The sequence below is a fragment of the Pelosinus sp. IPA-1 genome (assembly GCF_030269905.1).
GTDB lineage: Bacteria > Bacillota > Negativicutes > DSM-13327 > DSM-13327 > Pelosinus.
In genome coordinates this window covers 1-115,343 of sequence record NZ_BSVC01000003.1, presented here as the reverse complement: position 1 = coordinate 115,343, position 115,343 = coordinate 1, and the positions used below count along the sequence as shown (strand labels likewise).

The window sequence follows — 115,343 nt, the reverse complement described above, 5'->3', positions numbered from 1 at the left end:
GATAGCAAAGGGACAGATTTTAAGAGTTTACTAAGGACACTGGTAAAACTTAAATCTGAACTATCAGAAGAAAAATAACCGGCTATGATGTAGGAGACGCCAAATATGACCAATGAATTGCCTACATCAAACATCCCAAAGTATTTAATCCCCTCTTGTCCCCAAATAGCCTCTACAATCGGGTATGCAAATAATCCAATATTAAATGAAGGAACTAGCATCGAAAGCATTCCCCGAGTGGCTCTATCTTCATTTTTAAATACAACTACGCCCACTAAAGCCATAAACACACCATATACAATACCAATTATAGTTATCAATATAAGAGAAAAATCAATGGTAATTGTATTAAAAGTATTAATAATCAAAGCAGGGAGAGTGATATTGAATATTAATCGGGATAGGCTTTCACCATCCTGTTCTTTGATTAAATTTATTTTTCTCAACAGATATCCTAATATGATAATTACCATTGATAATAAAAACTGATCATTCCCATTGTTCATGTATACTCTCCCTATATCTGTTCTAATTCATCTACATCAATTGCATTATAAGTGCCGTATTCTTCTATATTACTCTTATATCCATCAATTACAACATTAATTGCTCCAGTATTTGGGTTAAATATAAGTCCATGTACGGGAATATCTTTAGGAATCAGAGGATTACACCGAATTTTGTACACAACACTTTTAACATTGTCGATGGGATTGTGGAATTGATCTAACCATAATTCTAGTTCCGACTCTACCATGCGAATCGCGTCTAGAGAAATACCTCGTGAAAGCATCTTTTCGATTAATTCTCTTGATGTGGAATGAGCAATACCACAATCCATATGACCGATTATCATGATTTCCTTAACCCCTAGTTCGAAAATGGATACTACAAGGCTGCGGATGGTAGACGCAAACGGTCCTGTAATCGAATTACCAGCATTTTTTATTACCTTTACCTCACCACGCTTTATTCCCATAGCTGGCTCAAGAAATTCAACTAACCTTGTGTCCATACAAGTAAATATAGCTAAGTGCCGATTCGGAAATTTGCTAACTGAATGGTTGTTTTCATGAATTTTTTGTATCGATTTAGAGTTCATAAATTCACTGTTTGCCCTTAATACTTGTGCCAAAGTACTCATTTTCCCACACTCCCTAATGCTACTTATATTTGACAAACCAACTACGCCCTTTAAATTACTTTTGGTGAAAAGAGCCGTAAAATCGTTCTTTTCACCAAAAGTGGTACTATATTCTTATAACAATTTTCAATATGAGAAAATAGCCATTATAAAAGCACACTACATATCATTGCGCCCGCAAAAGCAACGACAGAAGCAATCGTTGTAGAAAGTGTCCATGTTTTGAAGGTATCCTGTACCGACATGCCAAAATATTCTTTAACTATCCAGAATCCTGAGTCATTTACGTGTGATAATCCAACTCCGCCCGCCCCAATGGCTACACATAAAAGTGATGGATTAAGGTTTGGGAAACTAGGTATAATTGGAAGAATGATACCAGCAGCGGTAACCATGGCAACAGTAGTGGAACCTACCGCAAATCTCATTATAAGAGCAATAATCCATGCTAAGAGTATCGGATTCATATGAAGGTTTGTAAGAACTCCACCTAATGCTTTGCCTATTCCGCTGTCCTGCAGTACCTGATTAAATGCTCCGCCTGCACCGATAACGAGCAGTATGCCTGCTACTGGCCCGAAACAGCCATCAGTTATTTTTAATATATCTTCTTTCATCAAACCTCTTGTAAAGCCGAGGGTAAAATAGGAATAGACTACTGAAATCAAAAGTGCTGTGATTGGATTTCCTAAAAATGATATAAGCGGTAAAAACGCCGCATCTTTCGGTAATAATAATTCAGCAATCGTTTTTATTACCATAATTATCATTGGTAAAAGTATTGTAAAAAGTGTCGTTGTAAATCCCGGCAGCTTTTCATCCGGTATCAGTTCGCTTTTAAAAAGCTGTTCCGATGGATTCGCCTTAACATACTTCGATACTATGCTACCAAAAATTGGTCCAGCGATAATCGCCGCAGGTAATCCAATAAGCAAAGAGTAGATAATAGTTGTTCCAACATCTGCTTTAAGCGTGCCAACAATTGCTAAGGCAGCTGGATGTGGAGGTACTAAGCCATGTACTACTATCAATCCAGCAACAACGGGAATTCCGATTTTTATTAGTGACATCTTAGTTTGAATGGCAATACTAAACATAACTGGGATTAATAAAACAAAACCGACCTGAAAGAATACAGGAATACCACAAATAAAGGCTACAAACATCATGGCCCAATGAGCGTTTCTTTCACCAAACGCTTTAATTAACGTTTTTGCCAAACGTTGCGCCCCACCTGAAACCTCAAGCATCCTTCCAAGAATTGTTCCAAGTCCAAGAACAGTTGCAAGAAATCCTAACGTACTTCCCATACCTGCTTGAAAGGATCCTGCAATTTTCTCAAGAGGCATACCTGATAAAATACCAAGCGTGAGACCAGAAATAGTTAATGCAACAAATGCGCTCAACTTTACTCTCATAATAAGAAATACAATTAAAGCGATTGCAACAAGGAGACACATCACTAAATACGTTACATCACTCATGATTAAACCCTCCAACTATATTTTAAAAAATTATTTACATAACTCATCAGCTTAAGAGTTTTATAAACCGTTCAACTGTTGCGCTCATAGTATGACGTGCATCCATTAGCAATGTTTCAAAACGTAATCCCTTTTCGGTATTCTTAGCTAAAAACTCTCTTGCTGCCATTACTGCCCCTGTTGAAATTTCTGTATTCACATTTATTTTAGCCACACCTAATGATACTGCCTTTTTAATGTAGTCATCAGGTATACCAGAACAGCCGTGTAAAACAATGGGGACTGTAGTGGCCTGCGCAATTTCATCAAGCCTTGTAAAATCTAATGTTGGTGTCCCTTTATAAATACCATGGGCATTGCCTACAGCCACTGCCAATGCATCAATTCCCGTGCAATTTACATATTGAGCGGCATCTCGTACCCTGGTATATCCTTTTTCTAAATCCAGTCCTTCCTCGCAGGTACCATCTTCATTATTCATATAACCCAGTTCGCCCTCTACACTTACGCCCACTGCATGGGCATACTCTACAATATATTTTGTCTTTTGAATATTCTCAGAAAGGGGCAAAGCTGAACCATCATACATTACTGAAGTAAAGCCAGCCCGAATAGCGCGAGCAATTGATTTTAGTTCTTTCGCATGATCAAGGTGCAGAGCTACTTGAATATCAAGGGGAGTGCAAATTTCTTTAACAATTGAAGCAATCGTTTCCACTGGCGCATGAGTAAAATAGCCTTCCCCGAAGGAAAGAATTACAGGTGATTTTAGGCGGTTGGCTGCCTCAACTACTGCCAGAATCGTCTCCAAATTATATATATTAAACGCACCAACCGCCTTCTTTTCCTGCTTAGCCGCGTTCAGCAAAGTACTTAATGTTGTCAGCATAGTTGTTACTCCTTACATTTGTTATTTGCTGCCAAGCATCTCAACAACTTCTTTTAAAGTAGTTTTTGTACCGACATTTCCTGGGAAAATAATGTAGGGAAGTCCAGGAAATTTGCTTTCGCTGCCAGTAAGCCATACAGGTACACCTGGTTTAACTTGCCCAGCAACAGTTGCTTTTTTCACAGCCAAACCTTTGGTTCCTACGTCACTTGATGTAATACCGCCTTTCGCAATGAGAAAGCTTGGCTTAGTTTGAATACGCTCTACTATGCTTGTTACAGAATCCGATATTTTTACAGCAACTTTGAGTTCTTCTTCCTTATTATCGGCCCCAAGCTCAAAACGTTTACGCCCAGTGTAAACGGCTACTGTTTCTCCGTTTTGGATGTGTCCTTCAGCTGTTTTTACAATACGGCTGATTTCCGCTTCTAATACTGCGGTCGGTTCTAACACCAAGAGATGATTAAATTCGATAAAATTCACAAAATCTAATGTTTTTAGTTCTTCAAACTGTTCTGTTGTCTTTTTAACATGTGAGCCGATAATTACGAGGCCGCCTGCAGTGCTGCCCTCGGCAACCAAATCCTTTTTAAGAAGAAGCGGTTTATCGCTTACCCCGCCAATTACTTTAGTAAACGCAGCCGCTGTGCGGAACATGAAGTTTTTCCCTGCAGCCATCGCTTTAATAAGAGCAATCGAGAATACTTTTACATCTACATAGTCAACAGCGTTGACAACTACTTTACCGAAATCAGAAGCTTTTTCTAATTGGGCAGCAATTCCATCAATATCAAAGCTTCTAATACTTTCTAAAGAAATATAGGTAACATCTTTCGCTTTATAAACGCCCTTGTTTTTTTCTTCGATATAATCCCCCAGATTGGAACTAGCATAACCAAAGGTTTTATCTTTGGCAAACTCGGTTTGTCCCGCTGGAGTCAAATAGTCGCCTTCCTGTACATAATGCACATTTCCGATCGTAAAGCGTCCGCCTTCTTTAAAAATAGGCATAAGCACTTCACCATCAATTCTTGTAGTACCGTCTTTTTCAAGGGTGTCTTTAAGCACTTTAGTTTCAAGGGGATAATGGCCACGGAGTGTAGAATCGCCTCTGCTAATAATCATGAATCCTTTGCCAACTTTTTTAGATACTTCTAATATGTTGGTTGCCATTTCCTGATGTGCCTTGGCTGTCTCTTCTTCAGTAAAGCTCCGGGAGTTAGTTAAAATAAAAAATATCGAATTTTCTTCTTTGAAACCGGCCTCAATGTTTTCCTTTGACCAGTCAGTATATACTGACACACCATGAACAGTTTGAATTCCTGTCGGATCATCATCAAGAACAATAATTTTCTTGCCAAAATTTTGTAAAGCTTTAGCTATTTCCCCATTAACCTTAGCTTCATCAACATCTGGAATTGTAGCAAAGATTTCATTTTTTAATACTTTTTCCATTCCGCACACTCCTATTACCTATTAAATAGCTTGGAATAGATGGGCTGCCACCTATTCCGACTTAATTAACTTTTAACCGAAATTAGCTGCCTTTTTTTACTTCAACACCTGCTAATTTTTCATAAAATTGAACAATTCCGCCATGGTCATCCATAATGTGACCGTCAGCTTTTAAGCTGTGCATGATTTGTTTTAATTGGCTAGTAAGAATTAATGGAACATCAAGGCTTTGAGCCGTATCCATAACATTTGTTATATCTTTTAAGTTAATGGCAAGGGTTCCACCTGGTTTAAAGTTCCGATTGTACATCATAGGAGCTTTTGCATCAAGAACAACGCTGCCTGCAAGACCACCGCGGATTGCTTGGTAAACTTTTTCTGGATCGGCACCAGCTTTTTGAGCTAGCACAAGCGCTTCAGACACGGCAGCAATATTTAAGTTAACAATAATTTGGTTTGCCAATTTTGCTACAGAACCGCTGCCGTTAGGACCTATAACAGTAATTGATTTACCCATTGCCAAGAAAACATCTTTAATTTTTTCAACAACAGCTTCATCACCGCCAATCATATATGCGAGTGTTGCATTGATTGCACCAGGTTCCCCACCGCTTACCGGTGAATCAAGGAATGGGCAATCATATTTTGCTGCAACTTCAGCAAATTTCTGAGAATCTACAGGAGATACCGAACTCATATCAACAATAACTGTTCCAGGTTTTGCGCCAGCTAAGATACCATCTTCCCCTTCTAAAAGCGACTTTACGATTGCTGCATTTGGTACGATTGTAATAACAACATCACTACCAGTTGCCAGTTCTTTAGGAGAAGTAGCTGCTTTCGCTCCAGCTTCTACTAATGCTTCAACTGCTTTTGGATTAACATCATAAACAGTAGTATCAATACCAGCTTTTAATAAGTTTAATACCATCGGTTTCCCCATAATACCTAATCCAATAAAACCAACTTTTGCCATCATAATTTTCCCCCTTATTTTATTAAAAACATACAAAAGGCTCCAAATCAGCTTATTTCATCTACTTTCATTTCTTTATGTAGACTACTCTGCGCACTAGCGTCTTTATATGCTTCAATCCCTCGTAATTGTTACATGCCTATGCCCATTTATAGTGCAATCCTCAATAGCCATACGCAACACGCTTCATGTAGCACGTAGCATACTGCGTGTAGTGCACTACTATAAATATAACGCAAACGAACACTTATTGAATAATGTCCTATTTGCGCCCTTCTTTTATTTCAATCAAAGTTAATGGTGCTAAGCAATTCTTCCGTATTCTGCATATGTTGCTGAAATGAAGCAAATGCCCCATGTTCATCGCCTCTTTTAATACATTCAAACAACTCTTGATGCTCATTAACCGCATCACCCATTCTAAAATCCTTTTGCAGAGATTTGAATATTACGCGCTCAATACGTGATCTTAATGTTTGAATTGTAGTAACAAAATACTCATTATTTGTATAATTAATAATGCCAAAATGAAAATCTACATCAGCTCGCATAAATTCAAAGGCTTTTTCTTTTCTATTCTTTACATCTTTCTCCATGTTCAAGTATTCCTCAAGGTTAGAAAGCAATTCCTGCGCATCTTCTTTATGGATGTTCCTGGCCAAATACATGGCACTGTATCCCTCAATAGCAATTCTTACTTGAAGTATCTTCTTTAGTTCTTCAAAAGACATGGGTTTTATCATAACGCCTCTGCTAGGATATATCTCTAATAGGTTCTCCTGTTTCAGCTGCAAAATAGCTTCCCTGACAGGCGTTCTAGAGATATTAAGGTTAGTAGCAAAAAATTGCTCTGAGTATATCTCTCCACTAACTAATTCACCATTCATAATTGCCTTTTTTAAATAGTCATAAACTTGATCTTTTAATGATATTCTCTGTAAAATATAAAACACCACCATATCTGTATACTTTGCTATTGTAAAATTCAACATTCTCTACAATTTTCTGAAAACTATCTCTTGTACGTAGCATACTGCATACATGGAAACTTGTCAATTATCTTTTTTAAAATTAAACACCCCCTTGTTAGACTTTTACTAAAAGGTCCAAAAGGGGGCTTAGTAGATTTTAATTGTTGTATAATTTTTCCGCAACTCTATTGGATCGGTATATTGCCCTGCGGCAATTGTGATTTATCTGCTTTTAGTAAGATAACGGTAAGAACACCGTGATCAAATTTGGCGCTAATTTTATCATCTTGAATATTATCTATATAAAAATTCCGTTGGAAATGACCAAATCGTCTCTCCCGGCGAACATATTTTTTTTCATTTGTTACTTCTTGTGTCTCATTTCTTTTGGCGCTAATTGTTAAATAATGATTTTCATAACGCAGACTAATATCCTCTTTATTTATGCCAGGTAGATCCGCTTCTATTACATATTCATTGTCAGTCTCCTTCAAATCGACTCGAAAAGAACTGGGGAAGTTATCAACATGATCAAAGAGTGCTTCAAAATCATCTCCCAAAAAATTACGTGCAAATTTACTCAATGCATTTCTTTGATGTCCATGGTTTTGCTTATAAGGTGTTAAGTCAAACATACTTATTCTCTTCTCTCCTTTCTTTCTGCTTGCATCATTTTTTAGTATACTTACTCTTCCTTTTTTTATTCAAGATGGCTCTATACCTGAATCAGATTTTAACTGTTATTCGCTCAATGAATAACACATTTTCAGTCTCAACTTTGAAACTACTAATTTATTAAGTCTTGAATCTTTACACAAAGTATTGAACAATCGTCCAATTTAGGTTTTTCTTGAATTTGCTCTTTCAAGAAGTCGATACTCATTTCGAAGTCGTGAACTTGATCTGGCATATTACCTTTAATCAAATCTATCAGCCCATCTGTAGCAAAATAAAAAGCATCACCAGGCTGTATTGGCATTTTTACAATATTCAAATCCGCCACGTCAAACAATCCAATAAGCCCCCCAGGCATTGTGACTAAACCGTTAAATTGCTGCGTAGAAGCTAAAAAGTGGTTAATCCCACCTGTAACCAACGTTACTGTCTTTGCATAGAAGTCAAACTCAAACATAATCAGAGCAACAAATGTTTCATCCGAGAGATATTCTACAAATTTAGCATTAACGTTCTGCATTAACTCCAAAGTGAGTTTCTTACCAAGGGCCTCATCTAGAGTAAACCGAACCGCTGCGGAGTTGAGTGCCGTAGCTATACCATGACCAGAAATATCTGAGACATATCCCCGTAATATACCATCGGAATGAAAGAGGTAATTATAAAAATCACCACTTACTTCTCGCAAGGGCGCATAAGCTGTACGAACAATAAATAATTCATTGTTCGCATCCCCCGGCAGAAGGGCTTTTTGTAATTTACCTGCAAGTTGAACATCCTTGCGAATTTTTCGTTCCAACTGTCGTTCCTCTGTAATATTACGGTCAACTCCCTGAATGCCGTAAATCTCTCCATCCGCGTTGTATATTACACTACAGGTTGACTCAGCCCATACCACCGTGCCATCTTTACATCGTAATTCTAATTCTAAACGTCGACTTTCTATCTTCTGACCAGATTCTATCATATCATGTAGACATTGAAGATCTCGCATGGCTATAGCAGCTGAGGAAGGCGTTAACCATTGCTCAGTGGTTAACTCGAGAGCCTCTTCCACGGTATATCCCCTGAGCCGTTGAACTGAAGGACTTATATACGTAAGCCTTCCCGATAAATCCATTGTCCAAATTACGTCAGTAACATTTTCAGCCAACAACCGATATCGTTTTTCACTCTGACGAATCATTACCTCAATCTGTTTGCGTTCTTGTAGCTCACAATTTAACGCAGCAACCAACTTGTTCAATTGCCTAACCATATGGTTAAAAGCATGCCCCATCCTACCAACTTCATCCCTAGATGTTATCTCGACATGCTGCGTCAAGTCCCCTATAGCTACTAGCCCCGCACTCCTTGCAATTTTTCTAATTGGCGTAACAATACCTTTAGCCATAAATACTGCAAGAAAAATAACCAATATAATGGCTACTAAAACTACACCTGTCACGGTACAAATTAACTTATTTCTGGCCGCTAGAGAATCTGCAACCTTCTGACCAGCGAAGATTGCACCTATAGGCTTTTCATCTATACCGATTAACGGCATATAGGCAGTAACGTACTTTTCTCCTACAATTTCTGCTTGACCAATATATTTGCCCCCTTGCCTCAATACCCTTTGATCAATTATTTCATCCAGTGTAGTACCTGCTATACGCTGGCCATCTTTAATAATCGTCGTTGATAAGCGAACATTCCCTAAAAAAATAGTTGCGTCTGTATTAAACATCATCTTAACCTGATCAACTGCCTTATTATTCTCCAGATTATGTCCCGCTGATATGACTCCAACTATTTCACCTTGCTTATTTTTCACAGGAATGCCTATCATGATAGCAAATTTCATTTCACTATTTGACTCTATCCCTGTAACTTCTTCTCCTAAAAGCGCCCTCCGGATATTTGACTGATTTGTCAAATCATCACCGTTATTAGCAGGAGCATGTGTCCGAGCAATGACGATTCCCTTGCCATCTGTTACCGTAGCAAAATCCAGTTTAGCCTTCTTCACTGCCGGCTGAAGAAGGCCTAGAATTTGCACCGTATCCTTCGACTCAATGGCACTAACCAATGTCGGATTAACTGCCAACATAGAGCCATGATCCAGAGCATCCTGTTTAACCATTTCAATAATACTAGCAAGGCCTTCTAGCCCTTGCAACGCTCGATCCTCATTCATCTTTTGCATTATATCCGAAAATAGATATAAAGTCGGCCCCATAGTGGCACCGACAATAAAAAAAATGACTAAAATATAATATAATATCAGTCTATTTGCTAAGTTCAAAGAACTCCTACGCTTAAACCATTTAATCCACTTATTCACTAAAAGTTGCACCTCGTCATATATCTCTTTGCTGTAGAAAATTGAAATCTTAAAATTCGATCTATTAATTAGCATAAAATTCGACAACCATCGACTTTTCCCTTTAAGGTATAAATGAAAAAAGCGTACCAAGTTTCTCATTTAAAACTTGGTACGCTTTTCGCATTCACAGAAGAGCCCTTTCCCCTAGCCAAATAGTAATAAAACTCCACCAAAGATCGGTATAGACACCATAGAAACCTTTAGAATAGAAGGCTTTAGGCGTTTAGTGAATTTTGCCCCAACGTAGGCCCCAATCATCAGCCCTATCGTTACCTTGAGAAGCAATGATACGTCCAAATAACCAGCTGTCAAATAACCTAAACCGCCTAATAAAGCAATCGGTATAATGATTAGCATGGTTGTACCCGCGGACTGATGGATCGACATATTAAAGAATACTAATAAACCGATTTGAATAAATGGAGTGGCACCAATTCCAAAGGTTCCTGATAAAATTCCAGTAAAAATTCCCAAGCCACAGGCAGTTACCCAGAACTTCCATCTGACTAGGGCAGATTTACTTTCAATTCGTGAGAAAATCTCCTTAGAAGCAAAAAAGATTTTAAGCCAAAGTAAAATAGCTGATAAAAATAACATGCAAGCTGTCAACCATTTGAGATCTTTAGCAGGCAGGCCAGATGCAATTTGCGATCCAATAAAAGCACCTATCGCCCCAAAAACACCAACAGCTATTCCATTTTTCATCTCCACATTGCCTTCGCGAAAATGACTGTATGCGCCAGACAGAGTGGTAAATATCATCGCGCTAAGCGATGTTCCCAAGGCAGTGTGTATTGGAATACCAAATACTACGGTTAAAACCGCAATAACAACACCCGCTCCCCCAGCACCAACAAAACCAAGTAGCAATCCTAAAAAAAACATTACAAGAGCAATCAGCATGATTCTACTTCCCTTCTTCATGACCAACAGAGTGAAACCCCAACAACAATATTATATAATGTTGAGTCCGCTTTGCAATGTTTTTCGGCACGGTTCCATTGAGTTATCTTTCATATGATTTCGGAAAGGCTAGTAGTCTTTACACTCTGCATCTGTCTCTATCAACTTAAATGTCTCTACTATATTATATATACGCTTTCCCTGCTCTACATTGCTCGATATTAAACAAAAATTATCTATTTTGAAACAGGAAAGCTGCCCCATATCAAACTCTCCTCTCTCTTGATCCAATAAGAAGTCCTTGTCGATAAAGTCAACATCACGGGCTAAGGTAATATGTGGATGATAATCACGACTCTCAGCTGGAAACCCTAACTCTTGCATACTTCCTACAATACTGGTTTGGAGCTGTAGTAGCGCTGCCACCTTTCCCTTTACTCCTACCCACACTATACGTACTGGATTCTTATGTCCAAAAGAACCTAGGTGTGTATTGAATGATAGCTTAAAGGGAAAATTCAATTTACTTACTGTCTGTAACGAACGTATAATGTCTTCGACTTTGCGTTCTGACGTTTCCCCGAGGAACTGTAATGTAAGATGTAAGTTATCTTTAGATGGAAAGCGCCCTCTTCGCACTTTTTTCCTTAGTAGATTTTGTAGAGAATGAAGTTCAGCAATAATATTTTCTGGGAGCTCTATTCCTATGAACAATCTCATTTTTAAAACCTCCAGGTCTTTTTGGTAACTTCACATTGCTATATATTGCCCTCTTTTTTATCCAATGACTCGCCAGTGATTCTAGGATTTTTTTATTCTATTCTCCCAATAACCACCATAATACCCTCTTCCCTTGTCCGTGTTCCATATAATAGGAAACTCCTGCTAAATTCTACGAGTTTTAGCAGGAGTTCGGTCGTTATTGTAAATGATGCGGCGCACTAACTATCCTTTATCTTACCTTTTTAAAGTCGATATAACCCCGTTCTACATCAACGCGAATTAGTTGTACGCGAAGCCTAAGACCGACATCCTCTCCCTCAAAGTTACCTTCTAATCGCCCTTCAATGGGTGGGTGCAGCAGACGAACCCAAGTCCCCTTATCAGCTGCTCCTGTGATAATCGCATCAAAGGTTTCTCCAATTCTCGATTCAAGAAGAATGGCAGCGGCGGATTTTTCGACCTGCCGTTCCACTTTCTGCGCTGCATTCTCAGCTTCCGAGCAGTGCTTTGCTAGCGTTACAAGTTCCTCATTTTCATAAGGAATAGGACTTCCTGATATTGCTGCTTTCAATAATCGCTGGGTGATTAAATCTGGATAGCGACGGTTCGGCGCCGTGGAATGAGCATAATCTTTGACTGCGAGACCAAAATGCCCGATAGAATCTTCGCCTGGAAGCTCTACAACATATTCACCAGGTCCTAGTAACTTGATAATACTAAGAGAGAGATCGGGAAAATGAAGCGGATCGGTGGCTTTTGCTAAGACCAGGAATTGATCTAATGCTTTTGAATCGGGATCCTTGGGCAGTATAAAGTTTAACTCCCCAGCAATTTCAACAATCCGCTCCCAGCGTTTGGGCTTGCGAACAACACGTCGTATTGACGGAAATTTTTTATCTGTGAGGTAACGCGCAGTTACGCTGTTTGCCGCAATCATGAAATCCTCAATTATATCTTTGGCACTGTTCCGTTTTTCAACTTCTAAGTCTTTGATCTTATCTTCGTGGAAAACAGGGCGAGCTTTTATCGTTTCAAAATCAAGCGCTCCGTGCATATGTCTGAGGGTTTTTAATTTCTTTGCCACTTGATTCTGCAGTAAAATGTTCTCAGCAAGGCCATTGACTGCACCAATTGCCTCAGGCATAGGCCCACTACCCTCGAGCCAAGCCGCAACACTATTATATGCAAGCTTTGCATGATTACGGACTATGGCTTTATAAATTTGCGAACTTTGCATCGTTCCATCCTCGGCAATGATTATCTCAACCACGAGAGCAAAGCGATCTTCTTCATAATTAAGCGAGGTAATATCTGTCGAGATTTTCTCAGGTAACATGGGGAATATCTGCGCAGCGGTATAGACCGAAGTGGCATTATGCTTTGCATGATCATCAATTGCCGAGGACTTCTTGACGAAGGCATCAACATCGGCAATCGCAATATAAATCTTTGCAGCTCCCTCTGACATCTCTATCGCAGTGGTAAGTTGATCTAAATCGTTTGAATCATCATTATCAATGGAACACCACAAAAAATTCCTAAGATCTTGTGTCGACTCTTCAAAGTTAGAAATATTACTATCCATTCCGTTAAGCTGATCAATTGCCTGAACAGAAAAATCCGGAAGGAGCCCCCGGTCTATCATAGCCTGTCGTGCAATTTGCTGCAGCCTAGAACGGTCTTGTACTTCTTTTGTATTACTCATATTTACACCCTCCTCTAACAAATCAGAAATTATCGTATGTAGTCCTTTTATGCTACCTTATTTTTAATAGCTGTAGTTCGCCATTCCAGATGTCGCCCTTCAAATATAATAATATTTATAAATGTACGATTATATGTATGAAATTCGCCAAATTTCTAGGGAACCCTCTATAATTCACAAGCGTAGAAATAGACATCAAGCTGCGATAACTTCTAAAGAAGCTTAAATAAATTAATTTAGAGTGCTATTCACTGTAAGGAATTGCATATCTATCTAGTATATAAATTCCCCATGAAGCCTCTTGATTTATTCATCTTTATAATCGCATAAAAGATATTGCATGGCATTATTTTATGACCAGCATGATAAAAAGGCAAATTCATTTGGGAATGTATATTCTAAATTGCAACTTAGCTTTTACAATGAAAAGTTAAGGAGAGGGGCGAGCAATGAGTAGCTTTGATTTTGACGAATTGATAAAAAAGGATCGGGAGGCAAAGAAACATCAACAGTTTAGTGGTTTGCTTCTTGATTATCTGGACGTCGTTAAGGAAAATCCCAAGGTGTCTATTTTAGCACATCAGCGAATGTATGAGCTATTGGTTGCGAATGGTGTGAAAACAATCAAAACTGAAGAGTTCCCTCGGCTAAAACGAATTTACGGTAATGATGTATTGAAGCGCTATACATATTTTGAAAACGATTTTTATGGTATCGACAAAACAATTATGAAAATTATGCGTTATTTCCATTCTGCAGGCATGAAGGGGGAAGAATCTCGCCAAGTGCTTTATTTTGTTGGACCCGTTGGGGCAGGTAAATCTTCTATCTTGGAAGCATTAAAGCGGGCTTTAGAAATGAGTCCTCCCATATATGTTATTCAAGATTGCCCAATGCGGGAAGAGCCATTACATTTAATTCCTAAGCATCTCAGACCTAAATTTGAGCAATTATTAGGGGTAAAAATTGAGGGTGATCTTTGTCCCATTTGCCGCTATCGCTTAAAAAATGAATATCATGGTGAGTTTGAACGCTTCCCCATAACAACGTCTGAATTTTCCACTCGAGCCCGTAAAGGAATTGGCATGGTGCCACCAGTTGACCCGAATAACCAAGATACATCGGTACTCATTGGGTCTGTTGATATTTCTAAAATGGATCTTTATGCGGAAGATGATCCTAGGGTATTGTCGCTAAACGGGGCGTTTAATGTAGGCAATCGAGGTTTGGTTGAATTTATTGAGGTTTTTAAAAATGATGTTGAGTATTTGCATAACATGATAACTGCTACACAAGAAAAGTCGATAACATCTCCTGGCAAAGGATCAATGATTTATTTTGATGGCATTATTTTAGCCCACTCGAATGAAGCGGAATGGAATAAATTTAAATCAGATCATACAAATGAAGCTATTTTAGATCGAATTGTTAAAATTGAGGTTCCTTATTGTTTAGAATTGGATGAAGAGGTAAAGATTTACCAAAAGATTTTAAAAAATAGTAATTTTGATGCTCATATTGCCCCACATACCATTGAAATGGCGTCCATGTTTGCAATATTAACTCGGTTAACACCATCAACTAAGGCTGATCCATTGACAAAGTTGAAAATATATAACGGCGAGGAAATCGTCGAAAACGGCTCCACTAAAAAGTTAGATATTTTCGAGTTGCGGGATGAAGCCAACCGAGAGGGTATGACTGGTATTTCTACTCGTTTTATTATGAAAGCGATCGATGTGGCGTTATCTGAATCAGAGAATAATTGTATCAACCCAATCAGTATTCTAGATAATCTAATTAAAGCCGTTAAGGAAATGGTCATTGCAGAGGATGATAAAAAACGGTATTTAGGCTTTTTGCAAGATACAATTAAAAAGGAATATCACAAAATCCTCGAAAAAGAAATCACACGTGCTTTTATACACGGGTATCGCGAACAGGCTGAAAGCTTGTTTAATAATTATTTAGATCATGCTGAAGCGTTTGCTAACTCAACTAAGATCAAAGATAAAAATACTGGAGAAGAGTTAGAACCTGACATCAAGTTCCTTCAGTCCATAGAGGAACAGATTGGTGTTTTCAATGCATCCGCACGTGGTTTTCGCCAGGATGTTACTGCTTATATGTTCTCGTTATTACGTAATGGAGGCACAATTGATTACCAAAGCTATGAACCATTAAAAGAAGCAATCGAGAAGAAATTAACGGCTGCAGTCAAAGAATTATCCCGTATTATCACCAAGGCCAGGGTGCGGGATGGTGAACAAGATTCTAAATATAATGTCATGGAAGAAGAAATGAAATGTAACGGTTATTGTGATCATTGCTGTAATGTCATCTTAAAATATGCGGCCAATAATCTCTGGAAGGACTAAGGGCTTTCGTGCTAGGGAGGTAGTAGATTGTGGCTATTTTTAAAGATAGGGATATGAGTCAGTCCGACCGTTCAGCGTGGGACCGGAAACGCCACCGGCAATTGGTGGAAGAGAGTATAAAAAAGAATTTGGGCGATATTATCGCCGAGGAAAGTATTATTGGGCAAAGTAAGGATAAAAAAATTAAAATCCCCATTAAGGGTATTAAAGAATATCAATTTATTTACGGGAAAAATACTGGCGGTACCGGTACAGGGACTGGCGGGGAACAAAAAGGTCAGGTGCTCGGTAAAGCCAACGGGCAGCAAGAAGCAGGACTGGGGCAACCAGGCAATGACCCTGGTGAGGATGTCTATGAGACGGAAGTTACAATCGAAGAACTTACAAATTATCTTTTCGAAGACTTACAGTTACCAGATATAGAGCGAAAAAAGTTCGCCCTGATCGAATCAGAATACAAGTTTAAGCGCTCAGGATTTCAACGCAAGGGCATCTCGCCACGCTTAAATAAAAAAAGATCAACCATCCAAAAAATTAAACGAACACAAATGACCAAACGAGACCCCGAGGACAGCGAGGCAGAGCCTATACCTGATCGCATACCTTTTCATGAGGATGACCTGCGATATAGCCGGATTAAAGAAGACGTTCGTAAACATTCGAATGCTATCATCATTTGTATTATGGACACATCAGGATCGATGGATCAAACTAAAAAGTATCTAGCCCGTAGCTTTTATTTTCTACTGTACCAGTTTGTTCGCTGGAAGTATGAACATGTTGAGGTTGCCTTTATAGCCCATACGACAGAAGCCCACGAAGTGAATGAAGATGACTTCTTCCACCGTGGCGAGACAGGCGGAACGTATATTAGCAGTGGATATACCAAAGCTCTAGAAATTATTGAACAACGATACAATCCAAGCATTTGGAACATTTATGCATTTCATTGCTCCGATGGTGATAACTGGAGTGAAGATAATAGTAAAGCTGTTGATTTGGTAAGGCAGCTATGTAATATCAGCAATCTATTTGGGTATTGCGAAATTAATACCAATAAGATGTATGCCAGCTCTATAAGCAAAGAATATGAGAAGCACCTCAGTCTAGATAATTTCGTTATAGTAACTATGAATAGTAAGGCAGACATTTGGCCAGCATTTAGGAAAATTCTAGATAAGGAATCTACTCCCGGAGGGAATAGCTGATGTCAGACTATAGCATAAACAAATTAGAAGATTGGAATGAAAAAATTGAGAAGTTGGTTATAGCTGCAGGACTCGACTGTTATGAGCAACACTTTGAAATTTGCAGTTATGAAGATATGCTGTGCTATGAGGCATATTTAGGTATCCCCTCCCATTATCCACACTGGAGCTTTGGTAAAGCCTACGATAGACAAAAAAGTCTTTATCAATATAACGTTGTTGGCTTACCTTACGAATTAGTGATTAATTCCGATCCTTGTATTGCCTATCTTATGAAAGATAACACATTGCTGACTCAAATTTTAACAATGGCCCATGTATACGGACATAATGATTTTTTTAAGAATAACCGTTTATTCAAGCGTGATACACGAGCTAATATAGAAGTTGATATGTTTAAAACCCATGCCAATCGCATACGAGAATACATACAAGACCCAAGTATTGGACCAGACAAGGTAGAACGAATTTTGAATGCTGCCCACGGACTTAAATTTCAAGTGAGCCGCAATGGGGAAGGAAAACAACCTGATAAAGTACAACGTAACTTAGAGGCAAATCAACCTATACCAGAAAGGCTGCAAGATGACTTATTAGCTTTTCTAGCCGAGAGGGGAAATTTGACTGAATGGGAACGTGATTTGATTAATATCGTTCGAAGAGAATCCATTTATTTTATTCCTCAAATAGAAACAAAAATTATGAATGAAGGATGGGCCAGCTATTGGCATTATCAGTTGATGAATCAGCTGGGCTTACCTCAGGGTCTCCACTTGGAATTCTTGAAACTTCATAATTTGGTAATCTGCCCTCACCAAGGTAGGATTAATCCCTATTTTGTAGGATTTAAAATCTTTGAATACTTGGATAAACAACCCGGCGGGCGGAAAAAAATTATGGACATACGGTCTGAGGATCGTGATCAGTCTTTTATACGCCGGCATTTGAACCAACAATTGTGTGAAGAGCTGCAATTATTCTCCTATGGTATTCAAGATGGCAATATTGTCGTTACAGAAGTATCTAATGAAGATGGTTGGAGAGCTGTGCGAGATAATCTGGCTAATTCTGTTGGTTTAGGTAGTATACCAGTAATACAGCCCTTATCAGTAGAAAATGGTACCTTAATTTTGGAGCATATCTACGATAATCGGGAATTAGAGTTAAAACACGCACAAGAAACTATCAAATATGTTGTTGATCTTTGGGGAGGAAAAGTAGATTTACGAACAAAGATAGATAATGATACTAGAATTATCAGTTGTAGTGAAGCTAAAATAGTGACTGTACATAGCTAAGCGTTTAGGTTAAGGAAAACGCTACGCGTCCTTTTAAAAGATAGACGTTTTGAAACACAAAGACACAAAGCCGCTTACGCGGACACGGAGAACACAGAGGGGTAGAATAAAAATGTCTCTGTGTTCTTTGTGCATCTTTGCGTTCTCTGTGTCTAACGTACTCTTTTGTGTGCTGCACCGCAGCATTGCGTCTTTGTGGTTCAATGGTTTTACCCCAAAAAACTTATACTTTCTGATTCCGCAAAAAAGGACTGTATGACAAATCAATGTCATACAGTCCTTTTTTGTACTTTTCCCCTATATTGATCTTATTTTTTTGTTATAACCTCATTGCAGCTTCAGCTGCTAAGGGAGATCGTTCACATTCTTCTGGTAACATCGTTACTTGAAAACATAATTTTGATCCCATCATTTTTTCACTAGCATAGCTTAAACCATTGGATTGGCTATCCAGTAAAGGATTATCAATTTGCGCTGGATCTCCAAGTAAAATTATTTTAGTACCGAGACCAGGACGAGTGAGTACGGCCTTGGATTGGCGGGGAGTGGCATTTTGCATCTCATCGAAGATGACCCAATATTTTTGTAGTGACCGACCTCGTTGATATGCTAATGCTTCTGTTTGAATGATACGTTTCTCAAAGAGCATGTTAACCGTATCTTCCGTTTGCAGCACGTCTCTATCTTCCATAGAAGAACTTCCTGACATTAATGTAAATAGATTATCTTTAATCGCTCGCATGTAGGGTTCGATTTTTTCAGCCTCTGTTCCAGGAAGGAAGCCTATTCCCTCGTCTAGCATTGAATTTGGACGACAGATAAGAATATGCTGATATTGTTTGGGGCGGCATTCCATATAGTTGTAAAGTCCTACTGCTAAGGAATAAAAAGTCTTAGCAGTTCCTGAAATTCCTTTTAGAATAACTAGAGGTGCTTCATCGGCACTCATCATGAGGCATTCTTGCATGAAAATTTGACCCACATTTTTAGGAACCACTCCAAATGGATTACGATTTTGATATTGTAAGTGAATTACTTTTTTGCCGTCAAATCTACCTAGCGCGGTATGGCGGTCATTATCTGTTGACTTTATTAGCAGAAATTGATTGGTAATAAAAGTGGCAGGAATTAATATACCTGCCTGATTATCGAAAATATATAGTTTATCAGGATCTATCCACCGATTATCATCTTCATGAAAAGCATTGATTACGTCACTAGAGGTATAAACAATTATACGACCAGTGTATTGCTCCTCAATGCTTGAAACTTTATCATTACGAAAATCCTCAGCCTGAATTTTCAGGATGGATGACTTGACACGCATATTGGTATCGCGGCTCACCAAAACAGCCTGCTGGCCGCTCTCGACCAGTCCCTTACAAACTTGTAGAATACGATTGTCGGCTTTATCCTTTTCCCAATAAATAGGCATATTCGTAGCTGTATGATTGGACTCTAGAATAAGAGTTCCACCATTATCATTTAAAGGTACTCCTTCTAACAGATTACCTTGGGTACGCATATTATCAATAATGCGGCTAACGTGGCGACTGTTAGCACCTCGTTCTGTTGATTCTCGCTTAAATCGATCTAATTCTTCAATAACAACTTCGGGAATTACCACTGTATGTTCATTAAAAGCATATAGAGCATTCGGTGAGTGCAGCAAAACATTAGTGTCTATGACATAATATTTTTTCAACAGAATCCCTCCCCTTTATTGAGCACATCTTCTCCTTCCAGTATAGGTTGTCCGAGGGACTGCTGCGTTAGGAATTCATTAAATTTATATTAATATTTAGTTTGTAGTTATATGACATACAAGGCATTTAAGCGATCTACGCAATTGATAAAACAAGCCATTTAGGAATAAGCGGTAAATTCCCTTTTTCCTTTAGTCACCAAAAGAAATTCCCAGAGATCGTCCAGTTGTAATCAGATCATGCGTAGTTGGAACTAAGTATGGAGTTCCAACTACATCAATTAAATTGACTGAGACAATTTCGTTATTTTGTAATGCCACCATTGTCTTGAATTTTTTATTAATGATTGCATTTACCGCAGCCTCACCGTATCGGGTAGCCAATACCCTATCATACGCAGTCGGACTACCACCACGTTGAAGATGGCCTAATACTGTAGATCTACATTCCACCGGCAGTAAATTTTCTAACTCGTGAGCAATTTTATCACTTATCCCACCTAATCGTATTGTTTCAGGGCAATTATTTACTATCCTAGCTACGGATAAATCGCCATTAATAGGTTTAGCTCCTTCGGCCACTACAATAATGCTGAACAAAGTTCCTTTCTGCTGTCGTAACTTAATTTTCTCTATAATCGAATCCCACTTAAAAGGAATCTCAGGAATTATAATGCAATCCGCTCCACCAGCTATACCACTATGAAGAGCAATCCACCCAGCATAGCGTCCCATTACTTCCAGGATCATTACCCTATGATGGGATTCAGCAGTTGTATGCAATCGATCTAACGCTTCTGTCGCGATGCTAACGGCTGTATCGAAGCCGAAGGTTCTCTCTGTTTTAGGTAAGTCATTATCAATTGACTTTGGAACACCAACTACGGGAAATCCTAATTCTGCAATTTTACTTGCAATCTTAAGTGTCCCATCACCACCAATTACAATTAAGGCTTCTATATCTCGTTGTTTAAGATTAAATAGAACTTGCCGTGACATATCCTTGTAAACAAGTTCGCCTTGATCGATACACTGATATTTAAAAGGATTATCTCTATTTGTAGTCCCTAATATTGTTCCTCCACGAGGTAATATACCAGAAACGCTTTCAGGACCAAGCACAGATAAGTCATCCTCAACTAAACCCTTAAACCCATTTTTCACCCCATAGACCTCTATCCCATTTGAATGTGCAGTCTTATAAACTGCCCTTATTACTGCATTTAATCCGGGGCAATCCCCACCACCAGTTAATACTGCAATTGTCTTCAAATTTAAAAACTCCTTTCATTATCGCTAACTGCTATTTCTTCTGGAAATTAGTTGCCATCTTTAAGCGAAACTTACTTTTATACATCTACATTTCCCATATAATACAAGAACTCCTGCCAAATTAAAACAAAATTTGGCAGGAGTTCTTGTATCATAAATGATACGAACCTGAGTATCATCTCTAACAGTATAATTGAAGTGACAGAAGGAACTAGCTGAAGTTATTATAAGGCTTGTGAATTGGCTAAAATGTTTAAGACTTCATTTATATCAGGCAACTGCTCCAGAGGATAAACCTTCACCCATGTGACTTTACCCTTTTCATCAATGAGAACATTGGCACGTTGAGAATATCCATCTATATCAAGAAAAAGACCATAATCTTGGGCGACCTTTCCGTGTGGCCAGAAGTCCGCAGGGAGGCTGACATTCCTAATATTAAGCTCATTTGCCCAAGCTTTTTTACACGGCGAGGAGTCAACACTAAACCCTAGGGGAATGGTGTTGGCCTCTTTGAATTTTTCAAAATTAGCTTCCAGTGCCTTCATTTGTTTAGTACAAACGGGTGTCCAAGCAAGGGGATGCCAAGAGAGTAGCACCTTTTTTCCTCTGTAGTCTGATAGGCATATGTCCTTTTCATTATTATCTTTTACAACAAAGTCTGGTGCCAAATCCCCTACTGCAATAAGTTTCATGCCGAATCTCCTTTTTTTTAGTTTACCAATATTATTTCCAAAAGTAACTATTTTATTAGAGATCAGCAAGAAACCTTATCCCAAGCAACCCCCTGTCTACTTTCATTAAAATAATTTCACAGCCTGAAGCCTTATTTTAAAAAAATCCTTTAAGCTGCCTTCGCCGTTAAAAGATGATAGGATTTCTAAGTACCATCTGTTGACGGCAAATCTATTTTACATCCAAATAAAAAACTGGCTAGGCTACTTAACAAGATTAACCGTAGAAATGAATACTCCTGTCGCGATAGCAGTTACTATAACCCCGCTAATGTTTGCTCCGAGTGCTAGTGGAAGAATCATGGCTGCCGGATTGGCCTCTTTGGCGGCATACTGGGCTAATTTCGCCGTCGAAGGCACGCAGGAGACACCCGCAATACCAATCACTGGATTGTAATTTTTACTAAACCAATATACCAACCAACCACCGATTAAACCACCAATGCCAGAGAGTAACAATGCAAGGCAGCCAAGAAGTACAAGAATTCCCACTTCTGGATTCATAATGGTTTTTGCATCACAAAGAATCCCGAGCAATAAACCTAAAAAAAGTGTAGAACCATAGAGAATTGTACTATCAAGCAATTGTTGAAATGCTTCGATTTCAGCCTCTCTGATAGCAACTCCAAGGAAGAAACACATGATAAGCGGAGCGGCTACTGGCAGCAAGAGGCATAATACAAAACACATTATGACGGTAAACATAAATCTTTGCTTTTGGGGAATATCTACATGTTTGACTTGAACCGCTAAACCACGGTATTTTTCCGGTACTAAGAGCTTAATCAGATAGGGATATCCAGCATAGGTTAGACTTAGATACAAATAGGCTATAATTGAAATAGGAACAAATAATTTTGGTGCTAACATGAGTGACGTGAATAGCACCATTGGACCGTCTGCACCGCCAATGATGCCAACTGCCGCCGCGTCTCCGATAGGCAAACCTAGCTTATATCCGATAACAAGGGTAGCAAAGGAACCGAACTCTGCAAATATGGCAACCGTAATGCTAGCCCAAGGCCGTCCCAAAACAAAACCAATATCACTCATCGCACCAATTCCAAAAAAGACGAGACAGGCGATGAGTCCATTACTAAAGGTAAGATTATAAATCGGCTGAAGAAAATTTACCTGCATAATATTTACGAGCGCTGCAGGATCTGATACCAAAGGATCAAGAAAGATATTTCCAATACCGCCGCCTTGCATAAATAAGACCCCTGAATTTATAGAAATCATGCCGATCCCCATGGGGACCATGATCAGCGGTTCGAGGGTGCGCTTAAAACCAAGATAAGCAAGAACGAAACCAAAGGCTATTAAAAAAATTCTAGCCAGTATGATTCCAGTGTCCTGAACAAAAAACGAGAAAATGCCGGGAAATAGATTGTGTAATACCTCAACCATGCCATTTCATCTCCTATTTTTACTACTGTAAACTTATTTGCCAGTTTCTTGAAGCCTATTTAGAAATTTATTGACCAACAAAATGATTCCAACTGTAAAAAGTGCGATAATTGCTGTTAGACCATAGGAAAAGAAAAAGTAAGTATAAATATCCATCTGCAATTCCTCCTTTCTAACGCAGTTTCTCTGTTTAAACATACCTTCCCTCTTGAATCCTAACGCAAATATATCATGTAAATATAAATGTTACAGATAACAATGGATACCAGCATTAATGGAAAAGCAACTTTAAAGTAGTATCCAAAACTTATGGGTCTTCCATGGGCGGCGGCGATGCTTGCAACAACAACATTAGCCGAAGCCCCAATAATAGTACCATTACCACCAAGACAAGCTCCCAACGATAAAGTCCACCACATAGAAGTAACATCAACATTGCCAATTTGCGCAACCGCTTTTATCAAAGGTATCATCGTTGCCACAAAGGGAATATTATCAATAAAAGCGGAGGCAATGGCCGATAACCACAAAATCAAAAAATTCATTGCCACCATATCACCGCCGGTTAAACTTAACCCCCACTCGGCAACTAACTTGATAATTCCCGTGATATCCAAACTTCCGACAAGAATGAACAGACCAATAAAGAAGAATATAGTCGACCATTCCACTTCGCGGCAGACTTCTTCCGGCTCCATACCACTAACAAGGAGCAGTATAGCGGCTCCAGCCATCGCTATCGTAGCGGATTCAAAGCCCAGAGAGCCGTGAGCGACAAACCCAATCATTGTCAACATTAAAACAAACAATGATTTACGCAATAACGCCGGGTTTGATAAAAATTCATATTCGTTCAATGTCATTACCGACGCCTGTTTTTCAGGGGAAACAACTAAGTCCTTCCTGTAAATCAAATATAATAGCCAGCATGTAACTATGCTACTAATCATTACTGGCAAGGTCAGGTTTAACGCAAAATCATTAAAGGTTAATCCTGTCGCCCCACCAATCATAATGTTAGGAGGATCGCCAATTAACGTAGCCGTTCCCCCTAGATTGGAAGCAAGGATTTCGGCAATTAAGAAGGGAATAGGGTTGATTTCAAGAATAGCGGCAATGGGAAAAGTAATGCTCGTCAAAAGTAGTACTGTAGTCACATTATCAAGAAAAGCCGAAGCGATAGCGGTGAATGCGAAAAATACAATCATAATTTGTGCTGGTTGGCCATCTACAGCTTTTGCCGATTTAACAGCTAAAAACTGAAAAATACCAGTTTGTCGCGTAATCGCCACAATAATCATCATCGCAATGAGCAGACCTAAGGTATTGAAGTCGATAGCTTTAACTGCTTCCTCTTGAGATACTACCTTTAACAAAATGATCCCCACCGCTCCTAAAAGCGCAATCTTTGTCCTATGTATTTTTTCGGAAATGATAATCCCATATACACACAAAAACACGGACAAGGCAAGATATGCATTTGTAGATAACATTCTTTTTCCTCTCCGATCTATAGAAATAAACAATTTTCACTTTGGAAAGACCGGCCGTTTACAGCCGGCCTTTATTCTTCACTATTTACCGGGAAAGAATGGCCAAACCATTGGAATGATAATAATTGATACAATAAAACAGACAAATACTAAACCAGTCCCAGCCTTCACGTAGTCCATAAACTTATATTGACCAGGGCCGAGTACTAGCGTATTCGGCGGCGTTCCAACCGGTGTGGCAAAGGCACAGGAAGCAGCAATGGCGATCGCCATTAGTACGGCTTGGGGACTAGCGCCAATTCCTTTGGCGATGGAAATGCCGATGGGCGCCAATAGCGCTGTGCAGGCAGTATTAGACATAAACTGAGTCAGACCGCCGGAAAGTATAAATAGAATGGCAGTGACAAACATAGGGCTAGGCTGATCACCTAATACACTAATAACTACATCAGCAATTAATTTACCAGCGCCGCTCTTTTCCATAGCAGTCGCGATAGGCATCATTCCAGCAAATAGAAAGATAGTAACCCAGTCAATACCGGAATAGGCTTCCTTTTCTGTCAGGCACTTGGCAAGCACGCAGATGATCGCACCAATCACTGCCGCGATCTCTAGGGGGAATTGCTTAAGATCAAGAGCCATAACGATAACAACGCCAACCAAAGTAATGGCAGTAATCCATTGCTTTTTAGAGTCGTGGGAAGTAGCTGTTGCTTCTTGTTTTGCTTCTTCGTCAATCTCAATTTTGGTGGATAACTGAACCTTTGGTAACAGGTGTTTACCAATAAACATCATATATAAGATACCTACTACAGTCAGAGGAATACCAATCCAGGCAAACTCAAAAAAACCAAAGGGCTCGTAGCCAGCTGCTTTCAATGCGCCAGCAGCAATAATATTAGGCGGAGTACCGACAAGGGTGATCATGCCGCCTAAACCAGCCCCGAAAGCAAGGGGCATCATCTGGCGAGAAGCAGGTATCTTTGCCACGACACAAATACCGAGAATAACCGGCATTAGAGCGGCAGTCGTGCCCGTATTAGAGGACACCGATGAAATTGCAGCCGCAATAAACATCGTCCCAAACATTAGTCCATTTTCACTAGTACCTACTTTTCTAACGACATATTCCCCCATCTTCTGAGCCAACCCAGTATGGAACATGGAAGCGCCAATAACAAACATACCAGCAAACAAAACTACGGTAGAGTTGGATAAACCGGAAAATACCATATTCATGGGAATAACGCCCAGTACTCCCAAGGCGATAGCTCCGCCCATGGCTGCAACAGCTAGCGGTATGACTTCTGTCACAAAAAACAGTGAGACAACTGCTAGAACCAATAGGGTTATAATTGCAGGTGACATTTTCTTTCCTCCTCTCCATTTTTTTAAAGCATCGAGAAATGAACCCTGATATAATTAAACATAAGAATTTGTCTTTATCCCCCCTTATTTCCTATGCTGACTTTTATGTCCGAAAAATAATTCCGTAGCCAGCTAGGCCAATAATACTATACATAAGTATCGTAATAATTAGCCCTTGCCAAGTACAGGGATAACCGAAATAGCAACTTTCCCCCAGCATTCCTCGCCGGTTAAAAAAGCTTGTCTGCTGGCGTTGCTTAAACCATTTACCTTTGTTTTGACTACCGATTAGCAATGCTGTCACATAAATAATGGCTATACCCAGGGAAAAGGCAACGATTACTTTGATTGTAAAAATTCCTTCTATATCTTGTATCATAATCACCCCTTTACTGCACCAGAACTTCTTTTGGTATAACATGCGCCAATTCTATTGCAGGATAAGCTTCATCAATATAACTTATGGGAGTAATGGGTAAGATATTCTAACTATTCTTTACCAGCATAGATTGAATTCCAAAAAATCATCACTATCGCCCCATCGTGTATTATATTAAATATGTCTTATCGCGTTTTACTGAAGATGTTTTGTGAGCAACTCAAAAGGCTCAACTTGCATTTAATAAGTTGAGCCTTCCTTCTATAAATAAATAGCAGGTTACATCCTATCTTGGTTGTAGCCTGCTATTTTTTAACATCTTTTATTTTGCGGTTTAACCCAATACGGTACTAGCGACATTATCTGCGTATGGGTGATAAAGGCTAAGGTAATCACGTGTAAATGTACAATTATAACAGTTATACCCGGCCTCTGTCTTGTTCCAATAATTACGTACCCTGACGCAGCGTAATGATTATCGCTGCGTTAGTCTGCTGTATTCAGCTTTACAATGGAATCCAACAACTTATCCGTCATATTGCTGATATTCCCTAATGCGTTAAAAATCTTCAAGACAGATTGATTACCAGACTTAGCATTCTCCGTTACCTCAAGAAAAATGCTCTGATTACTATTAAGCTCGTTAGACACAGCATCTAAAGAAGGGGCAATCTGCGCTACTACTTCCTGAATTTCAGTGATAACTTTACGGATTGTCTCCGTTGAATTTTGGCTTTCAGCGGCTAATTTACCTACCTCTCTAGCAACAACTGCGAACCCGCGCCCAACTTCCCCCACCCTTGCAGCCTCTATCGTCGCATTTAATGCTAACAGATTGGTTTGCGAGGAGATGTGTTTTATAGAGTCAACGATATTACCGACATTCTGAGTTGATTTCTCCAGTTGCATAGAAAGATCTTGGACACTTTTTATTTTGCCAACCCCTTGAGCCATCTGGTTGCTTAGGGTGGTGAATGCTTGGATTTCATCTTTGATGGTTTTTGCCATTGTATCTGTTATTGAGGTGATCTCTTGGATTTGCGAAGCTAGCTTGTTAGAGTTATCAGATACGTTCGATGCTAATTGACGCTGGTTAAGCAAAGTTAGTGATCTCATCAATTCACAAGCAGAACTTACATTGGTGACTCGCTTACAAGCTATAACCCTTGCTCCAGGACGAATATGCTGTTTATATTGAGTCATCAATACCCCCTTTGAGCCAACAATCGCGTCAACACCAACAATGAGCTCTGCCTTTTCTAGCTCACTTACCATCTCTTCAGAGGTTATTTCATCATAGGCGATGATCTCAAATACAATGTGATCAATGGTCATATCTAGACAATATTGTATTAGTGTCTTTGCGTAGCTCATACTATTATTAAATATAGTAACTCGTTGGCCTTTAGGCAACTTAGCCAAATCAATGAAAAATCGATTTTCAGGGACCATCTGGATTCCAACTATCTTTCCCTGAGGAACAAATTTAGCTACCTCATCCTTTCTCGAAGAGATGCAGACGAACAGGTCAGCTTGTTGATGATCCGGCAAGCCACTTAGGGTATATGCTTTGCCTTCTATCGATGGTCCTAATACAGTTTGCACTGCAGTTAGGATTTCTTGTGCGACTAATTGATCACCTGCAGTAGTAATAACTTTAGTACTCATTCAGTTTCCCCCTATAACGTCTACTAATATGATTATTAAAATGAATTTTTTTTACATCAGGATAATTTTACTAATTATATCATGAAAATGCTGCATCAATAACATAAAACGACAATATAGCCTTATTTCCTAGCCTATTAGTCCTGCCACTACTCTCGATCGTCGACTCTGAAGCTACCATAGATTTGGCCCGTACTCGGTAAAAAGAGACAACCATCGCCCCGCGGCACCTATCATCAGCTCTTCAAAGAATTAAGAAAACTCTTATCAGAATCTACAAAATCTGACAAGAGTTTTCTTAATTCTTCGCCGTTATAAATGATACGGATCTGCGTATCATTTATAACAGCGAAATTTATAATATGATTATGATCCAAGGAACTGCCACCTGACTCACAGTAGGTTTGGAGTTTTCACACATTCTGCCGTTCCCCTGCATTTCTATTTCATAGTAAACTTATCCAATTCATGAAGGAATTACAGCTATAACATAATCCACGTTAATTGCCACATCTCTTGTGAGAGCAGCAATAGTAAGAGGGAACCCAGGTGGTAATATTGCTGCAACAACATCCACAACCAAAAATTCCTCTACTTCTGTAAAGCCTACAGATGACGTATCATCTGAGTTACTATTACTACTATTACTACTATCACTGCTACTATTACTATAACGATGATAGTCTCTCTCTATGTTTCCAGTTAAAACCAATGGTATGCCACCGCCGACATTGACTAGAATAGTCGAGAGTCCAGCACAACCTTTAGTTATCATGTACTTCACTCCTTTTTATTTTTCTACAGGTAAACTACTATATACTATTCGTCCTTTACGGTTAATGTGATGTGTAACAAGGTTTTTTAATGGGAATTTTATGGGGTTGATGTATTAAATAGAAGCGCTACATAGATTGATACAGCAGTTGTTATTCTAATATTTTTTGTTGGGTATTATTTCTCAAAATTCGGAGTAGATATTTGAACACAAAAAAATACCAGCGTCGCTATCCTTTGCCATATAATACAAGAACTCTTGTCAAATTTCCACAAAATTTGACAAGAGTTCTTTCGCAATTATAAATGATACGGTTCTGCGTATCATACCTAACGGTGAAATTTATTTTGCGTAAAATAAGTCAATTAAACCAACAAGTCAATCCTGACCCTAATGATTTTCAACTCAACGGAACATTCCCCTTAATTTTCTTACTGAATTTAACGCTTCATTTCCCTCAAAATAATTTCTATCCGTTTTTTTCCGGTTATAATACGGCCATAATCATGTACTGAGCAAGCGATAGCAGCCAATTCAGAATCAACGCCGCGTTCCAAAGCAATCATTCGCCCGACTGTCGCACAACTTATCATATGTATTCTTTCCCAATTTAATGAGATATCTCTTTCTTGATTGGCATTTTTGAATTCTGCAACATTCTTTCCTGTATTTGAAAAACTCGATTCATTAAATCATCTCCTTACTACCTATACTTTAGGGGACAATGGGGACAGGTTGTTTTGTCCCACCAAAACTCTTCCGGGGCAAAATAACCTGTCCCCTTGTCCCTGCACATAAAGCATGCCACCGTCCCCTGTCTCTTCTAGAGGCGATAAAGAATTTTGCAATGAGCTTCTTTAGTTTCTAACGGTTGCATAATATGTCCCATCAAACTACAAAATCCCTGCATGAAGAGGATGCCAAAGAGACGGGGTTATCAACACAAAATCCATTTCAAAGAATGTCACCTACTCCGTCCCCTCGACACTATGGAAAGTACTGTTTTAATTATTTAATTAGATTAATATACCTTCAAAATGATCCATTTCATGTTGAATTATTTGTGCTGTAAATCCAGTAAACACTTGCTTTTGCTTCTTAAAATTTCTATCAAGATACTCCACCTCTATCATTTCATATCTCTTTGTTTTTCTAAAGCCAATTAAAGATAAACAACTCTCTTCTGTTTCATAAAGCTTTTCTTTCTTTAATATAACTGGATTTACCATAGGCGCAATAAGGTTGCCTACAGTAAATACCAATATACGCTTTTTTACTCCAATCATATTACCAGCCAATCCAACACAATGCTCTAAGTTTGCTCTTAACGTATCTATTAAATCATCAATTACTACTATATCATTTTTAGTTGCCTCTTCTGATTTTTGTCCTAAAAACAATATATCTTTTACAATTGGTTTTATCATAATTTATACCTCTTTTTCAGTTATATTTTTACAAAAAATAAGATATGATTTAAAAATATATCCTTTTACTCCTATTTATAACACAAGAAATTTCTTTATAAATATAGAATCTCACTTATTTAAATACATCCTTTATATAATAAATATATCATAAGCCAATGATTCTTTTAATATGATTGTCTTATTTTTTAATATTTAATTATGTTCTATTTATTTTGGTTGTCCATGTATACGGTTCTCAGTAATGGCTATAACGTAAATTATATAAAAAAAGGGGAAGTAAATATACTCCCCCTTAGGACAAGACGAGGTGATGGTTCTTTTGTCTTTCTTTCTAATTTAGACAGAAGAACCGTCACCTTGTCTCTTTATCTCTATTCCTTTGGCATTGCAAGGATAACCCCGCAGCACTAATATAAAAAATCATCCAATGTCCTGAAAAACCTCTTACTACATAGCTCTGATATAGTTCATATTCTTGTTCTGAAATCACTCTAACAATTTTCCCATGATCGCTAATAACATAATTACCTGAAATAATGTTAGGGCTTCCATCTTTCATTAAAATCATAAAACATACGAAATTTATAAAGACGTAATAACAAAATATTTTACATAGAATCTTCATCCATTTTGGTATACTGTTATCAAACAAATTGGGTATAGAGCTTTTATTTCGCCCATTATTCAATCGATTTCGCGCTAGTAATGCTGGTATAAATACAACAAATATACCGATGTGGAGCAACCAAATAGGCGGAAATTTTTTCTGAGGATTAATACCAGCATATGTAGATAAATGCACGATAAGGCTTAAGGCAAATCCGATTAATGCCAAAAAATAAATTAATTGAAAATTTTTTTCATTTTTCCCCCATTGACATCACTATTATCGTTTATAAAGCAACAATTCACTCTGTAAGCTTACACTTTAGTATAAAAATTCCATCTAATGTTAATTATTGATGAATTGAGACTACCATAAGTCATCATTTTTTTCAAGCACTCATGTTATTTAGCTTCACTTGTTTAGAACTTGACATGCATACCATTTTTAGATCAATTAATGTACAACCAATTTAATTTTACAGGTCAATCAGCGCTGATCCATCCAAGGGTTCATTAACATATAGAAAAAGATAGCAATCCTTTATCTAACAAGGATTGCCATCTTTTTCGCCATTAGAGATGATACGGTTCTCCTCGATTAATCTTAAATGCCCTATATACCTGTTCAACTAATAACAAGCGTATCATCTGATGAGTAAAGGTCATCTTGGAGAAAGACAACCGTTCGTTGGCTGCTTTGACTATATCGGGAGAAAGACCAAAGGCACCACCAATGATGAAAGTGATATCACTTTTCCCGGAAATACCCAGGTTACTAATTTTTTCTGCCAGCTCTTCTGAGGAAGCCAGCTTGCCAACCACATCAAGGACAATAAGGTGTGTACCTTCCTTAACGTGTTTTAACATGCGTTCCCCTTCTTTAAGTAGAACCTTCACTTTTTCAGCGTCAGAAGGATTATCGGGCATGCGTTCTTCGTCGACTTCTATAATTGATAGACGGCAGTAAGGAGTAAGACGTTTAACAAATTCAGCAATGCCCATGGTAAGATATTTTTCTTTTATTTTGCCAACAGCAACAATGGTAATTTTCATGTTACTGCTGACTCGGCATTTCTTCTAGAAGTACGCTCACAACCTGTTGCTGACCTTTACGTGCAATGGTAACACTTACGTTACTACCAACAGCCTGAGCATCGACTGCACTTCTTAGATCTGCTACACTATTAATTTCCGTCTCTGCTATCTTTAAAATAACATCGCCTTCCTTAAGTCCAGCCTTACCTGCCGGGCCACCTTTTGCGACTTGCACTAAATAAACTCCTTTATCAATCGCGAGTTCATAACCATAGGCAGCAGCCGTATTCCGATCTAAAATTCCCACTCCTAAGTAAGCCCTTACTACACGGCCTTTCTCTATTAGCGATTGCAATATTGGTCTAGCCGTATTTATCGGAATGGAAAAGCCAATTCCTTCTACACCAGCAACGGATATCTTGGCGCTGTTAATACCAACAACTACACCATCAGCATTGACTAATGCTCCTCCTGAATTCCCTGGGTTAATCGCAGCATCCGTTTGAATTAATTTAAACTTGCGCTCACCAATTTCAATTGACCGATTTAAGGCGCTAATCACCCCAGCAGTTACACTTCCCTTAAACTCTAAACCAAGAGGATTACCAATGGCAATAGCTGGTTCCCCCACAAGTAGACTGTCTGAGTCACCTAATACAGCGATAGGTAATCCAGTAGCTTCTACTTTTACTACTGCCAAATCCGTAGCAGGATCGGCACCAAGGACTCGCCCTGTTAGCACTCGCCCATCAGCTAAAGATACCGTAATTTCCTGGGCATTTTCTACCACGTGATTATTGGTAGCAATATATCCATTAGCATCAAAGATCACACCTGATCCAGTCCCTTGTTCTACAAGTACTTTCTTCTTAAAAGAACTCTGAGCATACGCTTTATTTGTTATTCCTACGACTGCGGGGCCAACAGCTTGCGCGGCTCTAACAATCGGAGTATTACGTGCTTCTGATACTTGCGCCTTAGCAGTAGGTGTTGTAAGTAACTGCTCTACAGGTGTTGTATTCTGTGACATTGGCTTTGTTAGAAAGCTGCCACCATATGCTAGTACCAAACTACCACCAATCAGTGCCCCTATGACAGCAATCAAAAATAGAGGCCCAATCTTTCTAAACATCATCCAACCTCCTTAAAATTACTACTCACTGTACGGTCAGGATAAGTAACATGAAGTTCAATTTCTGAACCAAGCTTACATCCCTGCTCTTCTAATATAGCACTCACAGTTCTTCTTGCCAATTCAGGATCATTATTTTCTTTGCTAATATGAGCTAAAAATACTTGCATACTCGGTTTGCGCTTTAAATTAGCTAATACCCAAGCTGCATCCACATTCGACAGATGACCGCGATTACTCTTAATACGACGTTTTAAGTGCCAAGGATACGCACCATTCTCTAACATGTCCAAGTCATGATTGGATTCCAATACCAAGATATCACTTAAAGAGATTGCCTCTTTCACTGCGTCTGTTACAAAACCTAGATCTGTAACAACACTACACTTATCTGTACCATTATAAAATCGATATCCCACGGGGTCGGCCGCATCATGAGAGATACTAAAAGGCTCTACTCGAACTTGACCAATTGTCAAATTGCTAGTTAACCTTTTGCAGCAGCTATCTGGTATTACCCCACGGCAGTACATGGCATGCCAGGTGTCGGGGCTAGCGTATACTGGCAAGTTATACTTTTTGGTCATTGTCGGTAGGCCACTCACGTGATCTCTGTGTTCATGAGTAATCACTACCCCATTAAGTTCTTCTATATCAGTACCCAAAGCAGCTAGGCTATTTTTGATACGTCTAGTGCTAATACCCGCGTCTACCAATATTTTTGTATGTTTAAAATCTAAAAAAATAGCATTTCCAGTACTACCACTTGCTAAAACATGAACTTGCATAATATCTCCTTACGTTAAAATATTGATATGTTTTACCACTCTACTACTTGTAAAACAAGGTCGAAATCTATATAGTATTATATCAGAAAACAGTTTATCTTTTTAGCATAATATATATAAAGAGGTATTCTATCAATGAACGATCAACAAAAGTCTAAGAAACAACTCATTCAGGAACTATCTGAATTACGTCAGCAATTAGAAGGGTTAACAGGTTACCCCACTTTAAGTATGCTTGAGCAATCTTTTGAGTTACCATTAAAATCTAGAAAATCTTGTTACCCCGGGGAAGGTGAGTTTAAAAACCTAGTAGAAAAATCTCCCGATGCCATTGTTCGTTTTGACAGAAATCTGCGCTTTTTATATGCAAATTCCATTACGATCGAAGTAATTGGGATACCAACCACCCAATGTATAGGAAAGACTATTTACGAGTTAAATTTAACAAGTAAGAACCATCAAGCTTGGAAAGCCCATGTAGAAAGAGTCTTTACAACCAAAAAAAGCGTCACCTTTGAAGCTGACTTCACCAATTATAAAGGACGGCATTTTTATTATCACGCTCGTCTTGTTCCCGAGTTTTCGAAAGATGGTAGTGTCCCTTCTGTCTTATGCACATTTCGTAATATTAGTGAATTAAAAAAAGCTGAGCTGGAGCTACGTGCCAGTGAAGAACGTAATGGCAAATTATTGTCCTCTTTGCCCGATATTCTGTTTTTTCTTACAAATGAAGGCGTCTATTTAGATTATCATGTAACTAACCCTCTTTTACTCTATAAGCCTCATCACAGTCGTATTGGTAAACATGTATCAGAGGTGCTACCTGCCGAACAAGCTGCCCAGATCATGGCCACAGTTAAGAGAGCAATCAAGAGCGGTAAAATGCAGTTTTTAGAATATCAACTACCAATAAATGACGTTATTTGTACTCTAGAAGGCCGCATTATTACATATAATTCCGATAGCGTATTAGTTATCATTAGAGACATTACAGAACTAAAACATTTAAGACAAGAGCTTACCCGTCTCGATCAGCTAAATTTAGTAGGTGAAATGGCTGCCAGTATTGGCCACGAAGTGAGAAATCCTATGACTACAGTCCGAGGATTCCTGCAACTTCTGAGCAATAAAGAGGAGTGCAAAAAATTTCAAGATTACTTTTCCCTAATGATCGAGGAACTAGATCGGGCTAATTCAATTATCAGTGAGTTTCTATCTCTGGCAAAAAATAAAAAAGTAGAGCTAGAAAAGCAAAACCTGAATACGATTATTAAGACCATCGCCCCATTAATTGAATCAAATGCCATTATGTCTAATAAATATCTCCATTTGGATTTACAGGCTGTTCCTGATTTACTCCTCGACTCACAAGAGATTCGTCAGCTCATCCTGAATTTAGTTCATAATGGTTTAGACGCTATGCCACCTTATACCACCATAAACATTGCATCCTTTGTTCAAGACGATCAAGTAATATTAGCAATTCAAGATAAAGGCATCGGCATCCCACCTGAATCTATTGAGAAATTGGGAACCCCCTTCTTCACAACCAAGGAAACAGGAACTGGTCTGGGCTTAGCCGTTTGTTATAGTATTGCCGCTAGGCATAAGGCAACCATTACTTTTGACACGGGTTCCCAAGGTACAACATTTTATATAAAATTTAATAAGTAGCGCTATTTATATTGGGTTGGTAATGCATCCATTACTGCCGTTTTTATATTTTGTGGCAGAGCAGATACCAAAAGGCTAATTATTTCATGTAAACGTTCCATCGACTTTGCCTCAAAACGCAACGTAAATAAAGGCTCCGTTACGGATGCACGAATCATACCCCAACCATCTTCAAACTCAATCCGTACACCATCAATTCGGTTAGGCTGATATTTGCTCAGTTTCTGGGCCACCTGGTCCAAAACTGCTTCTTTATCGTTTCCCTTATAAGTGATGCGAATATCAGGAGTTAAAATATAATTTGGTATCTCATCTACCAAGTCTGCAAGTGAACCATGGGTAGCAACAAATTCACATACTTTTAGACCTGCAAACATGCCATCATCATAGCCAAGCTCACGAAAGAAAAAGTGGCCACTAATCTCCCCAGCGAATAGTGCCTTTTCTTTTAGAAAGGCTGCCTTGCAAAATGTATGTCCAGCCCTTGCCATAACAGCCTTTCCACCTGCTTTACTTATTTGCTCCGGCGCAACCATCGAGCATTTCGCATCATAAATAATACTTCCTGGCTGTTGTTCTAAATAATATCTAGCAATGAGGACAATGATATCATCATTGTCCACAGGACGCCCATTTTCATCCACAAAGGCGACCCGATCACCATCACCATCAAAGGCAACTCCTAAGTTAGCACCACTTTTCACTACTTTCTCCCCAAGGCCTTTCAAATTCTCTGCTAAAGCAGGGTTAGGGGAACGATTGGGGAAGTTTCCATCAGGCTGGCAATACAATTCAATTACATCATAACCTAGCTCTTTAAATAAGGCGGGTGCAATATGAGACGTTGCTCCATTCCCTGCATCTACTACTACCCGTAGTTTGCTTGGCTGGGCCAATGATGCAGTAAATTTTGTATAATCCTCTATAATTGGCAACTTGGTCACCGTACCATCCCCAGAGACCTGAAGCCCCTCTTCTACCATCTGTTTTATTTCTAGAATATCTGCCTCACTTACTGGTTGATCGCCAAACACTAGTTTAAAACCATTATAAGGTGCTGGATTATGAGAAGCTGTGACCATAACGCCACCAGCTGCTTTCGTAACCTTTAGTCCATAGTAAAACACGGGAGTTGCAACGGTCCCAATATCAATGACTTCACAGCCTGAGTCTACCAACGCTTTTATCATAATACTTTTCAGAAGAGGAGTAGACAGACGAATATCGCCTCCCACTACTACCTTTTGACCAGTCAGTTTAACTCCTACTGCCAAACCTATTTTGTGTGCCATCTCCTCTGTAAGTTCAGTGCCAGCAATTCCTCGAATATCACACGCATGGAAAATTTTCATAGAATAAGCCATTCTCCCTTCACAACAATTATTATGATTATTGTAGCACCTAAAAGGGTGTAAGTACAATTTACAGTCACCTTTTTCCCTCTTTCAACATAAAATATAGCAAAATGTTTACCAAATAAAAAATACTAGGGGGAATCAGCTTGGCTAGTCCTGAAAAGATGATAAGAATGTTATTAGACGAAATCAGGCAAGACACAGCGCCACTGGCTACCATTATACAAAACCAAGAAATTCTTATTCTTCAAAATAAGCAACTCCTTGAATTATTAGAAGATACTCGTCTCACCATTGTTAACGATCAAGAATCATAATAAGTACCTATAACAAAGAAGTAGTAAGAGATATCTCGAGGCCTATCTCTTACTACTTCTCTGTTGCCGTATTCATATGCAATATCGCCCATTGTTGCCAAGAGCTTGTAAACGATGGATAATCTTGACCTAAAACTTGACTTATAGATTTGTCCATAGTTTTTCCAGCTTTTAGCCCACTAATGACCTCTTGTAGTTTATCTTCACCATATACCTCTGCAATATAACGTACAGCCGCTAGCGACTCCCGATAGGCTAAGGCTTGATTAGGCAGTTCGTCAAATTGCTGATCTAACTCTGCCATCGTATACATACTAGCATCTAACGTATTGCTTTTTGTCTTCCACTCGTAATTATTTACACGGTATTCCACATATTGGGCTAACCCTTCCGTAAACCAACGAGGATAATTTCCATTTGTTAGATAATCAAAAACCATGTGAGTATACTCATGTACCATTGGTCCTGAATGAATAAACTCCTCTACTGACTCTCCCTTATTTAACCAGACATGAGGTGACAAAATTTGAATTGTACCACCCCAATAGACACCCATAGCGCTTTCATTATCAGACCAACCAAAAGCCTGGCGCAATTCGCTTTTATTAGGGTGTATAAGAATCAAGCTTTTGCCACGAGGTGCATATCCTAAGGCATTTACCACAGGCTGATAGGCTGCCTCAGCTGCCTCAGCTATCATACCTACCACATCGGCATCGGCTGAAGTGTATTTAATCTTAAAATGTTCGGTCTCATAAGATGCCATATCACGTGTTTCATAATTGACTTTAATCTGCACAGCTTGACGTACTATAGGGTATACCCATGAGCGAGTTCTTGACGGCACGATGAAGACTAGCACTAGAATACATAGTAGTCCAATCACAAATGTCAACATACCAGTATCGCCGATTTCTACTTTTCGCATAGGGCACCCTCCTTCCTAAAAAAGAGTGGCAGATGCTTATTATAGCATGGGCGATACTTACTGACTATCGGTATTTTATGTAAACTAACTTACGATACTTACACCCGTACTGGTACCTAAACGTGTGGCACCAGCAGTTATCATGGCTTTAGCATCTTCTAGAGTACGGATACCTCCTGACGCTTTGATACCAATTTTATCTCCTACTATGGACTTAAATAATTTTATATCTGCGACGGTAGCTCCACCAGGCACAAAACCTGTAGATGTTTTTATATATTGGGCCCCACTTTCTAAAACGATGTGGCAAACCTTTTCTTTCTCTTCCTCTGTTAATAGCCCAGTTTCTACAATAACCTTTACCGTACGCCCCTGGGCTACTGAAAGAACCTGCTCAATATCATACGATACCGCTTCCCAAAGCCCTAGCTTAGCAGCACCAACATTGATAACCATATCTAATTCATCTGCACCATGCAAGATTGCTTGTTTTGCTTCAAACGCCTTGACAACGGACAAGTTTGCTCCTAATGGAAAGCCAATTACAGTAGCAACGTTAACACCCGAACCGACCAACAAACTTACTGCTAAATCTACATAACAAGGATTAACACAAACAGCAGCAAAGTTACATTTTATGGCTTCGCTACACAAACGACGAATATCTTGTGGGGTCGCCTCTGGTTTCAGAATTGTATGATCAATATAATTTGCTAAATCCATTTTCATTCTCCTTTGCGTCCTAGATAGAGATCTTCTTAACATTATTATTCGTACTCCAATGTAAAAAATCCTCTAATGATATCCATAATATCCTATATATGGTTACTTGGGAAAATTGTAGGTGTGTGCGAAAAAGGCTTGGCATTTGCCAAGCCTAGATATCAATTTTAAATTATCATTAATTGGCTTGCTTAGGTTGACAATTTGGACAAATTCCATGGAAATAAAATTGTTGACCCATAATTTTATAATTTGTGCCTTGGGATACTTGATCAACAAAAGCATCAATATCAATACCATGAACATCTTCAACCTGGCCGCACTCAGTGCATCTTACATGAGGATGATTTGTTGTAACCGCATCATAGCGAAAACTATCTTCACCAGCATTTAAGACTTGAACTAAACCAATTTCTTTCAGGATTTCCATTGTCTTATAAACAGTAGCTAAACTCATAGTTGGATACATCTCCTGCAGCTCGCTAAAAATCATTTCTGCATTTGGATGCGATTTGGTTGAAGATAACATATTATAAATAGCTAACCGCTGAGGGGTAACTTTAAATCCTTTATCACGAAGTAAAGAGGTAATACAGATTTCCATTTACTCACCACCTATCTTATTTGTTTTTTATGGAAAGTGATTATTGAATAGTTTTAGCTATATTTTAATATATATTAAAAACTATTGTCAAGAAAAATCTCCTTGTTAAAGCAGTATATAAAGAAGAACTCCTATCTGCACAGGAGTTCTTCTTTATATACTGCTTTATTGCATTTGACCGTTAAATTTACTTTGTGCTTTTGCCATCTGTTGTGCAGATGCATTTTCTACATTATAATAACCTTTTTGCTGCATCACATCAAAAATTTGCTTTTGTTGGCTGTAAACATCTCCAAGCACTGTCATATAATCTCTACGCAGTTGTTCATCGCCAGCCTCGAGAATATAAGAATTAATGGATTCTGCAGTGTGCTTACTTTCATTTAATACTAACTGTAATATATCCCGCTCAGCAAACTGACTGCCTTGTCCTGACAGCCCTTGTTGTTGATTACCTTGCTGGTAGCTTTGTTGGTTACTTGATTGATTATTTGGTTGGCTACTTTGTTGGTTTTGCTGTTGACCTGCTTGTACCATAATATCACCTCCTATTATTGTAATTTTTGACCTGCATTTAAGTGTTTACTCATTGTTTGACAATGTTGTTGATTCTTTTGTGCCATTTGCTGAAAAAGTTGCTTAGTTTGGCTGCATTGAATTGTGTTGGCAAAGTAATTTAATGTCTTTACAGTACTTTGCTCCATACCTAAAAAGTCTTCTAACTGCATAACTTCTTTGGATGATAACATTATGGATCCCCCCTTTCCACATTTTTCACCGCGCGAAAAACGCAAATTAGGTTTTCCCGCACTTACTATAGCTTGTACGATAAAAACATCAACTATGCACACTAAAAAAAACCATCTGATAGAGCTGCTTCAACCTATCAGACGGTATTTCCCTTGCAATTATTTTTTACTTAGCGGCTATCGTACCTGACCTTCTATTATGAAAATTGCCAGTAAAACCAGCATTATTTCAAACCTAATATACCTTTAATTTCTTTTACCTTGCTTTTACTAACGGGAATTTCAATATCGCCTTCAACCTTCAGCCAATATGTTCCTTTAAACCAAGGAACTACTTCTTTTACCTTATCCAAGTTCACGATATAGCTCTTATGTACTCGCACTAATGCTGTATGCATTAGACGATCTTCTAATTCTGTAAGAGTGCCTACGTAGCCATATTCACCATAGATAGTCACTACGGTCACCATGCCTTTTTGAGTATAAACGTAAATAAGGTCATTGTAATGTACCATAATAATTTTGCCGTTCTTTTCTAGAGGAAGCTTTTGAACAACCACTTTAGCTTTATGTAAGGCGGCATCTACACGCTGAATGGCCGCTCCCCACTCATCGCTATGATAACTTTTAAGACGCTCTACTGTCATATGAACCCGCCCACTTTCAAAAGGCTTTAAGAGATAATCCACAGCCCCAACGTCAAAAGCCTGCACCGCATATTCATCATAGGCAGTAGCAAATACGAGCAAGGTATCTGGAATGATAGTACGAAGTACTGCAGCCGTCTCAAGGCCACTCATACCACGCATTTGAACATCCATAAAAATCACATTTGGTTTTAATTGCGCCGCTAAACCAATGGCGGCAGCTCCACTATCCGCCTCACCTACTATTTCCACCTCATTTTCCAAAGACAATAAATAGGTTAATTCATCCCGGGCTGGATTTTCATCGTCCACAATTAAAATACTAAGCACATTCTTCCCCCTCATCACACAAAACTTTCGGTATACGCAACGTTACCGTCGTTCCACTACCAAGGGTACTAAAAATCGTCAATCCAAATCCTATGCCATACTGGCCCCGCAAACGTTCATGAACATTGGATAAACCAATACACTCTGGAGAAGGCGCTGCCAAAGGGCATCGCCCTTTAACGTCCATACCAATACCATTATCACGAATGGTAATAGTAATATCCTTATCGCCCTCTTTCGCTCCTATGACAATACATCCTCCATTCTCTTTAGGCTGCAAGCCATGTTTTATCGCATTTTCTACTAAAGGCTGAATAGTCAAAGAAGGAATTAAAAACTTTTCTACTTCTGGTGAAATATCTTCCTCAATAACTAATTTATCCCCATGCCGAGCTTGTTCAATTGTCAAATAGGCACGTACTTGGGCCAATTCTTCACTAATAGTAATCGTACGCCCTGTTTTATGCAAGGTATAGCGAAACATGGCACTAAGCTTAAGCAGAAGTTCTCTAGCTAAATCAGGCTTCGTACGCACCAAAGAAGTAATGGTATTGAGGGTATTAAATAAAAAATGAGGATTAATTTGCGCATAAAGAGCTTTTAGCTCTGCCCTAGACACCAATTTTGCTTGGCGATCAATTTCCGTTAGTTCTAATTGCGTTGAAAATAAATGAGCTACACCAGAGGCGAATACCATATCTGCCTGCCCTACCGCATTCGTCCGCGTATAATAAAGTTTTAAAGCACCAATCACATGATTTGCACGTTTTAACGGTACAATAATACCACTGGCTAATTTACAATTTTTACAAGAACACCCAATTTCGAATGGACTTTGTGCAATATACATCTCGCCGCTAGAAAGTACATTACGTGTCGAGACTGTTAACCCTAAAGTATCCGGGGCATGATGGGCTTTCTCAATTCCAACAAAAGCTAAAACCTGCTCTGTATCCGTAATGGCTACTGCTTCATAACCCCCTGCATCAAAAATAATTTGGGCTGTTTCCTGGGCCGAGCGGCTATCAAGTCCATGCCGTAAGAAGGGTAATGTTTTGGTAGCAATATCAAGAGCCTTATGGGATTGTTCCGCTCCCACTTGTTCTTGGGTGCACATAGCCGTTTTAACAATTAACATAAAGATAGCGATACCTAAAGAATTAACGACAATCATAGGTATTCCAATGGCATCTACTAATTCTCTAGCCATCCCATAGGGCCTGGCTGTAAGTAAAATAATCACCATCTGCATGACTTCGCCTACCACACCAGCCACTAAAGCCACCCACCAAGGAATCAACTTTTCTGGGTAATAACGGTGGACCATTCCTGCTAATAAGCCTTCACAGATATTTGCAATTCCGCAAGAAAAAGCAGTAAAACCGCCTAGTAAATAGCGATGACCACCAGCAATAACTCCCGCAGCAATTCCCATAGCAGGGCCACCAATTAATCCTGCAGCCATTACACCGATGACTCGAGAATTAGCTAATGCATCACCAACGGGAATACCTGCATAGGTTCCTAAGATTCCTATCATGCCAAAAACGATGGTGATCGTCGCTTTTTCACTAAAACTACCTTGCCGATAAATCATCCTGCGAAATATTGAAAACTGAGATAACAAAAAGGCAGAGGTCGCAGCAACACTCATCCTTTCTACCATTTCCCATAACAAAAAATTATCCATATCATCACCTCATACAAGGATTTCTTATTGTTCTTTTCGTCGGCATCAGTGAAATTCCTGTTTAAAATAAGATATTACATTATAGCAAGGTCATTTTGTGGTATAATAAAAACCATCTAAAAATCGTAAAGTTGGTGCATTATGTTACATACTGATATTCCTACACTAATTGCAAGGGAGCTTACTATTAAAGTTCCTCAAGTAGTCGCCACCATTCAGCTATTGGATGAGGGTAATACGGTTCCTTTTATTGCTCGTTACCGCAAAGAAGTAACTGGCGAGCTAGATGAAGAGCAACTTCGCATTACAGAAGAGCGCTTACAGTATTTGCGCAATCTCGTTAAACGCCAAGAAGATATACTTGCTAATATTGAAGAACAGGGCAAATTAACGCCTGAATTAGAGGTAGCGATTACTTCCGCTAGTAAACTTCAGGAATTAGAAGACTTATACTTGCCCTTCAAACAAAAGAAACGTACTCGTGCCCAAATTGCCAGAGAAAAGGGTCTAGAACCTTTAGCTGAAATTGTCATGGCCCAACAACTGACAACGGAGACACCACTTCTTATTGCTGCAGACTTTGTTAATGCAGAAAAAGAAGTAAATACACCAGAAGATGCCCTCAGTGGCGCCCTTGATATCATTGCGGAAACAATAAGTGAAAAGGCAGATATTAGAGCCGATATGCGTAAGCAGTTGTGGAAGACAACTGAAGTCTGTACTGAGATGGCAGTTTCAGAAGAGGACGGTAAAGAATTTCTCACCTATAAAGAATATCGCGAACCTGTCAATCGCATTCCATCTCATCGCATCTTAGCGGTTAATCGGGGTGAAGATAAAAAAATACTAAAAGTCTCCCTTTTAGCACCTCATGAAACCAATGTGGAACTTATAAACCGTAAGGTCAACACTGGCAAATCAATTTTCACCGACTGTATTGCATCTGCCATAGCAGATGGCTACAAGCGCTTATTATTCCCTGCCCTAGAGAGAGAAATCCGTTCTCTCCTTACCGAGAATGCAGAAAAACAAGCAATTCGCGTATTTAGTCTTAATCTTCGTCAACTACTTCTTCAACCTCCCTTTGCGGGCCATACCGTTATGGGGCTTGATCCGGGGTACCGTACAGGTTGTAAAATGACAGTAGTAAGCCCTACGGGTTCCGTGCTGGATACTAATGTTATCTATGTAACCATGGGAGAAGGACAAAAAGAAAAATCAACTCATATTGTGTTAGATGCAATAAAAAAGCATGGCGTAACTCTTATTGCCATCGGTAATGGTACAGCTTCTTATGAAACAGAGGAATTCACTGCTCAGCTGATCAATACATATCAATTGCCAGTTCACTATCTAATTACAAATGAAGCAGGTGCTTCCATCTATTCCGCTTCAAAATTAGCAAAGGATGAACTCCCCGATCTAGATGTTACCCTGCGCGGGGCAGTGTCTATTGCCCGAAGAGTACAAGATCCTTTAGCCGAGCTAGTAAAAATTGATCCCAAATCCATTGGCGTTGGCCAATACCAACATGATGTCAACCAAAAGGAATTAAGTAATACCCTATCTAACGTAGTAGAATCTGCTGTTAATCATGTTGGCGTTGAGTTAAATACAGCTTCTATTGAATTACTCAAACATGTTTCAGGTATTAATGCCACTGTTGCCAAAAACATTGTAGCTTACCGCGATGAAAATGGCACCTTTAAAAGTCGATCTCAGTTATTAAAAGTGCCTCGTTTAGGACAATCTACTTTCATTCAATGTGCTGGTTTCCTTCGTATTAAGAATGGGGACACGCCTCTTGACAATACACCTGTTCATCCTGAATCCTACAAACTGGCAGCCGCCATTTTAGCTAAACTTGGCTTTACCCCTAAGGATTTAAAAGATAAAGAGACGTTGCAAACAATACAAGATGAAGCTCAAAAAGCAAATTCTGCTGCTCTTGCAGCAGAATTAGAAGCAGGCGAACCTACCGTTCGGGACATTTTAGCAGCACTAGCTAAGCCTGGTCGCGATCCGAGGGAAGATTTACCGGCTCCTATGACGCGAAAAAATATTGTTAAGCTCTCTGAGTTAACCCCTGGATCCATCGTCAAAGGTACCGTACATAATGTGACTGACTTTGGCGTATTTGTAGATATTGGCATTAAAACAAATGGTCTTATCCATCGTTCGGAACTCAGCCATAAACCCTTCCGCCATCCATTAGACGTTACTTCTGTAGGTGACATCCTAGAAGTAATGATTCTTAGCGTGGATGAAAGCCGCAACCGCATTGCACTAAGTTTAAAACAGGCAAAAATAGTCGAAAGCAAGCAATAACAAAAAAGCCGATTGCATCTGCAATCGGCTTTTTTACGGAATCAGAAAGTATAACACTTTCTTGATTCCAAGTAAGAACGGCTAAGGCTTCTGCCTGCGTCCGTGGACTTGGCATAAGCCAAGTCTTTTCTTATTATCTATATCGATCTCGGTCTCTATCTTTGTCTTTATTCTTATATTTATCCCATAAGGTACGCCCTAGCATAACCACGGCACCAATTAGCAGCAGGTTTATAATCATACCAAACAAAGAGGACATTCCTCCACCCATGCCGCCAAAACCAAACATATTCCCTAACAAACTGCCTGCTAAGAAACCACCACCAATCATACTCGCATTCCGCCAAAAACCACCTGAAGAAGGTTGATTTTGGGTATTGGATTGTACTCCAGAAGCTGCAGTTGGAGCTTTATCACCAAAACTATTAGCCGGTGCCGAAGGTTTGTAAGTTCCACTCGTACTGTCTGGAGCTGTTGATTTAACAGAAGAACTGCTTGATGAAGGTGCCGAATAAGATTTAGTACCTGAAGAAGAAGATTTACCTGAACTGCTAACAGCAGCAAAACAGACTGTACTTACCAATAACATAAGCATCATTGTTAATACTATTATCTTTCGCATAAACGAATTACTCCTCCTTGTGCACTTTCACATCTTCCGGGAAAGCATAAATAGCCGACAAATTCGGTAACTCACCAACTAAATAACGATCAATATCATGAATATCAATAAAGAAGGAGCAATTTATCTCTAAATATCCCTGTTCTTTATCTTTCGTTAGTGTTTTTAAATGTTCGCGTAGCTTATGACACTCTGCTTCTGATGCTTTTACATCTAAAGTTACCAACGGCACGCCATAATCGCGTAGCACATCTTGCAAACTAATTCTTTCAGACATAAATATTCCCCTTTCCTTTTACCCTAATAATAATTAGGATGGCATTCTTTCTTCAAGTTGAACATTTTTTAATACTTCAAAAACATTCAAGGATACTCTTTGTAAAGATATTCATCCTCAAGAGTATATCTATATTATATACAATATACGAAAAAAGAACAGTACTTTCACTATAAATTAGTTTCCCGCTTTATAATCTACATATTTCATCTGCCCAAGCTACTGCTTTTTTATAATAGTCAGGGATATCCTCTTCTTTTATACCTAAATTAGCAGCATACATAGTAAAATCTGTCCACTCCGCTCTTTCGTAGGCCAAGGTTAAACGATAAACTTTGCTAATTTTATTAGTCTCTCCTAATAAAGCACCTTTAACATCTTCACTTATTGGCAGCTCCGCTAAAATATCTTTAAGGGGCCTTCTAATAAACACATCAATTAAAGAAAACATCCCCATCATAAATAATTCAGGCTCCCGCTCTTTTAAACCGGCCTTTTCAGCAATTAATTCGCAAAATTTAGCCCGAGCCAAGGAAGTAACAAGGATTCCATCGGTCTTATTATCTCCTACTGTACGCATAACAATTAGCGATACCCACTTGAAAATCTCATTTTTTCCGAGCAATACTAAAGCATGTTTTACGGAAGAAATTTCATTTGCTAAAGAAAAAGCCACTGAATTAATAAACCGTAATAATTGGTAAGAGAGGGTAAGATCATACATAATAAATTGTTCAATCGCACCAAACTTAAAGTTTTCTTTCTCTAATTCTCGAAGTACGCGAATGACTCGTAATTGATTAACTTTGTTCGTCGGAATATCTTTACCTTTTAGTACAATTGGTTTGCTGAAAAAGTAACCTTGAAAATAAGCATATCCTAATTTTACTGCCTGTTCAAAATCCGCCCGTGTTTCTACTTTTTCCGCTAAGAATTTAATACCTCGGTCACCAACATCTTGCATTACCCTTTTTCTATCATGTCCGGTTGTACTTAAAAAATCAATTTTAATAATATCTGCAAGATTTAAAAGTGGTACAAATTTGGGTTGAAAGACAAAGTCATCTAACGCCAGTAAATAGCCCGCCTCTTTTAACTTTTTGCAGGCTTCAATTAATTCTATAGTCGGCTCTACATTTTCTAGTATTTCAACGACCACTAATTCTTTAGGTAAAAGCATAGGTATCTCTTTTATTAATAAGTTCTCAGTAAAATTTATAAAAGCGCGTTTACCGCCTGTTAGGTTATCCATACCAATAGCAAAGAAGCTATTGCAAATTACGTCCGATGTAGCCTGATCACCATCTTTACAATTATAAGCATTATCAAGACTATTTCTAAATAGTAATTCATAGCCAAATATTTTTTGATTCTTCGTAAAAATTGGTTGTCTAGCTACAAAAACATCCATTCTTCTAGCCTCCTTTCTAAAAAATAAAGTCTAAAACAAACCTTCTTAGAATGGTTCTAAGAAGGTTTGCATTCAATTTATTCAACACTAATAATGAAGTAATAGTGCGGCTGACCACCAGGATATAACTCAACCTCAATATCAGGAAACTGATTAGACAAAGCATCGGCCCACTCTTGGGCTCCCTGTTCTGTAAGATCAGCACCGTAGTATAGGCTCACGACTTCATCTTTATCCTCGAGTAAAGAGCCTACCAAATTTAGCAATGCAGTCTTTACATCATCTGCATCTACAATAACCCGATTATCCACTACACCAATAAACTTACCTGCCGCAACAGTACGACCTTCTACTACGCTATCACGCACCGCTATCGTTACAGCGGCAGCTTTAACTTCCGTGCTGCGTGCTGTCATGCGTTCCACATTATCCAAAATAGAAAGATTGGCGTCAAAGGCTACAAGTGCAGCTAAACCTTGAGGTACATTCATTGTAGGTACAATCTCTACACGATCTCCTAATAGCTTCTTCGCCTGGGCTACTGCCAAGAGGATGTTTTTATTGTTCGGCAAAATAATATACTTTTCTCCATTGCCCCGATGTACAGCATCAATAAAGTCTTCAACTGGCGGATTCATGGTCTGTCCGCCCATAATAACATTACTAGTGCCCATTTGTTTCATAATCTCAGCTAACCCTTGGCCTGCCGCCACACTAATGATTGCTATATCATTATGCCCTGGCGACGCCGGTAAAAATTCATGGCGCTGCTGATGCTGATCCGCCATATTATCAATTTTTATATCATGTAAGGTCCCCCAAGACATGGCTGACTCTAATACCACTCCAGGGCGTGCAGTATGAATATGAACTTTCATAACTGCATTTCCTTCCGCTACTACTAAGGAATCCCCCAAAGGAAGGAGGATCTTTTTTACTTCCGCCCCACTTAGACTACAATGCTTCACTAAAAACTCTGTACAATAGGGATGAGTGATATCTACTTTTGTCTCTCCAAGGGCAATGGCCTGCAAACTGTTATCAAAATCAGCTTCGGGCCCCGCATATCCTCCACCTAATCCTTCTAGGCAGCCTGTTAAAAATACTATAAGTCCCTTGCCACCAGCATCTACCACTCCTGCCGCTTTTAAAATGGGTAATAGTTCTGGTGTTTTTGCAAGTTCTACCTCACCTGCTTCAATTGCATGTGACAAAACATCCATAAAATCTAAACCATCCCGCACTGCTCGGTGAGCACCTTTGGCAATGCCTTTTGCGACTGTAAGAATCGTCCCCTCAACAGGTTTAGAAACTGCCCGATAAGCATACAATACACCATACTGAAACGCCTTTCCGACCTCAGAAGACGTGGCCTGCTCTTTACCAACTAATCCTCGAGCAATACCACGAAAGATTTGGGATAAAATTACCCCCGAATTTCCCCTTGCCCCCATAATAGCACTATCTGCCGCTCGCTTACTTAAAGAACCGATACCACTATCAGGTGCTTCTTTTACAGCTTGCGCTACTGCTTTTAACGTTAACAACATATTCGTACCAGTATCACCATCTGGTACGGGAAAAACATTTAAGTTATTAATATATTCATATTCACGCATAAAAGTTTGATATGATCCAACAATCATACGACGAAAATCATTACCTGTAAGCCATTCAGTCGTTCCCTGCATGATAAATCCTCCCCACTAAACAGATTTCTTTCTTAAATCTTTTCCTGGAAAATTAGCCCTAACAAACCTGGACCTAAATGAGTAGCTACTACAGAGCCAATTTTTGCAGGTAGTATCGGGGTATTCGGGTACATTTCTTTAATCCGAACTGCTAATGCTTCTCCCTCACTTGGAACTTCAATTTGGCCTATTCCAATATATTCTAAGTTTGGATATTTTTTCAGTTCATCTAGCATACGGTTTATAACCCGCTGCTTAGTACGAACCTTATCTATTACAGCAACTTTACCATCTACTAATTGCAACAATGGTTTTATTTGTAAAATACTGCCGAATAATGCGGCAGCTCCTCCAATACGCCCGCCTTTATATAAATACTCTAAAGTATCAGGTATTAATAAGGTATGGGTAGCGTTTGCCATTGCCTCAACAGTAGCAACAATCTCCTTCACATTACAGCCGGAGGATGCCATTTCTAATGCTTTCTTAGCCATCTGTACCATACCGACAGATGCAGTTGCTGAATCCAGTACATGGATATGTTCTTCATCTAACATCTTTGCAACAGACCGGGCTCCTTCTACCGTGCCACTTAATCCTCCCGAGACAGTTATGATAATAACCTCTTTACCTGCTGCAATGAGAGGTTTACAAACTTCGATAAAATCACCTGGAGCGGGCTGGGAAGTCATGGGGTGCAGCTTTTTATCTTTACTTATTTGAAACAACTCTTTAGTTGAAATTTCATTTTCTTGCCATTCTTGATCACCAATTCGAACCTTTAAAGATACTATATGTAAATTTGGATGCATTGCAAGCATTTCCGCTGGCACTTGCCCAATGCTATCAACAATAATGTGTATTTGTGACACAATTAAACTCCTCTCAAGTTAAGTAGACTTTTGCCTACTACATAAGCTATCAACCCAGTATATTTTTGAGTTTCTTTCTTATACTTATGTTACATTTTATCAAAAAATTCGCTATAAATACACAAATTTTTTCTGTTTGTCCTTTGCAGGGCAATTATTTCATTCAAAAAGGAAATTTGCCAAAAACCGCGAAAGTATTATTATTGTACGATAAATTCTTCAAAGAATTTTGTTAATTTACATTATAAGTTTTTAATATAAAACAAGTAAGACAAAAGGAGCACAGCATGGAAAAAGATCTACTATTTGCGTTAGATATTGGAACACGTAGTGTCGTTGGCCTAGTAGGCGAAAAAGTAGATAATAGCATTCGTATTATAGCCTCTGAACGCCTAGAACATCATACAAGGGCTATGATGGATGGCCAAATTCACGACGTTCCGGAAGTAGCAAACATTATCGCACAAGTAAAAGCTAAACTGGAAGCCTCCTGTGGCCCCTTACGAAAAGTATCGGTAGCAGCAGCTGGACGGGCCTTATGCACAATTAAGTCTAACGCCGAAATTGACGCAGGCGAGCGTGGTATTCTAACAGCTAGTGATGAACATTCTTTAGAACTAGCCGCTATTCAATCGGCGCAGCACAAACTAGCTACTTCTAATACAATTACAGATCCTACCTCTTACTATTGTGTCGGTTATAGTGTTGTCAGTTATACTCTTGACAATACACCTTTAAAGACCTTAGTGGGACAACGAGGAAAAACAGCTACGATTGAGCTAATTGCCACCTTTCTCCCTAGACAAGTTATTGATTCCCTACAATCGGCTCTTAAAATTGTAAATTTAGAAATGGCTACCTTAACACTAGAACCGATTGCAGCCATTAACGTACTCATTCCCCAAACTATGCGCCATCTAAACTTAGCATTAGTTGATATAGGTGCAGGTACTTCTGATGTCGCGCTCACCAAGGATGGATCAATTACTGGCTATGGTATGGTCCCCTGCGCTGGTGATGAAATCACCGAAGCTATTTCCCAGCAATATTTGCTAGATTTCAATGTAGCTGAAAAAGTTAAACGCCAACTAAATGATCCCGAAAATCAAACTATCTGTTTCAATGACGTATTAGGTTTGGTACAAGAAGTACCTACCAAGGAGATCACTCAACGTATTGAGCGCCATGTCGCTGAATTATCTCAGGCTATTGCTAAAGAAATTCTGATGCTTAACGTCACGCCACCACAAGCCGTACTTTTAATTGGTGGTGGTTCCCTGACTCCCATGTTAGCAGAAGCCTTAGCCCAATCCCTTGACATTCCAGCGCCTCGAGTTGCCGTTCGCCGTCCTGATGCAATAGAAGGAATTAGCCAAATCCCAGATGACCTTTGCACGCCCGACGCAGTTACTCCTCTTGGTATTTTGAGACTTTCTGCCAGTCGCACCCTCAATTTTATAAATGTCACATTAAATGAGCAACCGCTCCATCTTTTCAATCTTGGGCAACTGACCATCGCCGATGCACTACTTGCTGCAGGAATAGATATACGAAGTTTGCATGGTCGACCAGGACTTGGGATCACTATAACAATTAACGAGGAAACCCACTTTTTCCCTGGAACTCATGGCACACCCAGTCTTATTGAACTAAACGGTAGTAAAACTGGTCTATCTGAACAAATTAAAGAGAATGATACCATCAAGGTAATAAAAGGTACCTCTGGAACAGTTCCAACCCTTTGTCTTCGCGATGTGGTTAACGTTTTACCACCTTATACAGTTTCTATTAACGATGAGCTGTACGATATACATCCTATCATTACCGTACATGGCATTCCAGCTGAACTAGACACTCTTTTAGCTGATCGGGATCATGTTACCTATCGCTTACCAACGACTCTAGAGGAAGTATTGACAGTCACGGACAATGTAGTAGAAATAACCCCTTATCGTTATATTATTAACGGCAACGAACGCGAATACAATGTGTGGCCCAAATATAGCATTAACGGAACCTCTGCCCAGAGTACTAGCTTCGTTAATAACGATGATATTATTATTACTGGCGTACTTTCTGAACCTACAGTCGAGGAATTGTTAGGATTAGATAACTATGAGGAAAATTTTATTACCGTCTTATTTAATAAAACCAAATGCAGCGTTCCCTTACGGCGCTTTACTATTATAATGAATGATAAACCGGCACAAGCAACGGATACTGCTCACAATAACAGTATCATTAATTTTTCATGTACTGACCAAGAACATCCTATGGTTACTGATGTTCTACTTGCCGCGGATTTTGATACGAAAACCTTACCTCCTGGCAGTACTGTAAAAATTCATTTAAATAAACAACCTACAGAATATACTTCTCTTGTTAAAAGCGGTGATGAAATCGATGTTTTTGTTACATCTCGATAATATTTCGCCAGACTTTTAGCAAATTGTGACATACATCACATTCATTCTTCCTCAATAACGCTATAATGAGTTATGTAATAAAAAAATGTAAGGGGGATTTGAATATGAGTATGTTCTGTCGTCAATGTGAGCAAACTGCAGGTGGTACAGGCTGTACTAAAGTAGGGGTCTGTGGTAAAAACGAGGATATTGCCAGTCTCCAAGATACCCTTGTTTTTGGTTTAAAAGGAATTTCCGCTTACGCTCACCACGCTCGGGAACTAGGCGCTAGAGATGAACAAGTTGACGCTTTTATGCATGATGCTTTATTCTTCACTCTAACTAACGTTAACTTTAGCTTAGAGCGCCATATTGAAATGGTATTAAAATGTGGTGAAATGAATCTTAGAATTATGGAAGTTTTAGATAAGGCTCATGTTGCCCGTTATGGTTCACCAGAACCTGCCCAAGTATTTACGGGTACTAAAGCAGGTCACGGTATTGTCATCACTGGACATGATTTATTAGATCTTGAAGAGCTATTGAAACAAACAGAAGGAACAGGCATTAACATTTATACTCATGGAGAAATGTTACCTGCTCATTCTTATCCCGAACTTAGAAAATATAAACATTTAGTAGGTAATTTTGGTACTGCATGGCAAAATCAGCGCACGGAGTTTGAAAAATTCTCTGGTGCTATTTTGGTAACAACAAATTGTGTAATGCCTCTAACTGACAACTGTACTTATGGCGACCGCATTTATATGCGTAATATTACTGGTTTACAAGGTGGTAAACAAATTCTTGATCGTGATTTCTCAGAAATCATCGCTCATGCCAAAGCATTACCTGCATTAACTGAAACTGCTGGCGATTATACAATTGCTACTGGGTTCCATCACAATGTGATTCTTAGCTTAGCTGATAAAATCGTAGATGCAGTTAAAGCAGGAAAAATTAAACGTTTCTTCTTGATCGGTGGTTGCGATGGTGCAAAAACTGGCCGCAATTACTACACTGAAATTGCCCAAAAAGTTCCGAAAGATTGCGTAATCCTTACAGTAGCTTGCGGTAAATATCGCTTTAATAACATTGACTTTGGTGATATCGATGGTATCCCTCGTCTACTGGATTTAGGACAATGTAATAATGCATTTTCTGGTATCCAAGTAGCAGTAGCCTTAGCTAAGGCCTTTAACTGCGGCGTTAATGATTTACCTCTTTCCTTTGTCTTATCTTGGTATGAACAAAAAGCAGTGGCTATTCTCTTAACGTTACTTCACTTAGGCGTAAAAAACATTCGCATTGGCCCTACACCACCTGCTTTCATCTCTCCAAACGTATTCAAAGTATTGAATGAATCTTTTGGTCTACAACTCATCACAACCCCTGATGAGGACTTAAAAGCCATTCTTGGTTAACATAAGAAAAGACTTGGCTTGTACCAAGTCCTCAGACGCAGGTAGAAGCCTTAGTCGTTCTTACTTGGAATCAAGAAAGTGTTATACTTTCTGATTCCGTAAGAAAAGACTTGGCTTAGGCCAAGTCCTCAGACGCAGGCAGAAGCCTTAGTCGTTCTTATTTGGAATCAAGAAAGTGTTATACTTTCTGATTCCGCAGAAAAGATCCTGGATGAATTTCATCCAGGATCTTTTTATACTCTCTTTAGGATAAAGATAATAATTTCGTTAAATAGGCTACATCAAGAATTCTGACCTTATGACCATCGAAATCGATGATTTTATCTTTTTTTAAGGAGCTTAGTGTTCTTGTTACGGTTTCTCTTGTTGTACCTACCAAACTCGCTAAATCCTGCCTTGATAAATCAAGATCAATCTCAATAACACCACTTTCTAATTTATGGCCTTGTTCCTGACTTAATCGCAATAATACTTCTACGGTACGTGACATAACATCATGCAACGCTAGATTTTTGATTTTTTGCTGGGCATAAATTAAGCGTTGGCTTAATGCTTTAATTAGCTGCAAGGCTAATACATTATTCTTAAGGACAAGCTGCTCCAAATCCACATTACGAATCATTCCAACACAAGAAGGTTCTACTGCTACTGCGGTCGCTGGATAGGGCTGATTATTAAACAACAGGACCTCCGCAAAAATTTCACCCGCACCTAAAATTTTGATAATATGCTCCCGACCATCATCTGAGGTTCTTAGTACTTTTACTTTGCCACTTTTTACATAATGAAATCCTTCTCCAGAATCTCCTTCTAAAAAAACAATGTTACCTTTACCAAAACGTCGTTCAACTGTATGATTGTGAATAATTCGCAATTGTTCCTCTGGCAAATTTAAAAACACAGGTATGTCTTTTAGATAATCTAATTCGTCCGTTTTATTTTCCGTCATGTTCATTCCCACACCTCTATCTTCTAAACTATCCTTATGAATAAATATTCTATAAGAAAAACAATTTTCCTTTAATAACTAGCAGCCTTAACACGCAAGATAAGAAAAAATGCTACGCGTCCTTTTTGAACCACAAAGACACAAAGGTCACAAAAGGGTTCTATCCATTTCATTCCACTCTACTTTGTGTGCCGCGATAGCGGCATTGTGTCTTTGTGGTTCAACCTTTTTAACTAGGAACTTATAAATTCAGATTCCTTAAAAAAGACCACTCGTTTTTTTATTCACTAAACAAAAACGGATAGGAAATAATCTGATACCCTTTCGCTGCTGCATTTAACTGGGCTAACTCCAGCCTCTCGTCAGCAATATGCAGATCTTCGTGACACCCCGGACCAAAACCAATTGTCGGCACCTTCGCCATACCCGCTGAATAACTACCATTGGTAGAAATCTGATAGCAGGAAAGTTTAGGAGACAACCCAGCCCTAGTTAGCGCCGCTAGAGAGCGACTTACTAATTCATGTTCAGATGGTATCATCCATGCCGGAAAAAAGCGTTTTCCCGTCAGGTATTGGCCAGTATAACATTCAATACCTGCTTCTACAATACCTACTTCAGCTTCAAATCCAATATCTTCTGCTTGTAAAAATTCAATAACTTTATGGAAAGGTTCTAAAATTGCCTCTTCCGTCTCTCCTTGTACTAGATACCGATCAAAGGTTGCCCAACATTTATGAGGTACCGTGGAACTACTCGGGGAAGGGGCAGAAGCTATATGAATTAATTCTAAGTTTCCTTTTCCCAAAGAATCCTTGGGAAAAGTAGACTGCTTTAACAATTCTTGCACTAGTGATAACATCGTATATCCAGCATTTTCACCTGCCGAAGCAATTGCTGAATGAGCTGCCTTTCCCGATGTCATCGCAATAATTTGGGCCCGTCCCCGTTGTCCGTGACAAATATTTAATCCTGAAGCCTCCCCTATGATGACATAATCGGGTTTAATCACCTGCATAACTTGGCGAAAAGCCAGACCTTCAAATTGCTCTTTTCCAACAGTACCAGAAACAAACACAGAACCAGCTAACTGAGACTTATGCTGAGCCAACGGTGCCAACCCGTAAACCATAGCCGCTAACGCCCCTTTACTCACAGCACCCCTACCATAAATATACCCCTCTTCTACTACCCCTTCAAAAGGCTCTCTTCTCCACTCTTCACTCCCACTTACAGGTATGGTATCGATATGTCCATCATATAACAACTTAGGACCTGATTTTTCACCGCGGATTTCACCAATTACATTGCCAACTCCATCTACCCAGGCACGGTCATACCCTAATGCAAGCATTCTCTCTACTATATAATCCGCTACTTCCTGTTCTTGTCCAGTATAACTAGGAATCTGGATTAATTCTTGGCAAAAACCAATCATTTTTTCTTCATCCACTATACCAAAGGGTGGGATACTTTTTTTATCTTCCATACATCCAGGCTCTCCTTATATTTCAGCATTTATCAAATTATAATATGTTATGATTGCTAACTCGCGCTTCATAAGAAAAACGCTACGCGTCCTTTTTGAACCACAAAGACATAAAGGTCACAAAGGGGTTCTATCCATTTTATTCCCACCTTCTTTGCGTGCCGCGATAGCGGCATTGTGTCTTTGTGGTTCAATCTTTTTAACTAGAAACTTATAAGTTCTGATACCATAAGAAAAGACTCGGCTTGTGACAAGTACTTGGGCGCAGGCAGAAGTCTTAGTCGTTCTTACTTGGAGATCAAGGAAGTGTTATGCTTTCTGATTCCGTAAAAAAAACTACTGATAGCTCAAATTTTTGTTATAATAAAGGTTGCACAGTATAACACTATATACTAAGGAGCGAACAAGCTACTATGAATATTCACTTACCTACTATATTTATTATCATACTAATACTATACAGTGCCGTCAATTTTTATATTGGCATACGGGGATGGCAGGCTTTCTCTACTAGGTCTTCACCTATGTTTCGCCTATTTTACCTCTTAATCTTTGGCATCTGTGCATTATCTTATCCACTAGGAAGTTTAGTACAAACCCTTTCCCCTTCTACCCTTGGTGATAACCTCACCTACGCTGGCTCTTTTTGGCTAGGTATGATTTATTATTTATTAATAGCCACCCTTTTCATTGATCTACTACGTGTCTTACATAAATATAAACCTTTTTTGCCCAAGAGGGTAACAGAGCACCCTTTTTTCGTCGCTACCGCTATATTTTGGCTGACGATAGGTCTAATCCTTTATGGAACTTGGAATGCCCGCCACCCGGTAACGATGAATTACGAAATTACAATTCCCAAAACTACAGGTTCCCTAGAAACTTTACAAGTTGTCATGGTCTCTGACATTCATTTAGGAAAAATTATTGATAATCGTCGTTTAACAAAAATAGTAAACCGTATTAACCAACTTGAGCCCGATATAGTTCTCCTTGCTGGAGACATCATTGACAATCAAGTAGAAGTTCTCCCAGATCAAAATATGATCGAGAATTTTAGCAGGCTTCACCCCAAACTTGGCACTTATGCAATACTCGGTAACCATGAATATTTTGACAGACAGCCCGATCGTGTTATTCAATATATGGAGCAGGGTAATATTCATGTACTTCGCGACCAATGGGCCCTTGTTGCAAATAGCTTTTATGTAGTGGGCCGAGATGATGTATCCAAACAACGTTATACAGGAATTACTCGACAAGATTTGGCTTCTGTTATGATGGGAATTGATCACAGTCTGCCAATCCTCTTACTCGACCACCAACCTACCGATCTAGAAGATGCGGTCAATCAAGGTGTTGACCTACAACTTTCAGGTCATACTCACTTAGGGCAACTCTTCCCTAACAATTTAATTACTAAAAAGCTTTATGAATTAGATTGGGGCTATTTAGTTAAAGAAAATCTACAAGTTATTGTATCCTGCGGAGTAGGCACATGGGGGCCCCCTATTCGTATTGGAAATCGCCCAGAAATTATCAATTTGACAATTCATTTTGTTAATAATAAAGATTGACCTTCCAGCCTTCTCATGCTACTATATATTCAAATAGAATATAAAGCCCTGCAAGGGGAGTAGCTGTACAGCATATGTCGTCAATACGGATTTTCCCGGCGATGCTGGCAATAAAGTATTGCAAGCCAGACCTTGCCTCATGTTCCATAATATGAGGTAGGGTCTGTTTACATTACCTAACCTACGTGATTCAATTAAAGGAGGTTTTTTCAATGAATAATCTAAAGACAACCTTGTTATTAGCTGCATTAACAGGTATATTAATGGCAATCGGTGGCTTATTTGGTGGTAGATCTGGAGTTGGGTTTATGCTCTTAGTTTCCCTTGCTATGAATCTTGGAAGTTACTGGTTTAGCGATAAAATCGTGCTGTCAATGTACAATGCACGAGAAATCACCCCGGAGCAAGGACCTGATCTATTTAAGATGGTCGCAAATCTTGCCCACAGAGCAAATCTTCCTATGCCTAGAGTTTATGTTATTGATACCGATGTACCAAATGCTTTTGCTACTGGTCGCAGTCCCCAATATGGTGTCGTAGCGGTTACTACTGGCATCATGAGAACTTTAACCTATGACGAATTATCCGGCGTTGTTGCCCACGAACTAGCGCATATTAAAAACCGGGATACACTTATTAGTACAGTTGTTGCCTCAATTGCTGGTGTCATTACTTGGATTGCCCATATGGCTCAATGGTCTGCTATGTTTGGTATGGGCCGTAATGATGATGAAGATAATGGTGGTATTATTGGAACTCTGTTTACCATTATTTTAGCCCCTCTAGCAGCAACTCTGATTCAATTAGGCATTTCCCGTTCCAGAGAATACCTAGCTGACCAAGCTGGCGGAAAAATTTCAAATAATCCCTTAGCTTTGGCCAGCGCCTTAGAAAAAATCGATTATTATGCAAAACATCAAGTGCTGCCTTCCTCTACCCCATCCACTTCTCACTTATTTATCATTAATCCCTTAAGTGGGGCAGGAAATTGGGCCATGAGCTTATTCAGCACCCACCCAACCACAAAAGAACGGGTAGCTCGCCTTAGAGAGCAAGCAGGTCATCATTAAATTAGCTTCCAAACTAAAATGATAAAAATATACACTGTTTATCAGTGTATATTTTTATTCTATACAATCTATACTAAATTTTAACTGTATTTCTGTAATATCTACTCCGTATATGCAGGAATGTTAACCTGCATTGTATAATTAAAATAGTCTATGTAAAAAAACTAAGAACTCGCGTTTTTAGTCCTTACTTATCGTATTTGAAAGGAGCTTATCACATATGGCATTATTAAATGAAAACTACTTAAAACTCCCAGGCAGCTATTTATTTGCCGAAATAGCGAAAAGGGTAACTCAATTTAAAGCAGAAAATCCTGAAGCAAACATTATTCGCTTAGGAATCGGTGATGTTACAAAACCTTTAACACCGACTGTCATCGAGAGCTTACATAAGGCAGTCGACGAAATGGCAAATGCTGAAACCTTTAGAGGTTATGGTCCAGAGCAAGGCTACAATTTTCTAATTAAGAAAATCATAGAAACAGATTATATTCCTAGAGGTATTACGCTAGACGAAGATGAAGTTTTCGTTAGTGACGGTTCAAAAAGTGATGTAGGTAATATTCAGGAAATCTTCGGTGTACATAATAAAGTGGCTATTACAGATCCCGTATATCCTGTATATTTAGATACGAATGTAATGGCTGGCCGAACAGGTACTATTTCAAACGGAGTCTTTGAAAATGTTACTTATTTACCTTGTAATGCGGAGAACAAATTCATCCCTGAATTACCAAAGGAAAAGGTAGATCTTATTTATCTATGTGTTCCTAACAATCCAACAGGAACTACTCTTTCTAGAAGCGAATTAAAAAAATGGGTAGATTATGCCAAAGCAAATAACTCCATCATCTTATTTGATGCTGCTTATGAAGCCTATATTCAAGATCCAGAACTTCCTCATAGCATTTATGAAATCGAAGGCGCAAAAGACGTTGCGATTGAATTTAGATCTTTTTCTAAGACTGCTGGTTTTACTGGTACTCGCTGCGCCTTTACTGTTGTTCCTAAGACAGTTATGGGCCTCACCTCAAAAGGAGAACCACACCCTCTGAATAAGTTGTGGAATCGTAGACAAACTACAAAGTTTAATGGCGTACCTTATATCATCCAAAAAGGTGCAGAAGCCGTTTATTCTCCTGAAGGGCAAGCTGAAATCAAAGGCATTGTCAGCTATTACATGGATAATGCAAGAATCATTAAAGAAGGCCTCGATAGCATTGGACTTGAAACCTTTGGTGGTGTGAATGCTCCTTATATTTGGTTAAAAACACCAAAAGGTATGGATTCATGGTCTTTCTTTGACAAACTGCTTCGTGAAGTCCACATTGTAGGTACACCTGGAACAGGCTTTGGACCTGCAGGGGAAGGTTACTTCCGCTTGACTGCTTTTGGTAACAAAGAGGCTACCATCGAAGCTGTGGAAAGAATTAAAACTAAATTAAAATTATAGTAAGAGAAAACAGGGAACGGTTTGAAGACCGTTCCCTGTTTTTTAATTATTTAACTTCGCTATACTGAATGGAATACTGTTGCTTATGATTTGGTATCATTCTGTTCCTGACGCTTCTTCACTGCTAAGAGCCGTTTGATTGTTAGTTTGGGTAAGACTTACTTCATAGGCAGGACCAATCTCTGACTTTGCTGAAGTATTTTGATTCTTATTGGAATTTTGCGATTGATATTTTTGTTGTGCTTGTTGAATTTGCATTTGAATTTGTTGCATTTGCTGTTCAAGCAACTCAATTTGTTTTGCATTTTTGGTCGCATCTTCCGTTTGCAATTTTTGTATTTGGCTTGTAAGACTTTTTAACTGCTTTTGTAACGTAGATACATTACTTTCAGAACTAGATTGACTGGTTTGAGTACTGCCGCTAATTGCTATCGACATAATTAGGCCTCCTTTTTCTTGCCATAAACGATATATCTATGACATATTTAAATAATAATTTCGTACTTATTATTTAAACTTTCCAAGAAGCGGTTGCGCTATCAATCGATTGATAATCATTTTCGTAGGAATTAGCAGCTAGGGCAAGTAATTGTTGCGATAAATCTTGATTGTCTTGTTTAAGTGGCTTCGCTCCATTAGCAAGAAGAGTTTGTAGGCTTGTTAAATCATCTGTAGTTACAGTTCCATTTTTCACTTTATCCAAAAAGGACGTTAGGCTAGAATCAAAATCATTACTTGTGCTAGCACTCTGGCTAGATGCTGTGGGGCCACTAGCAAGAAGGGCTTGCATACTTGTTAGATCATCTGTAGTAACAGTTCCATTTTTCACTTTATCAAGGAAAGCGGTAAGGCTTGAATCAAAATTATTGCTTTCACTATGACCTGGAGGCGTGGGACCATTGGCAAGAAGAGCTTGCATACTTGTAAGATCATCTGTGGTAACCGTTCCAGCCTTCACTTTATCTAGAAAAGCAGTAAGGTTTGAATCGAAATCATTGTTTGTGCCAGCACCTTGTTTAGGCCTTGTTGGCGCATTGGCAAGAGAAGCTTGCATAGTTGTTAGATCTTCTGTGGTAACAGTTCCCGCTTTAACTTTCTCTAGAAAACTTCTAAGATCGGAATCGGAACCAGAATCCCCACTAGTATTGGTTTGCGTATTACCAGCGTACGTGGCTGACATTGCTGACAGCATAGAAATTAACTCCGCAAAGCTGTCTTGTGTGTCAGTACTACTCGTTTTTTTTGTCGAAGAAGTACTATCATCCGTTGCTGTTGTGGTGGTGGATGTTGTTGCACTTGCTTTTGCACTTGCTTTCTTGGCTAGTAATTCCCAATATGCATCATTAGAACTGATTGACGAAATAGACATTAACTTTTCCCCCTTTATATAGTTGGTCTATTTTTTATATCGATGCAGAATATTGGAATTGCCTTTGTTTTTTGTAATTTATTGTTACTTTTTAAGTTTAGCATCCAAAGCAACTATTACTCTAGCCAAAACTTCTTGCCAATCACCAATATGAAGTTGGCGAAAAATACGTATAGTTGGATACCAAGGACTATTTTGGCACTGGGTTTGCCAACGCCAATCAGGATCAATCGGCAAAAGAAGCCACGTTTCTTTTCCCATAGCTCCCGCTAAGTGTGCAACTGCCGTATCTACTGTTATAATGAGATCAATATTTTCAATAAGTCCTGCCGTTTCGGCAAAATCACTCATATATTCATGGAAGTCTATTACTTCATTAGGAAATGTTCGTAAATCATTGACTCGCTCATCTACCTGCAGGCTTATCCAACTTACTACCTTGAGAGAAAAAAGCTGTTTAAACAAACCAAACGGAATTGACCTATTTCGATCATTTTTATGATTCGGGTTTCCAGCCCAAGCTACACCAACCTTATACTTATTTAGGTTTATTTCTTTTTCTACAATATTACGCCATTTTTCTATAACGTCATTATTTATCTTTATGTATGGAATGGATTTGGGAATTGTATGTAAAGTGGTATTAAATAAAAAAGGAAGCGTAGGTAATGGACAGGAAAATTTATATTCTCCTACCATTTTTTCATCCGAATGAATTGTAATATTTTTTAGTGAGCTAGACATTATTCTTTCTAACTGCTTAGGAACTAGCAAAACTACTTCAGCAGCTACTTTTGTAATCTCTTTAACATACCTTGAGAAATGTATCGTATCGCCAAAACCTTGTTCATGAAATAATACAACCTTTTCTCCTATCAGGTCTTTTATTTCCCAGTGGCTGATCCCAGGATCAAAAGAGTCAAATATTTTGCGACGCAATTCATAACGTTTCCAACCTTTCTCATACTCACCTCGAAGCAAGTATAGTATTCCCAAAGCGAAATCAGCCTCTTTAAAGTTAGGTCGCAGTTCGACAGCCTTACACAGATGCGTTTCTGCTTTTTCTAAACGTTCCATCTGTTTGAAAACCATTCCAAGTCGAAAATGTGCTTCCGGAAAATTTGGATCTAGGTTTATCGCTTCATGAAGGCATATTTCCGCTTCATATAGAAGGCCTATCTTATTAAATAATGTTCCTAAGTTATAAAACGCCTCATGATAGTTATCCTTAAATTCTATAGCTCGGTGAAGATAATATTCTGCTTGACTTAAATGATTCATATTTATTAACAATGCCCCTATAGCATTATAAGCTTCAGCATAATCTGACTTCAATAAGATAGCTTGCCGAAAGAAATCGATTGCTTGCAATGCATCGCCCCTGTGGGCTGCTTCAACTCCATTGTCAAAATGTGACTGTGCATTCATCACTCTATCTTTCCTCACCTTTCCATTAGTTATTTTTAAAACGAAAGGGAAGTGCTCTTTAAAGAGCCTTCCCTTTTCTAGCGGAATCAGAAAATATACCACTTTCTTGATTCCAAGTAAGAACGACTAAGGCTTCTGCCTGCGTCTAAGGACTTGGCACAAGTCAAGTCTTTTCTTATATCACTATTTTTCTTACTCGAAAAATGGAATTATCATTCTACATTTTCTCCATTGTACTTTATAGCTGATTTATATAATTTGCGATTATTTAGCAGCCATATTTTATCGGAGAATTGTTTATCTTCCACCTTTTCTAAGGCTCGCCTCATATCATACATTCTAGCATCCATCATATCGAGATAATGCAGAATTTCGGCTTCTGGAATCATCGGTCGTTTAGGACTACCAAACTCTGGCTCATAGTGATGAGACAATGTCATATGTTGTAACAATAAGGAGACCTCTTGGTCTACCCCCAGCTCAATAGCCGTCTTTTCAATCATTTTTATGCCTTGAATTATATGTCCAAGGAGCTCACCTTCCACTGTATATTCAGAGACAATACCAAGCTCGCTTGCATTCATCTCAGCTGTTTTCGCAATATCATGCAAAATGATCCCCGCAAATAAAAGATCCCGGTTAAGGCCTATATATACTTCACTTACTTTTCTTCCCATTTTGAGCATAGTGGTAATATGATATAAAAGGCCCGAACGAATCGCATGATGATTTTGCTTAGCGGCTGGATATAACAATAGTTTTTCTTTATTATTAGTGACTAAAGTACTGACAATCTTATATATATCCGTATTTTTAATCATGCCTATATATTCTTCAATTTCAGCAAACATTACTTCTGGGCTATAAGGAGCTACTGGTACAAAATCACCTACGTCTAGATTATCTTCCTCAGTAGCCATTCGTATTCTGTCGACCTTAAGTTGCAGCCGATTCTGCCATTCGGAAACCGTTCCTCTTACCCGAACTAACATACTAGAGACATATTGGGGCTCGGTTTCTAAACTATAATCCCAAAGCTTAGCATTGATTTCACCCGTCTGATCTACCAATGTCAAATCAAGATAGTTTTTTTGATTGCTTGTAGTTTTATATTCAGCGGCCTTCACTAAAAAGTAACTTTGCACCAAATCGCCCGATTGAAAATCTTTAATTTTTTTATTTTCCATCTTGCCTCTCCCATATTCTTTTATTTCTTACTTGATTTTGTGCCAATAACCGGCAAATGAATATCATATCTCATACAAATCATGCGTATGCATACAGTAACTAAAAAGCACAAATACATGGCACCATTACCTTGCATAGATGGCTTAGCATAGAAAAAACATATGGCACCGACTATAGAGGCCACTGCATAAACTTCCTTTTGAAAAATAAAGGGAATATCCCGTACAAACACATCACGGATTACACCGCCACCTACACCACTTAATACAGCCATGGTAACAGTAATAAATAATCGATGATATTCATAGGTAATTGACAAATTAGCCCCCGCTGCCGTAAAAGCTCCTAGGCCTACTGCATCACAAATTAATATAATATTATTGAATTTACTAATCCATTTATATCCGACACAAACCACAATTGCTGTAATCAAACTGATGATTGTAAATAGGGGAAATACGAAGGCAGTTGGAGGTGTGACACCGATAAGCATATCGCGGAAAATACCTCCACCTACCGCAGTTGTTAGCGCCAACATAAATACACCAAAAATATCAAGTTTCTTTTCAATTCCAATCAAGGCCCCTGCTGCTGCAAAAGCTACTGTTCCAATAATTTCAAATAAATTTAATACACTCACACTACTGCTCCCTTTTTTCCTAGGAGGTCAATCCGCATCATTATCAATATTATCCATAATCCGCCAACTAACTGCATTGACAGAAGACTCTATACTCAAACGACTTACAATTTGCTCCATAGATTTGTCTGTACGTTTATTGGCAACAAATTGTGCCACAACTTCTACCATCTCTGAGTTCTCTAAATCTTCACTATGAATTGCTCTTAGCATCACGGGTTCCTCATGCGCAATATGCAACAATAAATTCCGCACATGAACTTCTCCTTCTGTACGACATACTGCACGGAAAAAGTAACGTATTTCTGTATCTTCCATAAGCATCGGTTTGTCATTGATGATACGTGCTAAGGGCCTTAGTAAAACGTTAGCAATTAGGATCACTATCATTCCAACCCCTGCGTGCAGAATAAATCCCATCCCAGTAAGAGTACCTACTGCTGCTACACACCACATGGTTGCCGCTGTGTTCATGCCTCGAACATTGAGGCCATCCCGCATAATAACGCCAGCCCCCAAAAAACCAATACCAGTGACTACTTGGGCTGCTATTCTAGTAGGACTGGCCTCATTTGGTGTTAATAACCCCAGCATTACGAACATAGCAGCCCCTACACAAACCAAAGCATTGGTTCGAATCCCTGCCATACGCTGCCGCCTTTGACGTTCAAAACCAATGGCTGCACCAAAAACTAAAGCCGCACTCAAACGTAAAGAAAAATCTATAACATCCATATTTCACCTCAATCTATTTTATCGACACATCTAACAATGTATTCTTTTTTTCAATACTTGGCCTACGGTCCTTATTTTAGGTGTCTTAATTACTATGCATTCCAACAACCTTATTGAGATCCACTTTTTCTAATTCCATACTAAATTCATAAATTCCTGCAAATAAAACTCCAGGAAAAACTTGCTGACGCAAGCTCCTCTTGGAGTTTAGATATTATCCTATAAATAGGTTAATGCAGTAGACTTTCTCCAGGTACTATGGCCGATATATTAGGCTTAGGCGAATGCACTACCAGTAATTGGCTTATAAGGAAAAGTTGTTTTATCACTGGCCTGCATTACTAAGTCACTAAGACCTAAAAAGGCGTCTTTATCAATAGGAGTACTAATACCGTACATAACTTGCAAGGCTGTAACAACCTCCTCTAAAGCTGCATTACCTGCCCGCTCCCCAATACCAGCAACGGTTGTACTGGCTAAATCTGCTCCAGCCTGCAAAGCGACTATAGTATTGGCACCTGCTAAGCCAAAATCATTATGCATGTGTACTTCAACGGGCAAAGGGCAGCGTGGAATTAGTTCTTGGAAAATAGCGTGGGTAATCAAAGGGTTTAGACACCCTACCGTATCTGCATAACGAATGTGGATTGCCCCCAGCCTTGCCGCTACATCTGCTACTTGCAAAAAATATTCCCGGTCAGCTCTTGAAGCATCCTCAGCCCCTACAGTAACAGTACAACCAAAACTTTGCGCGAATAAGATAGACTTTTCTAATTGATCTAGTACCCACGCTCTGTCTTTTTTCAATTTCTGCTTTATATGCAAATCGGAAACAGGAACGGAAATATGCAAATAGGAAAAGCCACAAGAAATGGACGCTAAAATATCCTCTTTATTGGCGCGATTCCAAGCAATTATCTTTGCTTTCAGTGGCTCTGCCAATACCATTTTCATAGCTTCTTGCTCGTCGCCTCCCATGGCAGGAACGCCAGCTTCAATCCATGGAATGCCCGCCTTATCTAACGCAGTAGCAATCTTTACTTTATCCTGCACTGAAAAAACGATGCCCGGCGACTGTTCCCCATCTCTAAGAGTAGTATCCACAATTTCTGCCCTTCTTACCTCTTGCATACTGATCCATCCTTTCCCTTCTACTATCAAACATCTAGATATTTTAATTTTAATATATAGACAACACTCTTCAGGATTGGGTACAACTAAAGCATTACGTAGGAAACAAGAGATGCCCTATACCATTCCTAGCAACCAACAACATAGCCAATATTTATTATATAGATTCTAGATATAAAAAAGTTGAGGTCAAACACCTGCAACAAAACGTTGGTGCTTAACCTCGATTGTGGAGAATCTCTTACTGCGTTTAGAGATCATCGCCTGGTACATTCCCCATAAAGCATTATCATCTACTTCTTTTTTTTCCGCCACAGCCAATTCACGCACCTGCTTTAATAAAATTTGTGCATCCGCTACAGGCAGAATTTGATTCCACTGGCGAAACTTAGCCTGTATGGATGATGTTCCGGAATGTTTACCAATTACCAAACGTCTTTCTAACCCGACTTCCTCAGGAGAAAAAGCTTCATACAACTGTGGATTTTTAACTACTCCATCTACATGAATTCCCGATTCATGTGCAAAAATATCCCGCCCGATAATAGACTTACTACTTGGAACGTTAAGTCCTATAAGGGATATCATCTGTGAACATAGCTGAGCCAACTGGGAATTCACCCCAGATCCTTCGCCTAATAAACTCTTTCGCGCCATTATAAGTTCTTCTATAGCTGCATGCCCGTGTAAGCCTATGCCAGCCACTGCTACTGCAATGTTCTTTACACCAGTTTGCAAAGCTGCTAATCCATTAGCACTCGCCAGCCCATAGGCATTATGTCCATGAAATTCTAAGGTAACAGGAATTTTTTTACGTAAAAAGGCCATAATCCTAGCAGTAGATAAAGGATCAAGAAGACTATCCCTATCACTATAAATAAAAGATTCTATCCCATCAATGGGAATATCTCGCCAAAGAAAACCGATTTCTTCTAGGGAAAACTGAGAAGCATTTTCTATACAAAGACTCACCTTCATCCCCATCTTTTTCGCTGCAAATAAAGCGGCACAAACCTGGCTGATTAAACCTTGCCCCAGATGGGGAGCACAAGAAACAATAATTTTTTTGAAACCTAAGGCATGGGCTCTCTCCACTTCCTCTGCGGTTCCATTGGTAATCCCCCGTAGTCGCTCTTGCTCGAATCTAGTAAGCTCTGAAAAGCCCTTTTGTTCCCAGTCAGCTACTATTACATCACTAGTCTCTACGTGAAGTTTCTGTAAAATCGATAAAATCTGTTTTAACTCTCCCCTATTTAGCCCCCTAGCCAAGCCCTCCTGTAAGGTTTGATCAATCCAAATCATGTCTCGCAGCCTCTTTTACCAATATAAACATGGGTTTCTGTCGGTGCCAGCTTCTCTACTCGACCAATTAAATTACCAACGGATAATTCTGCTTCAAGCCAAGGGGGAATATGATTACAGAGGACTTCTAAACTATAAAATTTCCCCTGACGTATAAATGGCAATAGCACTTGTTTCGATGTTATTCCACCACTATTCTCTTGAATCTCTTTAATAGATATATAATAAACTCCATTTTCCCTTTCTACAGGAACAGGTATAGCATTACTGCCTTGAACTGCATTCTCCTGTGCCTTGCTCTCTTCCTGTTCTAAAACATAATCTAGAAAAGACAATGGTTCTCCTTCAAATTCCCAAATACTGCATTGCATCTTTTCTAATTCAAAGTAAGGCACACCAACAACAGACTCTCCAACAAAAACCTTACATTGGTCTAAAAAGGGGACTAACTCAGCCATTTGCCTTCGCATTTCAGCCATTCCGCCTTGTTTATCTAAAGAAAATTTTTTATCTTTGAAAATCTTCCAATTACCGAGTTCTTTTTGGTAAATGACAATGGCGCTGGAATCATATAAAGAACTGGTTACACCATTATCATTCATACAGACTGCAATATGCTCTGCCACAGCAACCACTCCTTTCCACAATACGCCTTTAGATTTCTAATCGGCTAACAACATTACCACCTTCAATGTGTTCTTCCATAATCGTTTCTACATCATCAATAGTAACGCCCTTATACCAAACACCTCCAGGATATACAACAATAATTGGTCCTTGTTCACAAACACCGAAACAGCCTGTGTTATTGACAAAAACTTCTCCACCTAAACCTCTTTCTTCAATTTCTTCGGTAAATTTCATAACAAGATCGACGCCGCCTTTTGCATGGCAGTACCCCTTCTGTTGCCCATTAATTCTAGAACTTGTACATACAAATATATGGAACTTTGGCTTATTCATAATATCCTTCCTTTCTTTTTCATATTACTTTTTTTAATTGTTCTAACGCATACCCTAAGCCTTCTTCTACGGTGTAACAATACTCAACACTCATAACACCTTGTTCTGATAACCTTTTCTGTCCATGATAACCAATGCGCATAGTTAGTACCGCATCACAGTCAGCAACAGCTTGCATTGCTGCAATCTTTCGCTCTTCATCTTTGTCACAATCGGAAATTCCAGAGCAATATTGTTCTGCCTTACGATTCTCTAACAAAGTAAACTCGTTACCCTTTCCTTGGTATATCAAAAACTCCGTTGCATGGCCAAAGTGTTGATCCACTAACTTACCATGCTTAGAAGTAACGGCAATTTTATATGCTTTATCATCTTCCTTGGATTCTAGCGATGTATCTTCGACTTTGGGCTTTGTCATACGAAATTCATTAGATCGATCATTACCTAGTAAACCAATAGCATCCGCTCGGCACTGTTTACAATGCCTCATTTGCTGCATTTCCAGCTGACAAAGATCTCTCATTTCATTAATCTCTTTCATACTGGTCTGAGGGAATTTCTCAAATGCGCTTCCCGGAGCAGGAATTAATGGCATGATATTGGTAATAAAAACGCCCAACTCTTTCATTTTTTTGACAACTTCTGGAATATGCTGATCATTAATCCCTTTTACCATTACAATATTAATTTTGACCAATACTCCATGGGCTACTAAATAAGTAATTCCTTCTAATTGATTTTTTATCATCAATTCAGCAGCAGGAACCCCTGTATAGCTTTTATCTTCATAATTAACGACTTTATAAAGCTGAGCACCAATGTTAGGATCGAGACAATTTACAGTAACCGTTACATGCTTTATGCCTAGTTCAACCAATTCCTGAGCATACCTTGGTAACATTAAGCCATTTGTTGACAGGCAAAATATTACATCTTCACCCTTTGCCTGAATCAATTCGATGGATTTTCTCGTAACATCCCAGTTAGCTAAAGCATCTCCAGGCCCAGCAATTCCAACGACACTAAGATTTTCAATATTTTCTTTAACCCAGGAAAATTTTTGACTTGCGAGTTCTGGCGTTAACACTTCACTCGTTACCCCTGGTCGACTTTCGTTTACACAGTCAAATTTTCGATTACAATAATTACAGCTAATATTGCACTGGGGCGCCACTGGTAAGTGCATTCGGGCATATTTATGATGCGCATCAGCACTATAACAAGGATGTTTGCTCTCTTCCATACCCTTCACCTCAAATTCCCCCAACAACTCAGGGTAATATTATTATTCCTTCATGCCATTGTCACAGCTACCCTTGCTGATAATACTTTTCATACATAGAACTTCTATAGGATATATATTTGTTTTCCAGTAGTGTATTGGTTACTCGGTCCAGAAACATCATAGTACCTGTATAACCTACTGACAAAATGCGTTGCCCTCCCACTCGGTCATGAATGGGAAATCCTAATCTGACTAAGGGAATTCCGCCTTTTTCTGTAAGATACTTACCATCTGAAGGACCAATCCCAATATTGACTTTAGCTTCCTGGCTAGCAGCTAAAATATGAGCAAAATCAGTTTCAATAAATAGATTGCTTTTCTCTAGAAAATCAGTTACTGCTAACCCTACTAGCTCATTTAACTTGCCGCCTTGACTACCCGTAGCCACAACTGCTGGGAAAACTCCATTTTCAACACAAGTTTTGGTTACCGCATAGACCATCTCCGGTTCACCAAAAATAACACATCTTCCCTGAAAATTATATTTATGCGAATCAATCATCGCATCTAACAAACGCCCGCGCTCTTTGGTAAGACTCTCTGGAATCGTCTTACCGGTTATTTCTACTAAGGTATTAATAAAAGCATCTGTACTTTCCACACCAATCGGTATGGCCAAATTATATAAAGGAACACCAAACTCATCTTTTAGGTATTGTCCTGGAGATATAGAATCATCCAGTGTAATTCCCATCTGAATGGTAGCAAGCCCACCACCCATCTCTTTGATATCGACTAATTTTGTACCACCGTCACTCATTTTGGTATAAGGCCGAGAAAAGGGGCGATCTAAGGTATCTGAAAAATCAGGACATAATACATATTCAATTTTCATCAATTCTAGGATACGCTTGATTTCACGAATATCAGCAGGACTCATGTTAGGAATAATCACGTTAACCTTATTATTTTTTTTAGTTGCTGCCGTTAACTGCATTAAAACTCTTTTCACGGTTAGAAAATAACCTTCAAAATGACTCCCACCATAACCAGGCGTTGCTGCCGTAACAATGGGGAAATCTTCCATTTGTTTATCAATTAGATATTGACCTGTAATTCTCTCAATATCTTCACCAATGGTCTCGGCCAAGCAGGTTGTTACAATACCAATCAGAGCAGGATGATACACTTTCACAATATTATCTAAGGCTTGTCTGAGATTCTTTTCCCCACCATAGATTGTGCCCTTTTCATTTAAGGAAGAAGATCCAACATCAACAGGTTCATTAAAATGTTCTGCAATATGCCTACGCATATAGGTACTACAACCTTGAGAGCCATGTACAATAACCATGGACTGTTCAATGCCCTTTAAGGCTAAAATTCCGCCCATGGGCATACACATATTACAAGGGTTTTCATTCACATCTCGATAATGGACATGATTTTTTTCAGCCATGGTCTGTCACCCCTCTGTCAATACCTGATTTTGAAAGACTCTTCCATACAGGAGAACAAACCGTAGAGTATACTTCCTCTGCAAAGTTGACAGCACCCTCAAAACCGCTTAAAGGATGTTTTCGATCATGATTATGATCAATAAAGGCAATCCCTAGCTTATAGGCCAATGGACGTTCTTTTACACCACCTACTAGTAAATGAGCTCCCTTCTCCATCATAAATCGTTCCAATTCGGCAGGATTTGCATCATCTAAGATAACAGTTCCATCATCCACTAAATTGTTAATGGTTTCATATTCTTCTTTTCTGCCTGTTTGTGTACCAATCATAACGACATCAATCCCAATTTCTCTAAATTGTTTAACGAGAGAGATGGCTTTAAATCCTCCACCCACATAAATGGCAGCCTTCTTGCCTTGCAGTTTATCCCGATATCCTTTAATAATGGCTTCTACTCTAGCAGTTTCCTTGGCAATCAAGTCTTCCGCTTTAGCAATCATAGATTCCTCTCCTAAAGTAGCCGCTATTTTTCGTAAGGAGGCTGCTGTATCTTCAATTCCCAAAAATGAAATTTGAATATAAGGAATCTGATAAAGTTCTTCCATTTTTCCCGCAAGATATAGCATAGAGCCAGCACATTGTATAATGTTCAATTTGGCTTTAGGAGCTGACTTCAAAGCCGTGTAGTGAGAATCGCCAGTGAAGGTAACATTTAATTCTACACCGATCTGCCGCAAATAATTATGAATAATCCAAGCTTCGCCAGCTAGATTAAAATCCCCCAAATAGTTAATACTATTGGACTTCACTATCGGTTCTGAAGGTTTTATAAGGCGAAGCAGAGCATCCCCCGCTGCCCTGTAGCCAGCAGATTTGTTACCAATAAACCCGCTAGACTCAACAGGTATCACTTCGATATTATGTTTTTGGGAGGCTGCTGTACATATGGCTTCCAGATCATCACCAATTACGCCCACAATACAAGTTGAATATACAAAAACTAGTTTTGCTTGATACTTTTCCACCAATCCATCAATGGCTGCGTTTAATCTTTTCGCTCCGCCAAAAATAATGTCTTGCTCTTTTAAGTCTGTAGAAAAGCTATTGCGGTATAGCTCAGCGCCACTGCTTAGGCTGCCGCGAATATCCCAAGTGTAACTAGCACAGCCAATAGGCCCATGCACCAAATGTATGGCATCCGTAATCGGATTGAGCACGACTCTGGCTCCGCAATACACACAAGCTCTTTGACTTACGCACCCAGCAGAACTATCTGTATCACATTGAAGTTGTTTCTTATTCTTGCCTTTTGTAACAATAAATCCATCTCTTTCTGCAATCCTTCCTGCATTATCTTCAGCCATAGTACATCTCACATCCTCTCCCTAAAACATATAGCTTAAGAAACTATTTTTATAACGATAGAGAAAAAACTGTTTGAAACGCGAAGGCGCGAAGAGTAAGAAGAATGGAATATAAGAATACGATTCCTTCGTGCTCTTTGTTTATCTTTGCGTTCTTCGTGTTTCAACGTTTTTTCCAATACTTGAGATTCTTCTTAAAATAGCCTACTACTACATTACCAACTCAAAATCTTCATCTTTTGCATCGCGATCGGCTCTATCCAAGAGAGTATTACTGATCATTTCAATCAATCGCATAGCACCTTGGTAACCAACGATCGGCAAGTAGGAATGGACACTTCGATCTAGAATTGGGAACCCTACCCGCATAAAAGGAATATCTTCAGCCCGAGCAATATATTTGCCATAGGTATTGCCAATTAATAAATCTACAGGCTGATTTTTAATCCATTGATGCAAGGTAAACAAATCACCAGCACTTTTAACATTCGCTGTAATCCCTGCAGTTGTTAACATTTCATTAATGTCATCTTCAAAACTTCCGGCTGCAGAATTAGAGGATCCCCCTGGCGTACCTGTCAGTACATGTACAGGTACCATGCCTAAACTTAATACAAACTCAGTGATACCAGTAACGATATCAGGATCACCAAAGATCGCCACGGTTTTTCCATGGAAGTGAAAATGAGTATCTGTCATAATATCAACCAGTTGGCCCCGTTCTATTTCTAGTTCTTTAGGAATTTCGCGAGCAAAACTATTGCGTAAGGTCATTAATAAAGCATCTGTTGCCTTAATACCAATCGGTGTCTTCAAAACGGCTGCTGGAACCTCACACTGTTTGTTTAAAAGATCCGCAGGATCACTAGAGGCAAATCTACCCAAAGCTAGGGTGAGTTGTGAATTCCCAGTATCCTTTATTTGTTCCACCGTAGTACCACCTTCAGGATACATCTCGAATTCTCCAGTCATTGGTGAATCGACAACCCCTGATGTGTCAGGAAACATAATATATTCAATGTCCATACTTTTTACTAAACGTTTAATCTCTCGCATGTCTCCAGGATTGACGAAACCAGGAATAATATTAACTTGCTCTTTTTTTACTGGCAACGTACTTTCTGCTATATAACTAACCATAGCTTTTGTCATGTTGGAAAATCCCGTAATATGTGACCCTACGTAACTAGGCGTATTTGCATGAATGACAAGCTTACCTTCAGCAACATCCGCTGTTTTAATGATACTAGAAACATCATCACCAATCGTTTCTGTTAAACAAGTGGTGTGTATCGCCATAACATCGGGCTTATAGATATGAAAAACGTTTTGTATTGATGCTTTTAAGTTAGCCCCACCACCAAAGACGGATGATCCTTCTGTAAAGCAACTAGTAGAGGCCATAACTGGATCACGAAAATGACGAGTTAAGTGCATACGGTGGTAAGAGCAACACCCTTGTGATCCATGGCTATGAGGCAAGCATTTATGAATCCCGAGAGCAGCATACATAGCGCCAATTGGTTGACAAGTTTTGGCGGGGTTAATCATACCGCCGCTTTTACGTTCTGTTATCTCTTTTGGTGTACAATCTAACATATTATGCCACTCCTTCCTCAGTTACTGATCCTTCTAGTAAAGGTTGATTTTTCCATGGGGGAGTAATAAAATTCCAAGTTGGAGATGCAAATCCCATGCTTATATCTTCAGCAAATTTTACTGCACCGTTAAAGCCAGCATAGGGTCCGCTGTAATCGTAAGAATGTAGTTGTTTTGAATTAATCCCCATTTTTTGAATAACATATTTATCCTTGATTCCAGAAGTGAAAATATCTGGTTTCAGTAATTTGATAAACTCTTCCGTTTCAAAATGATTCAAATCATCTACAATGATACTGCCATCTTTCATATCAAAACGCATCCCATTATATTGACCTAAAGGTATTTTTGCTTTTAGCTCTTCCAATTTCTCTGGTGATACTTTTAGACGGAAACGCTTTTCATCAACTTCTGCTGTATAGTGAGGAATATTTTTACTATCCGCATCGGTTTTAATGGTAGGAATGACATCACGGCCTTCATAATCATCACGATGAGCAAATTCATAACCTGCCAATAAGGTTTCAATTCCTAGTTCACTAAACAAATTTTGGAAATGATGACCACGGGATCCTCCCACAAAACAAAAAGCTGTTTTTCCTTCACAAATCTTTTTGTATTGCTCAAATACAGGTTCAATCCTTGCCAATTCACTAGCAATTACTGCCTCTGTCTTAAGAGTTAATTCTTTGTCATCAAAGTAAAGAGCCATATTACGTAGAGACTCAATGGTTCCTTGAATTCCAATAAAGTTAACTTTTAACCATGGTGTACCATATTTGGTTTCGAGCATCTCTGCAATATAGTTAATCGAGCGGTGACATTGAACCAAATTAAGTTCTGCTGTATGCGCATTTTTAATTGCTTCATAAGAGCCATCCCCTGTCATAACGGATACAACATGATAGCCAATTTCCTTAAGGATTCGTTCTACTTCCCAACCATCTCCGCCAATGTTGTATTCCCCTAAGAGATTAATCGGGAATTTAGCAGGAGCCTCTTCTTGTTCACCTGTACCGATGACCTTTTCCATTAATATATTATTGGCAATATGATGACCAGCTGACTGGCTAACACCTTTATAACCTTCACAGCTAAAGGATAGTACCTGAACGCCATGTTTGGCTTCCGCTGCTTTGGCGACAGCTCCCATATCATCTCCAATTAACCCTACTGGACAGGTAGCAGAAAGAGTAATGGCTTTCGGTTTAAAGATCTCCATGACCTCATCAATTACCTTGGTTAATTTCTTTTCTCCACCGAAGACGATATCACTTTCTTGCATATCGGTAGATATGCAGTAGTTGATAAAATTTTGCTTTGGATCATCGGATTTGGCTTTATTTCTACGTGTATTCCATGCATAATATCCGCAACCGATCGGTCCATGAACAATATGCACCATATCTTTAATCGGACCTAGAACAACGCCTTTACATCCCGCATAAGCACAGCCTCTATTGGTGATAATACCAGGAATGGTCCGGGTATTGGCTTCGATTTGCTGGCTTTCTAGCTCGGAACGTTTAATAAATATATGTTTTTTACGATTTTTTTGAACTTTTGCTGGATATTGATCTAGTATTTCTTGAAGTTTTGCTTCATTCATTTCCATTTTCCCTTACCTCCCCTGTTATACTGCAACTTCTCCCGTTTCACCAGTACGAACCCGAATGGCATCTATAACTGGTAGTACAAAGATCTTGCCATCACCTACGTTATTACAGGTCTTATTTGCTTGAATAATAGCGTCTATAATCTTAGCTACGTCTTCATCATGGGCAAGGATGGTAAACAATCTTCGTGGAAATAATGTAGTACCAACCAAAAAATCTGTAATCAGCTTTTCTGCTTCCCCTGTTTGATCCTCCCCAGCCATAAGAAGGAGTTCTTTCTTTCTTTCCAAAATCAAACTTGGGTTGGTTACTAACTTCCCCCGCCCCTCTACTTTAAAAGCAGTAAAACCAGCTACACCAGCTTCTACTAACGCTTTTTTAGTAGCGCTTGTCTTATTCATCCGTACAATCGCGATAATTTCTTTCATCCTTATCCCTCCTTCTTATAGACTTGGGATGCCACTAGAAATGGTATAAGCTTCTTCAATGGAGCTTATGAATATTTTTCCATCACCATAAGCACCTTGTTCGCTTGTTTTCGCATATTTTAAAATCAGACGAACCATATCTTCCTTATCCTCATCACGGATCGCCATCATTAATAAGGCTTTGGGGATTTCATCATAAATGATACCGGATATTTTAATCCCTTTTTGTTTACCGCGCCCAACTACATCCACAACTGTAGCAGCATGAAAACCAGCTCTTGATAACTCAGCTAATACTTCATCTTTCTTTTCTGGTCTGATAATGGCTCTAACTAATAACATATTGTTTCCCTCCAATATTTTATCTACTTTTTCTCTGACAATCAGGCGTCCATAAAGCCATATTGCATCATGATTTCTTCTAATCTGTCTTGTGTCATTGGTTTAGGGATAACAAACATTTTGTTACCGTCGATAGCTTTTGCTAATTCACGATATTCGTTAGCTTGACCAGATTCTGGATCGAAGTCTACAACTGTCTTTTTATTAATTTCCGCACGTTGAACGAGATTGTCACGAGGTACAAAGTAGATCAATTGGGATCCAATTTCTTCAGCAAAGGCTTTTAATAATTCATACTCTTTATCAACTTTACGGCTGTTGCAAATAATGCCGCCAAGTCTAACTTTACCGTTAACCGCATATTTTTGAATTCCTTTTGCAATGTTATTCGCTGCATAAAGAGCCATCAATTCACCAGAAGCAACAATATAAATTTCCTCTGCTTTACCTTCGCGGATCGGCATTGCAAAGCCACCACAAACAACATCGCCCAGTACATCATAAAATACATAATCAAGATCTGGTGTATAAGCACCTAAGGATTCCAACATATTAATAGAAGTAATGATACCACGACCTGCGCAACCTACACCTGGTTCAGGACCACCTGACTCAACGCACATGGTACCGCCGAATCCTGGTTTTAAGATATCTTCTAAATCGATATCGTCGCCTTCATCACGTAGCGTATCTAGTACTGTTTTTTGGCATAATCCATGAAGTAACAAGCGAGTGGAATCCGCCTTAGGATCACAGCCAACAACCATAATATGTTTACCAGCCTCCGCTAAGGCACCTACTGTATTTTGAGTAGTGGTAGATTTACCAATACCACCTTTTCCGTATATAGCGATCTGTCTCATAATAAGAACCTCCCTCTATTTTTAAACGCATTTTTTTACCGATATAGTTGAAAATTACTTTGAGTTCACTTATAATAAAAATAGGTACATCAAACAAACCCTGGTGACTGCTGGGGCACTAAGATTACCAACGCTTTATGGATACCGCAAATATCCATAAGGCATTTTTTATTTGTCTACCATCATACTTATTCGATAGAACCACCTCCTTAATTACTAAAAAAAACACAATGGGGCTCATAAACGTACTCCGTTTATAAGCCCCATTGCTTATGTGCCTATTTCTTGGCAAAAAGGCAAAAAGCTCACAAGGGTTTTAAAAAAACCACTTGTAAGCTTCATTGCTTCTGCCTATTAACTTGAGCTGAGTATAGCATACATCTTTTTGTGATGCAATACCCTTTTTAAATAGTCGCAATATTAAATTTTAAGCCTCCGCCCCCACTATACTCGACTAAAAATAATACTGAAAAATCAACATATATACAGGGATAACAAGGATTGCTATTACCGTTGTCACCGTAGTCATTATGGCAGCATATTCAGCATCCCCTCCATAGGATTTGGCAACAATGGATGTTTGCGTCATTACAGGCAACATGGCTTGAATAATAAATACTTTTTTCATCAAAAGGGGTAAGGGTATAAAATGAGTTACGCCCATAACAATCAGCGGGGAAACTACAAACCTTCCTAATAGAATAGCGATCATATCCTTGCTGACTTTAATATTTCTTAATTTTACACCATAAATGGCAATCCCAATAAAGAGCATGGATAGAGGAGTCGTCATATTGCCAAGGTATTTGCAAGTATCAAGAATAAAGCGTGGCAAACTTATATTACATAAAATAAGAAATATGGCGAACAGAAATCCTAACAGCGGTGGTGAGAAGATCTTTTTCACTACCTCTAGAGGAGATACTTTTTCTTTACCTAGCGCACCATCATTCCGAATACCACCGGCACCAATCGTCCAAAATAGAGATGTGTTGGCGATATAATACAATAAGACATAAGGCACACTTTCTTCGCCAAACAAGGCTAAATTTACAGGTATGCCAATAAAGATACTATTGGAAACAAAGAACATTGATCGAAAAGTCCCTTGCCGATTAGGCCTAACTTTTATTACTTTGGAAACAACATAACCTACAATATAACAAGCTAACATAGAAGAAAAGGGCACAACCAATCCTGTAGCTAGATGAAGTAACCCATCTTTGTTAAAGGTACTCATTAAATTCCAAATCATATAAGTAGGAAGCGCAATATTCGTTATGATACGTGAAAATAACTTGGATGCCTCTGGGTTAAACCAGCCTTTATTGGTAAGAACATAACCTGTTGCAATCATTAAAACAATACTAAATATACTTTCAATTGTATGAAAAATAATCATATTTAAAAGACTCCTAACCTACTTTTCCCTATCAGATAATACAGCTACCAGAGCCGCTTTCGCTATTGCTTCTAGTTGGGTTGAAAAGCCTGCAGGGGCTATCTCAGACTGAATTCCAACTTTTTTAAACGATGCATAATATACACTTTCGCCTTCTACTATTCCTTTTTCTAGATTGTAGATATACCCAATGGCGTTCATATGCTCTATTACCTTCTGGGCTGACTCCATTTCCGTAGAAAAGGCAGGTACTGCCTCATCAAAATTTTCTCTAAGTTTTAAACTCACCATTTCACTCTCTTTTGTCAGTGCAGTATATACTCCACCAGATTGTTCAATATCCGCTGGTGTTCCCAGCCATTTTACGGCAAGTTCAGCGCTAAATTGTAATAAGTGCTTCAACCAAATAAACCCCATCACCTCTAGGGCCACTGCAATATCTAAATCCCGTCCAGGTTTCATCTGTAAAAACTTTTCATTCATTATTTTTCCTCCATTACTGTAACTGTAAAGCTGCCTTAGCTAGTTGATCTGCCTGTTCATTATATTTATCTCCTGAATGGGCCTTAACCTTTACAAAGTGGATCTCCAATTGTTTTGCGGCTTGTTCATAAAACTGTTTATACTTTTTGGTTCCCTCTTGTTTTGCTTCCCAGGCTTTGGTACACCACTTTTCTATGCCTTCGTAGTCATGATATATAACGATTGTAGGTACACCCTGTTCTAAGGCATACGTCATCGCGATTTTAGCCCCCATGGTTTCTCCTGCTACATTACGCATCGGTGCCAATTCAGGATCATTTCCTTTTTGACTAAAGGTAATTTCCTCTCCTTTCCACAAGATAACAACTCCTGCCGAATATTCCTTTGTTGCAATGTTATAACTGCCATCAACGTAAGCAAGCATAACATTATCGGAAATTTCTCCTGTAGGAAGAGATGGTATTACCTTATTCACTGCCCCCGCAAGGTAAGCATTCGCTTCTTCTTCCGTCTTAAAACTCTTATACTCAGCTCCTGAATATCCTTTTATTTGTTCCTGACACTGGGGCCAGCTATAGAATAAACCTGCCTGTCTGCCTTTTCTAACGGCGTACACTTTTTTATCTGCCATATGTCTCTCCTTACTTTTGGTTATCACATGTCCGGCTAGTCCACTTATATTTTATGTCTTCTGATTTATAAAAAGCAAGTAATTAATTTTTAGGGTAGACGTTCACATACTCAGTGAAAGTCTACCCCTTCCTATTTACTAAAAGTTAGGTACATTTATTGATTCAGCTTTGCTAACTTTCTGCTATGATCATTAATACGTTTTACAATATCTTTTGAATAATAGGTACTCCCTGTCATGATGTCCAAAAGGGAATCTTTTTTGAAATTCAATAAATCCAATTTTGAACGATAGCCAATCGCTTCTGTCATCATGAGATATTCATCGGAAATGTCCGTAGGAATTCCCATATCTGCAACGGCTTTACGGAGTTTGCCAGTTTCACGGAGTAAATCTATACTTTGCATGCCTTGTAAAGACACATTTAACTTAGGCCAGAACTCAGCAGGCTTGTATATGGAATACTCATACCGCATCAGGCTATAGACAAAGTCATCACCAATATCAAAACCAAATTGATCTGCCTGATCAAACCATTCCGTATCAGGAAAGGCTCCAGGAGGATTTACAACAACTGTACTCGGCATTGTTTGCTCAATTAGGCTGATATTTTCTGCGAAAACATCCTCTAAGGTTACATTCGCAACTAAAGGGCACGGATAGATCAGGGAAAGTCCAATACGGCATGGTTCATTGACAATATCCGCAGCTAACTTTATGCATTGTATCGTGTCAATAATCTCTTTCTTAGTAACCCCCTTATTCATAACTTGGTCATTAATCAGATCATGCCCCGTTTCGCCTCCCATAAAAACTGCTCTCAAGCCTGATTTTATCATAATTGAAAAATCATCATAAGTTTGACTAGATACTTTGGTAGCTCGTATAAACATAGAATAGTTTACTTTGAGGCCACTATCAAGTATTGCCTGGGCAATTTTTCGTCCTTGTTCAAGAGGTGTTTCTGAACTACTAAATCGAAAAAAAGCAATGCCAAGCTTTGTCATAGCTCTCATTTCTTCGATAATTTGTTCTACAGGGCGACCTTGATAATGGATAAGCTGCCTAGTATGGGAGCAAAAGTTGCATTGATTCCAACTGCACCCCACACCATCTACTAAGGTGTGAAAAAGTATTTTATCTTCTAAATCAACACCTCGATAACGGGGAATGGTTTCCTGAAAACTTGCCTTGTCATTTACACATTTCACTGCATGAAAACCACCAGTTCTAAGTAAGGGCGAACTGCTAATCTCATCCTTAACTGCTTTTAAAAACGCAGCTTTTCCTTGGGTTTTTCTGCGCAATCTAATTAACTGTTCTAGCATTTCTTCGCCTGGCCCCATAATGGCTAGGTCAAACTCATCATCTTTCAAGGTATTTTCACCATATACCTTTACTTGAGGTCCGCCAGCAATGACAACGGTTTCTGGGCATTCCCTTCTAAGCCGAGACGCTAAATGAATCGCCCATTGAAAAGAATCACCATACCATGTCTTAATACCGACAAAAGGAATCTCCTGTTCTTTAACCATCTTGACGATGTCTTCCACCATCTGATTCATGTACCTACGCTTGCAAAACAAGGACAAGGCTTGCAAGGGCCAACTAAACAGCATGAGAAATAAAGCTAATTTTTGATTTCCTTTCTGATATACCTTTAACTGCAATCCTACAATCCAGCGAAGAAGTGCCAAGCACCATCTAGGTACACCTTTTTCAATGTAAGAGGTACGAACATTATCAATAATTTCTGCCGCAATTCCCGTATCTTCAAGATACGTACGAATCATTGCCAAACTATTTTCTAACGCCGTATCCGATGTAATTCGCTGCCTTATTGCAAGGCTATTTACCAGTAATAATTCAATACCATATTTCATTTCAATTCCTCCACTTTTTATTTTTAGAGAACCTCTACTTTTACCCTTTGCAACTAGTTAGATTCTGTAAAACCTTGATGCCAATCGTAGGATTGCTTCTGTAAAACTTTTCGAAAGCTTGCTGAGAAATTACCATAACTTCCGACTCAGTAGTGGCAGAAACGTCATTTTTTTGTACTTGTGCTTGTATTAACCCTGCTCTGCCGAAGCATTGCCCTGGCACCTTCTCACTTGCCACCCCATTGGATAGTACCGTAACCTTCCCTGACAGCAAGATATATAGCTCCTTTGTTACTTCGCCAGTATTTATAATGGTGTCGCCTTCCTGGCAATGAAAGATTGTGCCCATATGCAATACCTGCATTGCTTCTTCTTCCATTAATCCTTTGAGAATAGAAATACTCTGACCCCTTAATTCTCCTTGTACATAAGCCCACAGCTGTTCTTTGGTGGTTAACTGAGTGTTTACCACCTTAGTCGACTGTGGGAATTCCTCTAAAAACCATTTTGCCGCATCTGGGCTGTTTTTTCTTTGTTTGGCAACACGGAGGAAGGGTGATCTAACCGTCTGGAGATGTTTAATATCTTCTGTAATTAAAAACAATGGAATGATCAGACCAAAGCCACGTTCAATGAAGTTATACCCCAATCTCCGAAAGCCAAGACGTTCATACAGGGGTACCAAATAAGGGCTGCATCCTCCAAATATAAATTGCACCCCTTCATCTCGAAATACTTCATACGCTTTCGATAATAATAGATAGGCCGCTTGCGAACTTCGGTACTTAGAAATAACCATCATTTTAGTGCTTAAAGAATGTTTTTGGTTTGCCGTTCCTTGTAAGAAATCATCAAATTGTTTCATTTTAAATACTTGTTGTAACTCAGTCGGAAATGCCCCCATATTTCCAACGGTTACTCTTATAGTACCTATAACCTCTGCCCCTAATTGGGCATATAACAACACACTCTGGTCATCTACGGCATCTACAATTTTCTTTTCTTTATGATTCGCCGACAACATGGGCGTTTTCCCCATCTCTTCTACGTACACTCGATAACGCAACTTATAAATAGCTTCCCTTTCTCTTTTAGTCGATGCTTTTTTAATTTTTATACAATTTTCACTACCCTCACTAGTTCTTACTTTTAGCTCTGCCGTTTGTAAATTCATACATTTGTCCTCCTTTTTTGACCATAAAATTATCTACTGACTAGAGAAAAGCTATAGCCGATTCATAGGCACCACCTCCTAATAGAACCATGTTCTTCTCTCCACAATGAAAACTCCTGTAAGATTTGTAATAAAATGGACATTTTTGTAATTATAAGTAAATTTTGCAAAAAAAAAGAGAACCTCACTAAAGGTTCTCTTTTTCTAATACTCTATTATCTTTTTTCGTTACATTGCCAATCCCTGTAGTAGTTTAAAACAAATAAAAAATGTGGTTCCTTGTGTACTTGTCTCTACCGTTATCTTTGCCTTATGACGATTTGCAATTCGATAACAAATCGCTAAACCAATTCCTGTTCCGTCCGCCTTCGTCGTCACAAAGGGTTTGCCTAAATTATCTAAAATGTGAGCAGCGATCCCCCCACCTTCATCCCGTATGGCCAAAATTGTTTCCTCATTTTCCAAATAAGTTCGGATTGTTAATGATTTTCCTTCTTTCATGGACTCTAGTCCATTACGAACCAGATTTAATATTAATTGTCGGATTTCTTTTTCATCGATATATAATTTAGGAATTCTCTGTAATTCTAGTTTTATATATTTATTACAGGCATTGCTATCAGCCTGCAGCAGCGGATACATGGATTCAATAATTTCATTCAACTGACACAATTTAAAATCCATTACCCGATTTTGACTAAGAGAAAGATACTCACTAATAATGGAATTTGTCCTGTCCAACTCGTCCATTACCAACACAAACTGTTCCTTATAGAGAGCAAATTCTTTTTTATTTCCAATCAGTTGCAAATATCCACGTACCGTAGTCATAGGGTTCCTAATCTCGTGAGCGACACTCGCTGCCATCTGCCCAACTGTATTCAGTCGATCGAGACGGGCTACATCTTGTTCTAACATTTTTCGAGTAGTTATATCTCGTGCAATTCCTTCAATAGCAACAATTTGATTATTTTCTCCATAAATAAAATTGAACTTTTGTTCCACCCATATTTCACTAAGATTCTTACAAAGTACCCGGGTAGTCACCATAGAATTAGCCACATGCAAGTTTTTCTTTGCATCCTCATATAATGCTACATCTTTAGGGTGAATCATTTTTAATATTAGCTCAGGATCATTATAAAATTCCTCAGCCGTATACCCAGTAATTTCTGTAACTGCTGGGCTAATATATTCAAAACCCTGCTCGGGGACGATTCGGTAACGAAAAATAATATCCACAGCATTTTCCGTAAATAATCGATAGTATTTTTCTTTATTCGTTAGATCTTCCCGTGTTTTTTCAAAATACACTAATAAGGTGCCCACAGCTATAATAAACCGTAATATTGCATCAAATAAATAACCCCATGGAGCGAACCATACTACATTCTCCATAAAAATATAATCGATAGTATGGGCTCCTAGAAGAATAAAAGCAGCTCCAGTAATATATTTACCCACTCCAGTAATGTTTAAATAGTAAAAAAATACAATACCAGTCCAAATATAAATGCTACTAATGAAGGTACATGAGGGCATAGCCTTATAGAAGAAATCTTGATGTGATCCAATTGCAAAATAGCTTAACCCGCTACTAATAATTGCTCCGTATAACCACAGCCTACTCACGCGTTTATTAATAAATTTATTAGTTCCCCATACAAGTAGCAAACTAGACAAAACTGACAAGATTTGAAATGAAATTTGAAATTCTACCCCTGCCCCCCCAAATATGGGCATTTTAAAAAATATACTGCGGATTAGATGAATTAACCAACTTAAAATCCACAATCCTATAAATGGTTCCTTATATTGCACATATAGATATATGTACACAAGTAATACTGCTATCGTACCTGATATTGTTGCCAGTAAGGATGTATCAATTAATGTCACATTTACACCTCATTTTTATCCGCAGACACGAATTCCATATATGTAAACATTTTCTATATATTCATTTAAATTCCTCTATTATTTACTATATATTTCAATTTAAGTGTAAAAATATGTATTCCGTTGAAATAGCAAAACACTATTACCATTTTTTATAATGGAATAGTGTTTTGCTTTAATTCTATTCTTACGTGTTGTTTACTCCTCTGTACGGGGAAAACACATGGGAGCCGTTAACTGATTAAATACATTAACATTGGGATCGCCAAGACTTAAGCCATTAGTAAGCCGATCACTGTGTAGTGAAATAATTACGCTTGTAATTTTGGCTACACCACTCGGCGTGGGAATGCCTCTTAATGGATTATAATCTAAGGGAGCAACGTAGTAATTTAAAGTACCATTAGTATTTACAACTAGTCGATTTGGGTCAAAACCATCAGAGGTATAAACAGCTGATAAAGGAGCTGCCGGCCAAAGCCCTCTATCCGTTACAAAAAATAAAGTATACACTCCTAGGGGAATTAGCCCTTGAGCTGATACTTGAATATGTCCTTCACACCCTCTGCCGCAAATCTCTCCTGTAGCAGTTGCCTGTAGCCAAAAAGCCTGGGCAATCGCAGGTGGCCGATTATTGGGCATAGTTTCAAAAATCAAATCGCAACAACCATCGCACGCTTTGGATTTTCTATCCTCTTCCATACTTTTCCCTCCTGAAATGAAATTTTCATTTAAGATGATTCAGAATATATTTATACCTAATACATCACTACACTTTTTTTTGTATTCTATGCGAAGTAGAGGAAAAACGTGCAATATAAGAAAAGACTTGGCTTGTGCCAAGTCCTCGGACGCAGGCAGAAGCCTTAGTCGTTCTTACTTGGAATCAAGGAAGTGTATACTTTCTGATTCCGGAACAAAACTCCTGTACAAATTCTTAGTAGAATAGTACAGGAGTTTATTCTATCTTATTATGGTTTTACATTGGCTTTAAACACTTGTTTACCATCTTTCATTTCAATAATAACTACACTCTTAACAGCATCATGAGTTGCATTTAAGGTCGTCGCCCCCGTAATTGCTGAAAAATCCTTGGTGGTAGCTAAAGCCTCACGAATCTTTTCAGGATCAATGCTATTGGCACGTTTAATCGCATCAATTACAATGTTCGCTGCATCATAACCAAGGACAGCCATAGCATCTGGCACTTGCCCATACTCCTTCTTATAAGCCTCTACAAAAGCCTGAGAAGTAGCACTAGTATCATCTACCGAATAGTGATTGGTGAAATAAGTATTATTAAGGGCGGCTCCAGTTCCTACTTCTACTAACTTAGGTGAATCCCATCCATCCCCACCTACGATTGGTACCGTAATCCCAATTTCGCGGGCTTGTTTCACAATTTTACCTACTTCCTCATAATAACCCGGGATATAAATTACCTCCGCATTTAATGCCTTAACTTTTGTCAAAATGGTTTTAAAATCTTGATCCTTTTGCAAATAAGCTTCTTCCGCTAAAATATTTCCGCCGCCTTTGGTAAAGGCATCTTTAAAGAAGGATGATAAACCTTTGCTATAATCACTGCTACTATCAACTAACATAACTGCCTTTTTCAGTTGCAATGTATTAAGTACAAAGTTTGCTCCAACTGTCCCTTGGAAGGGGTCGATAAAACAGACCCTAAAAGTATAATCTTTCACCTTACCGCTCTTCTCATCTACTGTTACTTTAGGATTAGTAGCCCCTACTGCCACAAAAGGAACTTTAGTTGCTTCCGCTACGCTTGAAGTTGCAATGGCATTCGAACTAGCAAAGATACCTGTTACAGCAACTACTTTATCTTGTGTTGCTAGCTTTGTCATAGCATTTGCCGATTCAGAAGGTTCACTTTTATTATCAGCAATGACGGCTTGGAGTTGCTTGCCAAGTACCCCGCCTTTTGCATTGGCTTCTTTAATTGCCATTTTCGCGCCATTTGCCGACGAAGTCCCCATCGTCGCATTACCACCTGTCATTTCATTGAGAATACCAATTTTAATATCTTTCGAGCTAGAACTGCCGCAGCCCGCGAGAACCCCTGCCATTATTAGAACTACCAAAGATACCACTACCAACTTAAAACTAATTTTACTCATAAAAATTTCTCCCCTTTTTTAAATTGTTTATATAAAGAAGACTTGATTTAGATGGAGTTTTAACTCCATCTGAATCTTAGTCGCACTTATCCAGGAACTTAGCCGCTCTTAACTCCCGCTTATATAAGTGAGCCTTGGGTCCGGAGACCCCTAATTCGAACTTATTTCGAGTTTACAGCCTGTTTCCCTGACCTTCAAGGGCAGGGAATTACAGACTGTTAACGAGATGAAGAAGGGAGTTTTAGAGCGGTTTAGTCATCGGATAAAAATTAAAGAGTCAAATCATCTCTGATTTGACTCTGGAAAAACAAATGAACACACCAAAAATGGCGTTTTCAGCATCACAATATAAAGAGATATAGAAATATCCCTGTATATCACGATTTTTGTCTCTGTCCTTTTGCCTGAGAGATTTGTCAGCAACTTATCATTGCTGTATTTCACCTTCGGCGCTCAATTTAAGAGTCTCTCCAGAGTTCCGTCCACTTACGGTTCTACTCGGTGGTCCGAGTGCCTGAGAGTTTTACTCCTTCGGCGGGCTATTCTAGCCACTCTCCCGCAAACTTCATTCGGTAAACATATGTAGTTGTAGAAAAAACATTCACTGTAAGTATCATTATAAAACAATACATCAAATTATTCAATAGTATTATATAAGTATTTTTCAAATTTCCAACTCTCTATTTTCTTTATGAACTAAATGTTTTAAATGACCTTTTTCTATATTTTCATAATATTTAATTTTATAATCTAAATGAAATTGTTAATTTGAAAGGAGTCGTTCTATTATATTAACTTTACTTGGATTTCTTATGGTTATTACTTTCATGTACCTAATAATGTCTAAAAGGATGACTGGATTTGCTGCACTAATTATTATACCGATTACATTTGGACTATTAGGCGGGTTCGCTCCCACAATTGGTAAGCTTATGATGGATGGTGTTAAGACCATAGCACCAACGGCAATTATGATGATGTTTGCTGTTATGTATTTTGGTATTATGGTGGACGTGGGTTTATTTGATGGACTCATTGTTCAAATATTAAAGAAAGTTAAAGGTGACCCGCTAAAAATCGTTGTAGGAACAACTTTATTAGCAATCATAGCCTCTTTAGAAGGAGAAGGTGCTGTAGTCTTCATGATTACCTGTACAGCAATGTTACCTCTATATAAGAGGATTGGCATTAATCCCGTCATATTAGCAGTAATATGCGCAATGGTGACTGCCGTGAAGAATATGTTTCCATGGGCAGCTCCCACGGCTAGGGTTTTAGCAGCGTTAAAACTTGATGCAGCTGAAATTTTTAATCCCTTGGTTCCTGTAATCATTTGTGGATTTGCCTATATAGCATTGATGGGATATGTATTGGGTAAAAGAGAACGGGCTAGATTGGGAGTTATCCAAATAGAAGACTCTATGATCGACGGCATTGCTAAAGAAGTGGTATCGAAAAATCCTGAGTTTAAGCGTCCTAAATTATTCTGGGTTAATCTGATTATGACCCTAACTCTTATGGGCCTGTTACTTGTAGAAAAGAAGATCGGAGTCTCGATTCCAATCATCTTTTTGGCGGGAAGCGCATTGGCTTTAATTGTAAACTTTCCTAAGGTTAAAGAACAGCAAGGGCGTATGTTGGCTCATGCCAAAGAAGCTCTACAGGTTACCGCAGTGGTTTTCGCCGCTGGGATATTTATGGGCATATTAACAGGAACTAAAATGACAGATGCTATGGCAACATTTCTAATAGGAATTATCCCAACTGGTTTGGGATCACACATGGGGATGATTACAGCGCTGTTAAGTGCTCCACTGTCCTTCTTGTTATCCAATGACGCCTTCTACTTTGGCGTGTTACCAGTACTGAACCAGATGGCTGCGACTTATGGAATCGGTGCTGCGGAAATTGGTCGAGCCTCCTTGTTGGGAACACCGGTACACATGTTGAGTCCACTGGTAGCAGCATTATGGTTATTGGTGGGAATGTGTGATATTACCTTTGGCGACCTACAAAAAGGCGGCATATGGTGGGCCTTTGGACTAATGATATTGAATATCGTGGTGGCAATAGTAACTGGAGCCATTAGTTTATAATAATAGAAATGAAAAAAACTCCTACAGTCTTTTCAAACCGAAAAGCTGTAGGAGTTTTTTATGGTATCAGAATTTATAAGTTTCTAGTTAAAAGATTGAACCACAAAGACACAATGCTGCTATCGCGGCACACAAAGAAGATGGGAATGAAATGGATAGAACCCCTTTGTGTCTTTGTGGTTCAAAAAGGACGCTTAGCGTTTTTCTTATGTATGTTAGTCGAGCTTACCAACCAATTTTTTACATGAAATGAAAAACTGCTCCACTTACAAATGGTATTAACCATAATATCCAAACGATCAAACTATAACGATGAAATTTTCTTGTCCAAATATCTTTTTTATTTACAATAATAATAGTTGCCCAACATGCATGTAGTAGCATTAATGAAAGTGCCACTATACCAGTAAGGCTGTGAAAATTGTTAGGTATTTGCATGTACTGAGAAATAGCTTGGTTAACTCCTTCTACTTGTGTCTTAGAAAATTCCCCCATCGCCCTTGTTCCTAGAACATCACAAATAATCCCAAACCAAAATAAGATTAAATGTACTCTTTTCAACTCACCTTGTATTTTTTCACTCCAAACTCCAATGGTATAGAATACAAAGGCAGAATTTATAAAGATAATTCCACTCGACATGATAATTCCTCATTTCTACCAAATCTCATCGATTCAACTTAAATCGTTTCACTACTCTTATTGACGAAATAAACGATGATTTATTGCATAAAAACAAACTAACACTACTCCCTTTAAAAAATAATCCCACAGCCATTTGGCTGTGGGTAATCTGCATAAGGGTTTTACCCTGCATTATTTCTTTTGCTTATGATATTCTGCCACTTTGCCAAAAGCATAACCGCTAGCTGCAATGGTTGCAGCAATATCTTCTTCTGAATGAGCCGCTGACATAAAGCCTGCTTCAAATTGTGAAGGAGCCATATATACTCCCTTTTCTAGCATTGCATGATAAAAGGTATTGAAAGCACCAATATCTGATTGTTTAGCGCTTTCATAGTCATAAACTGGTTTGTCGGTGAAAAACATGCCAAACATAGCGCCAAGTTGATGATATTGTAAGGAGAAGCCAAATTTGTCTGCCTGTGCCCGAATACCAGCACATAAGCTTTCTGTTTTCTTACCTAACACTTCATACAATTCAGGTGCCTGAGATAGTATTGACAACGTTGTAATACCTGCCGTCATTGCCAAGGGATTTCCGCTCAGTGTACCAGCCTGGTATACGGGACCCGCTGGAGAAATTAACTCCATAATATCTTGCCGTCCACCATACGCACCTACAGGCAACCCACCGCCAATAATTTTGCCTAAGCAGGTAAGATCAGGTTTTATGCCAAACACAGACTGAGCGCCATTATAAGCTACTCTAAAACCAGTCATTACTTCATCAAAGATTAGTAATGCACCATATTGTTCTGTCACTTCTCGTACAGCTGCTAAATACCCCTCTTTCGGCAATACCATCCCCATATTACCTGCTACAGGTTCTATAATAACGGCCGCAATCTCCTCGCCGTATTTACTAAAAGTTTCTTTCAATGCGGAAATATCATTATAGTCTACGGAAATTGTTCCGCCAGCAACAGCCTGAGAAACGCCTGGACTATCAGGAACTCCTAGGGTAGCGGCACCAGATCCGGCTTTCACTAAAAGACTATCGTGATGACCATGATAACAGCCAATAAATTTTACAATCTTATTACGTTTCGTATAAGCTCTTGCCAAACGTAGGACACTCATCGTAGCTTCTGTACCGGAGTTAACCATACGTACCAATTCCATTGATGGTACAGCCTGCTTCACTAATTTAGCTAGTTCTGTCTCTAAAAGGGTAGGTGCCCCATAGCTCGTTCCTCTACCTACAGCTTGAGTCAAGGCTTCCACTACTGCAGGATGGGCATGGCCTAAAATCATTGGCCCCCAAGAACCAATATAGTCGATATATTTATTTCCGTCGATATCATACAAGTAACTTCCCTTTGCGCTAGCAATAAAAGGTGGCGTACCACCTACACCACGAAAAGAGCGAACAGGACTATTGACGCCACCAGGAATACATTCCTTCGCTTCTTGAAATGCCTTAATTGATTTTTCCAAGTTCAATGTCATTAGTAGACCCCCTAAAAAAATAATAATCGAACCACCAAGACACAAAGGGCACAAAATTTTTCACAAAGGGCTTATCCTTTATGTTCTCCTTTGTGTGTTGCGCTAAGGGCATTGTGTCTTGGTGGTTATATATTTGTTATCTTTATTCTTCTTTTAACCAGCGGGCAACATCCATAGCATGATAGGTAATAATAATATCTGCACCTGCCCGTTTCATGCTGAGCAAAGTTTCCATTACAGTACGTTTCTCATCAATCCAGCCTTGGGCTGCTGCTGCCTTTACCATAGAGTATTCACCACTCACATTATACACAGCAAGAGGATAATCAAAGTTATCTCTCACTTGGCGAACAATATCCAAATAGGCTAACGCCGGTTTTACCATAATGATATCTGCGCCCTCGGCTATATCTAACTCTACTTCACGCATAGCTTCTCGGCTATTAGCTGGGTCCATTTGATAACTGTGACGGTCACCAAACTGTGGTGCAGAATCAGCTGCATCACGGAACGGACCATAATAAGCCGAGGCATACTTCACTGCATAGGACATAATGGATACATTCTTGTACCCATTTTCGTTTAGCGCATTACGAATGGCTAAAATCCGACCATCCATCATGTCCGAAGGAGCAATGATATCTGCCCCTGCCTGGGCTTGGCTAAGAGCAGTCTTCGCCAATAGTGGCAATGTACTATCGTTGTCTACCTCATGGCCTTCTAGCATACCACAATGACCATGACTCGTATATTCACATAGGCACACATCGCCGATCACAACCATACTAGGAAGGGCTGCTTTAATCAAACTCATAGCCTTTTGTACCGGACTATTCATATCCCAGGCACTTGAACCTTGTTCATCCTTATATTCAGGGATTCCGAATATAATAACAGCCGGTATGCCTAAGGCATATGCTTCAGCCACTTCTTTGACTGCCATATCCGCAGATAGATGAAATACATTGGGCATAGAAGGAATTTCTTTACGAATCCCACTTCCTGGCACAACAAACAAGGGATAAACCAAATTATTTATCTCAAGAGTCGTTTCCCTTACTAACTTTCGTATTCCCGCTGATACTCTAAGGCGACGGGGACGAAGAAGCTCGTTCATTATTTAGCCTCCTTATATAAGGTTGTAATTGCTTCTACCATACCATGAATGGTATACTCCTCTGCTATTACATCGGGCTTAATGCCATTTTCTAAACACGTACCAGCTGTTATAGGACCAATGCATGCAATTTTGGCAGTTTGCAAAAGCTCTGAACCCTTAGAACCTAATAGCTCTAATAAATTAGTCACCGTAGAAGAACTGGTAAATGTAACTAGATCAATTTCTCCAGCTGACAATTTTTTTGCCAGCATTTCGCCATCGCTATCCCCTGTAAGAGTACGATACACTGGTACTACGTCTACAGTAGCACCCATTTCTCTTAGCTTTTCTGGTAAAATATCTCTGGCTACCAAAGCTCTTGGAATGAGTACGGACATTCCCGGCTCAATCCGTCCAGTCAATGCCGCAGCAATACCTTCCGCTCTAAATTCCAAAGGTACAATATCCGCTAAAATTCCGTAATTTTTAAGCGCAGCTGCTGTTTGTGCTCCTATGGCAGCAATTTTCACATTGCCTAAAGCCCGGCTATCTCGTTTTTTACTATATAAGTGGTTAAAAAAATGTTCTACTCCATTTACACTAGTAAAAATCATCCAATTGTAGGTAGCAAGCTTATCAATGGCTTTATCCAGTTCTGCATAACTTTCTGGTGGAACCAACTTTATGGATGGTGCTTCAATACATTGCGCACCTAAGTTTTCTAATTGACAAGTCAAAGCACTAGCCTGCTCACGAGCCCTAGTAACAAGTGCTGTTTTACCAAATAGCAACCGCTGATCAAACCAAGCCAAGTCTTGACGTAAATTCACTACTTCACCGACGATAAATATAGCAGGAGGCTTAATACCCTCCCTTGCTACATCAGCAGCTGCTTTGCCTACTGTTGTAACTAATACCCGTTGTTCAGGTTTCGTACCCCAGCGAATGACTGCAGCGGGAGTATCCGCCAAGCGGCCATTTTCTATTAATTTTGCTGTAATATGAGGTAGGTTCTCTACCCCCATTAGAAATACTAAAGTATCTACCGCAGTAGCCAAATGGGACCACTTAATCGTAGATTCTGCTTTAGTTGGATCTTCATGACCCGTTATGACCGCAAAAGAAGTCGCAACGCCTCTATGAGTCACAGGAATACCAGCATAAGCAGGTACGGAAATGGCGGAAGTGATACCTGGTACTACTTCAAAGGATACTTTATTCTCAACTAAGGTTAATGCCTCTTCCCCGCCCCGCCCAAAAACAAAAGGATCGCCACCTTTTAGCCGTACTACATTTTTACCTTCTTTAGCTTTATCCACAAGTAACTGATTAATGTCTTCTTGACGCATAGTATGATTACTAGAAGCCTTGCCCACATAAATAAGTTCTACATCTGGACGTGCTGTTGACAAAAGGCGATCATCTGCTAATCGATCATAAACTATGGTATCTGCTTGCTGTATATATTCTAGGGCTTTTACACTAATTAATTTATAATCACCAGGACCTGCCCCTACTAAATAGACCATTCCTTGTTTCATATTCTCTCCTCCTGATAGGCTACAATTATTTAAAAATACCTTAAACCACAAAGGCACAAAGGACACAAAGCTCTTCTACAAAGGTCTTTTCATACTTTCCTTTAACTTTTTCTTTGTGTGCCGCGCTAGCGCGCATTGTATCTTTGTGGTTTATCCATTTATTATTGATTTACTTCTAGCTCCTGCAAAATTTCCCGCCCACCTGCATCTAACATGTTTTGGGCCAACGCCTTACCAAGTTGTTTAGCTTCTGCTGGGGCACCACTAATCGTCTTGCGTATTTGGCGAACACCATCAACAGACAATATAGCGGCCTCTAAGTTTAATACACCCTGATTCACGGTTGCATAGACGCCAATAGGAATTTGGCAACCGCCCTCTACCTCCGCTAGATAAGCACGCTCTGCCTCTACGGCTAGGCGAGTCTCTTGATGATTCAAAAAGGCAAGCATTTCTAAAACTTCCTCATCATCACTACGCGCCTCAATTGCAAGGGCTCCTTGTCCAACTGCCGGCAAACAAATTTCACTCGGCAATACTTGGGTAATTCGCTCCTGCCAACCTAATCGTTTTAGACCAGCAACTGCCAATAGAATCGCATCCAAATCTCCCGTATCTAATTTCTTCAATCTCGTATCTAAGTTCCCCCGTAGGTCATGAATCACTAGATCAGGTCGATACTTGAGCAGCTGTGCTTTACGCCTTAAACTAGACGTCCCAACCTTAGCCCCCTGTGGCAAGTTTTCCACAGTACCATACTTCGGACTAATAAAAGCATCACCAGCATCAGCCCGTTCTGTAATAGCGGCCAACAATAAGCCTTCTGGCAATTCCGTCGGCATATCTTTAAGACTATGTACTGCCAGATCAATTTCTCCCCGTAACATGGCAGTCTCTAGTTCTTTTGTAAATAACCCTTTCCCGCCAATTTTAGCCAGAGGTACATCTAATATTTTGTCACCTGTAGTTACGATATGGACTAGATTTACTTCTATCCCCGGATATTGATCTCTTAAACAGGCGGCAATATAATTAGCTTGCCATAAAGCCAATTTACTGCTGCGCGTACCGATAACAAGTTTTTTTCTTTTCACGATGTCTGCCCTCTCCTATTGTATCGAGTTTAAATAAATCTAGTATTGCGTCTAAATATAATTGTTCATTCTGGGTACAGGCCCCTTCATTGATACAAACCATAGGGTCCCTTAACATCTTTCGAATAATCATCTTAGACATGTTCTCTACAGCCCTACGTTCCTCTGCCGTAATGTCAGGCAATTTCGTTAAAGCACGTTTTAATTCCCGTTGACGGATTCTTTCCGCTTTATCTGTTAAGCGTGCCATAACAGGCCGCAGAGATAAATAGCGAAATTTGATCAGTAATTCTTCTAATTCTTTTTTGATAATATTCTCAGCTAACTCCGCTTCTTGCTCGCGAAGGCGCAGATTGGATTCCACAACTGCTTCCAAATCATCAATGTTATATAAACGTACACCGGCAATCGCAGATACCTCAGGTTCCACATCTCGGGGTACAGCAATATCAATAATAATGATAGGACGTCCTTGCCTTTTTGGCATTAAGTGAGCAACATCCCAAGCTCTGATAATATAATGAGGAGCCCCTGTAGAGGTAATAATAATATCCGCTTCTACAGCACTTTTCATAAAATTCTCAAAAGGTACTGCTATACCACGAAATTGACTCGCTAATTCAACAGCCCTCTCATACCTACGGTTCGAAACAAATACAGTTTTAACGCCATTTCCTACTAAATGCTTAGCTGTAAGTTCGCCCATTTGTCCCGCACCTAATAACAATACATTAGAAGTTGATAAATCCCCAAATACATTTTTCGCCAATTCAACTGCCGCATAACTTACAGATACCGCACTATGAGCAATACGAGTTTCAGTCCGGACCTTCTTTCCTACGGCAATCGCCCTATGAAATAAAGTGTTAAGAACAGTACTTGTTGTACCAACATCCCTTGCTATGGAATAAGCCTTTTTTACCTGACTCAAAATCTGCCCTTCACCAATGATTAAGGAGTCAAGGCTCGATGTTACACGAAATAAATGGTTAATACAATCTTCTTCCGCATAATAAAAGAAGTCTGCGACATCTAAGGGAGTTTCAGAAATTCGTTGCAAAAACTGCTGCATTACTGGAAAGCCATCTTCTGCATCATCCACAACAGCGTACATTTCTGTACGATTACAGGTTGATATTATCACGCATTCGCTGATTTCTTCATATTCATGAAGACGATTCAAGGCCATTTTTATTGTATCTTCAGAAAAAGTAAAACATTCCCGCACATCAACAGATGCGGTTTTATGATTGAGTCCCAGAACAACTAATTGCATTATAAATCTTAGCCTCCGCCTCTTTTATCTTGCCATCTTTTAGCAAGCTAATTACTTCCTGATCTATGGTTCTTCGCCAAACGACTTCTCGTTCCTTTGATGTTGGCAATTCTTTTTTTATTTGTTCTCGAACCTTTGCCACCAACTCAAGGTATGTACCATATTCAGGACCATAACGTTCTCCTAATTCTTCGCGTAACTTTTTGGCTACTGCCGGGCTTTTCCCCCCGGTAGAGATGGTCAGCAATAAATCGCCACGAGAAATTTGGGCTGGCACACTAAAATTGCCCAATTCAGGAGCATCCGCCACATTAACAAGAGCACCAAGCTCTTTACCTTCTGCCGCTACCAGCTTATTTACCGAAGGATTATCAGTGGAACAAATAATAATGAAAAAACCTTTAACATCTCCCTGCTGATAACTCCGGGCAATATGAATAATCTCTTTTCTTTCTGCCAAAACGGCCAACCCTTGGGTAATCTCTGGGCTAAGCACCGTAACAACTCCACCTGCAAGCAAAAGTGCAGCTACTTTGCGCTCAGCAACGTTGCCGCCCCCCACAACAATACAAGGCTGGCGACTTATTTGTAAGTTTATTGGATAGAACGGCACATTTTTCACATCCTTCATATTTTAGCATATTTCGCACTAAAAATGTAATAATCCTCTATTCAATTGTAGAAAGTATAACTTTTAATTGCATACCCCTTTTATCCGATGACTAAACCGCTCTAAGACTCCCATCTTCTATAAGTGGGAGTTAAGAGCAGCTAAGTCCCTGGATAAGTGCGACTAAGATTCAGATGGAGTTAAAACTCCATCTGAATCAAGTCTTCTTTATTTCTTTTTAAGCGCAAAATATGCCTCTACTATTTTTCTGACAACAGGTGCTGCCGCAACAGAACCTTCGCCTCCTTCCTCAACTAGGACCGCGACGGCAATTTCAGGATTTTCTGCTGGCGCATAGCAAGCAAACCAGGAATGAACCGTGCCTGTTCCAGTTTCAGCAGATCCACTTTTACCAGCTACTATCGGAGTCATTCCTTGAAATACACCTAGTCCAGTACCTTTAGTGGTCACAGCCACTAACCCTTGCTTAAGTAAATCCCATGTTTCTCCTCTTAAATAAATAGTATGAAGGATTTCTGGTTGATAGGTTTCAGCTACCGCACCATCTGCTGTTAATACTTTTTCTACCAGCATTGGTCGATATACAGTTCCCTTATTTGCTACCGCCATTAATAACATCGCCTGTTGCAATGGGGTTACCAGATAATATCCTTGTCCTATAGCAGCAATTACGGTTTCCCCAGCATACCATTGTTCATCATAGGTAACCTTTTTCCAATTTTCTGTAGGGACAGTGCCTTCCTCCTCTCCCTGTAGGCCAATCCCACTTTTTTTCCCTAGACCAAAGGTTAGAGCGTAACTCGCTAAGGAATCAACTCCCATGCGGCGACCTAATTCATAAAATACAGGGTCACTTGACCAAGCGATTGCATCTACAATATTGAGCTTTCCTAATCCCTTAGTTTGCCACCCGAAGAACTTCCACCCATCAAGTATGTACACGCCCTTGTCATCAAATATTTCATCTTTAGTCACATAGTTCATATCCAAGGCAGCTGCTGCCGTAACAATTTTAAAAACCGAACCTGGAGGATAAACATTTTGAATGCTTTTGTTCGTAAGAGGATGATAAGGATTATTGATAAGCTCATTCCAATGGAAGTTACTGATTCCACTTGCAAATTGATTAGGATCAAATGACGGATAACTAACCATAGCACGCACTGCTCCTGTTCTTACATCCAGGACAACAACACTTCCGCCTTTTGTTGGTTCTCCCCTCTTCTGTCCTTCTTCAATTTGCTCCATTAAGGCGTCCTGAGCTGCCTTTTGTAAGTTTATATCAATAGTAAGCATTAACCCCTTACCAGCGATTGCTTTTTTATCTCCAATGATCTGAATTTCTTCGCCTGCTGCATTAACTTCAATTTGCAATCCACCATCTATCCCCCGTAATACTTCTTCCCACTCCTGCTCTAAGCCATCCTTACCAATAAAATCTGTTGGTTTATATCCCTGCTCTTTACGCTTTACATATTCCTCTTCATTAATACTGCCAAGATAACCAAATACATGAGCTGCCAATTCCTTGTATACATATTCTCGAATAGGCATCGCTTCAATAATTACCCCTGGTAGCTCATCTTCTCGCTCACGAATCTTTGCCTGAAGCACTGCATCTACATCTCGTTTAACTCGGATGGGAGTATAAGGGTACTCTGCCCCAACCTTTAACAACCTTTCAATCTCATCAGGCTGCACATCGATAATATTAGCTAACAGCAATGTAGTATTCCAGTCCTTACTATATTTCGCAGGAATAATAGATATAGCGAAACTAGGCCGATTAGTAACAAGTAAAGCCCCATTATGATCATACATAATACCACGAGGTGCTTGCGCTGTAATTTGATGGATGTGGTTTTCTTCGGCAAACTTTTTATACTGGGGACCATGCAGCAATTGCATCCAAGCCAAACGCAAAATTAAAAGGGCAATAACAGTAATAACTATCCATGCCATAATATTAAGTCTGCGAGACTTCTCTGTAATCCACATTCGATGGTACTCCTTTTTAGCTTACTTCTTATCTACATAGTATCTCGCAAATAAAAAAAAATAGCCCTTATGGGCTATTTGAATCTTGATTATTTAGCTGCGTAGTCTTTACCAATTACAACGATTCCATCTGTAGATTTACCTTCATCCTTAGTAATTTGCAGCGTATATTTAAATGGTAATGAGCTTAATTTATTAACTACCGCACTATTTGTAGAGTTAGAGATGACTACTGTATTTTTATACGCGTTAGGCGTACTCGTTACACCCGCTACTTCAAAACCTTGACTTCGTAGTACTTCAGCAACTTTGTCACCAGCATCTGCTACACCGCTAGCATTTAATACTTCAACGCTAACTTTAGCATTTACACTTTTCATAACAGGTTTGCTTACATCCGTAGAAGCCCCTGGTTTTTCTGGAGTTTTAGGTTTCTCTGGTGTTGCTTTTTCTGAATTTAAAGTTTTGGTTGTCTTAGGAGTTTCAACCACTTTCATTTCTTTAGGAATTGAAGTTTCATATTCATTTACTTCACGTTGCGTTGTAGCCACATATTTTTCTTCCATAGTTACTCCCAATGTCTGAGCAACATGTCTTCTTAATGACATGACATCAGGTAACCAATAACTTACATCATCAATATAAGCAGGTTTTCCAGGTACCATGTCTGTTTTTAAACCACTTTTCGATGCATCATTCAAGGTTTTAGCAAGGGTGAGCATTTCACTTGTCGATAGATCCGTTTTAACTACACTACTTACCTCTTTAATAATCGCAGGAATTTTAGTAATAACAGACGGACTAGCTACTTCCTTCATTAATGCTTTTAAGAACTGATGCTGACGCTCAACCCGGCCAATATCACCTTCTTCATCACGGTAACGTACATATTGAATAGCTGTATCGCCATCCATGTGCTGTACGCCTTTACGTAAATCAATTACAAAAGCACCACCACCGACCCCATTATCATCATAGGGATCCGAATAATACATGCGTTTTTCCACATCAATTGTAACACCGCCGACAGCATCAACAATCTTTTTAAACCCAGCAATATTAATTGTAACGTAATGGTCAATTTTAATACCTAACAAACCTTCAACTGCTTGTTGCGTTAATTTGTAGCCACCATAAGCATAAGCATGATTAATTTTATCCCAGCCGTGTCCTGGGATTTTAACCCTAGTATCCCTCGGTATGGAGAGCATGGCGACTTCTTTCGTATTCGTATCAATTGTCACAACAAATAACGTATCCGAACGTCCTACATCATCACTACGTTCATCGACTCCCATAACCATAATATTGATTTTATTTTGAGGAGTTACAATACTTCCTTTTTCCTTACTTTGTTCAATTCCTCCACTAAACCAATAATAGGACGCGCTGGCTACTACTAATAATGCTAACAGAATACCAAAGATCGTAACAATACTTTTTCCCTTGCTACTTCTGCGCTCAGCTAATCTTTTTTCAAGTTCTGCCATAAAGCGCATCTCCCTTCTATTACCTGCAAGGCATATCGCTATCCAGGCATTAATTTTAAAAACTGCATATAAAAAATCAATAAACAAGCCTCCGACTTGGGAGGCTTGCTTCTAAGTATAACAAAATATAACATGAAAGGTCAAGATTTTTATGCATTGTGCCACAATATACCACAGCTTCTTTAGTAAATTTAAAGTAAATTAATGCTGTTTTTATTGCTTACCTACAACAGTAAAACCTTCGTCATCGACAACTTCTTTTATTTTCTCTAATGTTACTTTACTAGCATCACTCTCTACAGTAAGTGTCTTATTTGGTAAATCCACGAACGCTGAAATTACTCCTTCTAAAGCACTAACAGCCTTCTCTACAGCATTTTTACAATGACCACAACTCATACCTTCCACCATAAAAATATATTTTTCAACGTTCATATTAATGCCCCCTGCTATAATAGAATTACGTAATTTATTACTAACTTGCGTGAATTATTATTTCTTATAACTATATTATTCTTTTTCCCCGCCAGTTGCAACTCCACTATTATTTATATCAACATTATCTGGCAATCTAACTCCGCCATTTTTGATGATAATAACTGATTCCTTATTCTCAATCCCAACAATTTCTTTGCCCTCATCTTTTTTCCCTAAATATGCCGCAGTAGTATATTTACCGTCTACCAGATTTTCCGGCGTCGGTGGCGTCGGTGGCGTCGGTGGCGTTGGCGGCGTTGGCGGCGTCACTACATTTTTCAAATTAACAGTTGCAAAACCACTATATGTCACTGTGCCATAGCCTGGCGCAGTGATTGTTGAACTTGTTACAATAGGATTTGTCCCCTGACTATCGAAATTCAGTATACTCGCCGCCACATTCCCCCCTGATAATGTTTGAGTTACACCAGGAATGAACTGACTATTGACCTGATTTACTTTGCCAACTCCTGCCATGCAAGTCAAATTATTTACATTATCATAACTGATACTTAATCCCAGCATAGTTCCTATTGGAGCATATTGTATCTGCGTTCCTGTAATCGTATAGATATTATCATGGGAACTGGTTGCATCATTAATATTAAGTACGTCATTGCCACCAATTCCCTCTACCTTCATCGAAGTAAATCCATCTAACGAACCATTTCCTATGTTAAAGTTATTATTCCCATTCGACCCTCTAATAATTAATGTACCATTCGTAATAGGCGCATTGATATTCATATTACTACCAGTTTGCAATATAATATTTTTGCTTCCCTGCCCCAACGGACTGGCTACTGTAATATTTCCCGTAGTAGAACTGCCAATCTGCAAGGTACCTGTGCTCAACATATTTAAATCTGCCTTTGTCAAATTCAGTCCTGCACCTGTACCTCCTAACGTAACATCTTTCCCAATTGTACTTGGCTGTACAATAACTCCACTCATTCCAGTCATAGTATCATTAAAAATCATCTTATCTGCTGTCAAAGCCAGATTTCCGCTGGCATTCAAATTTCCAAGTTCTATGCCTTGTGCATCCTTTCCTTGTAAATTAATGTTTTTGGCGGTGATGGAACCACCCTTACTATATACATCTGAACTAACTCCATCCGTACTTGTTCCAATAAATGTGGTATTACTGTGGGTAGATATAATACCATTGGGAGATAAAACCGTACCGCTAACATCAATACCATAATTCTGGCTACTACCTTTTCCACCTGTACCATTTAGTATCAAATTGCTACTACCAGATGATATAAAAGCATTATTTTTCAGTACGATCCCTGCATTATAGGTATCTGTGTTATTGCCACCACCAATACCTATAATACTTACATCTCCATCTACACTCTCGATTGGATTTGTATCAAGAAGTACACCATGATTTTCATGAGTACCAGTGTTACTACCTGTTCCCATTAAAGTTAGCTTGCCATTTCCTGTTGACTCCAGTAAAACAGTTGGATCGACTCTGATCCCCATGTTTTTAAAGCCAGTACCATTAGCTTTTCCAGTAATTATCACATTTCCATCATTTGTTTTTACAGTACCACTCATCAGATAGACACCATAATTTTCGTGAGTTCCAGTACCACCGGCGCCTATTAGAGTAACCTTCCCACTACCTGTTGACTCAATGATACTACTATGATTCAATAAAATTCCTGGATTAAAAAAAGTACCACTACCACCGGTACCTTTAATCGTAACGTCACCATTCGCTATCTTGATTATTGCATTATCGTTCAGATACATCCCATAATTATCACTAGTACCGCCGCTACTACCCGTACCATCAAATGTAATTCCACCAATTCCTGTAGATTGAATTATTGCTGATTTGGTTATGACAATTCCTTGATTTCCTATACCACTTCCGGTATTACCTCCTCGTCCAACACCAATAATGCTAACGCCACCATCTTTGCCAGTAATGGTACTACTATTAGCAACATACACACCATGGTTATTCGTATCCCCACTTCCCCCTGTGCCCTCTAACCCGATGATTCCGCTTCCAGTGGATCTTATATAACCACCAGCATCTAGAGATATTCCATAATTATGATTTGTAGTTCCATTGCTACTACCCTTAATATCAATAGCACCATCAACAGCCGTTACTCCACCAAATATGCCAACGCCAAAATTACGATCAGCAAGGCTATTCTCACCTATACCACGCAACGTAATATTACCACTAGCAGATGTTTGAATTACACTACCTGTATTTACAGTAAGTCCTGTACTTTGCATCGTATTTCCCTTTCCAGTAATTCTAATATTGCCCCCACCTGCATCAACGAGAGCGCCACTACCTCCGTTTCCGATCCAGACATATCCAGCACCACCAATCCCAGGACTAATAGCAACGGCACCACCATTTGTAATAATTTTTGCTCCGTCATTCATCCTAAAATTTGCCGTATTAGGATTTGCTAACGAATCATTGATAGTAGCTGTCACATCGCCACGATTGGTTATCAAGGTTACATTAGGATTAAAAACAATAGAATTCCCCGCTTGCAAATTCAAACTATGATTAGCTGCCCCTGGCACATTGGCATTCACACTATCATTAAAAGTGATATCATTCGTAGCCTGCAAAATAACATTGCCCGAAACCATCGCATTGGCAAGAGCTGTCCCACTAATCGTGGTTGTTGCAGGGCCATCCGCAAAGGCAACGGTATTACTCACCATTGGATCGATCCCAGAGCTGTCAATTACAATATCCTGAGGATCTAACAGCAACGTCCCAGCCTCACCTTTAGAAGCCTGTAGCTCTACATTTCCCTGATAATTGAGCACTTTCTTGCCAGACACTTCCACACTACCACCATTACCTGTTACCGTTCCGCCACTAACAGTAATCTTTCCTTGGAACTGGGTCGTATCATCCGCCCATACGACTACTTTGCCCCCATCGCCTGTAACTAATGCATTAGCATGAATGACGGCACTCGTCCCCACAAAAGTCTTCTGAGCATTTTGTTCACTGCCTTTGCCTTGATAGTTCCCTCCTATGAGAATAGTGCCACCACCTGCATATCCTGATGCATCTAACTTTGCATTATCAAAAACTCCTACTTTTTGACCCAATACTTTGATAGTACCGCCTGTTTGTCCGGATAATCTGCCTGATACATCAAGAGTGCCAGAAACAGCGACTATACCACTATCACTTTCCAGACAAATAACCCCGTTATGATTGGCAATACTTTTCGCTTCAATAATTCCTTCATTATTAACAACTGTAGCCAATAGAGCATTACCAGCCTTGGCAGACAATATAGCTTGTCCCCCTTCTGCCTCTATGATCCCCTTATTGACTATATTAGCATTCAACACAGCCTGATCCACATTCAAATGTAATAACCCATCTCCATTTACATCCAATGTCACCTGTTTGCCCGCCCCTAAAGCTACCGTACCCAACTTGGTAACTAATACCCCCTCATTTCTCACCTCTGGCGCAAATAATGCAATATATCCACCAGTACCAGCATCGATACTCCCCTGATTTACGACACTACCGTTGGTGGTGCCTTGTATAAATCTATATTTGCCAGCGAGAAAGTCTTTATCACTTATATTCATAGTAGTAGCTACCAGTCCCCCTACATCTACACGAGCATTGGAGGCAAATAAGACACCATTAGGGTTGACAAGAAATACCTTGCCATTGGCTGATAATTGGCCAAATATTTGGGAAGGATCACTGCCAAGTACACGATTCAAACTTACTGAATTCACAGAAGGCTGCAGAAAATTAACTTTTTCGCCAGCCCCAATATTAAATTGATTCCAATTCATAATTAAATTAGAAGTCGTCTGATTGATATTTATCGTACTACCGGTTTGGGTAACAATTCCACCTCCAGAAACCACTGTTCCTGAGGTAGGTAAAGCAAACCCATTACCCGGCAGCAGAACAATCCACAACACTCCCATTGATAAGATGAGACCTTTCCCACGACGCATTGCCCGTAAATACTTTCTTTGCATAATAATCCCTCTTCTTCAAAAGTATTGTATCCCTTGTAGCCATAAACGGCTAGGCTCATCTGCTTGTGCTGTGGATTTTTCGCCCCTCAGCTTCCATGCATAATCCATCCGTATATAAAACTCCCTGTCCTTATTCCAAATTAGTCCAATGCCCGCTCCTGATAAAGTTCGCCGATTAGCTGTAGCTAACCATGGTTTCTTATTCACCAAAATACTACCGGTGTCAAAAAAGGACGCTATTTGCAAACTTCCTGGTATATTTCTAACTGGTAAAGCATGTCTCACTTCCGCAGTAAACAAGTATCCTTCATCACCCATGGCTTCCCCTTGCGGATAAGCACGTACCCCATATGCTCCTCCCAGAGACATTTTCTCCGAGGAATCCAAATTGTTAGTAGCAAGCTGACTAGATAAGGATAGATACAGTGACAAGTTATCCCTCAACCCTTGCTGACGTACTATTTTCAAATTATATTTACCATATTTACCATTAGTTCGAGCAGTCAAATCATCGATTGCTTTCGCATCTAAACTTTGAATATTCAAAGAACCTGTAGAATAGGTAAGAGAATAATTCGTCATCCCACCATAACCAATGCTATCCCAATTATCACCACTTACTCCAATGACTATATCCCTTTCATCTTTTTCTGTCACACTCTGGATAGCACCAATACGATCTTGTATCTCCTTTTTTTGATAGCTTATCTGACCATATACATTAGAACGATAAGAACGTACAAAAGGATAGCTAATGAATAAATTTCCTGTTTTAACTTGACCATCTGCAAGTAAGCTTGCGAATTCTTCACCAAGATCATAATGCATTTTTGAGTATCCTACCCCCATTTTAAGTCCTGAACCCTCAATAGGTATTTGATAGGCTATATCAGTATTCCTTAACCCATGGCCCGGCATCATTGTGTTAACTGAAAGAACATCTCCCTGACCAGTGGGATGATTTAAATTAAACCCCAAACTAATCTGATTTCTACCTATGTAAGGGCTACCATAATTATTAATACTGACACTGCCTGTTATCAGGCTATCATTATCCACGGTAACATTTAAGTCCGAAGTGCCAACAAGCTCCCCTGGACTTAATACGGCTTTTACCTTTATCCCTGGAATATCACTTAACAACAAAATGCTGCGATCAAGCTTCTTTTTTTCTATTGTGTCGCCACTTTTAATCCCACTTATCATATTTTGGACAGTCTCTTGTGCTATCCCAACTTGGTTATGTAGTACAATTTTACCGTAGTGCCCCAAAAGAACTCTTATATCAATTACGCCATCTTTAATTTCCTGAGCAGGTAAATAAGCTCTCGCCACTAAGTAACCCTGCCTACGATAGTACTGAGTTATTTCCCCGGCTATATTTTGTATTTCACTTAAAGTAACTTCTCGACCAACTGTATCTTGAACTAAGGCTACTAAGGCAGGCTCACTATAAATCCCCTGACCAATAATACGTAATTGCCTTATATTAATCTTAATATTAGATTCCTTAATCTCCCTAACCTGAGGCATCTGGTACATTTCCACCTTAGAAATCTGTGGATTGGATAAGCTCTGCCAAGGGTTACTTATATCAAATTTATCAAGCCGCTCAGTTGCAAACCCTACTTCACAAATTGATATTGACAAAAAGATCACTACTACCAAAGTTATTACTTTCGTTATTAGCCAATTATTTCTCAAAATAATACTCATCCTCTACTCAATCTAGTATGTGTTTTTCTGACAAATTACGCTAATTTATTTTTATTTTTGATAAAAACTTCTATTTTTTTCTATTTTATATCAAATTCATCATAGATACATCTATATAAAGATATAGAGAACAATACTTTAAAATATTATTCTCCTCGAAATTATTATACTTCTCACTGCTATCAAGAAAATGAAGATAAGAAAAATTGTGACCATAAACAAAATATTCTCGAAGCACTTCAAAGCTATACATGCTGAAACGGAAAAAATATCTGCTGATACTCGTCAGCAGATATTTTTTCTCACTTACTTGGGAAACTTTTTATCAATTAAAGGCCATACTTCTGGTTGTTCTTGCCCTAAACGCCATAATGCAATCCCAGCTGGGTTGTACTTTGCAACAACATCTAACTTAGCCGATATACTTTTATCATTTTCAAACCAAACTTCATGATCTTTGTACTTATAGTGGGGTGCTTGTAATGCCTCATCATACTCAATCTTAGCTCCATTTTGTTCCGCCCGTACAATCGCATCTACATAGGTAATTGTCTCTCCTTCCTTGCCAACCCAATCGTAACCATAAAAACCTAGGCCAATTATGACCTTTTGAGGCCCGCCACAATTATCAATGGCGTATTTAATATTTTTTTCATACCAGTCAATTGGTGCAATGGGACCTGGTTTGGATGTTGACCAATGATTATCATAGGTCATGATTTGTAAAAAATCTGCACTCTTTGCTAGCTCTGGATAATTATAAGCCCCTGAGACATCTTCCGCTACATCAACCTGAGGAAATACAGATATAATCACAGTCTTATTAATCGCCTTCATTTTGGGATATAATTCTGCCATAAACTTTGTTAAATTATCTCTTTGTGCTGGTGGTAGTAATTCAAAATCAATATTCACACCATCGTATTGTTTTTCTTGTACTAGTTTTACAATATTATCCGTTACTATCGTACGAATTGCTGGATCGCCTAGCACTTGTTCATTTGATCCAGTTTTATTTGTAATCAACGGATACATTGCCAGACCTAAGCTCTTAGCAGTATCATAAACAAGTTGGCTATCTTTCGCTTCTAAAGCCCCATTCTTAGTGGCTTTATACCAAAAGGGACCAACTCCGGTCATGCTTTTGGCAAAGGATTTCATACTAGGAAATGATCCTGTCTTATCAGGTGTACCAGGCCAAGGATTTTCATAGTACCCGAGTACCATACGGGGCGGCATAGCAATTTTTCCTTCTGGATTTTCTGCTGTTCCCGGTGTATCTGGTAAAGGTTTTGGCGCTGGTTTATTACTACAACCACCTGAAATTCCAATTACCATAATCACAAAAAGTAACAACACAATACTAGTTAAAGTTTTTGAATAGCGCAATATAGTCACCCTTTCGCAAAACTATACTCAGTGCAGCAAGCATTTATTAAACCATTCATTTTGCTTTTTCTGCCCTTAGTCATAGTATTGGCGATGATGATTTTCTTATACAAAAAATATTGGTACATATAGATGTTCTATTTTTACTATAAAAAGGGGAGTATCAATATTGATACTCCCCTTTTTATAGTATTTATTCTGTTTAAAATTTATTTATTCGTCGTAATTTTTGGCATAGGCTACTTGCAATACTTCATCAGGCAACTCATTTTCCCAACGGGCCACAACAACCGCGGCCACACAGTTACCAATCAAGTTACAGGCTGTCCGAGCCATATCGAGAATCCGGTCAACTCCAAGAATAATACCAATACCTTCTACTGGTAAACCAAAGGCTGCCGCTGTACCGGCGATAACAATCAGAGATGCACCAGGAACTGCTGCAATACCTTTTGTCGACATCATCAAAGTGACTAACATAACGAGCTGCGTAGAAAGCGGGAAATCAATATTATATACTTGAGCAATAAATATAACTGCCAACGCACTATATAACGTAGAACCATCTAGATTAAAAGTATACCCAGTAGGCAATACAAAAGTTACAATATGCTTAGGTACACCGAACTTCTCTAACTTCTCCATTGCAATCGGTAATGCTGCTTCGCTAGAAGCTGTGGAGAAAGCAATCAAAATTGGTTCCTTAATTGCTCTTAATAACTGGAAGAAATTCATCCGAATTATGAGAGATGCACAAGCTAGCAGTAAAATGATAAACAATACTAAGGCAAAATAAAGCGATCCGATAAGTTTTGCCAACGGAATCAACATACCCAAACCAAATTTACCAACGGTAAATGAAATTAAAGCAAATACACCAAGAGGAGCTAATTTCATTACATACCATGTAAATTTAAACATAATCTCCGCAACACTGATCGCAAGGTCAACAACTGGCTTGCCTTTTGCTCCCAAATGGGCGGCTGCTACGCCAAAGAATGTAGAGAATAAAATGATTTGGAGCATATCGCCACGGCCCATGGCATCAACAACATTAGTAGGTACAATATTAACGAGCATATCTACCATACTAATTGTTTTCTTCGCTGCTGCGGCAGCTGCGCTAACATCAGCACCAGTTGCAAGAGCGACACCTACACCAGGTTGGAAAGTATTTGCAACAAGTAAACCAACAAACAAAGCCAATGTAGTTGCAAGTTCAAACCAAATAATTGCTTTAGCCCCTAAGCGTCCCAATTTTTTAAAGTCACCAGTTCCTGCAATCCCCATAATTAAAGAACTAAAAATCAGAGGTACAACGATCATCTTAATCATACGAATAAATGCATCACCAACTGGCTTTAATGCTTGTCCATACGTAGGGAAAACATAGCCGAAAACAACACCTAAAACAAGAGCAATAAAAATTTGAGTAGTTAACCCTATACCCTTTTTGTTTTTCTCCAATGTAATTCCTCCCCTTTTTATCTTAATGTTTCCCGATGGGATACACCCTTTAAAACTACTTTAGTATACCAGCTATAACATGAAAAATCTACCATTTTGCTGTTATTTTCTGTATTTTGTACACAATTATTGAAGCTTTTTCTGAATGATTCTTTTTTCAAAAATAAAACAGAATTTTGCAAATAAAGTAGCCACTTATCTGTTAATAGGTTACAAAGCCAATTATCCCTATTTTTTTACCAAAAAGCCATTACACTTTTTCTTCACTAAGTGGTATAATGCTTGCAACTACATTTCATTCAAGTAGTAAAGGGAGTGTGTTGATATTGAAAAAGGAAACTGTAATAACTGCCATGCCTCCACTTGACGGCTATGCTGTAAAAATGCTTGAGGATGCCTTAGGCAAAGCCCCTAGTAAGGCCATTCGTCTAGAAATCAACAACACCATTTATCAGCTTTCCCGAGAAGGTCACTGGTTTAAATTTTCCCTACTTACTAAAAAACAAACTGTAAAACGATCTACCATATTTCAAACCATTACTGAGATCTACAACCAAGTAATTCATGGACAGGCCTGGCGTATCGCTGAAAGTTTCTAAAAAGTAACTAAACAAATCCCCCTTATAATAAGGGGGATTTTTATTTATCCTCACTGCCTATTTTTTTACATACATCCAAAAACCGTTTTAAGACTTGCGCCGTCAATCCCCAGATAACATACTCTTTATATTTATAAAATAATACTTGATACTTCTTGCGAACCCGCCACTCCTGTGAATACCCTGGTACTAAAGCAAAAGGAAAATCTTCTAAGGGTCTAGTACCCATTTCCATGTGTCCAATAATAGGATCATAGTTTATAAGATATTCCAAAGGCACAGTAAAGACTTCTGCGACCTCACCTGCATTAGGGGTAATTGATTGCTTAGGAGAAAGGTATCCTACATAGGGATGTAGGCGAACTCCAATGGGACTAAGTATTTCCTCAAGTGGACCTAAAACCTGTATATCTTCCTTAGACAGGGCGAGTTCTTCTTGAGTTTCACGTACAGCTGCAAAGAGGGGATTTTTATCGCCGTTCTCAATGCGACCACCTGGAAAACAGATCTCCCCAGGTTGCCAGGACAATTGGGTGGATCTGACTTCGAATAGCACGGAAATTTCACCATTATCCCAGACTAATGGCACCAAAACAGATGCAGAAAAGTAATCATTGTAGCCGTCTTTATTGTTGATAGCAACTGCTAAGGCAGCTGAAAGTTCGTTACATAACTCATTCATTACCACATCATTCTCCTAATTCTATTCATGGCGATGTACATGCACGTGTTGTAACTGTCCGTGTAAATGTACATGTTGGTCTTGATCAATAATATTTGCGGCTAATAGTAACTCCTGATTTGCTAAAATAATGGCTGGTTTATTATCGGCCATTATTTTATGCCCATCACCAATTACAACGACTCGCCTTGCTAAGTCTGGGACTAATTCAAGCTGGTGGGTCGCAATAATAATCGTTTTACCAGATTCATTTAACTGACGAAGCATGCCTCTCATCCATCGTTGAGTTTTTGGGTCAAGACCATTTGTTGGTTCGTCTAAAATTAATACTTCTGGATTTACAGCTAGCACGGCGGCGAAGGCGACCTTTTTCTTTTCTCCACCACTTAAGTGATGAGGTAATCGGTCTTTCAATGAAGTAATACCAATACAATCCAAGATCTCTTCAGCCTGCTTCTTTGCTTTGTCAAAGGAAAGTCCCATGGCCAACGGACCAAACATAACCTCATCTAACACGCTAGCACAAAAAAGCTGTACATCTGAATTTTGAAAAACGAATCCAATTTTTTGTCGATATGCAGCTGCAAAGTTTTTATCCTGCATCTTCTGCTTTGTTATTTTAGTATCGTAAGCCCAGAACTCTCCTTGGCTCGGAAAGATTAATCCTGCGATTACCTTCTGCAAAGTAGATTTACCGCACCCGTTTGGTCCAAGTAACACAATCTGTTCTCCTGCATCAATTTCTAAAGAAACCCCATCTATTGCCGCTTTTTCTCTTCGGTAACAATATCTTATATTTTTTAACTTAAATAACAATAGCCTTCAGCTCCCTCACATTGCCATGTACAAAAGGCGTCTTAGTAATTACTTTACAGCATCTCAGATAAAATACATAAGCCTAGAATTACGCACAAGAAGCAGAGATCCAATAAGCGAATAGATTTATCTAACCTTTGTTTATTTTCTCCATTATATCCACGAGCAATCATAGCTGCTGACACTTCTCCACTATATTCTAAGGACATACGAAAAAATCCGCCTACTGCTCCACCAATCCATTCCCATTGGCTCAGTGGCCCCTCTTTACCTACTAAACGACTTTTTCGTCCGAAAATAAAATCACTTAACAACAATAAAAATAAGAATAAATAGCGATACGTTAAATCAAGTACCATTACAAACACACTAGGTACACCTAATTTACCTAAAGATTTGGTTAAAATGTTCCATTGTGTAGTTTTCACAAGAGCGACCATAATCGCTAAAGATGTCGCAGTTCGCATAAACACAAAACTGGCCGCTCTTACCCCCTGCTTAGTTATTATCATTTCCTCAGGCAAAGAAAATCTACCTATATGCCAATACCACGAACGATAAATAACCAGCAATTCATCTCCAGGTGTTATCCAACTGCTTATTGCTGGTAACATCATAATACCAGAAAAAATAAAAGCGGGTATCCATACCCGTTTTATATAATCAAGCATACTAATACCAGACATTAATAGCATAGCTATGGTTAAAAGATGAATGCCGACTAAGAATAAAAAACTATGGGACATGGCAGCTAAAATAAGTAATGCCGTGCACCCAATAATTTTTATGATTGGATGAATTCTTTGCAAAACTCTAGAACGACTAGCAATGCCATCTTGATACATATCTTCAGCCATTACTTGACTAATATTGTCTAGAGTTTTTTCTAGATAATCCTTCCTATGCCAAGATGACTGTACAATTGGCAACTTAGCATAGGAGGTAGCTGTTAACCAACTGGGCAATTTATTCTTATTCACAGTATTTCATACTCCACCTTCCAAGTAAGCTAAGGCTTAGTTTCCAATTGCTTTTTATCTGACTCTAATGGTAATTCAATCTTGCCCTCAAGACCAGGTGTAACAATAACTTTTCCCTCCATAGTTACAATTACAGCCTCATTACCAGGAAACTGCTTTAATATTTCTAATCCTTTCTCAACACCTAATACAAAAATAGGTTTACTCAATATATCACCATAGGTTGAACTATTATTGACCATGGTCACGCTAGCAACCTCCCTAGGTTGCCATCCAGTCCGAGGATTAAGAATATGAGAATATCTTATGCCGTTTTTTATAATAAATCTCTGATAATCACCAGAAGTTTCCATTGTATCCCAATCTGTTAAGGCTAACTTTGCACTAATTCCTTCTGTCTCTCGAGGGTTTTGTATACCAATTCTCCATGGTTTACCATCAGGTTTATTGCCGATTACTCGTACATCTCCCCCAGCATTCACCAAGGCAGATGTAATTCCTTTTGCCTTTAACACTTCAATTGCCTTATCCGTTGCATACCCTTTAGCAATTCCCCCCAAATCCAGCATCATACCTTCCTTAGGTAAATATACGGTATTTTCAATGGTATTCACTTCTATCAAATGATAATTCACTAAAGGCAACACTGCTTCAATTTCGGCCTGACTTGGAACAAATTCCCCCTTATGCCCGATACCCCATAGCTTAGTTAATGGGCCAATTGTTATATCGAAAGAATCGCCTAATTTATCAGATACCTCTTGAGCAAACTTTATAATATGAACTAAATCTGGATCGACAGTTACTTTAGATTTGCCAGCCATTTGGTTAATCTTTGATACTTGACTATTCTCATCAAAATTATTTGTAATCGTATGTAATCGTTGAAATTCTATAAATGCTGCCTTGACTGCTTCCTCTGCCCCCGGGCCATATGCTGTAATTTCCACAATAGTATCCATAAGAAATTGAGTTTCCTTATATGGTTGTGCAGCCGATACATTATGATTCCGCAAATATCCGAAAGCTAGTAAACTAATCATAACAAGTATTGTTAATACTATTGATAATTTCTTCTTCATGTAAGCCCCTTCCTGCTCATTACTATCGCCTATGTCTTAATTAATGCTGTTTATTGTCACCCAAATTTATTCATTGGTTCCACTAGAAGATTCGTGACTTTATAGTCCCCGTAAAATATGAAAATTCCATATTCAGTAGACAATCACTACTATAATATCTATTATTTCATAAGACAATTAGATCTACTCTAATTATTAACTAGATTCGCTAGAAACTATATATTTCGTTATTTTCTTACCTAAAACCTTTATTATTCCCTAATTTCTTCTTTAAAATTTATAGTGCTTATTACCTTTATTTAGGTCATATCAGACTAAGCGCCAGCTTCATGTTATTATAAGCGAAGGTTAAATGCTAATGACGAAGCGTTAATAATATGAAGCTGGCGCGACCAATCATACTAACATAATAATCATTTGATAATAAAAAAGCACCCACAAAAGTGAGTGCTTTTCCATATAACCAGCAACTATCTATCCTCCCAGGCCGTTTCCAACCAAGTACTTTCGACGTATGGGCTTAACTACTGTGTTCGGTACTTCGATTGGCGATAATACCTCATCTGCGTCGTTGCTCCTGCGCGCGCTCACTTCGCGTACTGATGTACTGCTCAGTTCGTGTGCTCGTCGCGTCTAGCATCTGAAGCATTCTCACCAATCTCAGGCACGACGAAATAAGAAAAAGCTATCCCTAGTACAATATCTATTTGACAACAAAAAAACACTCACAATAAAGTGAGCGTTTTTTCTTTAACCAGCAACTATCTATCCTCCCAGGCCGTTTCCAACCAAGTACTTTCGACGTATAAGGGCTTAACTACTGTGTTCGGTATGGGAACAGGTGGAACCCCTTAGCTATCGCCACTGGATTTTAGAAGTACATATTTTCATATGTTCCTTCAAAACTTCACAGAAGAAAGACTACATGTTAGTCGT

At 39.0% G+C, this 115,343-nt stretch carries 99 protein-coding genes, 1 rRNA gene and 2 riboswitches (1 of these 102 running past the window's edge); of the genes, 13 read left to right on the top strand and 87 right to left on the bottom strand.

The genetic code is table 11. The features are described 5' to 3' along the window. The 12 genes from QSJ81_RS07315 to QSJ81_RS07260 all read right to left on the bottom strand — a co-directional run. On the bottom strand, nt 1-506 hold the 5' portion of the coding sequence (locus QSJ81_RS07315; RefSeq protein WP_285716753.1) for an AEC family transporter. 418 nt of this gene lie to the left of the window's left edge; 506 of the gene's 924 nt are visible here — the first part of the coding sequence; the start codon lies at nt 504-506; the stop codon falls past the left edge of the window. An 11-nt stretch (nt 507-517) separates the two neighbouring features. Then, nucleotides 518-1,144, bottom strand: coding sequence for a beta-class carbonic anhydrase (locus tag QSJ81_RS07310; RefSeq protein WP_285716752.1), 627 nt, complete (start codon nt 1,142-1,144; stop codon nt 518-520). A 146-nt stretch (nt 1,145-1,290) separates the two neighbouring features. Further along, a complete protein-coding gene (locus QSJ81_RS07305; protein ID WP_285716751.1) occupies nt 1,291-2,628 on the bottom strand; it encodes a GntP family permease in 1,338 nt (445 codons plus the stop codon). A 46-nt stretch (nt 2,629-2,674) separates the two neighbouring features. Continuing rightward, nucleotides 2,675-3,517, bottom strand: coding sequence for a class II fructose-bisphosphate aldolase (locus QSJ81_RS07300; RefSeq protein ID WP_285716750.1), 843 nt, complete (start codon nt 3,515-3,517; stop codon nt 2,675-2,677). A gap of 21 nt (nt 3,518-3,538) precedes the next feature. Continuing rightward, nucleotides 3,539-4,972 carry a four-carbon acid sugar kinase family protein gene (locus QSJ81_RS07295; protein ID WP_285716749.1) on the bottom strand — a complete coding sequence of 478 codons (1,434 nt, stop codon included), beginning with the start codon at nt 4,970-4,972 and terminating at the stop codon, nt 3,539-3,541. Nucleotides 4,973-5,054: 82 nt separating this feature from the next. Next, nucleotides 5,055-5,948, bottom strand: a complete 894-nt coding sequence (gene garR, locus QSJ81_RS07290) for a 2-hydroxy-3-oxopropionate reductase (RefSeq protein WP_352230875.1) — start codon at nt 5,946-5,948, stop codon at nt 5,055-5,057. Nucleotides 5,949-6,232: 284 nt separating this feature from the next. Further along, nucleotides 6,233-6,940, bottom strand: coding sequence for a GntR family transcriptional regulator (locus tag QSJ81_RS07285; protein WP_285716747.1), 708 nt, complete (start codon nt 6,938-6,940; stop codon nt 6,233-6,235). Between the two features lie 164 nt (nt 6,941-7,104). After that, nucleotides 7,105-7,554: an Hsp20/alpha crystallin family protein gene (locus QSJ81_RS07280; protein WP_285716746.1), complete on the bottom strand. Its 450-nt coding sequence runs from the start codon at nt 7,552-7,554 to the stop codon at nt 7,105-7,107. 152 nt (nt 7,555-7,706) lie between these two features. After that, a complete protein-coding gene (locus QSJ81_RS07275; protein WP_285716745.1) occupies nt 7,707-9,920 on the bottom strand; it encodes a cache domain-containing protein in 2,214 nt (737 codons plus the stop codon). 186 nt (nt 9,921-10,106) lie between these two features. Beyond that, nucleotides 10,107-10,886, bottom strand: coding sequence for a sulfite exporter TauE/SafE family protein (locus tag QSJ81_RS07270; protein ID WP_285717200.1), 780 nt, complete (start codon nt 10,884-10,886; stop codon nt 10,107-10,109). Nucleotides 10,887-10,994: 108 nt separating this feature from the next. Continuing rightward, nucleotides 10,995-11,585, bottom strand: coding sequence for an RNA 2',3'-cyclic phosphodiesterase (gene thpR / locus QSJ81_RS07265; RefSeq protein ID WP_285716744.1), 591 nt, complete (start codon nt 11,583-11,585; stop codon nt 10,995-10,997). Nucleotides 11,586-11,817: 232 nt separating this feature from the next. Then, nucleotides 11,818-13,293 (bottom strand): RNB domain-containing ribonuclease, encoded by a 1,476-nt coding sequence (locus tag QSJ81_RS07260; RefSeq protein ID WP_285716743.1) that lies wholly within the window; start codon nt 13,291-13,293, stop codon nt 11,818-11,820. A 449-nt stretch (nt 13,294-13,742) separates the two neighbouring features. Between QSJ81_RS07260 and QSJ81_RS07255 the strand changes: the two genes are divergently transcribed. From QSJ81_RS07255 to QSJ81_RS07245, 3 genes are read left to right on the top strand one after another with little or no spacing between them, the layout of a single operon-like run. Then, entirely contained in the window at nt 13,743-15,671 is a 1,929-nt protein-coding gene (locus tag QSJ81_RS07255) for a PrkA family serine protein kinase (RefSeq protein WP_285716742.1), read from the top strand. Between the two features lie 29 nt (nt 15,672-15,700). Further along, nucleotides 15,701-16,879 (top strand): sporulation protein YhbH, encoded by a 1,179-nt coding sequence (yhbH, locus tag QSJ81_RS07250; RefSeq protein ID WP_285716741.1) that lies wholly within the window; start codon nt 15,701-15,703, stop codon nt 16,877-16,879. Then, nucleotides 16,879-18,177, top strand: a complete 1,299-nt coding sequence (locus tag QSJ81_RS07245; RefSeq protein ID WP_285716740.1) for a SpoVR family protein — start codon at nt 16,879-16,881, stop codon at nt 18,175-18,177. Before yhbH ends, QSJ81_RS07245 begins: the two co-directional genes overlap by 1 nt. Before the next feature lie 319 nt (nt 18,178-18,496). Here QSJ81_RS07245 and QSJ81_RS07240 read toward each other — a convergent pair whose 3' ends face one another. The 15 genes from QSJ81_RS07240 to QSJ81_RS07170 form a co-directional block, all read right to left on the bottom strand. Further along, entirely contained in the window at nt 18,497-19,882 is a 1,386-nt protein-coding gene (locus tag QSJ81_RS07240; RefSeq protein ID WP_038666477.1) for a PhoH family protein, read from the bottom strand. Nucleotides 19,883-20,074: 192 nt separating this feature from the next. Then, nucleotides 20,075-21,154 carry a 6-phosphofructokinase gene (locus QSJ81_RS07235; protein WP_285716739.1) on the bottom strand — a complete coding sequence of 360 codons (1,080 nt, stop codon included), beginning with the start codon at nt 21,152-21,154 and terminating at the stop codon, nt 20,075-20,077. Between the two features lie 224 nt (nt 21,155-21,378). Continuing rightward, nucleotides 21,379-21,849, bottom strand: coding sequence for a redoxin domain-containing protein (locus tag QSJ81_RS07230; protein WP_285716738.1), 471 nt, complete (start codon nt 21,847-21,849; stop codon nt 21,379-21,381). 243 nt (nt 21,850-22,092) lie between these two features. Continuing rightward, complete coding sequence (madB, locus tag QSJ81_RS07225; protein ID WP_285716737.1) at nt 22,093-23,298, bottom strand: Na+-transporting malonate decarboxylase, carboxybiotin decarboxylase subunit; 1,206 nt, start codon at nt 23,296-23,298, stop codon at nt 22,093-22,095. 33 nt (nt 23,299-23,331) lie between these two features. Continuing rightward, on the bottom strand, nt 23,332-23,454 hold the full coding sequence (locus QSJ81_RS07220) for a hypothetical protein (protein ID WP_285716736.1): 123 nt from the start codon (nt 23,452-23,454) through the stop codon (nt 23,332-23,334). 59 nt (nt 23,455-23,513) lie between these two features. Beyond that, entirely contained in the window at nt 23,514-24,791 is a 1,278-nt protein-coding gene (locus QSJ81_RS07215; RefSeq protein WP_285716735.1) for an ArsB/NhaD family transporter, read from the bottom strand. An 81-nt stretch (nt 24,792-24,872) separates the two neighbouring features. Beyond that, a complete protein-coding gene (locus QSJ81_RS07210; RefSeq protein WP_285716734.1) occupies nt 24,873-26,159 on the bottom strand; it encodes an SLC13 family permease in 1,287 nt (428 codons plus the stop codon). Between the two features lie 103 nt (nt 26,160-26,262). After that, a complete protein-coding gene (locus QSJ81_RS07205) occupies nt 26,263-26,538 on the bottom strand; it encodes a hypothetical protein (protein ID WP_285716733.1) in 276 nt (91 codons plus the stop codon). 486 nt (nt 26,539-27,024) lie between these two features. Next, nucleotides 27,025-28,206 carry a methyl-accepting chemotaxis protein gene (locus QSJ81_RS07200; protein WP_285716732.1) on the bottom strand — a complete coding sequence of 394 codons (1,182 nt, stop codon included), beginning with the start codon at nt 28,204-28,206 and terminating at the stop codon, nt 27,025-27,027. Between the two features lie 466 nt (nt 28,207-28,672). Next, nucleotides 28,673-28,981: a hypothetical protein gene (locus QSJ81_RS07195; RefSeq protein WP_285716731.1), complete on the bottom strand. Its 309-nt coding sequence runs from the start codon at nt 28,979-28,981 to the stop codon at nt 28,673-28,675. Between the two features lie 440 nt (nt 28,982-29,421). Continuing rightward, on the bottom strand, nt 29,422-29,574 hold the full coding sequence (locus tag QSJ81_RS07190) for an HD domain-containing protein (RefSeq protein ID WP_285716730.1): 153 nt from the start codon (nt 29,572-29,574) through the stop codon (nt 29,422-29,424). Between the two features lie 423 nt (nt 29,575-29,997). Continuing rightward, a complete protein-coding gene (locus QSJ81_RS07185) occupies nt 29,998-30,408 on the bottom strand; it encodes a peptide deformylase (RefSeq protein ID WP_285716729.1) in 411 nt (136 codons plus the stop codon). A gap of 1,182 nt (nt 30,409-31,590) precedes the next feature. Continuing rightward, nucleotides 31,591-32,070, bottom strand: coding sequence for a 23S rRNA (pseudouridine(1915)-N(3))-methyltransferase RlmH (gene rlmH / locus QSJ81_RS07180; protein ID WP_285716728.1), 480 nt, complete (start codon nt 32,068-32,070; stop codon nt 31,591-31,593). 1 nt (nt 32,071) lies between these two features. After that, nucleotides 32,072-33,184 carry a S1C family serine protease gene (locus tag QSJ81_RS07175; protein ID WP_285717199.1) on the bottom strand — a complete coding sequence of 371 codons (1,113 nt, stop codon included), beginning with the start codon at nt 33,182-33,184 and terminating at the stop codon, nt 32,072-32,074. Then, on the bottom strand, nt 33,184-33,972 hold the full coding sequence (locus QSJ81_RS07170; protein WP_038666455.1) for an MBL fold metallo-hydrolase: 789 nt from the start codon (nt 33,970-33,972) through the stop codon (nt 33,184-33,186). The genes QSJ81_RS07175 and QSJ81_RS07170 overlap by 1 nt, the downstream gene beginning before the upstream one ends. Nucleotides 33,973-34,107: 135 nt before the next feature. On the opposite strand from QSJ81_RS07170, the gene QSJ81_RS07165 reads away from it, so the two are divergent. Next, nucleotides 34,108-35,646, top strand: a complete 1,539-nt coding sequence (locus tag QSJ81_RS07165) for a PAS domain-containing protein (protein ID WP_285716727.1) — start codon at nt 34,108-34,110, stop codon at nt 35,644-35,646. Nucleotides 35,647-35,648: 2 nt separating this feature from the next. On the opposite strand, the gene QSJ81_RS07160 is transcribed toward QSJ81_RS07165, so the two are convergent. Continuing rightward, entirely contained in the window at nt 35,649-36,998 is a 1,350-nt protein-coding gene (locus tag QSJ81_RS07160; RefSeq protein WP_285716726.1) for a phosphomannomutase/phosphoglucomutase, read from the bottom strand. 149 nt (nt 36,999-37,147) lie between these two features. On the opposite strand from QSJ81_RS07160, the gene QSJ81_RS07155 reads away from it, so the two are divergent. Continuing rightward, nucleotides 37,148-37,318, top strand: coding sequence for a hypothetical protein (locus tag QSJ81_RS07155; RefSeq protein ID WP_285716725.1), 171 nt, complete (start codon nt 37,148-37,150; stop codon nt 37,316-37,318). Between the two features lie 52 nt (nt 37,319-37,370). Here QSJ81_RS07155 and QSJ81_RS07150 read toward each other — a convergent pair whose 3' ends face one another. The 7 genes from QSJ81_RS07150 to QSJ81_RS07120 all read right to left on the bottom strand — a co-directional run bounded on the left by QSJ81_RS07150 (nt 37,371) and on the right by QSJ81_RS07120 (nt 42,989). Further along, entirely contained in the window at nt 37,371-38,246 is an 876-nt protein-coding gene (locus tag QSJ81_RS07150; RefSeq protein WP_285716724.1) for a peptidase MA family metallohydrolase, read from the bottom strand. Between the two features lie 84 nt (nt 38,247-38,330). Next, nucleotides 38,331-38,969, bottom strand: coding sequence for a deoxyribose-phosphate aldolase (gene deoC, locus QSJ81_RS07145; protein WP_285716723.1), 639 nt, complete (start codon nt 38,967-38,969; stop codon nt 38,331-38,333). A 178-nt stretch (nt 38,970-39,147) separates the two neighbouring features. After that, nucleotides 39,148-39,573 (bottom strand): transcriptional regulator PerR, encoded by a 426-nt coding sequence (gene perR, locus QSJ81_RS07140; protein ID WP_285716722.1) that lies wholly within the window; start codon nt 39,571-39,573, stop codon nt 39,148-39,150. 165 nt (nt 39,574-39,738) lie between these two features. After that, nucleotides 39,739-40,110, bottom strand: coding sequence for a spore coat protein (locus QSJ81_RS07135; protein WP_285716721.1), 372 nt, complete (start codon nt 40,108-40,110; stop codon nt 39,739-39,741). A 14-nt stretch (nt 40,111-40,124) separates the two neighbouring features. Continuing rightward, entirely contained in the window at nt 40,125-40,322 is a 198-nt protein-coding gene (locus QSJ81_RS07130) for a ferritin-like domain-containing protein (RefSeq protein ID WP_285716720.1), read from the bottom strand. A 224-nt stretch (nt 40,323-40,546) separates the two neighbouring features. Continuing rightward, nucleotides 40,547-41,299 (bottom strand): LytR/AlgR family response regulator transcription factor, encoded by a 753-nt coding sequence (locus tag QSJ81_RS07125; RefSeq protein ID WP_285716719.1) that lies wholly within the window; start codon nt 41,297-41,299, stop codon nt 40,547-40,549. Then, on the bottom strand, nt 41,292-42,989 hold the full coding sequence (locus tag QSJ81_RS07120; RefSeq protein WP_285716718.1) for a LytS/YhcK type 5TM receptor domain-containing protein: 1,698 nt from the start codon (nt 42,987-42,989) through the stop codon (nt 41,292-41,294). The genes QSJ81_RS07125 and QSJ81_RS07120 overlap by 8 nt, the downstream gene beginning before the upstream one ends. Nucleotides 42,990-43,130: 141 nt before the next feature. Between QSJ81_RS07120 and QSJ81_RS07115 the strand changes: the two genes are divergently transcribed. Continuing rightward, nucleotides 43,131-45,317 (top strand): Tex family protein, encoded by a 2,187-nt coding sequence (locus QSJ81_RS07115; RefSeq protein ID WP_285716717.1) that lies wholly within the window; start codon nt 43,131-43,133, stop codon nt 45,315-45,317. Nucleotides 45,318-45,450: 133 nt separating this feature from the next. Here the strand turns inward: QSJ81_RS07115 and QSJ81_RS07110 are convergent, their stop codons facing one another. The 5 genes from QSJ81_RS07110 to QSJ81_RS07090 all read right to left on the bottom strand — a co-directional run bounded on the left by QSJ81_RS07110 (nt 45,451) and on the right by QSJ81_RS07090 (nt 50,190). Further along, on the bottom strand, nt 45,451-45,939 hold the full coding sequence (locus QSJ81_RS07110; protein ID WP_285716716.1) for a hypothetical protein: 489 nt from the start codon (nt 45,937-45,939) through the stop codon (nt 45,451-45,453). A 7-nt stretch (nt 45,940-45,946) separates the two neighbouring features. Beyond that, entirely contained in the window at nt 45,947-46,216 is a 270-nt protein-coding gene (locus QSJ81_RS07105) for a hypothetical protein (protein WP_285716715.1), read from the bottom strand. A gap of 190 nt (nt 46,217-46,406) precedes the next feature. Then, the gene (locus tag QSJ81_RS07100) at nt 46,407-47,627 is read right to left on the bottom strand and encodes an EAL and HDOD domain-containing protein (RefSeq protein WP_285716714.1); all 1,221 of its coding nucleotides are present in this window, start codon (nt 47,625-47,627) and stop codon (nt 46,407-46,409) included. Nucleotides 47,628-47,704: 77 nt separating this feature from the next. Further along, nucleotides 47,705-49,318 (bottom strand): DAK2 domain-containing protein, encoded by a 1,614-nt coding sequence (locus QSJ81_RS07095; RefSeq protein ID WP_285716713.1) that lies wholly within the window; start codon nt 49,316-49,318, stop codon nt 47,705-47,707. A 32-nt stretch (nt 49,319-49,350) separates the two neighbouring features. Then, a complete protein-coding gene (locus QSJ81_RS07090; RefSeq protein WP_285716712.1) occupies nt 49,351-50,190 on the bottom strand; it encodes a DegV family protein in 840 nt (279 codons plus the stop codon). Between the two features lie 287 nt (nt 50,191-50,477). Here QSJ81_RS07090 and QSJ81_RS07085 point away from each other — a divergent pair, with 287 nt between their 5' ends. Together QSJ81_RS07085 and hcp are read left to right on the top strand one after the other, a co-directional pair. Beyond that, entirely contained in the window at nt 50,478-52,616 is a 2,139-nt protein-coding gene (locus tag QSJ81_RS07085; RefSeq protein WP_285716711.1) for a cell division protein FtsA, read from the top strand. Between the two features lie 104 nt (nt 52,617-52,720). Then, a complete protein-coding gene (gene hcp, locus QSJ81_RS07080) occupies nt 52,721-54,019 on the top strand; it encodes a hydroxylamine reductase (RefSeq protein ID WP_285716710.1) in 1,299 nt (432 codons plus the stop codon). Nucleotides 54,020-54,263: 244 nt separating this feature from the next. On the opposite strand, the gene QSJ81_RS07075 is transcribed toward hcp, so the two are convergent. Beyond that, entirely contained in the window at nt 54,264-54,974 is a 711-nt protein-coding gene (locus QSJ81_RS07075; protein WP_285716709.1) for a Crp/Fnr family transcriptional regulator, read from the bottom strand. 274 nt (nt 54,975-55,248) lie between these two features. Further along, nucleotides 55,249-56,457 carry a YgeY family selenium metabolism-linked hydrolase gene (locus tag QSJ81_RS07070; protein ID WP_285716708.1) on the bottom strand — a complete coding sequence of 403 codons (1,209 nt, stop codon included), beginning with the start codon at nt 56,455-56,457 and terminating at the stop codon, nt 55,249-55,251. Between the two features lie 413 nt (nt 56,458-56,870). Between QSJ81_RS07070 and QSJ81_RS07065 the strand changes: the two genes are divergently transcribed. The 3 genes from QSJ81_RS07065 to QSJ81_RS07055 all read left to right on the top strand — a co-directional run bounded on the left by QSJ81_RS07065 (nt 56,871) and on the right by QSJ81_RS07055 (nt 60,557). After that, nucleotides 56,871-58,034, top strand: a complete 1,164-nt coding sequence (locus QSJ81_RS07065) for a metallophosphoesterase (RefSeq protein WP_285716707.1) — start codon at nt 56,871-56,873, stop codon at nt 58,032-58,034. A gap of 212 nt (nt 58,035-58,246) precedes the next feature. Continuing rightward, nucleotides 58,247-59,104, top strand: a complete 858-nt coding sequence (locus QSJ81_RS07060; protein ID WP_285716706.1) for a zinc metalloprotease HtpX — start codon at nt 58,247-58,249, stop codon at nt 59,102-59,104. Between the two features lie 220 nt (nt 59,105-59,324). Beyond that, on the top strand, nt 59,325-60,557 hold the full coding sequence (locus QSJ81_RS07055) for an LL-diaminopimelate aminotransferase (protein WP_285716705.1): 1,233 nt from the start codon (nt 59,325-59,327) through the stop codon (nt 60,555-60,557). Nucleotides 60,558-60,653: 96 nt separating this feature from the next. Here the strand turns inward: QSJ81_RS07055 and QSJ81_RS07050 are convergent, their stop codons facing one another. The 26 genes from QSJ81_RS07050 to QSJ81_RS06925 all read right to left on the bottom strand — a co-directional run bounded on the left by QSJ81_RS07050 (nt 60,654) and on the right by QSJ81_RS06925 (nt 87,821). Then, entirely contained in the window at nt 60,654-60,995 is a 342-nt protein-coding gene (locus QSJ81_RS07050; protein WP_285716704.1) for a FlxA-like family protein, read from the bottom strand. Nucleotides 60,996-61,068: 73 nt separating this feature from the next. Continuing rightward, nucleotides 61,069-61,926 carry a hypothetical protein gene (locus QSJ81_RS07045; RefSeq protein WP_285716703.1) on the bottom strand — a complete coding sequence of 286 codons (858 nt, stop codon included), beginning with the start codon at nt 61,924-61,926 and terminating at the stop codon, nt 61,069-61,071. Nucleotides 61,927-62,010: 84 nt separating this feature from the next. Beyond that, nucleotides 62,011-63,456 carry a tetratricopeptide repeat protein gene (locus QSJ81_RS07040; RefSeq protein ID WP_285716702.1) on the bottom strand — a complete coding sequence of 482 codons (1,446 nt, stop codon included), beginning with the start codon at nt 63,454-63,456 and terminating at the stop codon, nt 62,011-62,013. A gap of 110 nt (nt 63,457-63,566) precedes the next feature. Then, nucleotides 63,567-64,541: a 3'-5' exoribonuclease YhaM family protein gene (locus QSJ81_RS07035; protein WP_285716701.1), complete on the bottom strand. Its 975-nt coding sequence runs from the start codon at nt 64,539-64,541 to the stop codon at nt 63,567-63,569. A 20-nt stretch (nt 64,542-64,561) separates the two neighbouring features. Further along, nucleotides 64,562-65,182, bottom strand: coding sequence for a trimeric intracellular cation channel family protein (locus QSJ81_RS07030; protein WP_285716700.1), 621 nt, complete (start codon nt 65,180-65,182; stop codon nt 64,562-64,564). Nucleotides 65,183-65,209: 27 nt separating this feature from the next. Beyond that, a complete protein-coding gene (locus QSJ81_RS07025; RefSeq protein WP_285716699.1) occupies nt 65,210-65,917 on the bottom strand; it encodes an MgtC/SapB family protein in 708 nt (235 codons plus the stop codon). A 276-nt stretch (nt 65,918-66,193) separates the two neighbouring features. Further along, entirely contained in the window at nt 66,194-67,048 is an 855-nt protein-coding gene (locus QSJ81_RS07020; RefSeq protein WP_285716698.1) for a hydroxymethylglutaryl-CoA lyase-like TIM-barrel protein, read from the bottom strand. Nucleotides 67,049-67,237: 189 nt separating this feature from the next. Next, complete coding sequence (locus tag QSJ81_RS07015) at nt 67,238-68,350, bottom strand: homocitrate synthase/isopropylmalate synthase family protein (protein ID WP_285716697.1); 1,113 nt, start codon at nt 68,348-68,350, stop codon at nt 67,238-67,240. Continuing rightward, a complete protein-coding gene (locus tag QSJ81_RS07010; protein ID WP_285716696.1) occupies nt 68,347-68,976 on the bottom strand; it encodes a Fe-only nitrogenase accessory AnfO family protein in 630 nt (209 codons plus the stop codon). The genes QSJ81_RS07015 and QSJ81_RS07010 overlap by 4 nt, the downstream gene beginning before the upstream one ends. A gap of 28 nt (nt 68,977-69,004) precedes the next feature. Continuing rightward, a complete protein-coding gene (locus QSJ81_RS07005) occupies nt 69,005-69,313 on the bottom strand; it encodes a 2Fe-2S ferredoxin (RefSeq protein WP_038666370.1) in 309 nt (102 codons plus the stop codon). 19 nt (nt 69,314-69,332) lie between these two features. Next, nucleotides 69,333-70,556 carry a nitrogenase cofactor biosynthesis protein NifB gene (gene nifB, locus QSJ81_RS07000; protein ID WP_285717198.1) on the bottom strand — a complete coding sequence of 408 codons (1,224 nt, stop codon included), beginning with the start codon at nt 70,554-70,556 and terminating at the stop codon, nt 69,333-69,335. 67 nt (nt 70,557-70,623) lie between these two features. After that, nucleotides 70,624-71,997, bottom strand: coding sequence for a nitrogenase component 1 (locus QSJ81_RS06995; RefSeq protein ID WP_285716695.1), 1,374 nt, complete (start codon nt 71,995-71,997; stop codon nt 70,624-70,626). Beyond that, nucleotides 71,990-73,363: a nitrogenase iron-molybdenum cofactor biosynthesis protein NifE gene (gene nifE / locus QSJ81_RS06990; RefSeq protein ID WP_285716694.1), complete on the bottom strand. Its 1,374-nt coding sequence runs from the start codon at nt 73,361-73,363 to the stop codon at nt 71,990-71,992. Before nifE ends, QSJ81_RS06995 begins: the two co-directional genes overlap by 8 nt. 210 nt (nt 73,364-73,573) lie before the next feature. After that, entirely contained in the window at nt 73,574-74,962 is a 1,389-nt protein-coding gene (nifK, locus tag QSJ81_RS06985; RefSeq protein ID WP_285716693.1) for a nitrogenase molybdenum-iron protein subunit beta, read from the bottom strand. Between the two features lies 1 nt (nt 74,963). Then, the gene (nifD, locus tag QSJ81_RS06980) at nt 74,964-76,577 is read right to left on the bottom strand and encodes a nitrogenase molybdenum-iron protein alpha chain (protein ID WP_285716692.1); all 1,614 of its coding nucleotides are present in this window, start codon (nt 76,575-76,577) and stop codon (nt 74,964-74,966) included. Nucleotides 76,578-76,595: 18 nt separating this feature from the next. Next, nucleotides 76,596-77,006, bottom strand: a complete 411-nt coding sequence (locus QSJ81_RS06975) for a P-II family nitrogen regulator (protein WP_285716691.1) — start codon at nt 77,004-77,006, stop codon at nt 76,596-76,598. Nucleotides 77,007-77,021: 15 nt separating this feature from the next. Continuing rightward, the gene (locus QSJ81_RS06970) at nt 77,022-77,348 is read right to left on the bottom strand and encodes a P-II family nitrogen regulator (protein ID WP_090934558.1); all 327 of its coding nucleotides are present in this window, start codon (nt 77,346-77,348) and stop codon (nt 77,022-77,024) included. A gap of 41 nt (nt 77,349-77,389) precedes the next feature. After that, nucleotides 77,390-78,211, bottom strand: a complete 822-nt coding sequence (gene nifH, locus QSJ81_RS06965; protein WP_038666352.1) for a nitrogenase iron protein — start codon at nt 78,209-78,211, stop codon at nt 77,390-77,392. A gap of 454 nt (nt 78,212-78,665) precedes the next feature. After that, on the bottom strand, nt 78,666-79,613 hold the full coding sequence (locus QSJ81_RS06960) for an AEC family transporter (protein ID WP_285716690.1): 948 nt from the start codon (nt 79,611-79,613) through the stop codon (nt 78,666-78,668). Between the two features lie 18 nt (nt 79,614-79,631). Then, nucleotides 79,632-80,096 carry a hypothetical protein gene (locus QSJ81_RS06955; protein WP_285716689.1) on the bottom strand — a complete coding sequence of 155 codons (465 nt, stop codon included), beginning with the start codon at nt 80,094-80,096 and terminating at the stop codon, nt 79,632-79,634. 13 nt (nt 80,097-80,109) lie between these two features. After that, nucleotides 80,110-80,727 (bottom strand): ribonuclease H1 domain-containing protein, encoded by a 618-nt coding sequence (locus QSJ81_RS06950; protein WP_285716688.1) that lies wholly within the window; start codon nt 80,725-80,727, stop codon nt 80,110-80,112. A gap of 155 nt (nt 80,728-80,882) precedes the next feature. Then, the gene (locus QSJ81_RS06945) at nt 80,883-82,610 is read right to left on the bottom strand and encodes a B12-binding domain-containing radical SAM protein (protein WP_285716687.1); all 1,728 of its coding nucleotides are present in this window, start codon (nt 82,608-82,610) and stop codon (nt 80,883-80,885) included. 40 nt (nt 82,611-82,650) lie between these two features. Beyond that, nucleotides 82,651-83,784, bottom strand: coding sequence for a cyclic nucleotide-binding domain-containing protein (locus QSJ81_RS06940; RefSeq protein ID WP_285716686.1), 1,134 nt, complete (start codon nt 83,782-83,784; stop codon nt 82,651-82,653). A gap of 228 nt (nt 83,785-84,012) precedes the next feature. Next, a complete protein-coding gene (locus QSJ81_RS06935; protein ID WP_285716685.1) occupies nt 84,013-85,683 on the bottom strand; it encodes an ATP-binding protein in 1,671 nt (556 codons plus the stop codon). Nucleotides 85,684-85,881: 198 nt separating this feature from the next. Next, a complete protein-coding gene (locus QSJ81_RS06930) occupies nt 85,882-86,385 on the bottom strand; it encodes a hypothetical protein (protein ID WP_285716684.1) in 504 nt (167 codons plus the stop codon). A gap of 269 nt (nt 86,386-86,654) precedes the next feature. Then, nucleotides 86,655-87,821, bottom strand: coding sequence for an ABC transporter substrate-binding protein (locus QSJ81_RS06925; RefSeq protein WP_285716683.1), 1,167 nt, complete (start codon nt 87,819-87,821; stop codon nt 86,655-86,657). Nucleotides 87,822-88,203: 382 nt separating this feature from the next. Beyond that, nucleotides 88,204-88,305, bottom strand: a riboswitch (glycine riboswitch). Between the two features lie 8 nt (nt 88,306-88,313). Beyond that, nucleotides 88,314-88,390: riboswitch (glycine riboswitch) on the bottom strand. A 216-nt stretch (nt 88,391-88,606) separates the two neighbouring features. Here QSJ81_RS06925 and QSJ81_RS06920 point away from each other — a divergent pair. Beyond that, nucleotides 88,607-89,917 carry a CitMHS family transporter gene (locus QSJ81_RS06920; RefSeq protein ID WP_352230874.1) on the top strand — a complete coding sequence of 437 codons (1,311 nt, stop codon included), beginning with the start codon at nt 88,607-88,609 and terminating at the stop codon, nt 89,915-89,917. A 240-nt stretch (nt 89,918-90,157) separates the two neighbouring features. Here QSJ81_RS06920 and QSJ81_RS06915 read toward each other — a convergent pair whose 3' ends face one another. From QSJ81_RS06915 to QSJ81_RS06850, 14 genes are all read right to left on the bottom strand, one after another. Then, entirely contained in the window at nt 90,158-90,559 is a 402-nt protein-coding gene (locus QSJ81_RS06915; RefSeq protein ID WP_285716682.1) for an HsmA family protein, read from the bottom strand. A 174-nt stretch (nt 90,560-90,733) separates the two neighbouring features. Beyond that, entirely contained in the window at nt 90,734-92,050 is a 1,317-nt protein-coding gene (gene hemL, locus QSJ81_RS06910; RefSeq protein WP_285716681.1) for a glutamate-1-semialdehyde 2,1-aminomutase, read from the bottom strand. A 142-nt stretch (nt 92,051-92,192) separates the two neighbouring features. Beyond that, entirely contained in the window at nt 92,193-93,167 is a 975-nt protein-coding gene (hemB, locus tag QSJ81_RS06905) for a porphobilinogen synthase (RefSeq protein WP_285716680.1), read from the bottom strand. Further along, on the bottom strand, nt 93,167-94,690 hold the full coding sequence (gene cobA / locus QSJ81_RS06900; RefSeq protein WP_285716679.1) for a uroporphyrinogen-III C-methyltransferase: 1,524 nt from the start codon (nt 94,688-94,690) through the stop codon (nt 93,167-93,169). Before cobA ends, hemB begins: the two co-directional genes overlap by 1 nt. Before the next feature lie 161 nt (nt 94,691-94,851). Next, nucleotides 94,852-95,784, bottom strand: a complete 933-nt coding sequence (hemC, locus tag QSJ81_RS06895) for a hydroxymethylbilane synthase (protein ID WP_285716678.1) — start codon at nt 95,782-95,784, stop codon at nt 94,852-94,854. Next, nucleotides 95,744-97,060 carry a glutamyl-tRNA reductase gene (gene hemA, locus QSJ81_RS06890; RefSeq protein ID WP_285716677.1) on the bottom strand — a complete coding sequence of 439 codons (1,317 nt, stop codon included), beginning with the start codon at nt 97,058-97,060 and terminating at the stop codon, nt 95,744-95,746. Before hemA ends, hemC begins: the two co-directional genes overlap by 41 nt. Then, nucleotides 97,029-97,673, bottom strand: coding sequence for a precorrin-2 dehydrogenase/sirohydrochlorin ferrochelatase family protein (locus QSJ81_RS06885; RefSeq protein WP_285716676.1), 645 nt, complete (start codon nt 97,671-97,673; stop codon nt 97,029-97,031). The genes hemA and QSJ81_RS06885 overlap by 32 nt, the downstream gene beginning before the upstream one ends. Nucleotides 97,674-97,898: 225 nt before the next feature. After that, nucleotides 97,899-99,689, bottom strand: a complete 1,791-nt coding sequence (gene mrdA / locus QSJ81_RS06880) for a penicillin-binding protein 2 (RefSeq protein ID WP_285716675.1) — start codon at nt 99,687-99,689, stop codon at nt 97,899-97,901. Between the two features lie 89 nt (nt 99,690-99,778). Further along, nucleotides 99,779-101,179, bottom strand: coding sequence for an LCP family protein (locus QSJ81_RS06875; RefSeq protein WP_285716674.1), 1,401 nt, complete (start codon nt 101,177-101,179; stop codon nt 99,779-99,781). A gap of 213 nt (nt 101,180-101,392) precedes the next feature. Further along, on the bottom strand, nt 101,393-101,614 hold the full coding sequence (locus QSJ81_RS06870) for a cation transporter (RefSeq protein WP_285716673.1): 222 nt from the start codon (nt 101,612-101,614) through the stop codon (nt 101,393-101,395). Nucleotides 101,615-101,689: 75 nt separating this feature from the next. Further along, on the bottom strand, nt 101,690-105,676 hold the full coding sequence (locus QSJ81_RS06865; RefSeq protein ID WP_285716672.1) for a beta strand repeat-containing protein: 3,987 nt from the start codon (nt 105,674-105,676) through the stop codon (nt 101,690-101,692). A 15-nt stretch (nt 105,677-105,691) separates the two neighbouring features. Beyond that, nucleotides 105,692-107,380 carry a ShlB/FhaC/HecB family hemolysin secretion/activation protein gene (locus tag QSJ81_RS06860; RefSeq protein ID WP_285716671.1) on the bottom strand — a complete coding sequence of 563 codons (1,689 nt, stop codon included), beginning with the start codon at nt 107,378-107,380 and terminating at the stop codon, nt 105,692-105,694. A gap of 318 nt (nt 107,381-107,698) precedes the next feature. Further along, complete coding sequence (locus tag QSJ81_RS06855; RefSeq protein WP_285716670.1) at nt 107,699-108,790, bottom strand: glycosyl hydrolase family 18 protein; 1,092 nt, start codon at nt 108,788-108,790, stop codon at nt 107,699-107,701. 204 nt (nt 108,791-108,994) lie between these two features. Beyond that, a complete protein-coding gene (locus tag QSJ81_RS06850; RefSeq protein ID WP_285716669.1) occupies nt 108,995-110,248 on the bottom strand; it encodes a dicarboxylate/amino acid:cation symporter in 1,254 nt (417 codons plus the stop codon). A 326-nt stretch (nt 110,249-110,574) separates the two neighbouring features. On the opposite strand from QSJ81_RS06850, the gene QSJ81_RS06845 reads away from it, so the two are divergent. Further along, complete coding sequence (locus QSJ81_RS06845; protein ID WP_236639296.1) at nt 110,575-110,847, top strand: hypothetical protein; 273 nt, start codon at nt 110,575-110,577, stop codon at nt 110,845-110,847. Nucleotides 110,848-110,887: 40 nt separating this feature from the next. On the opposite strand, the gene QSJ81_RS06840 is transcribed toward QSJ81_RS06845, so the two are convergent. The 5 genes from QSJ81_RS06840 to rrf form a co-directional block, all read right to left on the bottom strand. Continuing rightward, the gene (locus tag QSJ81_RS06840; RefSeq protein ID WP_285716668.1) at nt 110,888-111,529 is read right to left on the bottom strand and encodes an NUDIX hydrolase; all 642 of its coding nucleotides are present in this window, start codon (nt 111,527-111,529) and stop codon (nt 110,888-110,890) included. Between the two features lie 21 nt (nt 111,530-111,550). Continuing rightward, complete coding sequence (locus QSJ81_RS06835) at nt 111,551-112,345, bottom strand: energy-coupling factor ABC transporter ATP-binding protein (RefSeq protein ID WP_285716667.1); 795 nt, start codon at nt 112,343-112,345, stop codon at nt 111,551-111,553. A 53-nt stretch (nt 112,346-112,398) separates the two neighbouring features. Continuing rightward, a complete protein-coding gene (cbiQ, locus tag QSJ81_RS06830) occupies nt 112,399-113,325 on the bottom strand; it encodes a cobalt ECF transporter T component CbiQ (RefSeq protein WP_285716666.1) in 927 nt (308 codons plus the stop codon). Nucleotides 113,326-113,354: 29 nt separating this feature from the next. Beyond that, nucleotides 113,355-114,407, bottom strand: a complete 1,053-nt coding sequence (locus QSJ81_RS06825; protein ID WP_285716665.1) for an FAD:protein FMN transferase — start codon at nt 114,405-114,407, stop codon at nt 113,355-113,357. A 752-nt stretch (nt 114,408-115,159) separates the two neighbouring features. Further along, nucleotides 115,160-115,276 (bottom strand): 5S ribosomal RNA (gene rrf / locus QSJ81_RS06820). Nucleotides 115,277-115,343: the final 67 nt, after the last annotated feature.

Bases quoted from the DNA above. Each gene is read 5' to 3' on its own strand.
- deoC (WP_285716723.1), bottom strand. From the start codon at position 38,969: ATGGATTTAGCAAATTATATTGATCATACAATTCTGAAACCAGAGGCG.
- QSJ81_RS07035 (WP_285716701.1), bottom strand. From the start codon at position 64,541: ATGGAAAATAAAAAAATTAAAGATTTTCAATCGGGCGATTTGGTGCAA.
- QSJ81_RS06970 (WP_090934558.1), bottom strand. From the start codon at position 77,348: ATGTTATTAGTTAGAGCCATTATCAGACCAGAAAAGAAAGATGAAGTA.
- QSJ81_RS07195 (WP_285716731.1), bottom strand. From the start codon at position 28,981: ATGATAACTAAAGGTTGTGCTGGACTCTCGACTATTCTAGTCAATGTC.
- QSJ81_RS07205 (WP_285716733.1), bottom strand. From the start codon at position 26,538: ATGATACAAGATATAGAAGGAATTTTTACAATCAAAGTAATCGTTGCC.
- QSJ81_RS07065 (WP_285716707.1), top strand. From the start codon at position 56,871: ATGAATATTCACTTACCTACTATATTTATTATCATACTAATACTATAC.
- QSJ81_RS07115 (WP_285716717.1), top strand. From the start codon at position 43,131: ATGTTACATACTGATATTCCTACACTAATTGCAAGGGAGCTTACTATT.
- QSJ81_RS07160 (WP_285716726.1), bottom strand. From the start codon at position 36,998: ATGAAAATTTTCCATGCGTGTGATATTCGAGGAATTGCTGGCACTGAA.
- QSJ81_RS06945 (WP_285716687.1), bottom strand. From the start codon at position 82,610: ATGAAATATGGTATTGAATTATTACTGGTAAATAGCCTTGCAATAAGG.
- QSJ81_RS07105 (WP_285716715.1), bottom strand. From the start codon at position 46,216: ATGTCTGAAAGAATTAGTTTGCAAGATGTGCTACGCGATTATGGCGTG.
- QSJ81_RS07045 (WP_285716703.1), bottom strand. From the start codon at position 61,926: ATGTCTATTTCGTCAATCAGTTCTAATGATGCATATTGGGAATTACTA.
- QSJ81_RS06875 (WP_285716674.1), bottom strand. From the start codon at position 101,179: ATGGCAGAACTTGAAAAAAGATTAGCTGAGCGCAGAAGTAGCAAGGGA.
- QSJ81_RS07245 (WP_285716740.1), top strand. From the start codon at position 16,879: ATGTCAGACTATAGCATAAACAAATTAGAAGATTGGAATGAAAAAATT.
- QSJ81_RS07005 (WP_038666370.1), bottom strand. From the start codon at position 69,313: ATGAATAAGCCAAAGTTCCATATATTTGTATGTACAAGTTCTAGAATT.
- QSJ81_RS07210 (WP_285716734.1), bottom strand. From the start codon at position 26,159: ATGTCACCTGCAATTATAACCCTATTGGTTCTAGCAGTTGTCTCACTG.
- QSJ81_RS06955 (WP_285716689.1), bottom strand. From the start codon at position 80,096: ATGAATGAAAAGTTTTTACAGATGAAACCTGGACGGGATTTAGATATT.
- nifB (WP_285717198.1), bottom strand. From the start codon at position 70,556: ATGGAAGAGAGCAAACATCCTTGTTATAGTGCTGATGCGCATCATAAA.
- thpR (WP_285716744.1), bottom strand. From the start codon at position 11,585: ATGAGATTGTTCATAGGAATAGAGCTCCCAGAAAATATTATTGCTGAA.
- QSJ81_RS07135 (WP_285716721.1), bottom strand. From the start codon at position 40,110: ATGGTACAAGCAGGTCAACAGCAAAACCAACAAAGTAGCCAACCAAAT.
- madB (WP_285716737.1), bottom strand. From the start codon at position 23,298: ATGGTTGAGGTATTACACAATCTATTTCCCGGCATTTTCTCGTTTTTT.
- QSJ81_RS06870 (WP_285716673.1), bottom strand. From the start codon at position 101,614: ATGAACGTTGAAAAATATATTTTTATGGTGGAAGGTATGAGTTGTGGT.
- QSJ81_RS07130 (WP_285716720.1), bottom strand. From the start codon at position 40,322: ATGTTATCATCCAAAGAAGTTATGCAGTTAGAAGACTTTTTAGGTATG.
- QSJ81_RS07120 (WP_285716718.1), bottom strand. From the start codon at position 42,989: ATGGATAATTTTTTGTTATGGGAAATGGTAGAAAGGATGAGTGTTGCT.
- QSJ81_RS07185 (WP_285716729.1), bottom strand. From the start codon at position 30,408: ATGATAAAACCAATTGTAAAAGATATATTGTTTTTAGGACAAAAATCA.
- nifD (WP_285716692.1), bottom strand. From the start codon at position 76,577: ATGGAAATGAATGAAGCAAAACTTCAAGAAATACTAGATCAATATCCA.
- hemL (WP_285716681.1), bottom strand. From the start codon at position 92,050: ATGACATTGAACTTGGAAAAATCAATTAAGGCATTTCAAGAAGCGAAG.
- hcp (WP_285716710.1), top strand. From the start codon at position 52,721: ATGAGTATGTTCTGTCGTCAATGTGAGCAAACTGCAGGTGGTACAGGC.
- QSJ81_RS06975 (WP_285716691.1), bottom strand. From the start codon at position 77,006: ATGAAAGAAATTATCGCGATTGTACGGATGAATAAGACAAGCGCTACT.
- QSJ81_RS07095 (WP_285716713.1), bottom strand. From the start codon at position 49,318: ATGCAGGGAACGACTGAATGGCTTACAGGTAATGATTTTCGTCGTATG.
- mrdA (WP_285716675.1), bottom strand. From the start codon at position 99,689: ATGTGGATTACAGAGAAGTCTCGCAGACTTAATATTATGGCATGGATA.
- QSJ81_RS07020 (WP_285716698.1), bottom strand. From the start codon at position 67,048: ATGCAAGAGGTAAGAAGGGCAGAAATTGTGGATACTACTCTTAGAGAT.
- cobA (WP_285716679.1), bottom strand. From the start codon at position 94,690: ATGAAACAAGGAATGGTCTATTTAGTAGGGGCAGGTCCTGGTGATTAT.
- QSJ81_RS07075 (WP_285716709.1), bottom strand. From the start codon at position 54,974: ATGAACATGACGGAAAATAAAACGGACGAATTAGATTATCTAAAAGAC.
- QSJ81_RS07255 (WP_285716742.1), top strand. From the start codon at position 13,743: ATGAGTAGCTTTGATTTTGACGAATTGATAAAAAAGGATCGGGAGGCA.
- nifH (WP_038666352.1), bottom strand. From the start codon at position 78,211: ATGAGACAGATCGCTATATACGGAAAAGGTGGTATTGGTAAATCTACC.
- hemA (WP_285716677.1), bottom strand. From the start codon at position 97,060: ATGCAATTAGTTGTTCTGGGACTCAATCATAAAACCGCATCTGTTGAT.
- QSJ81_RS07050 (WP_285716704.1), bottom strand. From the start codon at position 60,995: ATGTCGATAGCAATTAGCGGCAGTACTCAAACCAGTCAATCTAGTTCT.
- QSJ81_RS07100 (WP_285716714.1), bottom strand. From the start codon at position 47,627: ATGGATGTTTTTGTAGCTAGACAACCAATTTTTACGAAGAATCAAAAA.
- QSJ81_RS07070 (WP_285716708.1), bottom strand. From the start codon at position 56,457: ATGGAAGATAAAAAAAGTATCCCACCCTTTGGTATAGTGGATGAAGAA.
- QSJ81_RS07280 (WP_285716746.1), bottom strand. From the start codon at position 7,554: ATGTTTGACTTAACACCTTATAAGCAAAACCATGGACATCAAAGAAAT.
- QSJ81_RS07025 (WP_285716699.1), bottom strand. From the start codon at position 65,917: ATGGATGTTATAGATTTTTCTTTACGTTTGAGTGCGGCTTTAGTTTTT.
- QSJ81_RS06925 (WP_285716683.1), bottom strand. From the start codon at position 87,821: ATGAGTAAAATTAGTTTTAAGTTGGTAGTGGTATCTTTGGTAGTTCTA.
- QSJ81_RS07170 (WP_038666455.1), bottom strand. From the start codon at position 33,972: ATGCAAGTTCATGTTTTAGCAAGTGGTAGTACTGGAAATGCTATTTTT.
- nifE (WP_285716694.1), bottom strand. From the start codon at position 73,363: ATGGCTGAAGATAATGCAGGAAGGATTGCAGAAAGAGATGGATTTATT.
- QSJ81_RS07260 (WP_285716743.1), bottom strand. From the start codon at position 13,293: ATGAGTAATACAAAAGAAGTACAAGACCGTTCTAGGCTGCAGCAAATT.
- QSJ81_RS07060 (WP_285716706.1), top strand. From the start codon at position 58,247: ATGAATAATCTAAAGACAACCTTGTTATTAGCTGCATTAACAGGTATA.
- QSJ81_RS07305 (WP_285716751.1), bottom strand. From the start codon at position 2,628: ATGAGTGATGTAACGTATTTAGTGATGTGTCTCCTTGTTGCAATCGCT.
- QSJ81_RS07310 (WP_285716752.1), bottom strand. From the start codon at position 1,144: ATGAGTACTTTGGCACAAGTATTAAGGGCAAACAGTGAATTTATGAAC.
- QSJ81_RS07015 (WP_285716697.1), bottom strand. From the start codon at position 68,350: ATGATTTGGATTGATCAAACCTTACAGGAGGGCTTGGCTAGGGGGCTA.
- QSJ81_RS06940 (WP_285716686.1), bottom strand. From the start codon at position 83,784: ATGAATTTACAAACGGCAGAGCTAAAAGTAAGAACTAGTGAGGGTAGT.
- QSJ81_RS06930 (WP_285716684.1), bottom strand. From the start codon at position 86,385: ATGGAAGAGGATAGAAAATCCAAAGCGTGCGATGGTTGTTGCGATTTG.
- QSJ81_RS06865 (WP_285716672.1), bottom strand. From the start codon at position 105,676: ATGCAAAGAAAGTATTTACGGGCAATGCGTCGTGGGAAAGGTCTCATC.
- QSJ81_RS07230 (WP_285716738.1), bottom strand. From the start codon at position 21,849: ATGAAACTTATTGCAGTAGGGGATTTGGCACCAGACTTTGTTGTAAAA.
- QSJ81_RS07055 (WP_285716705.1), top strand. From the start codon at position 59,325: ATGGCATTATTAAATGAAAACTACTTAAAACTCCCAGGCAGCTATTTA.
- QSJ81_RS06960 (WP_285716690.1), bottom strand. From the start codon at position 79,613: ATGATTATTTTTCATACAATTGAAAGTATATTTAGTATTGTTTTAATG.
- QSJ81_RS06950 (WP_285716688.1), bottom strand. From the start codon at position 80,727: ATGGCAGATAAAAAAGTGTACGCCGTTAGAAAAGGCAGACAGGCAGGT.
- QSJ81_RS07085 (WP_285716711.1), top strand. From the start codon at position 50,478: ATGGAAAAAGATCTACTATTTGCGTTAGATATTGGAACACGTAGTGTC.
- rlmH (WP_285716728.1), bottom strand. From the start codon at position 32,070: ATGAAAATTACCATTGTTGCTGTTGGCAAAATAAAAGAAAAATATCTT.
- QSJ81_RS07220 (WP_285716736.1), bottom strand. From the start codon at position 23,454: ATGGATATTTATACTTACTTTTTCTTTTCCTATGGTCTAACAGCAATT.
- QSJ81_RS07190 (WP_285716730.1), bottom strand. From the start codon at position 29,574: ATGATAAGTTGTGCGACAGTCGGGCGAATGATTGCTTTGGAACGCGGC.
- QSJ81_RS06825 (WP_285716665.1), bottom strand. From the start codon at position 114,407: ATGAAGAAGAAATTATCAATAGTATTAACAATACTTGTTATGATTAGT.
- QSJ81_RS07215 (WP_285716735.1), bottom strand. From the start codon at position 24,791: ATGTTATCTACAAATGCATATCTTGCCTTGTCCGTGTTTTTGTGTGTA.
- QSJ81_RS07110 (WP_285716716.1), bottom strand. From the start codon at position 45,939: ATGCGAAAGATAATAGTATTAACAATGATGCTTATGTTATTGGTAAGT.
- nifK (WP_285716693.1), bottom strand. From the start codon at position 74,962: ATGTTAGATTGTACACCAAAAGAGATAACAGAACGTAAAAGCGGCGGT.
- QSJ81_RS07285 (WP_285716747.1), bottom strand. From the start codon at position 6,940: ATGTTGAATTTTACAATAGCAAAGTATACAGATATGGTGGTGTTTTAT.
- QSJ81_RS07165 (WP_285716727.1), top strand. From the start codon at position 34,108: ATGAACGATCAACAAAAGTCTAAGAAACAACTCATTCAGGAACTATCT.
- QSJ81_RS07295 (WP_285716749.1), bottom strand. From the start codon at position 4,972: ATGGAAAAAGTATTAAAAAATGAAATCTTTGCTACAATTCCAGATGTT.
- QSJ81_RS07270 (WP_285717200.1), bottom strand. From the start codon at position 10,886: ATGAAGAAGGGAAGTAGAATCATGCTGATTGCTCTTGTAATGTTTTTT.
- QSJ81_RS07300 (WP_285716750.1), bottom strand. From the start codon at position 3,517: ATGCTGACAACATTAAGTACTTTGCTGAACGCGGCTAAGCAGGAAAAG.
- hemB (WP_285716680.1), bottom strand. From the start codon at position 93,167: ATGAACGAGCTTCTTCGTCCCCGTCGCCTTAGAGTATCAGCGGGAATA.
- perR (WP_285716722.1), bottom strand. From the start codon at position 39,573: ATGGAAATCTGTATTACCTCTTTACTTCGTGATAAAGGATTTAAAGTT.
- QSJ81_RS07150 (WP_285716724.1), bottom strand. From the start codon at position 38,246: ATGCGAAAAGTAGAAATCGGCGATACTGGTATGTTGACATTTGTGATT.
- QSJ81_RS06840 (WP_285716668.1), bottom strand. From the start codon at position 111,529: ATGAATGAGTTATGTAACGAACTTTCAGCTGCCTTAGCAGTTGCTATC.
- QSJ81_RS07175 (WP_285717199.1), bottom strand. From the start codon at position 33,184: ATGTTTAGAAAGATTGGGCCTCTATTTTTGATTGCTGTCATAGGGGCA.
- QSJ81_RS07200 (WP_285716732.1), bottom strand. From the start codon at position 28,206: ATGAGTACTAAAGTTATTACTACTGCAGGTGATCAATTAGTCGCACAA.
- garR (WP_352230875.1), bottom strand. From the start codon at position 5,948: ATGGCAAAAGTTGGTTTTATTGGATTAGGTATTATGGGGAAACCGATG.
- QSJ81_RS06995 (WP_285716695.1), bottom strand. From the start codon at position 71,997: ATGGCTGAAAAAAATCATGTCCATTATCGAGATGTGAATGAAAACCCT.
- QSJ81_RS06915 (WP_285716682.1), bottom strand. From the start codon at position 90,559: ATGTCGAGTGGAATTATCTTTATAAATTCTGCCTTTGTATTCTATACC.